Genomic DNA, 89,756 nt, shown 5'->3' on the forward strand with positions numbered 1-89,756 from the left:
CCGACGAAGCGCTGGCCCGCCTGCGCGCCGAGCTGGATGCGGCACGCCAAGCGGCAGCCGCCTCTGAGCTGGATCTGCAAGCCCAGCTCGCCGCCGAACATGCCGCCGCGCAACAGGCGCAAGCCGATGCCACGTCGGCAGCACAAGCCGCCGCCGACGATGCCGAACGCGCCGCTGCGGCTGCCCGCGAGCAAGCGGACGCCATCGCCGCGCTGGAAGCCGAACTGGCCGCACTGCGCGACCACCGTCAGGCGCTGCAGGGCGATCTGGACCACCACCAGTCGCTGCTGTCGACCGAAACCGGCCGCGGCGCGGAACTGCTCGCGGAACTGGATGCGGCACGCCAGGCCGCGGCCGCCGCCGAACGCGATCTGCAGGCACGACTCGCCGCGGAACACGCTGCCGTGCAGCAGGCGGAGGCCTCGGCCCAGGCCGCTGCGCAAGCCGCCGCCGACGCCGCCGAACAGGCCGCTGCGGCCGCCCGACAGCAGGCCGACACGATCGCCGCGCTGGAAGCCCAGCTGGCGTCGGTCCGGCAGGAAGTGGTTTCCTCGGAAGCCGATGGGGCAGCGCGGGCTGCGCGCGTGACCGAGCTGGAGTCCGAGCTGACCCGGGAGCGGGAAGTTGCGGTGCTGGCGGCGGCTGCTGCTGCGGCGGCGGCGCTGAACAGCCGCCAGTCGCACCAGGAGGCGCTGGCCGCGCTGGAACGCCAGCAGGCTGCATTGGTCGATCAGACGGCGCAGCGCGACCGCCAGCTCGCCGAGATGCAGGCCACGCTGGCCGACCAGGACGCCGCGTGGCAGGCCGCCGAACGCCAGGCGCAGGAGTTGCGGGATGCGCAGGCCGCCGGCCAGTCCGCCACCCAGCTGCGCGAGCAAGCCCTGCAGCAGGAGCTGGCGCAGTCGCAGTCCCGTGCCCAGGAGCTGGAGGCCGAACTGCAGGCCCTGCGCCTGACGCTGGCCGAGAACGACGAACAGCTCGTCACCTTGAGCGCCCGCCTGCAGGCCGAGCGCGACCAGCAGCAGCAGGCGCAGGCCCGCATCGCCGAACTGGCCGCGCTGGTGCCACCGCCGGCACCGGTGGTGCCCGTGGTCGTGCGGCCGGCCGTGTCGGCCGCGGCGACGATCACCAGCGCCGAACTGGAGCGGCTGGTGCTGGAGGCCGGTGCCGGGCAGCAGCCCGCGCCGGTCGAGATCGACCACCAGCGCCCCGATGACCTGAAGATCATCGACGGCATCGGCCCGGTCAACGAGCGCTGGCTGCACGCGCAGGGTGTGCGCTACTTCTGGCAGATCGCGAGCTGGTCGCCGGCCGAACTGGCGTGGGTGGCGAACCACCTGCCCAACTTCGGCTCGCGTGTCTACCGCGAGAACTGGATCGCGCAGGCCGCGCGGTTGGCGGCCCAGCAGTCGATGGCCTGACGACCGCGCGGGGCGGCCGCCGGGGCGATCAGCTCCCCAGCCGCTCCAGCGCCCGCAGGTAGGGCGCGTGGTGCATCAGGTCGTCCCACGGGATCGGCGGCGTCTGGGGCAACAGCGCCAGGCGCCGTTCCTCGCTGTCGGGGCTGGTCTGCCACTCGCCGCGCTCCAATGCCGCGGTCAAGCCGTCGAGCAGGTCATCGACCGCCTTGCCGCCATCCAGCGACTGGTTGCACAGCAGCACCATGTCGCAGCCCGCCGCCAGCGCCAGCACCGCCGCTTCGGCATAGCTCAGCACCGCGCCGTTCTGCACGCCCGGCACGCGCCGCGCCCCTTCCATGCTCAGGTCGTCGCTGAACACGACGCCGGTGAAACCGAGCCGCTCGCGCAGGATCTCGTTCAGCCAGCGCGCCGAGTAGCCGGCCGGGCGCTTGTCCACCTTCGGATAGATCACGTGCGCCGGCATCACGCTGGTCAGGCTGGTCGAGAGCCATTCGTAGGGCCGCGCGTCGTCCGAGAGGATGGCGGTGAGCGTGCGCTCGTCCTTGGGCACGGCGACGTGGCTGTCGGCCTCCGCCCAGCCGTGGCCGGGGAAGTGCTTGCCGCAGTTGGCCATGCCGGCTTGCAGCAGCCCGTGCATCAGGCTGCGGGCAAGCGTCCCGACCACGCGCGGATCGCGGTGGAAGGCGCGGCTGCCGATCACGCCGCTGCGGCCGTGGTCGAGGTCCAGCACCGGCGTGAAGCTCAGATCGACCCCACAGGCGCGCAGCTCGGACGCGAGGATGTAGCCCGCCGCCGTCGCCATGTCGCAGGCGGTCATCGCGCCATGGCCCGGTCCGTGGCGGCCGTCGTCCAGCCAGCGCTCACCCAGCGTGCGCATCGCGGGCAGGTGCGTGAAGCCGTCGGTGCGGAAGCGCTGCACCCGGCCGCCTTCATGGTCCACGCTGACCACCACGTCCGGGCGGACCGCCTTGATCTCGGCGACGAGCTGCGTGAGCTGCGCGCGGTCCTGCCAGTTGCGGCTGAACAGGATCAGGCCGCCGACCAGCGGGTGCTGCAGGCGGCGGCGGTCGTCGTCGTTGAGCGTGAGACCGGCGACATCGAGGACGACAGGGGCGTGGGCGTGGTGCATCGGCGGGGCAGGGTCCGTGGGAGAGGTCAGGGGGTGCGGGTTTCGACCACGACGAAGCTGGTCGCGTAGTCGGTCTCGTCGGTCAGGCTCACATGCGCGCTCAGGTCGCGGGCGGCGAACCAGTCGGCCAGCGCGCCGTGCAGGCGGATGAAGGGCTTGCCGCTCGGCTCGTTGAGCGTCTCGCAGTCGCGCCACTGCATTGGTGCGTGCAGCCCGAGGCCGATCGCCTTGGAAAACGCTTCCTTGGCTGAAAAGCGCGTAGCCAGATACGCGACGCCGCGCGCCTCGACCTTGGCGCGGCGGTAGTGGAACACCTTCAGCTCGGTCGGCCCGAGCACCTTCTCGGCGAAGCGGTCGCCGCGCCGTGCGAGCACCGCGGCGATGCGCCGGATGTCGCAGATGTCCGTGCCGATGCCGTAGACCATCGCGGCGTCCGTCCCGGCTCAGCGCTGCGGGGCGAAGGCGCGCTGGATGCAGCGCTGGTAGTCGCGCACCGTCTCGGTGTAGCCCAGTTCGAGCGCGTCGGCGACCAGCGCGTGGCCGATCGACACCTCCTGCACCCCTGGCACGGCGCGCAGGAAGTCGCTCAGGTTGTCGCGGTTCAGGTCATGGCCGGCGTTGATGCCCAGGCCGACGGACAGCGCGGCTTCCGCGGCGCGCACGTAGCGGTCGAGCACTTCGGCCTGCCGTGGTGTGCCCCAGGCGCTGGCGTAGGCCTCGGTGTACAGCTCGACCCGGTCGGCGCCGAGGTCGCGGGCCGCGCGCATCATCTCGGGGATCGGGTCCATGAAGAGACTGACGCGCACGCCGAGTGCCCGCGTTTCCTCGATCAGCGGGCGCAGCCGCTCGGCGTCGTCGGGGAAGGTCCAGCCGTGGTCAGAGGTGAACTGGCCGACCGTGTCCGGCACGAACGTGGCCTGGTGCGGGCGCACGGCGCGGATGACGTCCATCAGGTTGTGGAAAGGGTTGCCTTCGATGTTGTAGTCGACGTGCGGCCAGGCCTTGAGCAGCTCGGCCAGGTCGGTCACGTCGCCGGCGCGGATGTGGCGCTCGTCGGGGCGCGGGTGGACCGTGAGGCCCTGTGCGCCGGCTTCCAGCACGAAGACGGCCGCGCGGGTCACGCTCGGGATGCCGAGGTGGCGCGTGTTGCGCAGCAGCGCGACCTTGTTGAGGTTGACCGACAGCGCGGTGCGGCCACCGTGGGAGGACGATTCGGGGGCGACGAGGGGGTTCATGGGGACTCAGTCAGTTTCTGCACCTCGACCATCAGCGCGCGGGTGCGCAGCATCGAGGTGCCGAGATGGTAGTGCAGCAGGTGGCGCAACTGCGCGCGCAGCTCCGGCAGCGCGCCCAGGCAGGTCTGCTGCAGCGCGCCGAGGTCGAAGGCGTTCATGGCCGACTGCAGCGCCAGCAGCGTCGCGCCGCCCAGGCCGGCCGCGCCATCGGGCAGCGGGTGGACGCCGGTGTCGGGGTGCAGCCCGTGGCGCACGTCGGTGCGCACCGGCACCTGGGTCAGCGTGACGCGGTCCAGTTCGGGGAGCACACCCGATTCGCGCAGCAGCCACAGCTCGAACGCCCGCAGCGCGGCGGCGGTCTGCGCCTCGTCGTGCGGGGCCAGCCGGGGCAGGGTGGCGGCGTAGACTTCGAACAGGCGCGGGTGGGCGTCGTGGCGGGCGAGTCCACGCAGCAGCAGCTCGTTCAGGTGGAAGCCCGCCAGCAGCGCCGCGCCGGACGGCATGGCGCCACCACCCGCCCATTCGGCGCTGCGCAGCAGGTGGAGATCGGGTGCTGCCTCGTGCGCGGCGCCCTGGCTGGCGGCGGGGTCGGCGTCGCGCCGGGTGGTCTTGCCGCCGAGCACGATGGTCAGCCGCTGGAAGGGCAGCAGCACGCAGCGCAGCTGCGAGTGCGGCCGTTTCGCGCCCTTGGCGACCGCGGCGATGCGGCCGTGCTCGCGGGTCCACAGATCCAGGATCAGGCTGGACTCGCTCCAGTCGTGGTGGTGCAGCACGTAGGCCGCCATCGCGGCCGGCGCGGCACGGCGCGTGGCCATCAGCGAGGCGCCTCGGGCTTACTCGTAGCCGTAGCTCTTCAGGCGCTTCTCGTCGTCGGCCCAGCCCGAACGGACCTTGACCCAGACTTCGAGGAAGACCTTGCAGCCGGTCAGCCGCTCCAGCTCGGTGCGGGCTTCGGTGCTGATGCGCTTGAGGCGCTCGCCGCCTTCGCCGATGACCATGCCCTTGTGCGCGTCGCGCTCGACGATGATGGTCGCGGCGATGCGGTTCAGGCGCCCGCCTTCGACTTCCTCGTACTTGTCGATCTGCACGGTGGAGGTGTACGGCAGCTCATCCCCCGTCAGGCGGAAGAGCTTTTCGCGGATCAGCTCGGCGGCCAGGAACTTGTCGCTGCGGTCGGTCAGTGCGTCCGCGTCGTAGTACCAGGGCTGCTCGGGCAGGTAGGGACGGATGATGTCCAGCAGGCGCTGGGTGTCGTCCTTCTTCGTGGCGGTCAGCGGCACGAACTCGGTGAAGGCGTGCTTGGCCTGCATCTGCTGCAGCCAGGGTAGCAGGTCCGAGCGGCGCGTGATCAGGTCGAGCTTGTTGGCGATCAGGAAGGTCGGCTTGCCCGGCGGGATCAGCGACAGCACCTTGGCGTCAGCGGGACCGAAGCGGCCGGCGTCCACCACGAACAGCACGACGTCCACGTCGCCCAGCACCGACTGCACCGTCTTGTTCAGATTGCGGTTCAGCGCCGCGGTGCCGCGGGTGGTGTGGGTGGTCTGGAAGCCGGGCGTGTCGACGAAGACGTACTGCGTGTCGGCCTGGGTCGAGATGCCGGTGATGCGGTGGCGGGTGGTCTGCGCCTTGCGCGAGGTGATGCTGACCTTCTGGCCGATGAGCGTGTTCAGCAGCGTCGACTTGCCCACGTTCGGCCGGCCGACGATGGCGATCAGGCCGCAGCGGCGGTCGCCGTCGTTGGAGCCGACGGCAGCCTTGAGCATCGTGTCGAGGTCCGGCGCTTCGTAGGCCAGGTCGTCGACGTCTTCGCCGAGGTCGTCTTCGTCCTCGTCATCGGCGTCCACGATGGGCTGGCCGTCGTCGTCGAGTTCGATCAGCGCGTCGTTCAGACCGTCTTCATCGGCGAATTCGTCCACCGGATCGAGCAGGTCGTCCGGCAGGGTGGCCGCTTGCGGCTTGGAGGAGGTGGTCATTGTTCTGGAGCAGCGCTCAGTTGTTCGAGGACTAGGCGCGCGGCTTCCTGTTCGGCAGCGCGGCGTGAGCGGCCTTCGCCGCGGGCCTGCACACCGGAGCCGGCGATGGTGCACACGACGACGAAGGTCTGGTCGTGTGCGCGGCCACGGGTGGCTTCGATGCGGTAATCGGGGACGCTCTGGCGGCGCGCCTGCAGCCATTCCTGCAGCTGGGTCTTGGCGTCCTTGCCCCAGGACTGGGTGGCGGTCTCGGAGATCAGCGGCTCGAACAGCCGGCGCACCAGCGCCTCGGCGGCTTCGAAGCCCGAATCGCGGAACACCGCGCCGATGATCGCTTCGAGCGCATCGGCCAGGATCGAGGGACGCTGGGCGCCGCCGCCGCGGGCTTCGCCTTCGGACAGGCGCAGCACCGCCGGCAGGTCGAGCGAGAGCGCGATCCGGTGCAGCATGTCCTGGCGCACCAGGTGGGCGCGGATGCGGGTCAGGTCGCCTTCGGGGGACTCGTCGTACTGCTCGAACAGCAGGTCGGAGACGGCCATGTTCAGCACCGAGTCGCCGAGGAATTCGAGCCGTTCGTTGTGGTCCGTGCCGAAGCTGCGGTGCGTCAGCGCGCAGGTGAGCAACTCGCGCTGGCGGAAGGTGTAGCCCAGTCGCTGCGACAGGGATTCAAGAGGAGACGGATTCAAGGGGGACCTTCGGGATCACGGGGCACACAGGCGGTTCACTGGGACCGGCCGCGGTACTTGATCAGCAGCGAGACGGGTCCGAACAGTTCGATTTCCTTGTCGTAGGCAAAGCTCACGACCACACGGTCATTGTCCTTCGTGACGTCGAGATCCTTGCCGGTGATCGACTGTATCGAATACTCGATGTCCTTGATCCGGTCGAAGGCGGCCCGGATCTCCGGCACGGTGCTGCCACCTTCGACCGCGACCTTGGTCACGGCACGCTTGATGGTGGCAAATTCATTGACCGTCGGCAACACCCGCATCGCGACCAGGGCCGTCATCGAGATCAGCACGGCCCAGAAGACGAGACCGATCAGCGTGACGCCACGCTGGCCCGTCGGGCGGATCGACACGGGGGTCGCACGGGGACGAAAGGTCATCGAAGAACTCCTCGACGGCGGTCGCTGCAGGCCGACCGTCCGTGCGTCATGCCGGGGTCAATGGAAGGGGCCGATGCGCTTGAGACTGCCGAAGTTCATCCACACGAAGAAGGCCCGGCCCACGATGTTCTCGTCCGGCACGAAGCCCCAGAAGCGCGAATCCTCGGAGTTGTCGCGGTTGTCGCCCATCATGAAGTAGTGTCCTGCAGGAACCTTGCAGGTGACCCCTTCGGCGGTGTAACGACAGTTTTCATAGCCGGGGAACTGCCGGGCGCGCATGCCGTAGCTTGACGGCTGCTGCGGGTCGACCAGCAGGCGGTGGGTCACGCCGTTGCCGAGGTCTTCGCGGAACTGGCGCGAGTAGGTGCGGCGGTCCTCGTCGTAGTAGTCGTCGAGTTGCTGCAGCGGGGCCAGCGTGCCGTTCACGTAGAGCTTCTGGTTGATGTAGGCGATCTCGTCACCAGGCACGCCGACCACGCGCTTGATGAAGTCGATGCCCGGGTCCACCGGATAGCGGAAGACCATCACGTCGCCCCGTTGGGGGTCGTTCAGCGGGACGACCTTCTTGTTGATCACCGGGATGCGGATGCCGTAGTGGAACTTGTTCACCAGGATCAGATCGCCGATTTCCATCGTCGGGATCATGGAGCCGGACGGGATCTTGAAGGGCTCGAACAGGAAGGAGCGCAGCAGGAACACCATCAGGATCACCGGGAAGAGTCCGGCGGTCCAGTCCAGCCACCAGGGTTGGGCGAGCAGGCGCTGGCGGGCGGATTCGACGTCCATGTCCACCTTGTCGATGCCCAGGCGGGCCAGTTCGGCCCGGCGCTCGCCGTCCTGGTGGGTCAGCGTCGCGGCAGCGGCCAAGCGGCGCGGCAGGAACACGAAGCGTTCGGCCAGCCAGTAGGCGGCGGTGACGACGGTGAGGATGAACAGCAGCAGCGAGAAGTTACCGCTCCACTTGCCGAGGTACCAGCCGGTGCCAAATATGGCCAGGCAGGCGTAGAGAATGCCGGTGAGGGGTCCCATCGATCGTCCGGTTGGGTGGGTGAGCGGGTGCTCAGTCTTCGACGCGCAGGATGGCCAGGAACGCTTCCTGCGGCACTTCGACCGAGCCGATCTGCTTCATGCGCTTCTTGCCGGCCTTCTGCTTTTCGAGCAGCTTGCGCTTGCGGCTGATGTCGCCGCCGTAGCATTTTGCCAGCACGTTCTTGCGCAAGGCCTTGATGTTCTCGCGCGAGATGATGTTGGCGCCGATGGCGGCCTGGATCACCACGTCGTACATCTGGCGGGGAATCTGCTCGCGCATCTTCGAGGCCACGGCCCGGCCGCGGTACAGGCTCTGCGCGCGGTGGACGATGATCGACAGGGCATCGACCCGGTCGCCGTTGATCAGCAGATCGACCTTGACCACGTCCGAGGCGCGGTACTCCTTGAACTCGTAGTCCATCGACGCATAGCCGCGCGAGACGGATTTCAGCTTGTCGAAGAAATCGAGCACGATCTCGGCCAGCGGCATCTCGTAGGTCAGCATGACCTGGCGGCCGTGGTAGGCCATGTTGAGCTGCACGCCGCGCTTCAGGTTCGCCAGCGTCATCACCGCGCCGACATAGTCCTGCGGCATGTACAGGTGCACGGTGACGATCGGCTCGCGGATTTCCTTGATGCGGCCCAGGTCCGGCATCTTGGACGGGTTCTCGACCTGGATGACCTCGCCGCCGTTCAGCTCGACCTCGTACACCACGCTCGGCGCGGTGGTGATCAGGTCCTGGTCGAACTCGCGCTCCAGCCGCTCCTGCACGATTTCCATGTGCAGCAGGCCCAGGAAGCCGCAGCGGAAGCCGAAGCCCAGCGCCTGCGAGACTTCCGGCTCGTAGCGCAGCGAGGAGTCGTTGAGCTTGAGCTTTTCCAGCGCGTCGCGCAGCTGGTCGTACTCGCTGGCCTCGGTCGGGTAGAGACCGGCGAAGACCTGCGGCTGGATTTCCTTGAAGCCGGGCAGGGCTTCGGTGGCCGGACCAGCGTTGTTCGGGAGCTTCTTTTCCAGCGTGATGGTGTCGCCGACCTTGGCCGCCTGCAGCTCCTTGATGCCGGCGATGATGAAGCCCACCTCGCCGGCCTTCAGGAACTCGCGGTTCTCGGACTTCGGTGTGAACACGCCGAGGTGCTCGATGGGGTAGAGCGCATTGCTCGCCATCATGCGGATGCGCTCGCCCTTGCGGAGCATGCCATCCACCACGCGCACCAGCATCACCACGCCGACGTAGTTGTCGAACCAGGAGTCGACGATCATGGCGCGCGGCGGGCCGTCCGGGTTGCCCTTGGGCGGCGGCATGCGCGTGATGACGGCTTCGAGGATCTCGTCGATGCCCATGCCGGTCTTGGCCGAGCAGGGGATGGCGTCGGTGGCGTCGATGCCGATGACGTCCTCGATCTCCGACTTGGCGTTGTCCGGGTCGGCGCTCGCCAGGTCCATCTTGTTCAGCACCGGCACCACCAGCACGCCCAGATCGAGCGCGGTGTAGCAGTTCGCCACCGTCTGCGCCTCCACGCCCTGGCTGGCATCCACCACCAGCAGCGCGCCTTCGCAGGCGGACAGCGAGCGGCTGACTTCATACGAGAAGTCCACGTGTCCGGGGGTGTCGATCAGGTTGAGGTTGTAGACCTGGCCGTTCTGGGCCTTGTACTGCAGCGCGGCAGTCTGGGCCTTGATCGTGATGCCGCGCTCGCGCTCGATGTCCATCGAGTCGAGCACCTGTGCTTCCATCTCGCGGTCGCTCAGGCCTCCGCAGCGCTGAATGATCCGGTCGGCCAGCGTGCTCTTGCCGTGGTCGATGTGGGCGATGATGGAGAAGTTTCTGATGTGGTCCATGGGCCTGGGGGCATGCGCGCGGCGACAAAAAAAAGGCACGTCCTAGCGTTGACGCGCCTTCCAACACGCGTGTACGCCGGTGAACCGGGTCGCAGTGTTGGCGGGCGATTGTAGCGCGCTGCCGCCAGGGCCTGTTGCAGCCCCGTGCAGCAGCGCGGGAGCGCGTTCAGCGGCCGGGACGGATCACCACGTACTGCGCCCACTCGCCGCGGCGCAGCAGCAGGTTGACCGGGCGCGCCTTGTCGAGCTTGGCCACCAGCGCCTCGAACTGGCGGGCGTCCGTCACTTCGCTGTTGGCCACGGCCAGGATCAGATCGCCCTCCTGCACCCCGGCGCGGGCGGCGGGGCCGTCCGCTGCAGAGATCAGCACGCCGCCCTTGAGCTTGAGTTCCTTGCGCTGCTCGGCGGTGAGGTCGACGAGCGTCAGGCCGAGCGAGGCCACCTGCGTGCTGGCGGGCGGGGCCTTCGGGTCGGCCTTGCCGCCGCGCTGGGCGACCGGACGGGCTTCCGGTTCCAGCTCGGCCACGGTGACGCCGAGGTCGCGCGTGGCACCACGGCGCAGCACCTGCAGCGTGCTCTTCGTGCCCGGCTTGGTGTTGCCGACCAGCCGGGGCAGATCGCTCCATTTGTCCACCGGCTGGCCGTCGAAGCGGGTCACGATGTCGCCGGCTTCCAGGCCCGCCTTCTCCGCCGGGCCGCCCGGCTCGACCGAGCGCACCAGCGCGCCCGCCGCCTTGGGCAGGCCGAGCGACTCGGCCACGTCCTTGGTGACCTCGCCGATCTGCACGCCGATGCGGCCGCGCACGACCCGGCCGCCGTTCTTGAGCTGCTCGGCGATGCGGGTGGCCTCGTCGATGGGAATCGCGAACGAGATGCCCATGTAGCCGCCCGAGCGGCTGTAGATCTGCGAGTTGATGCCCACCACCTCGCCGCGCATGTTGATCAGCGGGCCGCCGGAATTGCCGGGGTTGATCGCCACGTCGGTCTGGATGAAGGGCAGCAGGTCGCCGGTGTCGCGCGCCTTGGCGCTGACGATGCCGGCGGTCACCGTGTTGTCGAGGTCGAAGGGCGAGCCGATGGCGATCACCCATTCGCCGACACGCAGCTTGCCGACGTCGCCGAAGCGCACGGTGGGCAGGCCGGTGGCCTCGATCTTGAGCATGGCGACGTCGGTCCGCTTGTCGGCGCCGACCACCTTGGCCTTGAACTCGCGCTTGTCGGTCAGGCGCACGATGACCTCGTCCGCGCCGTCGACGACGTGGGCATTGGTCATCACGAAGCCGTCGGCCCCGACGATGAACCCCGAACCGACGCCACGGGGCGCGCGGCCACTGCCGTCGCCTTCCCCGTCATCGGGCTGGGGCTGCTGGGGCTGCGGCTGGCCGCGCCGCGGGTCCTGCTGGCGCGGAATCGGGACGCCGAAGAAGCGGCGGAAGAATTCCTGCATCTCCGCGTCGGGGACGCCGCCACCACCCTGTGGTCCCTGCGCCATGCTGGTGGCGACCTTGGCCGAGGTGCGGATGTTGACCACGGCCGGACCGACCTGCTCGACGAGGTCGGCGAAGTCGGGCAAACCGCGCACCAGGGGCGCGCTGGTGGCTGCCTGCGCGGCGGAGGTCGTCGCGGCCAGCGAGGGCTGCGCCGTCGCGTCGTGGTGGTTCACCAGGGTGGCGACCAGACCCGCGGAGGTGAGCACGGCCGCACCGGCGACCAGCCAGCGCCGTGAAGTGTGTCGAACATTGAACTCGGGCATCGAATGTTCCAGTGCAGTCAGATTGAAGACAGTATGAAACGGAGCGTCATCGGCGTGTGGTGTCAGGGCTTGCGCCGCTCGAGGCTGCCGATGAACTGCTGCAGCGCGGCGACCGGCACGGCGCCGACCGCCGTGATCCACCAGTCGCCCTGCCGGTGGCTGAGTGCGCTGGTGCTGCCGACAGTTGCGGGTATTTCCCGCTTGTGCAAGGTGGCCACAAACGGTTCGATGAAGACCGAGACGTGCGTCAGTCCATCGCTGTAGACCGCCTGGAGCACCGTGGCGTTGTCCGCCGCGCCGGACGTTTCCGACACGCCAGAGGCCGCCGTGCGAGCGATCCAGGGCGCCATTGGTCGCCGGACGACCTGCAGGGTCTCGAAGCCGGCCACCGGCGGGCGCATGGTCCAGCCCTCGCTGTCCAGGCTGGTGGACTGGTAGACCGGCTTGCTCACCTTGTAGCCGTCGAGCCGGTTCATCTCCTGCAGCAGGGTCTGGCCGGAGAGCCGGACGTTGATCTGCAACTCGGAGAAGGAGGCCGATTCCAGGACCTCTCCGCGCTCGTTGAGCAGGTCGGAGCGCAGCAGCAGGCCGGTGCGCCGCTCCAGCCACAGCCGCCGCGGATACCGCAGGGTGTCACGGGGCTTGAAGAGCACGACCTGTGCGTCGTGGCCGGCGACCCGTTCGTTGCCGCCGGTCTGCAGTTCGTACTGGTCGAGCTGCGTGCCGTCGCCCGGCTGCAGCGGGGCAGGGAAGCGGCCGACGAGTTCGCGTTGCTCGATGAGCGCGGTGCGGGTGCCCGGCCAGAGCACGTGCACCGTGTCGTTGTGGCGGTAGACCTGCCGCATCTGGCCGTCGAGGGCCTCGATGCGCTCGATCTGGTCGCGGCCGTCGCAAAAGTGGGTGATGCGCGAGCTGGTCATGTGCCCGCCGTGGCTGACCACGTAGGTGCCCACGAAATTGCGCCGCTGGGCGGCATCCTGGATGCGCTTCACGACGGCGACGATGTCCGGTGACGGACTGACCGCCCAGGCCACCGACGCCGAGCCGACCATGGCGCCCGCCAGCGCGACCGTGGCCTTCCAGCGGATGCGGTGCCGTGCGACCGAGGGTGCACTCATCGCGACGGCGTCGGCTCGTAGGTGGCGCTGCGCAGGAAGCCCGGGGCCGGGCCGAGGGCGGGTGTGCCGGGGAACTGCTGGTGGGCGTCGAGGTAGCGCACGAGTTCGGTGTCCGTCATCGGTGCTTTCGGATCGAAAGGAACCTGGGTCGGCTCGACGCGTGTCACCGAGGCCATCGTCAGGTCGGCCAGCCCGTTGCCGGGACGTGTCACCAGCACGGCACCGGCGACCAGCGCCACACCCGCCGCCATGCCGACCGGCGCCACCCAGCGGCGCAGATGGAAGCGCGATCGGCGACTGCCGCCCGCCTGTGCGACCAACGCGGCGACGGTGCCACCGACTGCTTCGGCAGGTGCCTGCACGGGCGTCGGGGCCAGCACGATCGGCTCCTGCGCCAGGCGTTCGCGCACGCCACGCAGAAACTCGGCATCGCCGGCGCTGCGCTGCGACAGGTCGTCCGAGCGCAGCACGTCACCGATCAGGTGGTAGGCGTGCCACTGGGCACGGGTGTCCGCGTCCTGGCGCCAATGGCGACAGGCCTGCGCGACCATGTCGCTTGCAGCATCGCCATCCATCAGCGACGACAGTTGTTCCCGGGCACGGGTCCGGTCCTCGGGCAGATCGGGTTCGGTCATCAGGCACTCCAGGCAAGGCTGCGCATCACCAGCGCTGACCCTGTTTCGTATCCAGCAAGGGACGCAACTTCACGGCAATCGCTTCGCGGGCGCGGAAGATCCGCGAGCGAACCGTGCCGATCGGACACGCCATGGCCAAGGCAATCTCTTCATACGAGAGACCTTCGACTTCGCGCAGAAGAATTGCTTGACGCAGATCGTCCGGCAAGGCCTCGATGGCGTTGTTGACCGTGCTCGCGATTTCGCGGCTGGCCATCAGCGCCTCGGGTGTCTCGTCATGGCTTAGTTCGTGTCGGGGACGGTTAGTTTCATCGTCTTCATCCGAAGACGAGGCCAGCGCGCTTTCCGTCATCACCGGATCACGCTTCATGTCCGACAGCGCCTTCTTGGCGGTGTTGACGGCGATGCGGTAGAGCCAGGTGTAGAAGGCGCTTTCGCCCCGGAACTGCGGAATGGCCCGGTAGGCGCGGATGAAGGTTTCCTGCGCGAGGTCCGGCACCAGATCGACGTCGCGCACGAAGCGCCCGATCAGGCGTTCGATGCGGCGCTGGTACTTGACCACCAGCATCTCGAAGGCCTGCACATCGCCGCGCTTGATGCGCTCGACAAGCGCCTGATCGACGTCGTCACTCATCGGACGCTGGCGCCGGTTCGGGGCGCGCACCGGGGCTGAACACGGCGCAGCGCAGGGCGTGCCAGCGCGCGGGATGGTCGCGGCGCGACACGCACAGCCAGGTCGAGGGGATGCCGCGGCCGCTGTGGCGCAGCAGCATCCAGTGCGTGCCGTCGGCGATGCAGTCGATCCGGCCCGCCTGCGGTCGACCGGCCTGGCCGTTCGACGGAGTGCGCTCCAGGCGCCACTGGGCGTCGTCCGGGTGCCAGGTCAAGGCGCAGCCGACCGGATTGGCCGAGCGGTGCAAGAGCCAGAGGGCAGGCAGGCTGGACAGCGTCACCAGCCACAGCATGGCGCGGGTCGGGGCACCGGTCTGGACGGTGTGCCAGGCCAGCCAGCCCGACGCGCCCAGCAGGGCGGACACACCGAGTGCCCGGACGCCGCGCAGCCACAGCCGCTCGGGTGGCAGGGTCAGTGCGAGGGCGGGCGCGTGGTGCATCGCCGACCCCCGGTGCCGTGGTGGATGTACTCAGACGCGCCGGAACACCAGGGTGCCGTTGGTGCCGCCAAAACCGAAGTTGTTCTTGACGGCCACGTCGATGCGCATCTCGCGCGCCGTGTTGGCGCAGTAGTCGAGATCGCACGCGGGATCCTGGTTGAAGAGGTTGATCGTCGGCGGCGAGATCTGGTGGTGCAGCGCCAGCGTCGTGAACACCGACTCGATGCCCCCGGCGCCACCCAGCAGGTGACCGGTCATCGACTTGGTGGAGTTCACGACGAGCTGTTTCGCGTGGTCGCCGAAGGCGAGCTTGATCGCGTTGGTCTCGTTGGCGTCGCCCAGCGGGGTCGAGGTGCCGTGCGCGTTGACGTACTGCACCGCGTCGGCGTTGATGCCAGCGTTGCGCAGGGCCAGCTGCATCGAGCGCTTCGGACCGTCCACGTTCGGGGCGGTCATGTGGTACGCGTCGCCAGTCATGCCGAAACCGGAGATTTCAGCGTAGATCTTGGCGCCACGCTTTTTCGCGTGTTCGTATTCCTCGACGACCATCACGCCCGCGCCTTCGCCGAGCACGAAGCCGTCACGGTCCTTGTCCCAGGGGCGCGAGGCGGTCTTGGGATCGTCGTTGCGGGTGGACAGGGCCTTGGCCGACGCAAAACCGCCCATGCCCAGCGGCGAGACGGTCGATTCGGCACCGCCTGCGACCATCACGTCCGCATCGCCGGATTCGATCATGCGGGCGGCCATGCCGATGCTGTGCAGGCCGGTGGTGCAGGCCGTCACGATGGCCAGATTCGGTCCCTTGAAACCGCTCAGGATCGAGACGTGGCCAGAAATCATGTTGATGATCGAGGCCGGCACGAAGAAGGGCGAGATGCGGCGCGCACCGCGGGCGCGGTACTCGTCGTTCGTCGCCTCGATCAGCGGCAAGCCGCCGATGCCCGAGCCGACCATCACGCCGATGCGTTCGGCGAGTTCATCGCTCAGCGCATCGCCCGTGGGCAGCCCGGAATCCCTGATCGCCTGCAGCGACGCCGCAATGCCGAAATGGATGAAGGTATCCATGTGGCGGGCTTCCTTGGCGGGGATGTAATCCTCGATGCGGAAACCCTTGACCTCGCCCGCGAAACGCACCGACATGTTCGATGCATCGAAACGGGTGACGTGGTCGATACCGGATTGTCCGGCCACGAGGTTGGCCCAGGACTCGTCCACGGTGTTGCCCACCGGGGTGACGAGGCCCAGACCGGTCACGACGATACGGCGACGGGTCATGCGATTGCGTGCTGCGAAAGTGGCGAAAGGGAAGTCCAGCCGATCAGGAGATCAGCGGATCAGGGCTTGGCGTGGGCCGTGGCGTACTCGATCGCCGCCTTGACGGTGGTGATCTTCTCGGCTTCTTCATCGGGGATCTCGATGCCGAATTCGTCTTCCAGCGCCATCACGAGTTCGACCGTGTCCAGCGAGTCGGCACCCAGATCGGCCACGAAGGACTTTTCAGACAGGACTTCTTCTTCGGCCACACCGAGTTGTTCGGCGATGATCTTCTTGACGCGTGCTTCGATGTCGCTCATTTCTCTCCTCCGAGAGGGTTGGTACAAAACAGCCTGCGATTCTAAGGGTTCCGAGCAACAAGTCACTCGGAAGCTGCCTGAGGGGTCCGCGCAGGGCAGAAGTCGGACCCGCCAGACGGGGTCATCAGTTCATGAACATGCCGCCGTTGACGTGCAGTTCGGTTCCAGTGATATAGCCGGCGGCCGGCGATGCCAGGAAGGCCACCGCTTCGGCGATGTCCTCGGGCGAGCCCAGGCGGCCCAGCGGGATCTGTGCAGTCAGTGCGACTTTCTGCGCCTCGGGCAGCGCCTCGGTCATGTCGGTGGCAATGAAGCCCGGGGCGACGCAGTTGACCGTGATGTTGCGGCTGCCGAGTTCGCGGGCCAGCGAGCGGGTCATTCCCGCCACACCCGCCTTGGAGGCGCAGTAGTTGGCCTGTCCCGGATTGCCCGAGGCACCGACCACCGAGGTGATGTTGACGATGCGGCCGAAGCGCTGCTTCATCATCGGCTTGATCGCGGCGCGGCAGGCGCGGAAGACGGACTTGAGGTTGGTGTCGATCACCGCGTCCCAGTCGTCGTCCTTCAGGCGCATGGCCAGCGTGTCGCGGGTGATGCCGGCGTTGTTGACCAGCACGTGCAGGCCGCCGTGGGTCTTGACGATGCCGTCGATGGCCGCGTCGAGCGCCGCGGCGTCGGTCACGTTCAGCGTCATGCCCAGGCCGCCGAACGGGGCCAGCGCCTCGCCGATGGCGGCCGAGCCGCTGTCGCTGGTGGCGGTGCCGATGACCTTGAAGCCACGCTGCGCGAGCGTCAGCGCGATGGCGCGGCCGATGCCACGGCTGGCGCCGGTGACGAGGGCGATCTGTTGAGCGGGAGCATTCATGCGAGCAGCGCCTTGGCAGCGGCCAGCGTGGCCGGGTCGTAGAAGGGGGTGGTGACGAGGTCGGCGTCGATGCGCTTGACCATGCCGGACAGGACCTTGCCCGGGCCGCATTCGATCACATGGCTCATGCCGCGGGCCTTGAGTTCGGTCACGAGTTCGACCCAGCGCACGGCGCCGAAGGCCTGGCGGTAGAGCGCGTCGCGGATCGCGTCCGGCTCGGTCTGCACCGCCACGTCGACGTTGTTCAGCACCGGGATCAGCGGCGTCCGCAGGTCGATCGACACCAGCCGCTCGCGCAGGCGCTCGGCTGCGGGCTTCATCAGGCTGGAGTGGAAGGGAGCCGACACCGGCAGCGACAGCGCGCGCTTGGCGCCCATCGCCTTCAGCACGACGCAGCCGTGTTCGACGCCGGCCTTGCTGCCGGCGATCACGGTCTGCTTCGGATCGTTGAAGTTCACGGCCTCGACCACCTCGCCGGATTCGGCCGCCGCCTTGGCGCAGCCTTCGCGCACAGCAGCTGGATCGAGCCCGAGGATCGCGGCCATGCCGCCGGTGCCGACCGGCACGGCGTCCTGCATCGCCTGGGCGCGCAGGCGCACCAGCGGCAGCGCGTCGGCCAGCGTCAGGCTGCCGGCGGCGACCAGCGCGGTGTATTCGCCCAGCGAGTGGCCGGCGACCATGGCCGGCGCAGCGCCGCCTTCGGCCAGCCAGGCGCGGTAGCTGGCGATGCCGGCGGTCAGCATCACGGGCTGGGTGTTGGTGGTCAGGTCCAGCGCTTCCTTGGGGCCTTCGGCGATCAGACGGGCGACGTCTTCGCCAAGGGCAGCGCTGGCTTCTTCGAGGGTGGCGCGCACGGCGGGGTGATCACCCCAGTCCGAGAGCATGCCCACCGACTGAGACCCCTGGCCGGGAAACACGAAGGCGAACGTGGTCATGGTGCGAGATCCGTGAAGAGAGGAGTGAAAGGGAAGGGGCGGGGAGGCGATGAGGGGACGTTGGGTGCTCAGTAGTCCACCAGCACCGAACCCCAGGTGAATCCGCCGCCGACCCCTTCGAGCAGCAGCGTCTGGCCGCGCTGGATGCGGCCGCTGCGCACGCCGGTGTCCAGCGCCAGCGGAATCGAGGCGGCCGATGTGTTGCCGTGCTGGTCGACGGTGATGATCACCTTCTCCAGCGGCAGCTTCAGCTTCCTGGCCGTGCTCTGCATGATGCGGATGTTGGCCTGGTGCGGGATCAGCCAGTCGATGTCGCTGTCTTGGCGGTCGGCCTTGGCGAGGCTGGCGCGGGCGGTCTTCTCCAGCACGCCGACCGCCAGCTTGAACACGGCCTGCCCGTCCATCTTGAGCAGCGGATCGCCCAGGATCTGCCCGCCCGAGACGGTGCCCGGCACACACAGGATGTCCAGGTGGCGCCCGTCGGCGTTCAGATCGGTGGCGAGGATGCCCGGCGTGTCGCTGCCCGACAGCACCACGGCGCCGGCGCCGTCACCGAACAGCACGCAGGTCGTGCGGTCCTTGAAATCGAGGATGCGCGAGAACACCTCGGCGCCGATCACCAGTGCGTGGCGGGCGGTGCCGGTGCGGATCATCGCGTCGGCGATGGTCAGCGCATAGACAAAACCCGAGCACACGGCCTGCACGTCGAAGGCAGGGCAGCCGTGCACGATGCCGAGCTTGCGCTGCACGATGGTCGCGGTGGACGGGAACACCATGTCCGGCGTCGAGGTCGCGACGATGATCAGGCCGATGTCGGCACCGGTCAGGCCGGCGGCCTCGATGGCGTGGCGTCCTGCCTCGACGGCCAGATCGCTGGCATTCTGGTCCGCGCCGACAAAGTGCCGGGCGCGGATACCGGTGCGCTCGACGATCCAGTCGTCCGAGGACTCGATGCCCTGCGTGGCCAGTTCGGCGACGAGGTCGGCATTGGTCAGGCGACGCGGGGGCAGTGCGCTGCCGGTGCCTGCGATGCGCGAGAAACGGGGTGTGGTGGTGGTCATGCGGCGTGGCGTGCCGCTGGCGCCTCGGGTTGAGCGGCGGTCTGGCCCGCACCTGGGAGGGCCTGCAGCGTCTCGAGGATCCGGTCGTGCACGCGGTCCAGCAGTCGATTCCGGGCGGCATCATACGCCCGGTTCAGCGCGTTCTCGAAGGCCAGCGCATCGGCCGAACCGTGGCTCTTGAACACGAGACCGCGCAGGCCGAGCAGGGCGGCGCCGTTGAATCGACGGTGGTCGAGGCGGCGCGAAAAGCGCTTGAGCGTGGGCATGGCGAGCATCGCGACCAACTTCGTCAGCGGCGTGCGGGAGAACTCCTGCTTCAGGAAGCTGGTGATCATGCCGGCCAGACCTTCGGCGGTCTTCAGTGCCACATTGCCGACAAATCCGTCGCACACCACGAGATCGGTGGTGCCCTTGAAGATGTCGTTGCCTTCGACGTTGCCGTGGAAGTTCAGGTGACCGGCGAGCGAAGCCGCGCGCAGCAGCTCGCCTGCGCGCTTGATCGTCTCGCTGCCCTTGATGACTTCCTCGCCGATGTTCAGCAGGCCGACCGTGGGCTGCTCCTTGCCATCGACCGCCGACACCAGCGCACTGCCCATCACCGCGAACTGCAGCAGGTGCTCCGCACTGCAATCGACGTTGGCGCCCAGATCGAGCATGGTCGTGTAATGGCCATGCTGGTTGGGCATCACGCTCGCGATAGCGGGCCGGTCGATGCCTTCGAGTGTCTTCAGCAGATAGCGGGCGACCGCCATCAGTGCGCCGGTGTTGCCGGCGGACACGCAGGCGTCCGCCTCCGAAGCACCTTCGGCATTGCGCTTGACCTGCTGGATGGCCACCCGCATCGAGGAGTCGCGCTTCTTGCGGAGCGCAACCTCGACGGGATCGTCCATCTCGACCACTTCAGTCGCTTCGACCAGGCGGCAACGTTCCCAGCCGGCTGCGGGCACGAGTGCCTCAGCCTTGCCGACGAGAATCAGCTCAGCCAGAGGGTGCTGATCGAGGAAGGAGCGGCAGGCGGGAAGCGTCACGGATGGACCGTGATCTCCACCCATGCAATCCACCGACAACCGAACCGGGCGCGAAAGAGGGGTAATGGCGTTCAAGACTGGTCAGACTCGGTGTCAATACCCGCAGGCGATCGCGGGGCCCTGAGGCTGGGATGACTCAGGCGTCGGCCTTGGTCTTGAATACCTTGCGACCACGGTAGAAACCGGTCGGGCTGATGTGGTGGCGCAGATGCACCTCACCGGTGGTGGACTCGATCGCGGTGCCCGGGGTGTTCAGGGCGTTGTGCGAGCGGTGCATACCGCGCTTGGAAGGCGACTTCTTGTTTTGCTGGACAGCCATGGCTTACTCCTGGGATCCTGGGTTTTCCGATTGGAAAAGCTTTCGATTGTAGCACTACCCTGGGCATCGTTCCAAAGACGCACCGGACGCATCGGCGTGACGCTGTTGCATTCACGCCGACAGGTCAGTCTTTCGCCGGGGTCTTGCGCAGCGAGGCCAGCACCGCGAACGGGTTCGGCTTGTCGTTGGCGGGGGCTGGCGCGGAGTCCTCTGAGGTCTCTCCCGCAGGATCGTCGGACCAGTCGCCGACCGAGAGCACCACGGGTGTCGGACAGACCTCGTGCCTCGGCACGATCGGTGCGGCGAGCAGCAGTTCGTCCTCGACCAGCTCCAGCAGGTCGAACTGGCGGCTGATGACCAGCACGTCGTCCTCGGACTCCGCATCGAGTTCGGCGGCCTGGCGCTCGTTGTCGACGAACAGGAACGAGCGCTCGAACGCGAGGGGGGTCTCGACCGTGTCCAGGCAACGCTGGCATTGCTGCGACAGGGCGGTTGCGCCTGTCAGGTGCAGCCACACCTCGGGCGATGCGCCGCTGCGGCTGCGCAGTTCGCCCCGTGCGGACCAGCGCACGGGGGCCGCCTTGTCGAGGGTGACCTCCGTGTGCCGCAACGCGAGCAGGCGTTCGAAGTCTCCGAGCGGTGCATGGCCGTCGGTGGGTTCGCCCGCTTCGGCGAAGGGCCGCACGTCGAGGCGGCGGGGATGGAATTCACGCGCTTTCATGGCGTGCAGTGTACGGGGGTGTGCTGGTGGAACAATGTCGGGATGCTGCCTTTCCATTCCCCTGTGCCGGCCCTGGTGCTGGCTTCCACCTCGGTCTACCGGCGCGAGCTGCTGGCGCGACTGCGCTTGCCATTCGACGTGCTGGCGCCCGAGGTCGATGAAACCCCGCTGCCGGGAGAGTCCCCTGCGGCGCTGAGCGAGCGTCTCGCGCTGGCCAAGGCACGGGCCGTGGCGACACTGCGCCCGCATGCCGTCGTGATCGGCTCCGACCAGGTGGCCGAGCTGGATGGCCAGCCCATCGGCAAGCCCGGCGACCATGCCGGCGCCGTGGCACAGCTGCGGGCGATGCGGGGCCGCACGGTGGTGTTCCACACGGCGGTGGCGGTGCTGCGGCACGACACGGCGTTCGAGGCGGTGCGGCGCGTTCCGGTGACCGTGCGCTTGCGGGCGCTGAGCGATGTGGAGATCGAGACCTACCTGCGGCTGGAGCAGCCCTATGACTGCGCGGGCAGTGCCAAGTGCGAGGCGCTCGGCATCACGCTGCTCGACGCGATCGAGTCCGATGACCCTACCGCGCTCATCGGTCTGCCGCTGATCGTCACGTCGGCGCTGCTGCGGCAAGCGGGGCTGGACACTCTGGCGGTCCACGCCGGCCATGGGGGCGCAGTATGAAGGGGCGTCTCTGGCTGATGCCCAACACGCTTGATCTGGGGACCGTGGCGGAGGGCAAGCCGCTGCCGGACTTGCAGGAGGTGCTGCCGCTGGGGGCCATCCGGGTGGCGGCCGGTCTGGCGCACTGGGTGGCCGAAAACGCCCGCAGCGCGCGGGCGCTGCTCAAGCGGGTGGATGCCGTGGTGCCGCTGGCGCAGCCGCTGCAGACGCTGTCGATCCGCGAACTGCCCCGTCCGCCCAAGGGCAAGCCGGATGCACGCGCTCCGGCGCCGGACTGGGCCGGATTGCTCGCCCCTGCGCTGGAGGGACACGATGTGGGGCTGGTGTCCGAAGCGGGCTTGCCGGCCGTGGCCGATCCTGGGGCGGAACTGGTGCGGGTCGCCCATGCGCAGGGCGTGACGGTGATGCCGCTGTCGGGGCCGAGTTCACTGATCCTGGCGGTGGCGGCCAGCGGGCTCAATGGGCAGAGTTTCGCGTTTGTCGGTTACTTGCCGACCGATGCAGCGGCCCGTGCACAGCGCCTGCGCGAGCTGGAGGCCCACTCGCGCCGCTGGCAGCAGACGCAGTTGCTGATCGAGACGCCCTACCGCAATGCCGCCATGGCGCAGGCGTTGCTGGCCAGTCTGCACCCGGAGACCTGGCTGAGCATCAGCTGCGGGCTGACCCTGGCCGGGGGCAGCACGCGGACGCAGCGGGTCGCGACGTGGAGAGCTGCGCCGCCAGCACTACCGGCGGATGTGCCCGCGGTCTTTGCCTTCCTGGCTTGACCGTCGGCGCGCAGGCTCAGGCTCAGGTCGGCGTCTTGCCACCCAACAGGGTGGCAATGCGGCGCTTGGGCTTGACCAGACCGGAGACCGCTGGCGCGGCGCCGCTCGGCTGTGCCGTGGGCGGTGACGAGGCGTCTTCCCAGACGGGGGCGGCCTTGGGGTCGGGCTCGTAGGGGCGGTCGAAGAACGGATCCTGCGCGCGGCTGTTGCGCACCGGGCGCGGCGCCGGCATGGGTGCGGCCAGGGGGGGCGACACCGGGCGTGGTTCGCGGGCCTCCGGCGGCGCATCCTCGAATTCACGACGGCGGCGCGGACGGCGGTCGTCTTCCAGCTCCGCCACTTCGAGATCGATCTTCTTGTTGATCAGCTTCTCGATGTCGCTGACCAGCCGCGTGTCGTCACGGGTGGCCAGCGTGATGGCAATGCCAGAGGCGCCCGCGCGCCCGGTGCGACCGATGCGGTGGATGTAGTCTTCGGCGTTGAACGGCACGTCGTAGTTGAAGACGGCGGGCAGGTCGGCGATGTCCAGACCGCGGGCGGCCACGTCGGTGGCGACCAGCAGATCGACTTCACCCGCCTTGAACGCCGCCAGCGACTTCAGGCGCTCGTCCTGCGACTTGTCGCCGTGCAGCGCGGCGGTGCGCAGGCCGTCGCGCTCGAAAGTCTTGGCCAGACGGGCGGCGCCGAGCTTGGAGTTGACGAAGATGATGGCCTGTCGGATCTCGCGCTGGCGCAGGATCTGCGCGATCAGGCGGCGCTTGTCCTCGTCGGCGACGCTGTAGAAGCGCTGCTCGACATTGGTGGCGGTCGCGTTCGGGCGGGCCACCTCGACCAGCACAGGATCCTGCAGGTAGCTCTGCGCCAGCTTCTTGATCTCGGGCGAGAACGTGGCGGAGAACAGCAGCGTCTGGCGCGTCTTGGGCAAGTAGCTCAGGATGCGCTGCAGGTCGGGCAGGAAGCCGATGTCGAGCATCCGGTCCGCCTCGTCGAGCACGACGTATTCGACCTGGTTGAGCTGGCAGTTCTTGAGCTGGATGTGGTCGAGCAGGCGGCCCGGCGTGGCGATCAGCACCTCGACGCCGCGCTTGAGTTCGGCGGTCTGCGGCGCGATGTCGATGCCACCGAAGACACAGGCCACGCGCAGGTTGCTGTGCTTCGCATAGGTCTTGACGTTCACGGCGACCTGGTCGGCCAGTTCGCGCGTGGGGGCCAGCACCAGTGCGCGCACCGGATGCCGCGCGGGCGAAGCGCTCGGGTTCTCGTGCTTGAGCATCTTCTGCAGCAGCGGCAGCGAGAACGCCGCCGTCTTGCCGGTGCCGGTCTGTGCGGCGCCCATCACGTCGCGGCCTTCCAGCACGATCGGGATGGCCTTGGCCTGGATGGGGGTCATCGTCTCGTAACCGGCGTCACCGATGGCACGCTGGAGCTTGGCGTCCAGGGGCAGGGTGTCGAAGCGGGCGGGGGCGACCAGATCGGGCGCGGTGTCAAGTTGGGGGGTCATCACGGGCGTGATTATCCTGCGGATGCTGCCGGTGGGTGTCGTTCTGGCGTGAAATGACCACAAGGGTGCTTCGGTTTGTCAAGTCCGATGTGCGTTTCTCGCGTCACGAGCGCGCACGGCCGGGCTGCACGGTCATTCTTGGCGTCTGCTGAATATGGCACCAACTTTGCACGGCTGGGAGGACCTTGGGTCGATCCGGACCGGAAATCGCCTTGGACGGTCTGCACAATTCAGACATCTACTCACCATCAGGGACACGGGCATCTCATGAGCCACTCTATTTCAGCTTCTTCGCCAGTCGCCGTTCAACCCGTCATCATGGCCGGAGGCAGCGGCACCCGGCTGTGGCCGCTGTCGCGCGCGGGCTATCCCAAGCAGTTCCTGGTGCTGGGCGACAGCAACCAGAGCCTGTTCCAGGAAGCCGCAGAGCGCCTGTCCGCGCTGGCAGCAGACGATCTGGCCATTGCCGCCCCGCTGATCGTCGGCAACGAGGAGCACCGCTTCCTCGTGCTCGACCAGTTGCGCGAGATCCGGCAGACGCCGTCCGCGGTCCTGCTGGAGCCGATGGGCCGCAACACGGCGCCCGCGCTGACGCTGGCGGCGCTGCAGGCGCTCGAAGGCGGTGCGGATCCGGTGCTGGTGGTGACGCCCGCGGACCAGACCGTCACCGATCCGGCGGCCTACACCGCCGCGCTGCAACAGGCGGTGCGTCTGGCGGCACAAGGGGTGATTGCCATCCTCGGCATCACGCCGGATGCACCTGAAACCGGCTACGGCTACATCCGCACGACGCCCGAACTTGGCGCTGCCCGCGTGGCCCAGTTCGTCGAGAAGCCGAACCTGGAAACCGCCCAGCGCTATCTGAGCGAAGGTGGCTACTTCTGGAACAGCGGCATGTTTGTGCTGAAGGCGTCGGTGTGGATGCAGGCGCTGGAAACCTTCCGCCCCGACATCGCCGAGGCGACCCGCGCGGCCTGGGCGCCGCGCAAGTGCGACGCCAGCTTCGTGCGTCCCGGCAAGGCTGAATTCGCCGCCGTGCCGAGCGAGTCGGTGGACTATGCGGTGATGGAGCGCTGCCCCGGCACGGACTTCGACATCCGCATGGTGCCGCTGAGTGCGGGCTGGAACGACCTGGGGGCCTGGGACGCGGTCTGGCAGGTGGCGCGCAAGGACGAGCAGGGCAACGCCAGCGTCGGCGACGTGATTACGCAGGACAGCCGCAACACGCTGGTCCATGCCTCGGGCCGACTGGTCAGCGTGGTCGGGCTGGACGACGTGGTCGTGATCGAGACGGCTGACGCGGTCATGGTCGCCGACCGCAGCCGCAGCCAGGACGTCAAGAAGATCGTCGCGCAACTCGACAAGGCCGGCCGCACTGAGCACAGCCTGCACCGCAAGGTCCACCGCCCCTGGGGCTGGTACGACAGCATCGACAGCGGCCCGCGTTTCCAGGTCAAGCGGATCATGGTCAAGCCGGGGGCCAGCTTGAGCCTGCAGATGCACCACCACCGCGCCGAGCACTGGATCGTCGTGACCGGCACTGCCGAGATCACGAACGGCGACAAGGTGCTGATGCTCACGGAAAACCAGTCCACCTACATCCCGCTGGGGCAGGTGCACCGGTTGGCCAATCCGGGTCGGGTGCCGCTGGAGATCATCGAAGTGCAGTCCGGTTCCTACCTCGGCGAGGATGACATCGTGCGTTACGAAGACACCTACGGGCGTAACTGAGTCTCCTGCACAATCACGAAAATCCCGATCACCCACCTCTACAGCACATGATCCTCATCACAGGCGCAGCCGGCTTCATCGGCGGAAACTTTGTCCACCACTGGTTCGAGCGCAGTGAAGAGCCGATCATCGTGCTGGACAAGCTGACGTATGCGGGCAACCCGCAGACGATCGCCGAGCATGTCGAGGCCGGGCGCTGCACGCTGGTGCAGGGCGACATCGGTGACCGGGCGCTGGTCAGCCAGTTGCTGCAGACGCACCAGCCGCGCGCGGTGCTGCACTTCGCGGCCGAGAGCCACGTCGACCGCAGCATCCACGGCCCCGGCGAGTTCATCCAGACCAACATGGTCGGCACCTTCGAGCTGCTCGAAGCCGTGCGCTCGTACTGGGGCGCGCTGGAGGCGGAGGCCAAGGCGGCGTTCCGCTTCCTGCACGTCTCCACCGACGAGGTCTACGGCTCGCTGTCTGACACTGACCCGGCGTTCAGCGAAACCACGCCGTACGCGCCCAACAGCCCGTACTCGGCCAGCAAGGCCGGCTCGGACCACCTGGTGCGCGCCTACCACCACACCTACGGCCTGCCGACACTGACGACCAACTGCTCGAACAACTACGGCCCGTACCATTTCCCCGAGAAGCTCATCCCGCTGATGATCCTCAACGCGCTGGACGGCAAGCCGCTGCCGGTGTACGGCGACGGGCAGAACATCCGCGACTGGCTGTACGTGCGCGACCACTGCGAGGCGATCCGCCAGGTGCTGGCCAAGGGCCGGCTGGGCGAGGTTTACAACGTCGGTGGCAAGAACGAGATCAAGAATCTCGACGTCGTGCAGGTCATCTGCCGCAAGCTCGACGCGCTGCGCCCGAAGGCGGACGGCACGAAGTACGAAGCGCAGATCGCCTTCGTCACCGATCGCCCCGGCCACGACCGCCGCTACGCGATCGATCCGACCAAGATCGAGCGCGAGATCGGCTGGATGCCGGCCGAGACGTTTGAATCCGGCATCGACAAGACGGTGCGCTGGTACCTGGAGAACACGCAGTGGATCGACGCGGTGCGCACCGGCGCCTACCGCGACTGGGTCAGCCAGAACTACGGAGCCCGCGCATGAGCGGGCTGAAGATCCTGCTGCTCGGCAAGGGTGGGCAGGTCGGCTGGGAGCTGCAGCGCGCGCTGGCGCCGCTGGGCGAGGTCGTCGGCCTGGACCACGACAGCACCGAACTGCACGGCGACTTCAGCCAGCCCGAGCGGCTGGCCGAGACCGTGGCGGCGGTGCGCCCGGACATCATCGTCAATGCCGCGGCCCATACCGCCGTGGACAAGGCCGAGAGCGAACCCGACCTTGCCCGTGCGATCAACGCCACCGCCCCCGCTGTGCTGGCGCGCTGTGCGGCCGAGACCGGCGCGTGGCTGGTCCACTACAGCACCGACTACGTCTTCGACGGATCGGGCGACCAGCCCCGTGACGAAGATGCGCCCACCGGCCCGCTGAGCGTCTACGGCCAGACCAAGCTTGAAGGCGAGGACGCCATCCGCGCCAGCGGCTGTCGGCACCTGATCCTGCGCACGAGCTGGGTCTACGCGGCGCGTGGCGGCAACTTCGCCAAGACCATGCTCCGGCTGGCCGCCGAGCGCGAGAAGCTCACCGTCATCGACGACCAGATCGGTGCGCCCACCGGCGCCGATCTGCTGGCCGACCTCACCGCGCAGATGCTGCGCACCGCGCTGGCGCAGCCGGATCTGGACCTGTCGGGCACCTACCACGCCGTGGCGGGTGGCCAGACGAGCTGGCACGGCTACGCCAGCTTCGTCATCGAACAGGCCCGCCGCCTCGGCCGCGAGCTGAAGGTGCAGACGATCGATCCAGTGCCTACCACCGCCTTCCCGACGCCCGCGCAACGCCCGCTGAATTCGCGCTTGGCTACCACGAAGCTGCAGGCCACCTTCGGTCTGCGCCTGCCGCCGTGGCAGCAGGGCGTCGAGCGCATGCTCACCGAAATCCTCGGCTGAGCTGATCCACCAGACAAGACACAGGGGAACTCCATGCAACGCAAAGGCATCATCTTGGCCGGCGGCTCCGGCACCCGACTGCACCCGGCGACACTGGCCATCAGCAAGCAGCTGCTGCCGGTCTACGACAAGCCGATGATCTACTACCCGCTGAGCACGCTGATGCTCGCCGGGATCCGCGACATCCTCATCATCAGCACGCCGCAGGACACGCCGCGCTTCGAGGCACTGCTCGGCGACGGCAGCCGCTGGGGCCTGAACCTGAGCTACTGCGTGCAGCCCAGCCCGGACGGACTCGCGCAGGCCTTCATCCTCGGCCGCGAGTTCGTCGGCGGCGCCCCGAGCGCGCTGGTGCTGGGCGACAACATCTACTACGGCCACGACCTGCAGCACCTGCTCAACAGCGCGACCGCCCGCACCGAAGGGGCCAGCGTGTTCGCTTACCACGTGCACGATCCCGAGCGCTACGGCGTGGTCGACTTCGACAGCCACCGCCGCGCGCTGAGCATCGAGGAAAAGCCCAAGGCGCCCAAGAGCAACTACGCCGTCACGGGGCTGTACTTCTACGACGAGCAGGTCTGCGACATCGCCGCGAACATCGCGCCCAGCCCGCGCGGCGAGCTGGAGATCACCGACGTGAACGCGGTCTACCTGAAGCAGGGGCAGCTCAACGTCGAGATCATGGGCCGCGGTTACGCCTGGCTCGACACCGGCACGCACGACAGCCTGATGGAGGCCGGGCAGTTCATCTCGACGCTGGAGAAGCGCCAGGGGCTGAAGGTGGCGTGTCCGGAAGAGATCGCCTACCGGCGTGGCTGGATCGACGCCGCGCAACTGGAGCGGCTCGCGCAGCCGCTGCTCAAGAACGGCTACGGGCAGTACCTGCAGAAGGTGCTCCACGAGAAGATCTACTGAATCCGCTGAATCTGCTGCACATGAACGTCATTCGCACTGCCATTCCCGATGTCCTGATCCTGGAGCCCAAGGTCTTCGGGGACGCCCGTGGCTTCTTCATGGAGAGCTACAACCAGAAGGTCTTCAACGAAGCGGTCGGCCACGACGTGCACTTCGTGCAGGACAACCACTCGCGCTCGGCCAAGGGCGTGCTGCGCGGGCTGCACTACCAACTGCCGCCGCACGCGCAGGGCAAGCTCGTGCGCTGCACGCAAGGGGCTGTGTTTGACGTCGCGGTCGACCTGCGCCAGAGCAGTCCGACCTTCGGCCAGTGGGTCGGGGTTGAGCTGACGGGCGAGAACCACCGCCAGTTCTGGATCCCGCCGGGCTTCGCGCATGGCTTTGTCGTGACCAGCGACAGCGCGGACTTTCTCTACAAGACCACGGACCTCTATGCGCCGGCATGCGAAGGGGCTGTGCGCTGGGACGATCCGGCCATCGGCATCACCTGGCCGGACCTGGGCATGGCGCCGCTGCTGTCGGTCAAGGATGTCGCTGCGCCCGTGCTGGCGGACGCACGTCGGTTCGACTGAATCCTTACCGCCTTCAGGACGACAGGCGGGCGTCCGGAATCCACCCTCTACAATCGGCGCCGGCCCCGGAACCCCGCGGGTCTGCCTCGATTTGCTCCGACGCTCCATGTTCGCTTCTCGCCTGAAATTTCCCGTTTGCCGTCTGGGTGCTGCGGTGCTGGTCGCTGCCGGCTGGTCCTGCGGGACATCGGCCCAGACCTCCTCGGCTCAGGCCACCGACACCAACCCGTCCACCTCGTCGTCCAGCACCACGGTCAACAATGGCGCCAGCGCCGGCATGAGCGGCCCTGTGCGGTTGCAGCAATCCCCTGCGGCGCGTGCGCCTGCCAGCCGATCGGGTGTCAACGATGGACTGCAAGAGGCCCTGCGTGACCGCGACCGCGATGACGTCGTGCCGCAGGACGGTGCGGGCCTGATGCCCAACCGCGCTGCTGGTGCAGGGGTCGATGAGTTCGAGACCTATGTGCGCAAGCTGGGTTATGCCGGCGTCCAGCGCTTCGGGCAGGAACTCATCACGGGCAAGGCGGGTTACGACACTGCCGATTCGAGCGGGCTGGTGCCGGCGGATTACACCATCGGCCCCGGCGACGAGCTGCAGATCTCGCTCTGGGGTTCGGTGGACGCCGACCTGCGGGTGCAGGTGGACCGCAGTGGCCGCATCTCGATGCCCCGTGTCGGCACGATCATGGTGGCGGGGGTGCGCTACGCCGACCTGAGCGATGTCATTTCGCGCCGCGTCGGTCAGATTTTCCGAAACTACCAGCTCAGCGTCTCGCTCGGCCAGATCCGCAGCGTCCGCATCTACGTGACCGGGCATGTCAAGCGCCCAGGGGTGTACACCGTGGGCGGGCTGTCGAGTGTAGTCAACGCGCTGATGCGCAGCGGCGGGCCGGCCTCGGCGGGGAGTCTGCGCAACATCGAGCTGCGGCGCGGCAAGGAGATGGTCACCCGCTACGACCTCTACGACCTGCTGCTCAAGGGCGACCGCAGCGCGGACCGGGTGGTGCAGAACGGGGACGTGATCCACGTCGGCCCGGTCGGTGCGCAGGTCGCGCTGGTCGGCAGCGTCAACCGCCCTGCCATTTTCGAGATGAAGCCGGGCGAGAAGGTAGAGGACATCGTTGCGATGGCGGGGGGGTTCACGGCCGTGGCCGACCGTAGTCGCCTGGCGATCGAGCGGCTGGATGACCGCGCCAAGACCCGCATCACCCAGCTCAGCCTGCCCGAAGACAGCGCGCAGGCACCCAGTAGCGGCGACGTGCTTCGGGCGTTCAGCGCTGTGGACGCGACCCAGCCGGTGGCGCGCCAGAACAAGCGCATCCGCATCGAGGGCGAGGTCGCCAAGCCGGGTGAGTATGTGTTGCCGCCTGGCGTCACGACCCGCATGGCGATCGGCCTGGCGGGCGGGTTGACGCCCAACGCCTATGTTTACGGCACCGAGTTCACGCGCGAAAGCGTGCGGGTGTCGCAGCAGCAAAACTATGACCGCGCGCTGCGCGACATGGAAACCGAGTTCGCGCGCGCCTCCGCCACCCAGCGGGCGATCAGCGCCGACGAAGCCGCGACGTTCGAACAGCGCAGCACGGCCACCTCCCGCCTGATCGAGAAGCTCCGCCAGGTGCGCCCGACCGGCCGCATCGTGCTGCAGATGGCGCCGGGCGCCAGCGCGTTGCCGGACCTGCCCGTCGAGGACGGTGACCGTGTCTACGTGCCGGCACGCCCGACCACCGTCAGCGTGTTTGGCTCGGTCTTCAACAGCGGTGCTTTCCTGCTGGAGCCGGGCAAGTCGTTGGGCGATTTTCTGGACCTGGCCGGTGGCCCGACCCGCGGTTCTGACCCGGGCGCCACCTTCGTGCTGCGCCCGAACGGCAGCGTGCTGAGCCAGTTGCAGCGCTCGTCCTTCTTCGGGCTGTTGGGCGGGGTGATCAAGGTCAAGGCCGAGCCCGGCGACACCGTGTTCGTGCCGGAAATGATGAACAAGACGACCTGGGTGCAGGATCTGAAGGAATGGACGCAAATCCTGTACCAGTTCGGTATCGGGGCGGCGGCGTTGAAGACGTTGCAGAACTGAGTTCGCCACATGCAACAGAATCTGGACACGGCGCAAACGGACTACGTGGCGCTCGAAACGATCCGTGAGGATCATGCGAACGCGCATGCACATCAGGGCCTGGGTGTGATCGGCCTGCTGCGGCTGGTGTTGGGCCGCTGGAAGGGCATCGTCGCAGGTGGGGTGATGGCTGGCGGCCTTGGGTTCGGCGGGGCGATGCTGGTTCCGCCGACCTACCTAGCTCAGGCGATGATCATGCCGCCGCAGCAGCAGAACATTGCGTCAGCCGCCATGAGTTCTCTGGGCGCACTGGCCGGACTCACGGGTGGACTGGGTGCGAAGAACACGGCGGACCAGTATGTGGCCCTGATGCTCAGCACGTCCGTCTCCGACCGGATCATCGACCGGTTCAAGCTGCAGCAGGTCTACGACGAGGACTACAGGGTCGATGCCCGTAAGAAGTTGATGGAGAACGTCAGTATCGCGGTGGGCAAGAAGGACGGCCTGATCACGGTCGATGTCGAAGACCGCAGTCCGGCCCGTGCAGCCGAAATGGCCAACGCCTACATTGAGGAGTTGCGCCACATGACCAACACCTTGGCTGTCAGCGAGGCCCAGCGCCGTCGCCAGTTCTTCGAGCAGAAACTGGAAGAAACCAAAGGCCGGCTAGCCGAAGCGCAGGCAGCCCTGCAAGGCAGCGGCTTCAGTGCAGGCGTGCTGATGGCCGAACCGCGGGCTGCCGCCGACGGGTATGCACGCCTGAGGAGCGAGGCTGTGGCTGCCGAAGTGAAACTGCAGGCGATGCGCAAGATGCTCACCGACGATGCGCAGGAGGTCATTCAGCAGAAGGCATTGCTGGCCGCGCTGCGGGGTGAACTGGGGCAACTCGAGCAGAAGGAGCCAGCCCGTGGCACGGCGGACTACATCAATCGTTATCGAGAGTACAAATACCAGGAAACCTTGTTTGATCTGTACGCCAAGCAGTTTGAACTGGCGCGCGCAGACGAGGGGCGCGAGGGAGCCCTGATCCAGGTCGTGGACGTGGCGACCGCTCCCGAAAAGCGCCACAAGCCCAAGCGGTCACTCATCGCGCTGGCCGCGGGTGTGCTGGCCGGGCTGATCCTGTCGGTGCGTGCGGTCGCTCTCGGGTTGCCTCCCCGGGCCAAGGGCTGAGTCCGCCCATGGCCAGTGGGTGGAGCCCGTCAGCGCAACCTGTCTCGCGGGCGGCAACGTGATCTATTTCGCGCTGTTTTCACTGCTGACCACCCTGCTCTGGTCGCAGCACCGCCGCTTGTCGCCGGGTGCCTTGAGCCTGGTGGTCGGGCTGGTGCTGGCGACGCTGGCCGCGCTGCGCGGGCCTAACGTGGCAGCGGACTTCACGGTCTACGAAACCTGGTACACCTACCGAGGCGATGACGCCGGGTTCATGGAGCGACCGCTCTTCCTCGAATCGATCTACTTCCTGCTGAACGACCTGTTCGCGACATCGAACCTGCCCTTCCGGGCGTTCGTCTGGGTGCTCGGTTTGTTTTCCGTGGTGTTGAAACTGCGCGCGATCATGGGCTTCTCCCAGGGGGCGGTGGCGGTGGCGGTCGGCTTTCTGGTGTATGCCTTCACGTTTTTTCTGTTGCACGATTTCACTCAGATCCGCGCTGGTCTGGCCGTGGCCGTGGTGTTCTGCGCGCTGCCGGCCTTGCTGCGAGACGGCAACTGGCCACTGTTTCTGCTGGCGATTGTCGTCGCGCTGGGATTTCACAGTTCAGCGCTCATTTTTTTCCTCATCCTGCTGCCGCTGCAGGGGCGACTGGCACGGTGGATCGATGGCGTGTTGCTGGGGGTCACGGCCGTGCTCTTCGGCCTGGCCTTGCGGGGTGTGGCACCAGGAGCCTTGCTGATGAACCTGCTGGCCCAGGCAGATCCTCGCATAGCGCTGTATGTGTCGGTGGCCGAGAGCGCCAATGCGGAAGCGGCCAATCCGTTGTCACTGCCGGCGCTGGTGCTGTTCCTGCTGGTCATCTCGATGCTTGGCATGGAATGGGGCCCACGCCATGCACTCGGAGCCCGGATGTCGCGCTGGTTCCAGCGTCTGCTGGCCCTGCGTGGGGGCGACAGTGGTGATTCGGCGCCCCCGCTGTCATCCACGGCCCCTGCCGCACTCGCCCGACCTGATCCACTGCGCGTGGCACAGGCCCGCATGATGCGGCTCGCTCGGCGCTGCATCCTGTTCGGACTGGTCTTCCTGATTGCCTTCGCGCCCATCAAGGAGGTGGCTTTGCGGCTGTTCGAGATCAATATCGCGCTGCTGCCCCTGCTGGCGGCCTGCCTGTTTTCCTACCGGGGACTGTGGATGCCCAAGACTGCCCTGATGCTCTGGGTGGCGGCCACGGGCTATGTGTACATCTTGCGCGATGAGGGCCTTGTGCAGTCCTACGCGCTGTATTTCCTGTAATCCGCCGCCGTGGAGAATCCGATGTCAGCGATGGTGGGTCAGGATCCAGCCTGGATGCGAGGCAGTGTGCTGGTGGTCCTGGTGTTGTACCGCCGAAGGTTTTCCCAGGTGCCGTGTCATGCGCGCCTGCGCCAATGGCTGACGGCGCCCGTCGACCATGCCGAGAGTGCAGGTGCCTTGCGCATCCGGCATGGCCTCGTCTACGACAACAGCCCGCACGCGGACCCTGAACTGCTGGCCGATCCTGCGTTCAATGGTCACGTACCGAACAGTGTGGTGACGTACCGACATGATCCCGACAACGGCGGTACCCGCGGCGCGTACCTGTGCGCGCTGGATGCCGCGTGCCGGCGAGGTGACGAATGGATCCTGCTGCTGGACCATGACACGGATTTGCCTGATGCATTTCTTCTGGCCGCCGAACACGCCTTGTCAGCCTCGCCTGCGGCGGATTCGGTTGGTGCCGTGGTGCCGCGCGTGCGTGACCGTGGCGTCTGGATCTCGCCGTCCCGGATCACGGTCCATGGCCGGGTGACTCCCTGGGTTTTGCAGGATCGGCCAGCGGATTCGCGGACCCCTGTGCCGGACCATCTCACGGCCATCGCCTCGGCCTCGCTGGTGCGCACCTCTTCCTTGGAGGCCATGCTGCCTGTGCCTGCCGCCTTCCAGCTCGATTACCTGGACCACTGGGTGTTCCGCCAATTGCTGCGCCAGGGAGCCTCTGTTGCCGTCTCGTCTGCCATCGTCGAGCATTCGTTGTCGGTGATGGATTTGTCGACGATGAACGTGCAGCGGTATCGCTCCATTCTCTTGGCGGAATGGCATTACCTGCGCGATGACCCCCGGTACTCGGTGGGTGTCCACTTGTCCCGGCTGGTGCTGAGAACCTTGAAGCTGGCATTCAGCGCCAAGCGTCCAGATCTGGTCCGGGTTTGTTTTTCCGTGGCCCGCGAGATGGTCGGAACAGTCGGAGCATCATGACATCTGTATCTCAGGCCCCATCGGTTTCGGTGGTCATGGCCACCTACAACGGTACCCGGTATCTGCCGCAGCAGATCCGCTCCGTGCTCGATCAACTGGTCGAGGCCGATGAGCTGGTCATCGTGGACGACTGTTCGCGTGACGACACTGTGGCGCTCATCGAGTCCATCGGGTCGTCCCGGATTCGCCTCTACCGGAACGACAGGAACCAAGGCGTCTTCCATTCATTCGAACGTGCGTTGAGCCTGTCGCAAGGTGAGGTGGTGTTCCTGTGCGACCAGGACGATGTCTGGTTGCCGGGCAAGCGACAGGCATTCGTGGACGCCTTTGTTCGAGACCCCGCCGCCCTGATCGTTTTATCGGACGCCCAGGTGATTGACGCGCAGTCGAACGTGACGATCACGTCGTTCATGGCCACGCGGGGGGGATTTCAGGGCAGCTTGTGGAGCACCTTGGCCCGCAACCGATACCTGGGATGCACCATGGCGCTCAGACGGTCCCTGCTGCACCGGGTGGTTCCCATTCCCAGAAATGTACCGATGCATGACATGTGGATCGGTGCGCTGGGCACGATATTTGGCCATGTCGTGTACCTGGAAAAACCCTATCTGCAGTACCGGCGGCATGGTGGCAATGTCAGCCCCTCCACGCCGCAGAGTCTGTGGCGCATGTTGCGCTGGCGCGTGACCCTGGCGTATCTGCTCCTGGTGCGGTGGTCCAGCGTGAAAATCGCAGGGGCGTCACGATGATCCGGATTTCAGTGGTCACGGCGGTCTATAACCGCAAGGACACCGTGGGCGAGGCACTCGACTCGGTTTTTTGCCAGACACATCCCTCGATCGAATCAGTCGTCATCGATGGTGCCTCGACCGATGGTACTCGCCAGATCCTCGAAACCTACCGCGACCGGATCGACGTTCTGGTCAGCGAGCGGGACGGGGGAATCTATGACGCCCTCAACAAGGGCATCCGCCATGCCACAGGGGATGTGGTGGGGTTCCTCCATGCCGATGACGTGCTGGCAGATCTTGGTGTGATCGCCCGAATCGCGCAAGCCTTCGAGGATCCCAGTGTCGATGCCGTTTACGGCGATCTGAAATATGTCGCGCATGGTGACCTTGGCAAGGTCATTCGCCACTGGAAATCCGGGGAATACCGTCCGTCAATGTTGCGAAACGGCTGGATGCCACCGCATCCGACCTTTTATGTTCGCCGATCCGTTTATGCGCAGCACGGCGGTTTTGATGTGAACCTGCGGATTGCCGCCGACTATGATTCGGTGCTGCGTTTTCTGACACGTGGCAGGATATCACTGGCCTATATCCCATCGGTGCTGGTGCTGATGAGGGTTGGTGGTGCGAGCAACGCCTCGCTGCGCAACATCCTGAGAAAGTCTCGGGAGGATTTACTGGTGATCCGGCGCAATCGGGTCGGTGGCTGGCCGACCTTGTTCCTGAAAAACACCCGAAAAATAGGGCAGTTCTTCGCGCGGTGAACGACGCCTGAACTGCGGAGTCGCTGTCGGGCGGAGCGATCGAGGCCGCTGGCGGCCAGGCTGTGTGTCCATGTGTTGTTTTGTGGTTGCAGCCACGGCAGTGGGTAGCCGAATAATTGCTTACATATTTGGGTTGCATGAAGTGCTCACCACGCGCATTGTTGACTTGTGACTTTCTGCACGGCAAGAGTCGGCGTACCTTGCTACAACATGTGGTGTAGGCCATCGATCCCGGCCCGCCTTGCCCAATTGGAGAACAACAGTGTTGTTGTTGATTTGTTCATTTCTGACTGCATTTGTCACCACGCTGCTGGTCGTCCGTTCGTCTGCAAGCCATGCCCATTTGTCTGGAGACACCGACAAGGACCAGCCCCAGAAGTTCCACGGTCGCGTGGTTCCGCGAATTGGCGGCATCGGGATTCTGGTCGGGGTGCTGGCCGCGTGCCTGCTGGTGGTCACCCGGTCGATGCCGGGCGGCCCAATGTTGCTCGGTCTGGTCGCGTGCGGACTGATCGCGTTCACGGCAGGGCTGATCGAGGATTTCACCAAGAAGGTCAGCCCCCGCCAGCGACTGCTGGCCACGGTGGCCGCCGCCGCCATGGCATTCTGGCTGGTGGATGCTGTCATTGATTTGACGGGTATCCCAGGCATGGACGGATTGGCTCTGGTTGCGGGTATCCCGTTTGCGTTGACATTGCTGACCGTGGCCGGGGTCTCCAATTCCGTCAACATCATCGATGGGTTCAACGGACTCGCCTCCATGTGCGTCGCCATCATGCTGGCCGCAGTGGCATACGTGGCGTTTCAGGTAAATGACATCGCGGTGATGAACTGTGCGCTGGTCGGACTCGGCGCTGTACTGGGATTTTTTGTCTGGAATTATCCGCTTGGCCTGATTTTCCTCGGGGATGGAGGTGCCTATTTCCTCGGGTTCTGGGTGGCCGAGCTTGGCATCCTGCTTGTGCATCGAAATGCGGAGGTGTCCCCTGTTTTTCCGCTGCTGCTGTGCGCCTACCCGATATTCGAGACGCTTTTCACCATGTACCGACGGCGCATCATCCGTGGCCGACCGGTCGGTCTGCCCGATGCCACGCACTTGCACAGCCTCATCTACCGCCGCCTCATGCGTTGGGCCGTCGGCAAACAGGATGCGGCCAATCTGTTGCGCCGAAACTCGATGACGTCGCCCTATCTGTGGGTGCTTTGTTCCTTGTCCGTGCTGCCCGCGGTGCTCTGGTGGGGTGACGGCGCGGTGCTGTCCGCCATCCTCATCATGTTCTGCCTGTCATATCTGGCGCTCTACCGTGCTATCGTGCATTTCAGAACCCCTCGCTTTTTGCTCCGCAAGGCCGACCACTGGGCCGCGCCCATACAAGAGCATTGATGGATTGACGCCATCGACCATCTCCATCCCGTTGGGCTTGCAGGGCGACTTGCAGACCCAGCGGGATTTTATTTGATTTTCGCGAGCAGAATCCTGTCATGCAGTTGCCTTTGGGTAATATCCTGTTTTCAGCATTGAAAATCATTGTCAACCAGGTATTGCCCATCGTCATTCTCCCCTACCTGCTGAAGAAGTTGGGGGATTTCAACTTCGGACTCCTCATGATCGCTCAGACCATCGCCTTGTTCGGTGTGACGACAGTGGAGTATGGATTCAACCTGACAGGTGTGCGTTCGGTGGCGTTGGTCCGGCAAGATCCGAATCGGCTGCTGGAACTCTATCGCGACGTGAACCTGGTCAAGCTCCTGTTCTGCCTGCTCTGTGCCGTTGTCTTGTGGTTTGCACAGTGGTTGTTTTCACTGGACACCGATCTGTGTCTGGCGATCACGGCGGGGTTTCTGATGGTGTTGGGCTCCGCGCTTCAGCCTAACTGGTTTTTCATGGGCATGGAATGGTTTCGCCAGATCAGTCTGGTCCAGATATTTTCGCGTGCGACTTGTCTGGTGCTGATTTTTTTTCTGGTCCAGGGAGAGGGCGATTTCCTGTCAGCGCTTGCCCTGTTCTTCGCGCCCACGCTGCTGTCCGGCGTGCTGCTGCTGGCGGCGGCTCAGCGGCATTTCTCTCGCGTTGCCGTGGCGCCGTACCGGGTGGATCGGCCGCGGTTGTCGAGGCTGGTGCGCGACGGTGTCGATGTCTACTTGAGCCAGATGGCCGCCAGCCTGTTCATCAGCACGAACACCCTCGTTCTGGGCGTCCTGTCCGGGCCGGTCGATTCCGGTCGGTATGCCCTCGCGGAGAAACTGATGCGGGGTGTCGCCGTGCTGTCCACCCCGGTCACCGAAGCCCTGTTTCCGCGTGTCGTCGTCGGGTTGCAGGCTGATCTGCACACGGGGCTGGTGTTTCTGCGCCGCGTCGTGCTGGCTGGTGGGCTGGCGTTTGTCGTGGTGGCGATCCTGTCCTATGTGTTCTTCGACTTCGCCACCGAGCGCATCGGCTTGTCCGGCGGCGGACAGATCAAGGCATTGTTCGCCGTGATGGCCATCGTGCCCGGGCTGATCTTTCTCAACAACATCTGTGGAACCCAGATCGTCCTTGGATTGGGGCACGCGCGCCTGTTTCGCAACGTGGTGATGGTTTCCGGACTGAGCCTGGTCGGGTGTTCCTGGCTGTTTTCCTGGCTGTGGGGTGCGCCTGGGGCGGCTGTTGCGCTGCTGACGGGCGAGGTCGTGATCTGTGTCGGCATGGCGTGGGCCAGCGTGCGGGTCGTGGGCTGGAACTGGTTTGTGCGGCGTTGAGTCGATCGGCCTGTTTCCGCTAGGATCCCCAGCTCGATTCCTTGCCTAACTTTGCCGTGTCGCTTTCACGATCCTCTCTCCAGCGGGCCCATGTCCTCGTCGTCGGCGACGCCATGCTCGACCGCTACTGGTTCGGCTCCGTCGACCGCATCTCCCCAGAGGCGCCGGTCCCCATCGTGCGCGTCACCCGCGAGGAAGAGCGCCTGGGCGGCGCCGCCAACGTCGCGCTCAACGTCAAGACGCTCGGCGCGCAATGCACGCTGCTGACCGTCGTCGGCGAGGACGAGCCCGCGCGGATCCTGCGCCGCCTGCTGGAAGAGCAGGGTGTCACCACCGTGCTCGGCAGCGATCCGGCCCTTTACACCATCGTCAAGCTGCGCGTCATTGGCCGTTCGCAGCAGCTCATCCGTATCGATTTCGAGAACCAGCCCGAGCACGAGGTGCTGCAGCAGATGCTCACCGACTACGGGCGGGTGCTGCCTGACCACCAGGCAGTGCTGTTCTCCGACTACGGCAAGGGCGGCCTGACCCACATCCCGCGCATGATCGAGCTGGCGCGTGCCGCGGGCAAGCCGGTGCTGATCGATCCCAAGGGCAGCGATTACCAGCGCTACGCTGGCGCCACCGTGGTCACACCGAACCGGGCCGAGCTGGCGCAGGTGATCGGCGCGTGGTCGGGCGAGGCACAGCTGCATGAACGCGCACAGAACCTGCGGCGCACACTCGGCCTGACCGGTCTGCTGCTGACCCGCTCGGAAGAGGGCATGACGCTCTTCGATGACGCCGGCCACCTGGATGTGCCGGCGCAGGCGCGCGAGGTCTTCGATGTCACCGGGGCGGGCGACACCGTCATCGCCACGATGGCCACGCTGCTGGCCGCTGGGCTTCCCCTGCGCGACGCTGTGCCGATCGCCAACCGCGCCGGCAGCATCGTGGTCGGCAAGTTCGGCACGGCCAGTGTCAGTTACGAGGAGTTGTTCGCATGAGAGTCGCAGTCACCGGCGCTGCCGGCATGATCGGCAGCAATCTGGTCCACGGGCTGAACCGCCTGGGCGCCAAGGAAGTCATCGCCGTCGATGACCTGACGGACGGGCCGAAGTACCGCAACCTGCTGGGCTCGACGCTCGCCGACTACTTCGACAAGGACGAGTTCTACACGCGCTTTGCCGCGGGCGAGCTTGGCCACATCGATGCGATCCTGCATGAAGGCGCCTGCTCCGACACCATGGAGCACAACGGCAAGTACATGCTGGAGACCAACTACCGCTGCTCGAAGACGCTGCTCGACGCTTGCCTGGCGCAGGGCACGCGGCTGCTCTACGCAAGCTCAGCCGCGACCTACGGCGGCAGCGACACCTTCCGCGAGGAGCCGGCCTTTGAGGCGCCGCTGAACGTCTACGGCTATTCCAAGCTGCTGTTCGACCAAGTGGTGCGGCGGTATCTGCCGACGCTGCGTTCGCAAGGTGGCACGCAGGACGGACAGGTGGTCGGTTTCCGCTACTTCAACGTCTACGGCCCGCGCGAGCAGCACAAGGCCCGCATGGCCAGTGTCGCCTTCCACCACTTCCACCAGTTCCGCCAGCACGGCCACGTCAAGCTCTTCGGCGAGTACAACGGCTACGCGCCGGGCATGCAGTCACGCGACTTCGTCTACGTCGATGACGTGGTGGCGGTGAACCTGTGGTTCCTGCAGCACCCGGACCAGAGCGGCATCTTCAACCTCGGCAGCGGCCGGGCACAGCCGTTCAACGATGTGGCGCACGCGACGGTCAACGCCTGCCGGTCGCTGGAGGGCCTGCCGGTGCTGACGCTGGCGGAGCAGATCGCGCAGGGACTGGTGAGTTACATCGATTTTCCGGATGCGCTGCGGGGCAAGTATCAGTGCCTGACTCAGGCGGACCTGACGCGGCTGCGGGCCACGGGGTGTGACCATGCGTTCAGCGATGTGGGGGCAGGTGTGGCGCGCTACGTGGCGTGGCTGGACGCCCTGGCGGGCGCGGTTTGAACCCCAGGGCGGGTTTTTCGACCAGATACCAACTGGAGATGGCCGCCGCGAGGGACAGAACGGTGGTCCATGCCACCACCGCCCAGACATCCATGGTTACCTTCTGCATCACCAGTTGCTGGATCGGCCATGCATACAGGTACAGGCCGTAGGACACGTCGGTTTTCTGGAACACCGCGGTCATGGGCAGCTTGACCTGACCCAGCCAGAACAGCAGATAGACCCAAGGCAGCGCCATGGCCAGCGGGGCTGTGAGGGGGGTCAGCATGAGGACCGCGAAAAGCACGGCCGCCAGCGCGGCTGCATCGGCGCGCAGGGTGATGCGGTCACGGTACAGGTAGAACAGGACACCGGCCAGGTAGAAGCCGAAGAACCGGATGTGGTTGCCCGCCACGAACCAGGCGGTTTTCAGCAGGCTCTTGCCCATGGACTGGTAGACCGGGTCCAGCGACACGTGCAGACAATAGAGTGCCAGCACGCCTGCGAACAGGCCCGCCACCCGGGTCCGCCGCTGCAGCCAGCCCAGGCTGCCGACCAGACCCAGCAGCACATAGCAGACGAATTCATAGTGGATGGTCCAGAGCGCGCCATTGACCAGCGGGTAATGACTGCCTTGAAAACCGGGGTAATCGAAAATCAGAAGGCTCAGTTTGGCGAAAAACTTGACCGGAGAAAATGCATTGAAGAATTCGCTGGAGCCCCACGGACCCAGTACCAGCATGCTGATCAGGACAGCAGCCAGGAAGCCCGGTGCAATGCGCAGCACCCTCTTTTTCAGGTAAATCCGCCAGACCGGTGCCGACATCCAACTGGCCGTGATGAGGTAGCCGCTCAGGATGAAAAATGAATTGACGGCAAACTCGCCGAAGCTGTAGCTGCCGAACAGCCGGGTCAGCAGTTCCCTGCTGCGGTTGCCGTCAATCAGCTCAGGCCCGTGGGAGACGATCACCAAGAATGCGAAGACAAGCCGCAGCAGGTTGAAGTTGTTTTCTCGGACTTGCATGCGCCGGGGCCTCGTCTTGCCAGTTTGGGTAATCCCCCAGCTTAAGGAGTGTGTTCGGTGTTGTCCAGCGCGGACCTTTGCGCCGACTGACGGGCTGTCTGCCAGTTCAGCAATTGCGCCGTGACGGCGACGGCCAGCACCGCCGGCTCCTTGCCGGCGATGCCCGGCAGCCCGATCGGACACGTCATCCGCGCCAGCACCGCGCCAGACAGGCCCCGCGACTCGAACCGGTGCAGAAACCGCGCCCGCTTCGTCCCGCTCCCGATCAACCCGCAAAAGCTGAAATCCCCCCGCCGCAGCACCGCTTCCGTGATCCGCTCATCCAGGTCATGCCGGTGCGTCATCACCAGATAGAACGCCCCCGGCGGCGCCAGCGCGACCTCGGCTTCCGGCGTGTCCACGCACACCCGCTCGATGTGCGGCGGCTCGGCGCCCGTCAGCAGGGGGAATTCGTCCTCGCGCTCGTCGACCCACTGGACGCGGCAGTCGATGTCGGCAAGCAGCCGCACGATCGCGCGGCCGACATGCCCGGCGCCGTGCAATTGCAGGAAGAAGCGCGGCTGCGGCGCTGGCCAATCGGCCAGAGCGGCTTCGGACAGCGCTTGCAGCCGCAGCACGACCCGGCCACCGCAGCACTGCCCCAGCGCCGGACCCAGCGGCAGATCCAGGTCCCGCGGAGCGAAAACCGCCTGGCGCAGACCTTCCCGCGCCGCCGTGATCGCCAGCAACTCCAGATGCCCGCCGCCGATGGTGCCGAGTACGGCGTCCTCGGCGACGACCATGCGCGTGCCCGTCTCGCGCGGGGTCGAGCCGCGGTGCGACAGGATCTGCACCTCGACCGCGCGCCGTCCCTGCGCGAGCCAGCGCCGCGCTTCAGCCTCCAGTACGCCGGGCGTCATCCGGCCTGCGCCGCCTGGACAGACTCGATCGCGTCGAGGATGGCCTCGCTGGTTGCCGGCGCCCGCAGCGGCGGATCGATCTGGTGCTCGCCCACCGCCGACACCGCATCGCGGATCGCCAGGAACACGCTGAACGGCAGCAGCAGCGGCGGCTCGCCCACGGCCTTGCTGCGGTGGATGCTGTCGGCCGGGTTGCGGTGGTCGTAGAGCCGGACGTTGAAGGCGCCCGGTGTGACCGGCACGTCGTTGGCGGTCGGGATCTTGTAGGTGCTGGGTGCGTGGGTGAGCAGCAGGCCGGCGTTGCGCGAGCCGTCCATTGGCTGCCAGCGCAGTTCCTCCGTGGTCAGCCAGCCCATGCCCTGCACGAAGGCGCCTTCGATCTGGCCGATGTCCACAGCGGGGTTCAGCGACGCGCCGACATCGTGCAGCGCATCTGCCCGCAGCAGCCGCCACTCGCCGGTCAGCGTGTCCACGACGACTTCGCTCAACGCCGCGCCGTAGGCGAAGTAGTAGAAGGGCTTGCCCTGCAGCTTCTCGCGGTCCAAGTGCAGGCCGGGGGTGGCGTAGAAGCCGTCGCTCCAGAGCTGGATCCGCGCGGCGTAGGCCTGCGCGACGAGGTCGTCGAAGGCCATCGCGTGGGCGCCCGCGGTGACCCGGCCGTCGGCGAACTGCACCGTGCCGACCGGCACCAGCCAGCGCGCCGCAATGAGCTGCGCCAGCCGGAGCACGATCTGCCGCGCGGCGTCCTGCGCGGCCTTGCCGTTGAGGTCGGTGCCGGTGGAGGCGGCGGTGGCGGAGGTGTTGGCGACCTTGTGCGTGTCGGTGGCGCTGACCCGCACGCGCTCGAAGGCGATGCCGAGTTCATGCGCGACGACCTGCGCGACCTTGGTGTTCAGCCCCTGGCCCATCTCGGTGCCGCCGTGGTTCACGAGCACCGAGCCGTCGGTGTAGACGTGGACCAGCGCGCCGGCCTGGTTGAAGTGCGCGACGTTGAAGCTGATGCCGAACTTGATCGGCGTGAGCGCCAAGCCGCGTTTCAGCACCGGGCTGGTGGCGTTGAAGCTGGCGACCTCGGCGCGGCGCTGGCGGTAGTGGGCGGTGTCGGCGAGTTCCGTGACCAGCGGGGCGATGATGTTGTCTTCGACGGTCTGGCCGTAGGGGGTGACGTTGCGCTCGGTCGTGCCGTAGAAGTTGGCGCGGCGCACCTCCAGCGGGTCGAGCCCGAGCCGGCGCGCCACCGAGTCCAGCACCATCTCCACCGCCAGCGCCCCTTGCGGCCCGCCGAAGCCGCGGAAGGCGGTGTTGCTCTGCGTGTTGGTGCGCGCGCAGTAGCCACGCAGGTCGACGTTCGGCAGCCAGTAGGCATTGTCGAAATGGCACAGCGCCCGCGTCATGACCGGCGCCGACAGGTCGGCCGACGCGCCCGCGTTCGACACCATCTCCACGTCCGCGCCGAGGATCCGCCCGTGGTCGTCGTGGCCGATGCGGTAGCGGAACTCGAAGCCGTGGCGCCGGCCGGTGATCAGGAAATCGTCGTCGCGGTCCGGGCGCAGCTTGACCGGGCATTGCAGCCGGTGCGCGGCGATCGCGGCGACGGCGGCGAACACGGCCGACTGCGACTCCTTGCCACCAAAGCCGCCGCCCATGCGCCGGCACTGCACCTGCACCTGGTGCGCCGACAGCCCGAGCGCGTGTGCGACGACGTGCTGCATCTCGGTCGGGTGCTGGGTCGAGCTGTGGACGAGCAGACCGTCGTTTTCCTGCGGGATGGCGCAGGCGATCTGGCCTTCCAGGTAGAACTGCTCCTGCCCGCCGAGGCTGAAGCGGCCGTCGAGTTGGTGCGGCGCGCTGGCGATGGCGGCTTGCGCGTCGCCTCGGACGAGGTGCATTGGCGGCACGACGTACTGCTGCAGCGCGTGGGCTTCCAGCGGGTCGAGCACGGCGGGCAGCGGCTCGATCGTCGCCACCTGCGCGGCGAGGGCGGCGGCGCGGCGGGCTTCGCCGCGACTGCGGGCGATGACGGCGAACATCGGCTGGCCGCGCCACGTCACGGTGTCGCGGGCGAGGATCGGGTCGTCGTGGACGATCGGGCCGCAGTCGTTGGTGCCGGGGATGTCGGCGGCGCTCAGCACGGCGACCACACCGGGCATGGCGCGCACGCGGTCGAGGTCGAGCGCCAGCAGCCGGCCGTGTGCGAGGGGTGACAGACCGAGCGCAGCGTGCAGCGTGCCGGCGACTTCGGCGATGTCGTCGATGTAGGGCGCGGCGCCCGCGACGTGCAGGTGCGCCGACTCGTGCGGGCGGGAGGTGCCGACGGTGCTCATGCGCGGGTCTCCGGGTGGATCGGGACGGTCAGGCGCGGGGTCCAGACGGTGGTGTCTTCGGGTGGCAGAGGATCGTCAGGCCGTGTCTCGAGCCACAGCCGGCGCAGCAGGTTGGCGCTGACCTTCAGCCGGTAGGCGGCGCTGGCGCGCAGGTCGCTCAAGGGGCGGAAGTCCTGCGCGAGCGCGGCCTGCGCGGCGACGAGCGTGGCCTCGGTCCACGGCTGGCCGAGCAGAGCGGCCTCAGTCTGCGCAGCACGTTTGACGATGGCCGCCATGCCACCGAACGCCAGCCGCACCTCGGCCACGCGGTCCCCGTCGAGCCGCAGCGCGAACGCGGCGCAGACGGCGGAGATGTCGCTGTCGTAGCGCTTGCTGATCTTCCAGGCGCGGACCTGCGTGCCGTCGGTCGGCTTCGGCACGACGAGCCGCGCGACGAACTCACCGGGCTGCAGCGCGTTCTGCATGTAGTCGAGGTAGAACGCCTGCAGCGGCATCGTGCGCTCCACCGCGCCGCGCCGCAGCACGATGTCCGCCCCCAACGCGATCAGCACCGGCGCGCTGTCCCCGATCGGCGAGCCGTTGGCGACGTTACCGCCCATCGTGCCAGCGTGGCGGATCGGCGGCGAGGCGAAGCGCTGCCAGACCTCGCGCAGCGTCGGCACCGCGTCGGCCAGCGTGCGCCAAGCGTCTTCGAGCGAGGCGGCGGCGCCAATGTGAATTGCGTCGGCGGTGGCCTCGATGCGCCGGAGTTCGGCGACGCGGCCGATCCACAGCGGCTCGCCGATGTCGCGGAACTGCTTGTTCACCCACAGCGCGACGTCGGTGGCGCCGGCCACGATGCGGGCGTCCGGGCGGGCCAGTCGCTGCGCGGCGAAGTCGTCGAGCGTCAGCGGCGCGGTGTCGGCGGCCAGCGTGTCGAGCTGCTGGCGCAAGGTGGCGCGGTCGATCGGCGCGGCCGGCGCGTCGAACATCTGCTCGCCCGCGTCCACGATCGGCCGATAGCCGGTGCAGCGGCACAGGTTGCCGGCGAGGTCGTCGGCGAGCTGCTGGCGCGTCGGGCGGGTGCCGGCGGCGCAGTGCTCTTCATAGATGCCGGTCATCGTCATCGCGAAGCCCGGGGTGCAGAACCCGCACTGCGAGCCGTGGCAGGCGACCAGTGCCTGCTGCACCGGATGCGCGGATTGGCCGTGCGCGGCGGCGATCGGCTTCAGGTCCTCGACGGTGAGCACCGCGCAGCCATCCAGCGTCGGCAGGAAGCGCAGGCAGGCGTTGACATTGCGGATCGCCACGCCGCCCGGCGCTGCGTCGTCGCGCTCGGCCACCAAGACGGTGCAGGCGCCGCAGTCCCCTTCGTTGCAGCCTTCCTTGGTGCCGGTGCAGCGCGGGCGGGCGTCCTCGCGCAGCCAGTCGAGCAAGGTGCGGGTGGGCGGGGCGCCGGTCACGTCGTGCAACGTCCCGTGATGGAAGAAGCGGATCGGGTGAATCGGTGTCATGGGGAGGACCATACTCCAAGGTGTAAGCACTCTGCATGCCACCGACTGCGATGACCACTGCCGTGAATCCTCCCGTGAGTCCCGTGAGTCCCGTGAGTCCCGTGAAGCTCGCGCTGCGCGCCGACCTGCTCGATTTCACCGCCGACCCAGGCTGGAATGCGCCCGACGCGGCGCCCGGCGTGCGCTGGCGCCCGGACCACTGGCTGCTGGTCGAGGACGGCAAGATCCTCGGCGCCGAGCCGGCCGGCGTCTTCACCCCCGGCCCGGACTGGCAGACCGAAGACCACCGCGGCCGCCTGCTGCTGCCCGGCTTCATCGACACCCACGTCCACAGCCCGCAGCTCGACGTCATCGCCAGCTTCGGCACCGAGCTGCTCGACTGGCTGAACACCTACACCTTCCCGGCCGAGCTGCGCCACGCTGATCCGGTCGTCGCGGGGCAGGGCGCCGAGACCTTTCTCGATGCGCTGCTGTCGCACGGCACGACCACGGCGGTCGTCTTCCCCACCGTGCACCGCACCTCGGCCGACGCGCTGCTGTCCGGCGCGCACCGCCGCGGGATGCGCCTGATTGCCGGCAAGGTGCTGATGGACCGCCACGCGCCGGACGGCCTGCGTGACGACGTGGTCGGCGCCGAACGCGACAGCCGCGAACTGATCCACCAGTGGCACGGCACCGGGCGGCTGTCCTACGCGATGACCGTGCGCTTTGCCCCGACCAGCACGCCCGAGCAGCTCGCGATGGCCGGCCAGCTGATGCGCGAAGTGCCCGGCCTCTACATGCAGACCCATGTGGCCGAGAACCGCGCCGAGGTCGCTTGGGTCGCCGAGCTGTTCCCCGAGGCGCGCAGCTACCTCGATGTCTACCACCGCGCCGGCCTGCTGAACGAACGCGCCGTGCTCGCCCACGGCATCTGGCTCGACGATGCGGACCGCCAGTTGCTCGCCGACACTGGCGCCCAGATCGCGCACTGCCCGAGTTCGAACCTCTTCCTCGGCAGCGGCCTGTGCGCGTGGCCGGAGCTGGAGGCGGCCGGTGCGCGGGTCACGCTGGCCAGCGACGTGGGCGGCGGCACCAGCCTGTCGATGCTGCGCACGCTGGCGGATGCGTACAAGGTGCAGGCGATGCGCGGCGTGAAACTCACCGCGTGGAAGGCGTTGCACGGCGCGACGCTCGGCGCCGCACAGGCACTTGGGCTGGACCACGAGATCGGTTCGCTCGACGCCGGCCGCACCGCCGATCTGGCGCTGTGGGACTGGGCGCACGGGCCGGTCGCGTTGCACCGCGACGGGCGGGCCCGGAAGCTGCATGAGCGGGTGTTCGCCTGGATGACGCTGGGCGACGAGCGCAACCTCGCGGCCACCTGGGTCGCGGGTCACGCGATTTTCCGGCGTCCAGGGGCTGAACCGTGACGGTTTCCATGACAATGCGCACCGCTTCAGTGCGCCACAACACGCAACGCTCTGCGCGACGACTTTCATTCGGAGTCCGTTCATGACCGCTCCCCCCCGCCTGGAACTCCTGGGCATCACCAAGCAGTACCCTGCCGTGCGCGCCAACGATGGTGTGGCGCTGACGGTGGCGCCTGGGCAGATCCACGCCGTGCTGGGCGAGAACGGCGCGGGCAAGTCCACGCTGATGAAGATCATCTACGGCGCGGTGAAACCCGACGCGGGCGAGATCCGCTGGAACGGCCAGCCGGTGCAGATCGCGAGCCCCGCTCACGCCCGCGCGCTCGGCATCAGCATGGTCTACCAGCACTTCTCGCTGTTCGACACGCTGACCGCGGCCGAGAACGTCTGGCTCGGCCTCGACAAGGCGATGTCGCTGGCGCAGGTGGTCGAGCGCATCCGGGCGGTGGCGGGCGAGTACGGGCTGGATGTCGATCCGCTGCGCCCCGTGCATTCGCTGAGCGTTGGCGAGCGCCAGCGTGTCGAGATCGTGCGTGCGCTGCTGACGAACCCGAAGCTGCTGATCCTCGACGAGCCGACCTCGGTGCTCACCCCGCAGGCGGTCGAAAAGCTGTTTGTCACCCTGCGCAAGCTCTCCGCCAACGGCTGCTCGATCCTCTACATCAGCCACAAGCTCGACGAGATCCGCGCGCTGTGCCACCACTGCACCGTGCTGCGCGGCGGCAAGGTGACGGGCGAGGTCGATCCGACCAAGGAAACCAACGCCTCGCTGTCCCGCCTGATGATCGGCGCCGAGCCGCTGCAGTTGCAGCACCGGCCGGCGAAGCTCGGCGAGGTCGCGCTGGCGGTGCGCGGGCTGGCGCTGCTGAAGGAAGACCCGTTCGGCACGACGCTGGAGCGCATCGGCTTCGAGGTGCGGGCAGGCGAGATCGTCGGCATCGCGGGCGTGTCCGGCAACGGGCAGCAGGAACTCATGGCCGCACTGTCCGGCGAGGACCGGCGTGCCCCGGCCGGCTCGGTCACGCTGTTCGGCCAGGACATCGCGCAGGCCTCGCCCACGGCGCGGCGGCGGCAGGGCCTGCATTTCGTGCCGGAGGAGCGCCTCGGCCGCGGCGCGGTGCCGACGCTCTCGCTCGCGCACAACGTGCTGCTGACCCGCACCGAAGGGGTCAACCGCCGCACCGGCTGGCTCGACATGGCGGCGATCCGCGCGCAGTCGGCCGAACTGATCCGGCGCTTCAACGTCAAGGCGGGCGGGCCGGAGTCGGCGGCGAAGTCGCTGTCGGGCGGCAACCTGCAGAAATACCTCGTCGGCCGCGAGATCGCCGCCAACCCGAAGCTGCTGGTCGTCAGCCAGCCGACCTGGGGCGTGGACGTGGGCGCGGCGGCGCAGATCCGCGGCGAGCTGCTGGCGCTGCGCGACGCGGGCTGCGCGCTGCTGGTGGTGAGCGAGGAACTGGACGAGCTGTTCGAGATCTGCGACCGGCTCGTCGTCATCGCGCAGGGCCGCGTGTCGCCGTCGATCGCGACCCAGGACGCCACCATCGAGCGCATCGGGGCCTGGATGTCGGGATTGTGGGAGCGTGACCATGTTGAAGCTTGAAGCGCGGCCGCAGCCGTCGCGGGTGATGTCGCTGGCGTCGCCGCTGATCGCGCTGGTGCTGACGGTGCTGATCGGCATCGCGCTGTTCGCCCTGCTGGGCAAGGATCCGGTGAAGGGTCTGCAGGTCTTCTTCGTCGAGCCGGTGAAGAACGCGCGGGCGCTGTCGGAGCTGGCGGTGAAGGCGGTGCCGCTGGTGCTGATCGCGCTGGGGCTGGCGGTGTGTTTCCGCTCCAACCTGTGGAACATCGGGGCCGAGGGGCAGTTCATCCTGGGGGCGATGGGCGCCGGCTGGGTGGCGCTGCAGGCGGATGCGTCGTCGTCGAAGTGGATCGTGGTGGCGATCCTGGCGGCCGGCGTGCTGGGCGGCATGGCCTGGGCGGCGATCACGGCATTGCTGCGTGACCGCTTCAACGCCAGCGAGATCCTCGTCAGCCTGATGCTGGTCTACGTGGCGGAGATGCTGCTGAGCTACTTCGTCTACGGCCCGTGGAAAGACCCGCAGGGCTTCAACTTCCCGCAGACCATCACCTTCGCCGCGCCGACCAAGATCCCGCGCCTGATCGACGGAATGCGGGCCAACATCGGCGTGCTGATCGCGCTGGGGCTGGTGGCGGCGTTCACGGCCTTCCTGTTCCGCACCTACCGCGGCTTTGCGCTGCAGGTGGGTGGACTGGCGCCGGCGGCGGCGCGCTACGCGGGCTTCTCGTCGCGCGGGGCGCTGTGGACGGCGCTGCTGGTGTCGGGCGGCATGGCGGGGCTGGCGGGCGCGCTCGAAGCTGCCGGTCCGCTCGGGCAGCTCACGCCGTACGTGCCAGTCGGCTACGGCTTCGCGGCCATCATCGTCGCCTTCGTCGGGCGGCTGCACCCGGTGGGCATCGTCTTCTCTGCCGTGCTGATGAGCATGTTCTACATCGGCGGTGAACTCGCGCAGTCGCGCCTGGGCCTGCCCAAGGCGCTGACCGGCGTGTTCCAGGGGCTGCTGCTGTTCACGCTGCTGGCCTGCGACACGCTGATCGCCTACCGCATCCGCTGGACCGGGACTGGGAGTGCCAAGCCATGAGTGGGATGAACGAATACGCCTTGCTGCTGGCCGCCTCGCTCAATGCGGGCACGGTGCTGGCCATCGCCGGCCTCGGGCTGCTGATCAACGAGCGGGCGGGGGTGCTCAACCTGGGCGCCGAGGGGATGATGCTGGTCGCGGCCATCGCCGGGTTCGCCACGTCGGTCCACACCGGCAACGACTGGCTCGCCTTTGCGGCCGGCGCGGGCGCGGGGGCCTTGATGGCAGCGGCCTTCGGCGTACTGGTGATCTGGCTCAACACCAACCAGTACGCCACCGGCCTCGCGCTGAGCCTGTTCGGTGCCGGTTTCTCGGCCTTCGTGGGGATCCGCTACACCCAGGAAAAGCTCGCTGAACGGCCGAAGTTCGACATCCCCGTGCTGTCCGACATCCCCTTCATCGGCCCGGCCTTTTTCAAGCAGCACCCGATGGTCTTCCTGACGATCGCGCTGATGGTCGGGCTGGTGTGGTTCCTCTACCGCTCGCGGGCGGGACTCGTGCTGCGCGCGGTCGGCGAGTCGCCCGAGTCGGCGCACGCGCTGGGCTACCCGGTGCGGCGCATCCGGCTGCTGGCGGTGATGGCGGGCGGGGCGCTGTGCGGGGTCGCGGGCGCGTATCTCTCGGTGATCTACACGCCGCTGTGGGTCGAGGGCATGACGGCCGGCAAGGGCTGGATCGCGCTGGCGCTGACGACCTTCGCGACCTGGCGGCCGGTGCGCGTGCTGCTGGGCGCCTACCTGTTCGGCGGCGTGACGATGCTGCAGTTCCACCTGCAGGGCGAAGGGGTCGAACTGCCGAGCCAGCTGCTCACCGCGCTGCCCTATGTCGCCACCATCGTGGTGCTCGTGCTGATCTCGCGGAACCCCGCGTGGATCCGCGCCAACATGCCGGCGTCGATCGGCAAGCCGTTCTTCCCGGGTTCCTGAGCGGATTCGATAATCCGCTGTTCCATTGCGTTGCGTTGTTCACCCATTGATTGACTGACGAAGGAGAAACCATGTCGAAGCTCTCGAAGCGCGCCCTGATCCGGGCATCCGGATGGGCCGCACTGGCCGCCACCGCCGCACTGGTCGGCTGTGGCAAGAAGGAAGAAGCGGCGCCTGCCGCTGCGCCCGCATCCGCACCGGCTGCGGAAGCGCCCAAGAAGCCCGATCCGCTCAAGGTCGCCTTCGCCTATGTCGGCCCGGTGGGTGACGCCGGCTGGACCTTTGCACACGACAGCGCCCGCAAGGCGGTCGAGGCCGAGTTCGGCGACAGGATCACCACCACCTTCGTCGAGAACGTGCCCGAGTCCGCGGACGCCGAGCGTGTCATGCGCGACCTGGTCGGCCAGGGCAGCAAGCTGGTCTTCGGTACCACCTTCGGCTACATGGAGCCGATGCTCAAGGTCGCCGCCGACACGCCGGACGTCAAGTTCGAGCATGCCACCGGCTACAAGTCGGCGCCGAACATGCGCACGTACGACAGCCGCACCTACGAGGGCGCGTACATGGCCGGTGTCATCGCCGGCTCGATGACCAAGTCGAACACGCTGGGCGTGGTCGGCTCGATCCCCATCCCCGAGGTGATCCGCAACATCAACTCCTTCACCCTCGGTGCGCAGAGCGTGAACCCGAAGATCAAGACCAAGGTGGTCTGGGTCAACAAGTGGTTCGATCCGCCGAAGGAAGGCGAGGGCGCGGGCAGCCTGATCTCGGGCGGCGCCGACGTGCTGTTTCAGAACACCGACTCCAGCGCCGTGCTGCAGAAGGCCGAGGAAAAGGGCAAGTACGCCTTCGGCTGGGACTCGGACATGAGCAAGTTCGGCCCGAATTCGCACCTCGCCTCGGCGGTCATCAACTGGACGCCGTACTACAAGAAGGCCATCAAGGACACGCTGGACGGCACCTGGAGCACGGGTGGCGTGTGGTGGGGCGTCAAGGAAGGCGCGATCGACATCGTGGCCATCTCCGACAAGGTGCCCGCCGAGGTCAAGGACAAGCTGGCCAAGGTCAAGGCCGGCCTGACCGACGGCAGCTTCGTGATCTGGAAGGGCCCGATCGTCGGCCAGGACGGCAAGGAGATCCTGAAGAAGGGCGCGGTCGCCGACGACAAGTTCATGTCGGGCATCAACTTCTACGTCAAGGGCGTCGAAGGCAAGGTGCCGAGCGGCAACTGATCGCGGGCCTGAACGGCTCTGTTGTGCTACAGTCGTGGGCTTTTCCGCCCACGGCTGCGCGGACAAAGGGATGGTCAACATCCACGAAGACCCGAGAGGCTGCACTCACAAGCAGCGCCGAAGGCTTCGACAGCAGCCAGCAAACCGAACTGCAAAGAGATTTGCCATGAAGACTTTCAGCGCCAAGCCGGCTGAAGTCGTGCATGACTGGTTTGTGATTGACGCGACAGACAAGATTCTCGGACGGGTGGCCAGCGAAGTCGCCCTCCGCCTGCGCGGCAAGCACAAGGCAATCTACACGCCTCACGTGGATACCGGTGACTACATCGTCATCGTCAACGCGGACAAGATCCGTGTGACCGGCAACAAGGCCGAACAGAAGGTGTACTACCGTCACTCGGGTCACCCGGGCGGTATCTACGGCACCAAGTTCAAGGACATGCAGGCCAAGCACCCCGGCCGCGCCATCGAGAAGGCCGTCAAGGGCATGCTCCCGAAGGGTCCGCTGGGCTACGCGATGATCAAGAAGCTGAAGGTCTATGCCGGTGGTGAACACCCGCACGCCGCTCAGCAGCCCAAGTCGCTGGACATCTAAGGAGCCGTCATGATTGGTGATTGGAACTATGGCACGGGCCGTCGCAAGTCGTCGGTCGCACGTGTCTTCATCAAGAAGGGCTCCGGCCTGATCACGGTCAACGGCAAGTCGGTCGAAGAGTACTTCGGCCGCCAGACCTCGATCATGATCGTCAAGCAACCGCTGTTCCTGACCAACAATGTCGAAACCTTCGACATCAAGGTCAACGTGCATGGCGGCGGCGAGTCCGGTCAAGCCGGTGCGGTGCGTCACGGTGTGACCCGCGCCCTGATCGACTATGACGCGACGCTCAAGCCCGAACTGAGCCACGCCGGCTTCGTGACGCGCGATGCGCGTGAAGTCGAGCGGAAGAAGGTCGGTCTGCACGGCGCCCGTCGCAGGAAGCAGTTCAGCAAGCGCTGATCGAATTTCCGATCTCGGCGATTCAAAGGACGCGACGGCGTCCCGCGAACAAGGGCCACCTCAGGGTGGCCCTTTTTGTTGGTGTATCGTGCGGAAAGTGTGTCACTTTCCACAAAGGATGCGTCGGCTCGTATCGAGGCTGCTCAAGCTATGCGATGGAAACTTCTGCGCCGACGCTGGTCGGTGAGTGCCCCACGGGTCACGGTACGCAGCCGGACGCCGTGGCCGTTGCGCTGGCTGCTGCTGGCCGTGGTGATGGGGGGCTCGGCGGCGCTGGCGCTGTGGGCCTTCGAGTTCGGCAAGGAAATCACCGGGCTGGACCACGATGCCCGGACCGAACTGGTGAGCCTGCGCGAAGAGATCTCCCGCCTGCGCGACGAGCACGACCGGGCGGTGTCCGTGGCCAACACCGCCGACAGCCTGCTCAAGGCCGCGCAGGCCACCCAGGAGAGTCTCGCGGCACGGGTGAAATCGCTGGAGGCCGAAAACCTCGCGATGACACGGGATCTCGGCTTCTTCGAGAAACTGATGCCCGCCCGCGACGATGGCAAACCGCTGGCCGTGCGCGGTCTGCAGGCCACGCTGGATGGCCCCGGACGCCTGCGATACCAGGCGCTGCTGATGCAGGCGGTCGGTCGGTCCGGCGAGATCAAGGGTCGCTACGATCTGGTGATCACCGGGTCCCAGGAAGGGCGGCCCTGGGCACAGACCGTGAGCAAGCCCGGGCAGTCCATTGAAATGAAGCAGTACCAACGTCTGGAAGGTGTGGTCGACTTGCCGGCCGGCGTCGTGGTAAAACAATTGGAAATCAAGGTTCTGGACGCTGCGGGGAAACTGCAGGCGTCCGAAGTCGCGCGCATGTGAGCCTTGTCGTCTTCGGCCCGCTCGAGTTCCGCCCCTGCGGCACCCCCATTTCATTCAGGACAACCACCCATGTTCGGCTCCAAGAAACAGCCCGCCATCCGCAGCCTGATCGGTGAAGGTACTGTGATCCAGGGCACCTTGCGTTTCAGCGATGGCCTGCGCATTGACGGCGAGATCCAGGGCGATGTGGTCGCCAGCGCCAATGACACCAGCATCCTCGTGATCAGCGAGAAAGCCAAGGTCACCGGCACGGTCAAGGCGGGTCATGTCATCATCAACGGAACCGTCATCGGCCCGGTCGAGTCGAACCATCTGCTGGAATTGCAACCCAAGGCGCACATCCAGGGTGATGTTGTCTACGAGGCACTCGAAATGCACCAGGGTGCTACCATCGAAGGCGCTTTGCACCGCATCTCCTCCGGGGGCGCTGGCAGGAGCACCGGATCGGCCACCCTCGAGGACAAGCCTTCTCTGAAGCTGCTGGCCACGGGCAATGACAAGTAATTGATCTTCTGTAAGAACGCTAACCGGAGTCGCCCATGAGCGCCGTCGCCGAAATCATCGATACCCCTGAATTCGACATGCCCGCCCCGATCATCTTCACCGACAGCGCTGCTGCCAAGGTGGCTGATCTGGTCGCTGAAGAGGGCAATCCTGAACTCAAGCTGCGCGTGTTCGTGCAGGGTGGTGGCTGCTCCGGCTTCCAGTACGGCTTCACGTTCGACGAGATCGTGAACGACGACGACACCGAGATGCACAAGAACGGTGTGACGCTGCTGATCGACGCGATGAGCCTGCAGTACCTGACGGGCGCCAAGATCGACTACAAGGAAGATCTGCAGGGCTCGCAGTTCGTCATCCAGAACCCCAACGCCACCACGACCTGCGGTTGCGGATCGAGCTTCTCGACCTGACCTGACGCGGGTTGCCCCACGCTAGGCCGCCTCCGGGCGGCTTTGTCGTTTTTACGCAGTCCGGCTTGATCCGCTGTTCTTCAAACCGATCCCCGTGCTTTCCCCTATCATCGCTGACAGCACCGCGGTCTCCCGCGGGTTGCATCCACCGCTCGCGCCCTCGCCCGTGCCACCTGCATCGAACCTCGCATCCTCTGCTGTCACCGCTCCTTCGCCGCTTGTCGAGTTGCGTGGCGTGACCTGCGGCTATGGTGAGCGCATCATCCTGAAGGATGTGAACCTGACGGTGCCGAGAGGGTCGGTCGTGGCGTTCATGGGCACGTCGGGCGGCGGCAAGACGACGGTGCTGCGCCTGATCGGCCGGCAGCTGGGCGTGATGTCGGGGCAGGTGCTGTTCGATGGCACGGATGTCGCCGGACTCGACCGCGCTGGTCTGATGGCGATGCGCCGGCGCATGGGCATGCTGTTCCAGTTCGGCGCCCTGTTCACCGACCTGTCGGTGTTCGACAACGTGGCGTTCCCGCTGCGCGAGCACACCGACCTGACCGAGACCATGGTGCGCGATCTGGTGCTGATGAAGCTCAATGCGGTCGGCCTGCGCGGTGCGCGTGACCTGCTGCCGAGCCAGATCTCCGGCGGCATGAGTCGGCGTGTAGCGCTGGCCCGGGCGATCGCGCTGGACCCGGACCTGATCATGTACGACGAACCCTTCGCCGGGCTCGACCCGATCTCGATGGGCGTCGCGGCCCGCCTGATCCGCGAGTTGAACGATGCCCTGGGCGTGACCAGCATCGTCGTGTCGCACGATGTGGACGAGACCTTCTCGATCGCTGACCATGTGGTGTTCATCGCCAATGGTGGGATCGCCGCGCAGGGCACACCCGACGAGTTGCGCAAGACCGACGATCCGCTGGTGCGGCAGTTCGTCGATGCCGCGCCGGACGGCCCGGTGCGCTTCCACTATCCCGCCACCTCGGTCGGTGAGGACTTCGGTTTGCGTGGAGGTGCACGATGAGCGGTATCGCGGACATGCTGACAGCGATCGGGCAATCGGTGCGCGGCAGCCTGACCGACATCGGCGAGGCCACGCGCCTGATGGGGCGCCTGGTGGCGCTGATGCCGGCCACGCTGGCACGGTTCCGGCTGGTGGCCGACCAGATCTTCTTTCTGGGCAATTACTCGCTGGCCATCATCTCGGTGTCCGGGCTGTTCGTCGGCTTCGTGCTCGGGCTGCAGGGCTATTACACGCTGCAGCGCTACGGTTCTTCCGAGGCGCTCGGCCTGCTGGTGGCGCTGTCGCTGGTGCGGGAGCTTGGTCCGGTGGTGACCGCGCTGCTCTTTGCCGGCCGGGCCGGCACCGCGCTCACGGCCGAGATCGGCCTGATGAAGTCGGGCGAGCAGTTGGCCGCGATGGAGATGATGGCCGTCGATCCCGTGCTGCGGGTGCTCGCGCCGCGCTTCCTGGGTGGCCTGATCGCCATGCCGCTGCTGGCGGCGGTGTTCAGCGCCGTGGGCATCATCGGCGGCTGGCTGGTCGGCGTGATGCTGATCGGGGTCGATTCCGGGGCGTTCTGGTCGCAGATGCAGAGCGGTGTCGACGTGTTCCAGGACGTCGGCAACGGCGTCATCAAGAGCATGGTGTTCGGTCTGACGGTGACCTTCGTGGCGCTGTTGCAGGGTTACTTCTGCAAGCCGACCCCCGAGGGCGTGGCGCGTGCGACGACCCGCACGGTGGTGATGTCCTCGCTGGCCGTGCTGGGGCTGGACTTCGCGCTCACCGCGCTGATGTTCTCGATCTGAAGTTCCCCGTCTGAATCCGAATTCGTAGCAGAGGAAAACAACATGCAGAAATCCCGTCATGACCTCTGGGTGGGCCTGTTCGTGGTGATCGGCGCAGCGGCACTGCTGTTCCTGGCGCTCAAGGCCGGCAACCTGCTGAGTCTGTCGTTCGAGCCGGTGTACCGGGTGTCCGCGCGCTTTGACAACATCGGGGGTCTGAAGGCCCGTGCGGCAGTCAAGAGCGCCGGTGTCGTGGTGGGCCGGATCACGCGCATCAGCTTCGACGACAAGTCCTTCCAGGCGACCGTCGAGATGGAAATGGAGCAGCGCTTTGCCTTTCCCAAGGACAGCTCGGTCAAGATCCTCACCGCAGGCCTGCTCGGCGAGCAGTACCTGGGCATCGAGCCCGGCGCGTCCGACAAGACGCTGCTGGCCGGCGACGTGATCACGCAGACGCAGTCGGCGGTGGTGCTGGAGACGCTGATCAGCCAGTTCCTGTTCAACAAGGCAGCCGATGCGAGCAACGCACCGGCTGGCAAACCATGAGGCGCGCGACGTCGGCGCTGCTGTGCAGCGTGGTGTTGCTGGCGGGGTGCGCCACGGCGCAGCGTCCGGATCCGCTGGAGCCGATGAACCGCAAGGTGTTCGCCTTCAACGAGGCGGTCGACAAGGCGGTGCTCAAGCCGGCTGCGCAGGTCTACGAGGCGGTGCTGCCGTCGCCGGTGCAGCTGGTGGTGTCGAATTTCTTCGGCAACGTCCGGGACGCCTGGTCGGCAGTGAACCTGTTCCTGCAGGGGCGGATCGCGGATGGCTTCAACGACGTGATGCGCTTCGGCACCAACACGGTCTTCGGCTTTGGCGGCGTGATGGACGTCGCCACGGAACTCGGCTTCGAGCGCCACGGCGAAGACTTCGGCCAGACGCTCGGGCGCTGGGGCGTGCCCACGGGTGCCTACATCGTCTGGCCGATCCTCGGCCCGTCCACGGTGCGCGACTCGATCGGGCTGCCGGTGGACCTGAAAGCGTCCCCCGAAGCCCTGGTGTCCGTCTCGCTGACCCGCAACACGATGACGGGCCTGCGCCTGGTCAGCACCCGGGCGGGGCTGTTGTCGGCCACCAAACTGATCGACGAGATCGCCCTGGACAAATACGCCTTCGTGCGCAATGCGTATCTGCAGCGTCGCCGCAGCCTCGTCTACGATGGCAACCCGCCGGATGAAGAAGACGCTGATCCGATGGGCACATCTGCCGCACCCGCACCCGCGGAACCGGCCGCCTCCGCGCCGGCGTCCAAAGCCCCGTGACAACCGGGCAGGTCCCCGGAACGTTGAAGACCGGCTGCCCGACTTCGGGTGGTCGTTGAAAGGAACTCCATGTTGAACCGCCGCTGGACCTCGCTGATCGCCACTGCCGCACTGGTGCTGGTCACCGCCGTCGCCCAAGCCCAGACCGCACCTGACGCCTGGATCAAGCAGATCTCGGGCGAGGTGATCGAAACCGTCAAATCCGACAATGCCATCCAGGCAGGGGACACCAAGAAGATCATGGCGCTGGTGGATGCCAAGATCCTGCCCAACGTCAACTTCCTGCGCATGACCTCGTCGGCGGTGGGTCGCTACTGGCGCCAGGCCACCCCCGAGCAGCAGACCCGTCTGCAGGATGAGTTCAAGACCCTGCTGGTGCGCACCTATGCCGGCGCGCTGATGCAGGTGAAGGACCAGTCGGTGCAACTCAAGCCGCTGCGTTCCCGCCCGGAGGACACCGAGGTGCTGGTGCGTTCCGAAATCAAGGGCAAGGCCGATCCGATCCAGCTCGACTACCGCCTGGAAAAAGCCGGCGACAGCTGGAAGATCTACGACGTGAACGTGCTGGGGGTCTGGCTGGTCGAGACCTACCGCGCCAGCTTCGCGCAGGAGATCTCCGCGTCGGGCATCGACGGGCTGATCACCAAGCTCGCCGAGAAGAACAAGGCCGCTGCATCGGCCAAGAACTGAGCCAGGGAACTGCCGTGTCTGCCATGCAACTGCCCGCCCGCATCACCGTCCGGGAGGCCAGCGCCGCGGTCCGGGAGCTGTCCTCGGTCCTCGCGGGCCAGCCGGCCGGTGCGGTGGTGGAGGTTGACGCGAGCGGCTTGCAGCAGTTCGATTCGAGCGCGCTGGCGGTGCTGATCGACATGCACCGCCAGGCAGCGGCCGGCGGTCGCTCGCTGCACATCGGCGGGCTGCCGCAGCGGCTGGACGAACTGGCCCGCGTCTATGGCGTGGCCGACCTTGTCTCGTCCGGTCGACAAGCGGACGGGAATCAGGGCGCCGCGTAACGCTTGGCGCGCAGGTTCTTCTTGATCTCCTGCAACATCGGCCGCAGATCCGGGCCGAGCTTGAGCGCCACGCCCGTCGTCAGGATGTCGATCACCGTCAGGTGCAGCAGCCGGCTGACCATCGGGCTGTAGCGGTCGTAGTCCTCCGGGTGGTCCACGCTCAGCAGGATCTGCGCCTGGTGCGCCAGTGGCGAGCCACTCGCGGTGATGACGATCGTGGTCGCCCCCTTGCGGCGCGCGATCTCCAGTGCATCCAGCAGGTCGCGGCTGCGGCCCGAATTCGAGATCACCACCACGCAGTCACCCGGCCCGACCATCGTCGCGGCCATCACCTGCACGTGGGCGTCGTTGTAGGCGACCGCGTTCACGCCCAGACGGAAGAACTTGTGCTCCGCATCGTGCGCCACGATGCCGGAGTTCCCGACGCCGTAGAACTCGATGCGGCGCTTCTTGCGCGCGGCTTCGGTCAGCGCCTCGATGGCGCGGTCGAAGGCGTGGGCGGTGGCGTCATTGCGGTACTTCAGCAGGGCGCTGACCGCGTTGTCGATCACCTTGACGACCAGATCGGCCGGCTTGTCATCCTCGTCGACCGAGCGGTGCACGAAGGGCACGCCCTCGTTGACGGTGCCGGCCAGCTTCAGCTTGAAGTCGGCCAGCCCGTCATAGCCGATGCTGCGACAGAAGCGCACCACCGTCGGCTTGCTGACGTGCGAGCGCTCGGCCAGCTCGGCCACCGGCAGGCTGGCGAAGCTGCGCGCATCCGCCAGCACGAGTTTGCCGACGCGCTGTTCGGCCGGCGACAGGGCTGGCAGCGAGGCGCGGATGCGGTCCAGCATCGGGGGCAGGGACGATGACGAGGATGACATGGTGTTCACTTCACTGTTCCTCACTCCAGGTGTTGCCGTCCCGGGCCACCAGGGCACTGGCCGCCGCCGGTCCCCAGCTGCCTGCGGCGTAGCCGCGCGGGCCTTCGCCGCCGCCGCTGCTTTCGCGCGACCAGGCGTCCAGCACCGGCTCCACCCAGCGCCAGGCCTGTTCCTGCTCGTCGCTGCGCACGAACAGGTTCAGCCGGCCGGCGATCGCGTCCAGCAGCAGGCGCTCGTAGGCACCCACCCGTTCGGCGGCGAAGGCCTTGTCGAAGTCCAGGTCCAGCGACACCGGCGCCAGCGAATCGCTCGTGCCGCTGCCCTTGGCCGCCAGCAGGTGCAGCTCCAGCCCGTCTTCCGGCTGCAGCTTGATCACCAGCTTGTTGGCCCGCTGCGAGCCCGGAAAGATCGGGTGCGGCACCTGCCGGAAGTTCACGACGATCTGCGAGTCCCGCGCCGCCAGGCGCTTGCCGGTGCGCAGGTAGAAGGGCACACCCGCCCAGCGCCAGTTCTGCACCTCGGTGCGCAGCGCGACAAAGGTTTCGCAGTGGCTGCCCTCGGGCACCTTGACCTCCTGCTGGTAACCCGGCACCGCCTGGCCACCGGCATTGCCGGCGCGGTACTGGCCGCGGATCACGTCACGCGCCACCGACTCCGGCGTGAAGGGCTTGAGCGACTTCAGCACCTTGAGCTTCTCGTCGCGGATCGCGTCGGCGTCGCTGGTCGAGGGCGGCTCCATCGCGATCATCGTCAGCAGTTGCAGCGCGTGGTTCTGGACCATGTCGCGCAGGGCGCCGGTGCGGTCGTAGAAGTCGCCGCGCGTGCCCACGCCCAGCGATTCCGCCAGCGTGATCTGGATGTTGGCGATGCTCTCGCGGCGCCACAGCGGCTCGAACAGCGCGTTGCCGAAGCGCAGCGCCATCAGGTTCTGCACGCTCGGCTTGCCCAGGTAGTGGTCGATGCGGAAGGCCTGCTGCTCGGCGAAGACCGAGCGCACGACACGGTTGATCTCCTGCGCGCTCTTCAGGTCGTGGCCCAGCGGCTTTTCCAGCACGACGCGGATGTGCGGTGCGTTCAGACCCGCGACGCCGAGCTGTTCGCAGATCACCGGGAACAGGTGCGGACTGGTCGCCAGGTAGAGCACGACCGTGTCGGCGCCGCGCGCGTCGATCCACTGCTTCAGTCCGTTGTAGTCCTCCGGGTGCGACAGGTCCATGCGCCGGTAGTGCAGCAACTCGGCGAAGCGGGCGAACTCGTCGTCCGTCGGGCGCTTGGAGCTTTCGACCTCGCTGAACCGCTCCTTGATGAAGGCGCGGTACTCGTCGTCGCTGCGTTCGTCGCGGGCCACGGCGAGGATGCGTCCCCCCGCCGGCAGCTTGCCGTGGCGGAAGGCCTGGAACAGCGCGGGCATCAGTTTGCGCCACGTCAGGTCGCCGGTGCCACCGAAGAAGACGAGATCGAAGGACATGCAGGGCCTCGAAAAGAGAAAGAGGTTGGTCCAGGTCGTGTAACCCAGTTTCACAAAAGATGATGCACCAGTTTCTTTGGAAGGTCAATCGTGCGGCGCTGCACGGCCTCGTAACCGCCTTGTCCGCGACGGTGCGCGGTCTCGGGTTCTAATTGCGGATCGCCGCGAACCGGCTCGATCCCACTCGAAACGAAGCAACGCCATGCACCAGCTCGACCAACTCAAGCAATTCACCACCGTCGTCGCCGACACGGGCAACTTCAAGCAGCTCGCGCAGTTCGCGCCGCAGGACGCAACGACCAATCCCTCGCTCATCCTGAAGGCCGTGCAGCAGCCCGACTACGCGCCGCTGCTGGCCGAGACGGTCGCCGCGCACCGTGGCTTGCCGCTCGACGAGGTGGTCGATCGGGTGCTGGTGCGCTTCGGGTTGGAGATCCTGAAGGTGGTGCCGGGCCGCGTGTCGACCGAAGTCGATGCCCGCCTGAGCTTCGACACCGCCGCCAATGTGGCGCGCGCACACCGCATCATCGGTCTCTACGAAGCCGCCGGCATTGGCCGTGACCGCGTGCTCATCAAGATCGCCTCGACCTGGGAAGGCATCCAGGCCGCGCGCATCCTGGAGCGCGAGGGCATCCACTGCAACTTGACGCTGCTGTTCGCGTTCTGCCAGGCAGTGGCCTGCGGCGAGGCCGGCGTGCAACTGATCTCGCCCTTCGTCGGCCGGATCTACGACTGGCACAAGAAGTCGGCCGGCGCCAAGTGGGACGAGGCCGTGATGGCCGGTGCCAACGATCCGGGCGTGCAGTCGGTGGCCCAGATCTACACCTACTACAAGAAGTTCGGTGTCCCGACCGAGGTGATGGGCGCCAGCTTCCGCAACGTCGGCCAGATCACCGCGCTGGCGGGCTGCGACCTGCTGACGATCAGCCCGGACCTGCTGGCGCAACTGCAGGCCAGCGAGGCGCCGATCGTGCGTGCGCTGGACCCGGCCGCGGCCCAGGATGCGCCGGTCCACGCCGTGTCGTACAACGAAGCCTCGTTCCGTTACGCCCTCAACGAGGACGCGATGGCCACCGAGAAGCTCGCCGAAGGCATCCGCGCCTTCGCGGTCGATGCCGGCAAGCTCGACCAGATCATCCTGTCGCTCTGACCGTCGTTTCAACCGAGGACTCCCACCATGCAAGCCCCGCGTTGCGACCAGACCGCCGCCTGGACCGCGCTGACCACGCAGTTCGCCCAGAGCGGCCGCAGCTTCGACCTGCGCCCCGCCTTCGCCGACGACGCCACGCGCGCCGAAGCGTTTTCGCTGAGCGCGCCCGAGGTCTTCGCCGACCTGTCGAAGAACCACTGGGACGCCGAGACCCGCGGCCTGCTGCTGGCGCTGGCCCGCGAATGCCAGATCGAGCAGCGGCGCGACGCGATGCTGGCCGGCGAGCCGATCAACCACACCGAGGGCCGCGCCGTGCTGCACACCGCGCTGCGTGCTCCGCGTGGTGCGGCGCCGTTCAGCGACGACGTGCACGAGGTGCTGGACCGGCTGCTGGCCTACGTCGAGCAGGTGCGTGACACGGCCACCAGCGGCATCCGCCACGTCGTCAACATCGGCATCGGCGGCTCGGACCTCGGCCCGCAGATGGTCGTGCCGGCGCTGGATGCGTTTGCACACCGCGGGCTGCAACTGCACTTCGTTTCCAACGTCGACGGCCACGACATCGTGCCGGTGCTGCGTGGGCTCGACCCGCGCGAGACGCTGGTCATCGTCGCCTCCAAGACCTTCACGACGCAGGAGACGATGGCGAATGCCGAAGTCGCCCGCGCGTGGTTCCTGGCCGGTTACGGCGAGGGCGGCGAGGCGGCGATCGCCAAGCACTTCGCGGCGACGACCACCAACGTGGCCGCGGCGGCCAAGTTCGGCATCACGACCACCTTCGGGTTCTGGGACTGGGTCGGTGGGCGCTACTCGCTGTGGAGCGCGATCGGCCTGCCCATCGCGCTGGCGATCGGCGCCGAGAATTTCCGCGCGCTGCTGGCCGGTGCGCACGCAATGGATTGCCACTTCGCCGAAGCCCCGCTGGAGCAGAACCTGCCGATCCAGCTCGGCCTGCTCGACGTCTGGTACCGCAACTTCCACGGCTACACCAGCCGCTCGGTCGCGCCGTACCACCAGGGCTTGCGCCGGCTGCCTGCGTACCTGCAGCAGCTGGAGATGGAGTCCAACGGCAAGTGCGTGGACCTCGACGGCCAGGCGCTGCCCTTCGGCACCTCGCCGGTCGTCTGGGGCGAAGCCGGCACCAACGGCCAGCACGCCTACTTCCAGATGCTGCACCAGGGCACGGACGTGATCCCGGTCGAGTTCATCGCGGTGAAGACGCCGTGCTACGACGCAGCGGGCGGCACAGGCCTGCCCGACTGCGTCCGCGCCGGTCTGGCCGACCAGCACCACAAGCTGCTCGCCAACTGCCTCGCGCAGAGCCAGGCGCTGATGCTCGGCAAGTCGACCGAGGACGCGATGGGCGAAACCGCGCCGACCGCGTCGAAGTCGCTGGACGCGCTGACCATCGCCCGCCACCGCACCTTCCCCGGCAACCGCCCGAGCACGACGCTGGTGCTCGACCGGCTGACCCCGGCGGCGATGGGCGCGCTGATCGCGCTGTACGAGCACCGCGTGTTCACCAGCGGCGCGCTGTGGCGCATCAACAGCTTCGACCAGTGGGGCGTGGAACTGGGCAAGGCGCTGTGCAGCCAGTTGCTGCCGCGCTTCGCCACGGGCGACACGGAAGGGTTGGACGGCTCGACGGCGGCGCTCCTGACCCGCCTGCTGGGCTGAATTCAGTGCGACGGGCGCTTGCCGAGGGCCTGTCGCATCTGCCGCGCGGTCGAGAAGCCGGCCAGCGCCAGCGCCTCCCGCTCGGATTTCCCTTGTGCCAGCGCTTGCCCCGCGAGTGCCGCACGCACCTGCTCGACATAGCCACGCGGTGACACCCCGGTGTGCAGCCGGAACAGCCGCGCCAGATGCCGCTCCGTCACATGCGCCACTGCGGCCATGCGCACGCTGTCCCACGGCTCGGCGGGTGCTGCGCAGACGGCGTCCTGCACGCGGTGGATCGCCGGGTGCAGGTGGTCGCGGTGGGCGAGCAGCGCCGAGACCTGCGGCGCCTGCACGCCGCGCCGCGCGAACACCACCATCACCTGCGCCACGGCGGCAGCGATCACCTCGCCGCAGACCTGCGCCACGCCGTGCAGCGCCAGATCGATGCCGGCCGTGACGCCCGCGCTGGTCAGCACGGCGCCGTCCTCGACGAAGACGCGGTTGGCCTGCACCCGCGCGGTCGGGACGAGCGCCTGCAGGTCGTCGAGCAGCTCGTGGTGGGTCGTCACCTGCCGCCCGGCGAGCAGGCCGGCGTCGGCGGCCAGGAGGGCGCCGCTGCACACCGTCAGCAGCCGCACCCCGTCCGGCGCATCGCCGGGCGCGGTGAGCCGAGGCGCCACGGTCTGCGCCAGCCACTGCCGTGCGTCCATCCATTCCGCGCCGTGTCCGACCACCTCGCAGGCGTCTACCGGTCGCCCCAGCAGCACGACCCAGGTCGGTCGCGCGAACGCCGCCGGCAGCGGCTCCAGCCCCGCCAGCCGCAGCCCGACGGACGAGTCCGCCTGCGCCTGCGGCCCGGCGTAGCGCAGGTGGAAGGCTTCTGGCTGACCGCGCCGCCGCAGCGCCTGGTTGGCCAGCCGGAACGCTTCCGCCGGACCGGCGATGTCCAGCAACAGCGTGTCGGGCAGGACGAGGAAGAGCACGTCGATCATGGTCGGACGATCATGGCACGCTGGCTTCTTCCGTCCAGGGATAGTCCATCTGCCGCGCCGTGCGCTGCGCCAGCGCGGGGCCGGCGAAGGTGGCGACGAGGTGCAGCGCCAGATCGATCCCCGCGGCGATGCCGGCGCTGGTCCACAGCGGCACGCTGTCTGCGCTCCGGGCTGCAATCCAGCGTGGGCCGCCGACGACGTCGAGCGCAGGATGGTCGCGCCGCAGGTCGTCCAGGTCTTCCCAGTGCGTCGTGCAGCGCGTGCCCGGTGCGATCAGCCCGGCGTCCGCGAGCACGAACGCGCCGGTGCAGACGGAAGCCAGCGCCCGCAGCCCCGGCGTTGTGCGGCGCAGCCAGTCGCGCACGGCGTGGTCCGCCCGCACGCCATCGACCACGCCCCCCGGCACGACCAGCACGTCCAGCGGCGGATGTGTCTCCAGCGTGTGGTCCGGCAGCACGCGCAGCCCGGCGCGGGCACGCACCGGCGCCATCGTCGCCGCGAGGCTGATCACCTCGAAGCCGCTAGCCGCAGCCATGCCGGTCCGCGTCGTCATTCGCTGCGCGGTGGTGAAGACTTCGTACGGCCCAGCGTAGTCGAGCAGCTCCATGTCGTCGAACATCAGCAGGCCGATGTTCATGCCAGCACCTCGTCCACGGTGCGGATCGCCGCGAAGCGCCCGGCCAGCACGGTCTCGGTGCGCTCGCGAATCTGGGCAGCGGTCAGCGTGGCGCCGGCCGGCGTCGTCATGTCGAAGGTCAGCGTCGCCTCGGTCACGTAGTCCACCGCCCAGCCCTCGTCGCTGGCGTGGCGCGTGGTCGTCTCGCAGCACTGCTCCGTACGGATGCCGGCAACGATCAGCCGCTGCACCCCATGTTCATGCAGCCACACGCCCAGCCCGGTGCCGACGAGGGCGCTGTGGCGGTGCTTGTCGAGGCGCAGCGCGGCGTCGAACGGGGCCAGTCCGTCGATCGGGCGGATCAGGCCGCTGGCGTGCGCGAAGGGGTTGTCGGGCGTGTCCGGGCCGTCGGTGTGGAAGACCTGCACGACCGGGATGCCGCGCGCTGCGCAGCCTGCGACGAGGCGGTTCGTCGCGGCGAGCCAAGCGGGGGCGTCAGTCTCGCTCCAGTACGGGCGGGCGCGGAAGGACTGCTGGGCGTCGATCAGGAGGAGGGCGGTCGGGTGGCGCGGGGTGTCGGTTCGGGACATGGCGTGTTCCTGCAGGAGGGAGTCGGGATGGTGGCCATCGTCCGTTGTCCGGGCTCGGCTGTCAGACCGGAAGCGGACCGATCACGACGTGAATCGGACATGCAGAGACCGAGCGTTCTGTATATGAATTTGATGGACTATCGTATGATCACATCAGTTTCATCAGACACATGGATCTCCACATGGCCCGACCTGAAGCCCTCGCACCGTTCGGATCCAGCGACTGTCCCGGCGTTCTGATGTACCGGGCCTCGCCAGCTCGGGCCGCACGCAGTCCGGCCGGTCGCACGCATGCGTACGAACTGGAAGTCGTTGGGGATGAACTGTCGCAGCGTCTGGAAGCGATCCTCCCCTTGCTCGGGCAACTGCTGCAGGAAAAGGCCGAGGCGACCCGTGCGCGCAAGCTGACCGATCTGGTGGAGTTCATGACGGCCCAGATGGTGGTGCCGAGCGTGGTGGACACCCGCATGGCGCAGCGCCTGGCCGAGCGCCATGCGCGGGTGCTGAACGAGTTCGGGCATTTCAGTGCCGAGCAACTGGCCGATCTGCACCATTCGCGGGCCAGCAGCCGCTCCGCGCTGGCCGACAACTGGAAGCGCCGTCGCCTGGTGCTGGCCCTGCGCCACCGGGATGCGCAGGGCGTGGAACGCGAGGTCTTTCCAGCGTTCCAGTTCGGCGAGGACCACAAGCCGCTGCCGGTCGTGCAGCCGATCCTGGCGGCTTTCGGGCCGAACAAGTCGCCTTGGAAACTGGCGCTGTGGTTCACCTCGGCCAACGGGTGGTTGCCCGGATCCGCGCGGCCGGTGGACTTGCTGCACACGGCGCCCGAGGCGGTGGTCGAGGCGGCCCGCCGTGATGCACAGGGTCCGGCCACGTGACCTGCCGTGCCCCGCGTGTGGGGCTGAATCCCTTGCTGGAGACCTGGCCAGCCAGAACGCTACTGCACGTCGTCCATGACGCGGCCTACCCGCCGGAGAGCTTCAACCCCGGCGTCGATGCCGCCGGTGTGCCGCGCTGGCCGACCCGGTTTGCGCCGATCCGGGATGCTGCGGGACAGGTGGTGCCCTATCTGTACGCAGGCTCGACGCTGGATTGCGCGATTTTCGAGACCGTGTTCCACAACGTTCCCGTGGATGCCTCGGACAAGTTCGTCGATCTGGACGATTCCGCGCACCGCAGCCACGGCACGCTGAGTCCGACCCGAGACCTGACGTTGGTCGATCTCAGCACCGACGGATTGCACCGCCTGCGGGTGCCCAAGGCGGAGCTGATCGGCAGCGCCCCGATGGACTACCTCGCCACCGCCGCGTGGGCGCAGGCCTTGCACCAGCAATGTCCGGCGATCGACGGTCTGGTCTGGATGTCACGCCAGCGGGACCGGGATCGGGCGGTCGTCCTCTTCGGTGACCGGGTTCGCGCAGGCGATCTGACCGGGCAACGCCAGGGGCCGCCGCTGCGACACAACGACGCCCTGCGGCAGACCGTGCTGGCGTTGGCTTTGCGGGCAGGGATCGAGGCCGCCTGACACTGCCCGCAGCGTCACCGTCAGGAAGTCAGTCTGCCTGCCCCAGCCATCGCCGCGCCAGCGCCACCCATAGCGCCGCCCCCTGTGGAATCAGCCCATCGTTGAAATCGTAATTCGGGTTGTGCAGATTGCAGGGCCCGAGTCCATGCCCGTGCGCGCGGTGGTCGCCGTCGCCATTGCCGATGACGAAATAGGCGCCGGGCTTGGCCTGCAGGAAGAAGCTGAAATCCTCCGCGCCCATCGTCGGCTCGAATTCGTGGGTGCGTGCCTCGCCGGCCACGGCGCGCATCGTCTCGCGGACGAACTCGGCCTCGGCGCGGTGGTTGATCGTCGGCGGGTAGTTGCGGTGGAACTCGAACTGCACCGTCGCGCCAAACGCCGCCGCCGTGTGCGTGGCGATCTCGCGCATCCGGCGCTCGATCAGGTCCAGCACGTCGAGCGTGAAGGTGCGCACCGTGCCCTGGATCTCGCAGTGGTCGGGCACGACGTTGGTGGCCTCGCCCGCGTGGATCATCGTCACGGAGATGACGGCGGCGTCGGCCGGTTTCTTGTTGCGCGTGACGATGGTCTGGAAGGCCTGCACCATCTGGCAGGCCACCGGCACCGGGTCGATGCCGTTGTGCGGCAGCGCGGCGTGCGAGCCCTTGCCGGTGATGGTGATCTTGAACTCGTTGCTCGACGCCATCGACGGCCCGTCGCACACCGCGAAGTCCCCGGCGCGCATCCCCGGCCAGTTGTGCATGCCGAAGATCGCGTCCATCGGGAACTGCGTGAACAGGCCGTCGGCAATCATCTCGCGGGCGCCGCCGCCGCCTTCTTCGGCTGGCTGGAAAACGAGGTAGACGGTGCCGGCGAAGGCATCGCGCTGGGCGGCGAGTTGCTGCGCGGCGGCCAGCAGCATGGCGACGTGCCCGTCGTGGCCGCACGCATGCATCTTGCCGGGGTGGCGGCTGGCGTGGGCGAAGGTGTTGTGTTCGGTCATCGGCAGCGCGTCCATGTCGGCGCGCAGGCCGATGGCCCGCGGGGACTCGCCGGCCGTGCCCTTGACGATGCCGACCACGCCCGTGGTCCCCAGTCCGCGGTGGACCGGGATGTCCCAGCCGGCGAGGGTCTGGGCGATCAGGTCGGCGGTGCGGACTTCCTCGAAGCAGAGTTCGGGGTGGGCGTGGATGTCGCGGCGGATCGCAACGAGGGGAGAGAGGTCGGGGGCGTTCATGGCGTCGGGCTCGCGGTGGGCGTTTCGGGGCATCTTAGCGGGCTGTCGGAGAATGCGGGGAGTGAGGTGAGGGGCGAGACATGGCGGGGATTTTCATCAGCTACCGGCGCGACGACAGCGCGGCGCAGGCGAGGGCGGTGTGGGAGCGCTTGTGCCGCGAACTCGGGCGCGAGCACGTCTTCATGGACGTGGACGGGATCGATCCGGGCGACGATTTCACCGAGGTGATCGACCGGCAGTTGGAAGGCTGTCAGGTGATGCTGGTGATGATGGGCGCCAAGTGGCACAACGCGGTTGATCCGCATGGGCGGCTGCGGCTGCACAACCGACATGACTTCGTGCGCTACGAGGTCGAGACGGCGCTGCGGCGGCGGATCAAGCTGGTGCCGGTGCTAATCGACAACACGCCGCCGCCGCTGGAGGAGCACCTGCCAGTGGAGTTGCATCCGCTGCTGCGGCGGCAGGGGCTGGAGCTGGATTTCCGGCGGCATACCGAGGCGGCGTTGCAGCGGTTGGTTGAGGTGTCGCGGAAGGCGCTGGTGCTGCCGGACCCGCCGTCACGGGCTGCTTGGATGCACGATGAAGGCACCGATCAGTACGGCCGCTGGTGTGAGTTCAAGGTCGGCAAAGTAGTGCAGCGGATGCGCTGGATCGAGCCGGGGACGTTCTGGATGGGGTCGCCGACGAACGAGGCCGAGCGGCAAGACAACGAACTGCGCCACCGTGTCGTGCTAACCCAAGGGTATTGGCTGGCGGACACTGCTTGCACGCAGGCGCTGTGGGAAGAAATCGTGGGTGCCAATCGGAGTGAGTTCCAAGGTGACCCGCAACTGCCAGTCGAGGAGGTGAGTTGGAGTGAAGTGACTGACCTGTTCCTGGCGAAACTCAATGCGCGAGTACCGGGCCTGAACCTGGAACTACCGACAGAAGCACAGTGGGAGTACGCCTGCCGTGCGGGAACGACGACGCCGTTCTCGTTTGGGGAACAGATCACGTCAGGGCAAGTGAACTACGACGGCAGCCGTCCATACAACGGCGGTGGAAAAGGCCCGTCTCTTCAGCGAACGGTTCCCGTTAAAGCCTTGTCAGCGAATAGTTGGGGACTGCACCAGATGCACGGCAATGTGCTGGAGTGGTGTGCGGATACTTTCGAACCCTACGCATCGGAGGCCGTGCAAGACCCGGTGTTTTCTATGGACCGACCTATCGCTGCTCTACACCACATGCATGTGCTTCGCGGTGGTAGTTGTTTTGAGAATGGCTCCGAGTGTCGGTCAGCATCTCGCCATCAGAGTTGGCGCAGTGAAAGGAACGACATTTTTGGTTCTCATCATGCCGTTGGCTTCCGTCTTGCTCGGCGGCTTGAACACTAATCAGGGCGCATGCATCTCTTTCGATTTGACGAGGCACCCCATGCCCATGCCCATGCTCACCGTCCGCAACCTCCCCGATGACGTGTATCGCGCCTTGAAGCAGCAAGCCGCGCTGCATGGCCACAGCACCGAAGCTGAGGTCGGCGCCATCCTCGCCAGCGCCGTCCGGCCGGAAACCCGTATCCGACTGGGTGACGCGCTCTCGGCGTTGAGCCACCAGATCGGCCTCACCAACGCCGACTTCGACGCGCTGGAGCGCGTCCGTGACCGGACCCCCGATGTGCCGATGGGCTTCGACGATGATTCGTGACGGAAGGCCGTCAGGCCGCCGCCAACGCAAACCGACTGTCCTGCGGCTGATACCCGACCAGCGCCGCTTCCTTGGTGATGTTCACGCGCATTGCCGCCAACGCCACTTCCAGCATCGACGGCGCCAGCCCGTACTGTCGCTCTGCCAGAAAACCGAGCACGGGCGCCAGGTGCCAGATCGACACGCTGCCAGCGTGGACCGGCGTCGGGAAACTCGACGGGTGCGCCACCATCAGCTTGCGCATGTTCTGGCGCGACACGCCCAGCAGATCGGCGATGTCGGTGAGTCCGACCAGATCCGGGCCGGCCTCGACCAGCTTCGCCCCCGGCAGGGCGATGCGCACATCGGCCAGTGCACTCAGGATCGCCTCTTCAGCCGAGTCTGCCTCGCGCACGAACTCCAGCCCCAGATGACCCGCCACGCCCAGCCCCACCAGGGCATCTGTGCAGCCAGCCGCGCCCAGACGCTCCACGACCGCGTCGTGGTCGGCGTCCTGTGGATCCAGTCGGTACTTGAGCGTGAATTCGTATTCCATCGGCTTACTCCGAGTCGGTGTTCGGTGGTTGCTGGCGGCGTGTGGTGCAGTTATCGACGACGCGTCGGAGCTGGCGGGCGTGGTTGTCGGGGCTCTTGGGTGTGCTCCAGACGCTGGTGATGCAGAACTCGCCGCACCGGCACTCCACATCGTTGTAGGGGCAGTAAAGCGATCCCCAGGCGTGCCCACGCCCTGTGCTTTCCTTGATCCGCCAACCTTGGTCCTCCGCGTGGCGCAGGGCCTTCTCGATGTCCTTGTTGGGATGTGTGGAGCGTGTCATCGGTGCGGTTCAGATCTTGGAGGGGATGTCACGGGTTGTCAAGTGACAACTGCGCGTGCCGCCGCGCGACCCAGAACGTCGCCCCTTCCGCCCCATACCGCTCGACATGCGGCACCTCGGCGTCCAACGCGAAGGTGTCCCCCGCCCGCAGATGCCGCGTCGTCTCGCCCACCTCCAGCGCGAACTCGCCCCGCGCCACCTGGACTTGCACCGCGAACGGGTGCGTGTGCAGGCTGGTGTCCGTGTCGGGTGCCCACTCGCGCACCAGCACGGCGTCGAAACCGCGCGCCTGCGCCTGGGCGGAAAAGGACTCGAAGGTGTCGAAGAGGCCGAAGGGTTCGGCAGGGGTGGTGCTCATCGTGAAGTCTCCTTGGAATGGATGGGTCAGTTCAGCGTTGGCCCGTGACGGCATCGCCAAACAGCGTGGACAGCCCGCGCGGTTGCGACCGCCAATACTGCGGCGGCGCCGTGACCTGCCCGCCGAGCTTGGCTGCCGCGTGCCACGGCCAGTGCGGGTCGTACAGGATGCCCCGCGCCAGTGCCACCAGGTCCGCTTGACCCGCGGCGAGGATGGCCTCGGCCTGCTCCGGCTCGGTGATCAGGCCGACGGCGGTGGTCGGCAGCCCGACTTCGGCGCGCAGCCGCTCGGCCAGTGGCACCTGATAGCCCGGCCCGACGGGGATCTTCTGCGCAGGCGACACGCCGCCGCTGGACACATGCAGGAACGCGCAGCCCCGCGCGCGCAGCGCCTGACCGAACACGACGCTCTGATCGGCGTTCCACCCGCCCGCCACCCAGTCGGTGGCCGACAGCCGCACGCCCACCGGCACGCTCGCCGGCAGCGCCGCCCTCACCGCGTCGAACACCGCCAGCGGGAAGCGCATCCGGTTCTCCAGCGCGCCGCCGAACTCGTCCGTGCGGTGGTTCGCGATCGGCGAGAGGAACTGGTGCAGCAGGTAGCCATGCGCGGCGTGCAGCTCGATCGCGTCGATGCCGAGGCGGTGCGCCCGCTGAGCGGAGTCGACAAAGGCGTCGAGCACGCGCTGCAAGCCGGCGGCGTCGAGCGCATCGGGCGGCGTTTCATGGGTGGCGTGCGGCACGGCGGACGGCGCGACCGGCTGCCAGCCTCCTTCGGTGACCGGCACCAGTTGGCCGCCGCGCCATGGCACATGGCTCGACGCCTTGCGCCCGGCGTGCGCGAGCTGGATCGCCACGGGCATCGCCGAATGCTGGCGCACCGCACGCAGCACCCGGCCGAGCGCCGCCTCCGTCTCGTCGGACCACAGCCCGAGGTCGCCCGCCGTGATGCGGCCTTCGGGCGAGACGGCGGTGGCCTCGATCGTCAGCAGCCCGGCGCCGGAGAGCGCGAGCTGGCCGAGGTGGATCAGGTGCCAGTCGGTGGCGCAGCCGTCCTCGGCCGAGTACTGGCACATCGGCGCGATGACGATGCGGTTGGGCAGGCGCAGCGGCCCGAGGTCGAAGGGAGTGAAGAGGTGGCTCAAGGCGGGAACTCACGGACGGATGGGGACAGGTCGTGAGGGTACGGCAGCCGGGGTGACCGTGCCGGGCGTGCCATCATTCCGGCATGAACGCCCCCGCCGAAATCGCCGTCCACCCGCTGCGCACCGTGCGCGCCGCCTGTCCGCACGACTGCCCCGACACCTGCGCGATGCAGGTCAGCGTGGACCCCGCCACCGAGCGTGTCGTGCGCATCCAGGGCCGCGCCGAGCACGTGACGACGCACGGCGCGCTCTGCACCAAGGTCTCGCGCTACGCCGAGCGGACCTACCACCCCGAGCGTGTGCTGTCGCCACTGAAGCGCGTCGGGCCGAAGGGCGCTGGCCAGTTTGTCCCCGTGAGCTGGGACGAGGCGCTCGCCGACATTGCCGCGCGCCTGAAGGCCATCGCCGCCCGCGACCCCGAGGCCATCCTGCCCTACAGCTACGCCGGCACGATGGGCCTGCTGCAGGGCGAGAGCATGGCGGCGCGCTTCTTCCACCGCCTCGGTGCCTCGCTGCTGAACCGCACGATCTGCGCGTCGGCGGGTGGTGACGCGCTGGCGGCGACCTACGGCGGCAAGGTCGGGATGCACGTCCGGCATTTCGCCGAGAGCCGGCTGATCGTCATCTGGGGCAGCCACTCGATCGCGTCGAACCTGCACTTCTGGACCTTCGCGCAGCAGGCCAAGCGCGCAGGCGCGAAGCTCGTCTGCATCGACCCGCGCCGCACCGAGACGGCCGACAAGTGCCACGCCCACCTGCAACTCCGCCCCGGCACCGATGGCGCGCTGGCGCTGGCGCTGATGCACGAATTGATCGTGAACGACTGGCTCGACCAGGCCTACATCGACGCGCATGTGCAGGCCGACGGCTGGCCCGCGCTGCGTGACCGCGCGCTGCAGTGGCCGCCCGAGCGCGCCGCCGAGGTCTGCGGCCTGCCGGTCGAGCAGATCCGCGACCTCGCCCGCGACCTGGGCACGACGACACCGGCCGCGATCCGACTGAACTACGGCATGCAGCGCGTGCGCGGCGGCGGCAACGCCGTGCGGCTGGTCGCGCTGCTGCCGTGCCTGACCGGCGCGTGGCGGCACCGCGCGGGCGGGCTGCTGCTGTCGAGTTCCGGCTGGTTCGGCGCGATCCGCGACGACGCCGCGCGCCAGCGCCCCGACCTGCTCGCCGGCCGCACGCCGCGCACGCTCAACATGAGCACCATCGGTGATGACCTGCTGCGCGAGGCCTCGCCCGATTTCGGCCCGAAGGTCGAAGCGCTCATCGTCTACAACAGCAACCCGGTCGCCGTGGCCCCCGAGTCACCGAAGGTGGTGCGCGGCTTCGCCCGGGACGACCTGTTCACCGTCGTGCTCGAACACTTCCTGACCGACACCGCCGACCACGCCGACTACGTGCTGCCCGCGACGACGCAGCTCGAACACCTCGACCTCCACACCAGCTACGGCCACACCGACGTGCTGCTCAACGAGCCGGCGATCCAACCGCTCGGCGAGTCGCTACCGAACACGGAGATCTTCCGGCGGCTCGCAGCGGCGATGGGTTTCGACGAGCCGTGTTTCCGCGACAGCGACGAGGCGCTGGCCGCGCAGACGCTGCGGGGCGCCGTGACCTACGCGGCGTTGAAGGCGTCGCCCGGCTGGATGAGCCTGCCGATCGCGGACGCGCCGTTTGCCGAGGGCGGTTTCCCGACGCGGGACGGGCGGGTGCAGATCGACGTACCGGGGCTCGGCCTGCCCGACCACCTGGAGCCGCACGAGTCGGTGGTCTCGGCGCCGGCGCTGGCCGCGCGTTATCCACTGGCGATGATCTCCCCACCGGCGCGCAACTTCCTCAACTCGACCTTCGTCAACGTGAAGAGCCTGCGCGACATCGAGTCCGAGCCGATCGTCGAGATTCACCCCGACGACGCCGCCGCCCGTGGACTGGCCGACCACACGCCCGTGCGTGTCTTCAACGACCGTGGCAGCTACCACTGCACCGCCCGCGTCAGCACCCGCGCCCGGCCCGGCGTCGTCAACGGCCTGGGCATCTGGTGGCGCAAGCTTGGCGCGCAGGGCACCAACGTCAACGAGGTCACGCACCAGCAGCTCAGCGACATCGGTGCGGCGCCGTGCTTCTACGACGTGCTGGTCGAGGTGGAGGCCGCGGGGTGAGGGCGCTTCGGATCCTGGCCCTCGTGCTGGCCAGCGCGCTGTCGGCGTGTGCGACGACCGCCGCGGACGATGTGGAGTCGGCATGGCGGCCGGGCTACCTGTGGCAATCGGTGGCCGGCCATCTGCGGATGCTGGGGGCAGCGCGGCCGGTGGACGAGGTGTTGGCCGATCCCGCCACACCGGACGACCTCCGCCAGCGCCTCGAACTCAGCCGCGAGTTGCGCGACTACGCCAGCCGCGCGCTGGCGCTGCCGGACAACGCGAGCTACCGCCGCTACGCCGACCTCGGGCGACCGGCTGCGGTGTGGAACGTGGTGGCCGCGCCCGAGCTGTCGCTCAAGCTGAAGACCTGGTGCTTCCCGGTGCTGGGCTGTGTAGGCTATCGCGGCTACTTCGACAAGGCAGAAGCCGAGATGCTGGCCAGCGCGCTGCGGGCGCAGGGCTGGGAGGCGAACGTCTATGGCGTGCCGGCCTACTCGACGCTGGGCAAGTTGCCGGGCAGCGTCTTCGCCGATCCGCTGCTCAACACCTTCCTGCGTGGCGCGGAGATCGATCTGGCGCGGCTGATCTTCCACGAGCTGTCGCACCAGGTGGCCTACGCGGACGGGGACACGACCTTCAACGAGTCCTATGCGACGGCCGTCGAGCGCATCGGCAGTCGGCAGTGGCTGGCGCAGGGTGGGCGCGAGGCGCAGATCACCGCGACCGAGTCACTCGACCGGCGCCGCGCCGAGTTCCGCGCGATGACGATGCGTGCCCGCGACCGGCTGGATGCGCTCTACCGCAGCGATGCCCCGGACGCGGACAAGCGCCGCGAGAAGGCGCGGCTGCTGGTCGAGCTGCGCGCCGAGTACGCCCGCTGGCGCGACGAATCATGGGGCGGGGATCGGGCGTACGACGCCTGGTTCGACAGCGTCAACAACGCGCGGCTGGGTGTGCTCGCCGCTTACAACGCGCAGGTGCCGGCGTTCGAGCGGCTGTTCGAGCGGGAGGGGCGGGACTGGCCACGTTTCCACGCCGAGGTGCGCCGGCTGGCCGCGCTGCCCAAGGCGGAGCGCGACGCGGCGCTGGCCTTGCCGCTTACTTCAGCGATTCGATGAGGTCGATGTAGTCCTGGCGGGCGGTGTCGGCGGCGGTGCCGGCCAGCGCGGCCCAGGCGTCGAACTTGGCGCGGGCGACGAAGTCCGTCATGCCGGGGCGCTCGCCGCTGGCGTCGCCCTCGGAGGCCTGCTTGTAGAGCGCGTAGATCTGCAGCAGCGTCCTGTTGTCAGGACGTTCGGGCAGTTGCTTGGAGTCGGCGACGGCCTGGACGAAGGCAGCTTGGAGATCGGACATGGCCAATGGAAAGAGGCAGTGATGGAGCGGCGCAGTGTAGTGCCGCTTCATCACTGCCTCTTTCCAGACCCGTCCGACGGGGGAGGGCGGGGTGCTCAGAATCCCATGCGGGCGAGCAGATCATCGACTTCATTCTGATCGGTCACCACGTCCGTGCGGTTCTCGGGATTGACCACCGGCCCGTTGAGGTCGTCCTCGTGGACGTGGACGCTGGCCACCACCTTGTACTCCGGCGCGACCTGCAGCAGCAACTGGACCAGATTGGTTTCCAGATCGTCGGCGAGCCGGACGACCTTGTTCACGATCTGGCCCGTCAGGTCGTGGAAGTCCTGGGCCACCATGATGTTGGTCAGGTGGTCGTCGATGCGGTTGGTCGAGCCTTGGACCTGCGCAATCCAGGCGAGCAGCTGGTCGCTCGAGACCGTGTCCGAACGCCCGCCGCTGGCCAGCGCTTGCTGCATGTCCCGGGCCGCCTCGCTGATGCCGCGCTGCTCCAGCTTGGCCGCGTCGACCGAGTTCAGGACCTTGTCTGCCGCATCCGACGTTTTTCTGGCGATGTAGTTGAGGCGACTGCGTGCATCGGGAAGCGCTTGTGTGGCTGCCTGCAGATCACCCATCAGACCCATCTGCACGACAGAGTCGTGCAGCTTCCGCGTGATTTCACCGATCTGCCGGATCACCTCTGGCGAGGCATGGTGATGTTGCTGGTCGCTCATGGAGGTCTCCGTGGGTCAGGCCGTCACGGGCATCTTCTGGATAATCTTGGTGACCTTTTCTTCCAGCGTTGCCTTGGTGAAGGGTTTGACGATGTAGCCGGCCGCACCGGTTTGTGCGGCCCGGACAATGTCTTCCTTGCGCGCTTCGGCCGTCACCATCAGGACCGGGATGTGGCACAGCGCCGGATCCTGCTTGATCTGGCTGAGCAGTTCGAAGCCGTCCATGTTGGGCATGTTGATGTCGCTCACCACGAAGTCGATGCGGCTGTTGCGCAGCGCCTGGAGTGCGGTGACACCATCTTCGGCTTCCTCGATGTGCAGGCAGCCCATTTCCTTGAGCAGCCCGCGCACGATGCGGCGCATGGTGGAGAAGTCGTCGACGACGAGAAAGCGGAGATCGGGGCAGGCGGGCATTACGAATCCTTCAGCGTGAATGGGCCGTAGACAGAGTTATCGGCCGGTGGCCGGTGGACTTGAGACAGGGTCTTCGGCTGGAATGGCGTTGACGGTCGTGGCGTCACCGCTGTCGAAGAACCGTTCTTCGGCCTCGCGCGTCATCACGATGATGCTGATGCGGCGGTTGACCGGATTCCGGGGGTCGCGCTTGTCGAAGGGGATGCTGGCCGAGAGTCCCTGGACCCGCAGCACCCGGTCGTCCTTGAGTCCCCCGGCGATCAGCTCCCGCCGCGAGGCGTTGGCGCGGTTGCTCGACAGTTCCCAGTTGCTGTAGCCGCCCTGTCCCCCGGAGAAGGGCAGGGCGTCGGTGTGGCCTTCGAGGGTGAGCTTGTTGGGCACTTCGGTGAGCACGCTGCCGATGGCGCGCAGGATGTCGCGCATGTAGGGCTTCACCTGGTCGAGGCCGCTGTCGAACATGGGCCGGTTCTGTTCGTCGACGATCTGGATGCGCAGACCGTCGCGGGTCATGTCCAGCCGGATCTGCGACTTGAAGGCAGCAAGCTGCGGCGAGGCGGACACCACCTCCTTGACCCGTTCGCGCAGGCCTTCGAGGCGCTGCTTCTCGGCCTGGGCCTGGTTGGCCTTGAGGGCCTGGAGCTGGTAGGTCTTGCGCTCGGCCTCGATGTCGCCGCGCTTGACCTGACCGGCCGTGCGGCTGATGTCCTGACCGCCGCCCTTGACGAGGGAGGACGAGTCGCCGGAGCCGGAGCCACCCCCCATCAGCGCCACCTTCAGCGGCGACTGGAAGTAGTCCTGCAAGCCCTTCTTGTCGCCCTCGGACGTGGAGCCGAGCAGCCACATCAGCAGGAAGAAGGCCATCATCGCCGTCACGAAGTCGGCATAGGCGATCTTCCAGGCGCCGCCATGTGCGCCATGGCCGCCCTTCTTGACCTTCTTGATGATGATGGGCTGCAGTTTCTTGGCGTCACCGGCCATGAGAGTCTCCTGTGGTCACTTCTTCTTGACGTGCTGTTCCAGCTCGGTGAAGGTGGGGCGCTCGGTCGAATACAGCACCTTGCGGCCGAACTCGATGGCGATCTGCGGCGCGTAGCCCTGCATCGAGGCCAGCAGCACGGTCTTGACGCACTGCAGCTCCTTGCTGTCCTCGTCGTTCTTCTGCTCCATCAGGCCTGCCAGCGGTTCCGCAAAACCGTAGGCCAGCAGAATGCCCAGGAAGGTGCCGACCAGCGCCGAGCCGATCATCCCGCCCAGCACCGCCGGCGGCTGGCCCACCGAGCCCATGGTGTTCACCACACCCAGCACGGCGGCCACGATGCCGAAGGCGGGCAGGGCGCCGGCCAGTCGGGCGATGGCCGCGGCCGCGCCGTGGGTCTCGTGGTGGTGGGTCTCGAGTTCGGTGTCCATCAGGGACTCGATCTCGTGGGCGTTCAGGTTGCCCGAGACCATCATGCGCAGGTAGTCGCAGACGAACTCGGTGATGTGGTGGTCATTGCCGACCACCGGAAACTTCTGGAACAGCGCCGACGCGTGCGGATCCTCGATATCCTTCTCGATCGACATCAGGCCTTCCTTGCGGGTCTTCTGCAGGATCTCGAACAGCATCCCCAGCAGCTCCATCGCGCGGGCCTTGGAGTGCTTGGACGCCTTGAAGCAGCCAGCCAGGCCACGGCCTGCCGCCTTGAGCACCTTCATCTGGTTGTTGGCGACAAACGCGCCGAGGGCGCCGCCGAAGATGGTGAGCATCTCGAACGGCAGCGCCTTGAAGATGACCTGCATGTTGCCGCCGTGCACGGCGTACACGCCGAAGATGCAGCCGATGGCGACCACCCAGCCAATGATGACGAACATGAGAGACCTTTTCCTCAGATGACTTCACGGGGCGCTGCGATGGCGGGAGACCCGCGACCGGCGCCGTGATTTGCATATCGGTCAGCAGGGATCGACACTTGAGTCGTGGTGCTGCGGGCCGGAGCCGGTCGCGGGACGGGCTTCACGGATCGCGTAGATCCAGACCGGCCGCTGACCGGGGTGCTGCAGGCGCGCGTGCGGACGCAGGCCCTTCGCCTCGAATTCCAGACTGACGAGCCAGGCGCCCGGACGCATCTCGCGCCGGGCCTTCTCGACCGCGCGGGGCATGCTCTCGGGGCGCTGGAAGAGGTAGACCAGATCGTGGTCAGCCCAGGACTGCGCCCACATGTCGCCCTGCCGGATGCGTGCCCAGGGGCAGCGCAGCGCGGCGATGAGCCGCCAGGGCCGGCTCCACTCGATGCCTTCCAACCGGGCGTCCGGCCAGACCCGGCGCAAGGCCTGCAGACCGTGGCCCAGGCCGCAGCCGGCGTCCAGCACGCGGGCGCTTGCAGGCAGGTCGATCAGCTCGTCCAGACCGTCCAGCGCCGCCGCACCCGTCGGAAACAGAGGCGCATCGGACCAGGCCCGCACCGGATACGCCACCGCCAGCAGCACCAGCGGCAGCAGCCACCACACCGCCGACCACCCGCTGGCCAGTCCGCTGAGCGCGAACGACAGGGGGAAGCCGGCGGCGATCATCAGCCGGCGCCAGCGCGAGGTGGCCAGCAGGGCCAGCGCGCTGCTGATCAGCACGGCACTGGCGAAGGACATGCCCACCCCGACGCCCAGCGACTGCATGCCCAGCCAGTGGCCCCAGGCCAGGGCCCAGCACAGCAGCGCGGGCAGCGGCCACGGCAGGCTTGGGCTTGCGACGGCCCCGGCCTGCGGTCTGGTGCGGGCGATGGCGGGCGGCGGGGGGAGCGTGGTCGGGCGGCGCAGGGAGACGGGCATGCGGGGCTTTCAGGCGGGGTGTGCCGCCGCGGTCGGCGTCAGGGCGCGGGCGACGATGTCCGTTTTCAGCTCCGTGCTGGAGACATGGTCGGTGCGCGGCAGGTAGACCACGTCGCACAGGGACCGGAACTCGTCGAAGTGCCCCGTCCAGTCGCTGCCCATCACCAGGGCGTCCGCACCGTAGGCTTCGATGTCGCGGGCCTTCTGGGCCCAGTCGGTCTCGGCGATGACCTCGTCGACGTGGCGGCAGGCCTGGATCATGGCGACCCGGTCCGCGTAGGGCACGACCGAGCGCTTGCCCTTGAGGGCGTTGAATTCGTCGGTGGACACGGCCACGACCAGCCGGTCGTAGCGCTGCTTGATCCGCTCGAACAGCCGGACGTGTCCGATGTGGAACAGGTCGTAGGTGCCGTAAGTGATGGCGATGGAGTGCAGCCGTGCCGGGTGCCGCAGGCGTGCCGGGCCGCTCAGGAACAGGACGTGGGTCATGGTTGGCTTCCTAGGGTTGGCACAGGGCGGAGTCCAGCTCTTCCAGCAGGAGCTGGCCGAGGCGTTCGCCGGCCCGTCCGTCCGTGTGGTCGAACAGGCGCTGGCGCATGGCCGCCCGGGTGGGTGCGTAGGTGCGGCCCTGGGCGTCCGGCTGGCGCAGCACGTCCAGCAGAGCCTGTACGCTGGTGGCCATCGGACCGGGGTGTTCGTCGAGCTTGGCGTCGAAGAGCTGGCGCGAGCGGGTGATGTAGTCCTGGTGGTCGGGCCGGAACAGCACGATCGGGCGGTCGAGCAGCAGGTAGTCGAACATCACCGAGGAGTAGTCGGTGATCAGCAGCGAGGTCTCGCGCATCACCGGGTAGAGGTCGGTGCGCGGGGTGACGAAGCGGGCGCTCGGCATCGCGATCGCCAGCTGCGGAATCAGCGGGGATTCGACCGGGTGCACGTTGACGATCAGCAGATCGCCGCGCCGGGCGAGGCTCTGTGCGAGCTGCTCCAGCCCCGATTCCAGCAGCCAGGTGCCGCGCCTGGCATCCCGGAAGGTCGGCGCGTACAGCACCACGCGCTGGCCGGCCGCCCGTGTCTGGCGTGCCAGCTGGTAGATCTCCACATCGACGTTCAGCAGGTCGGCCGCGTCCGGATCGCGCAGCAGCACGTCGTTGCGCGGATAGCCGATCGGCGCGTACTGCTCGAAGCCGAACCAGCGGCGCCATTCCACTTCCTGCGCAGCCGAGGTGCCGACCAGGCGGGTGAACGGGCCGCAGGTGGACAGCACCCGGGCGAAGCGCGCGGACATCTGGCGCAGCGGGGCGAGGTTGCGCAGGCCGATCTCCTTGATCGAGATGCCGTGCCAGAGCTGCACGTGGCGCGCACCGGCCAGCAGCGCCGCGGCGTAGGGATTCGGGTTGAGCAGGTGGTCGCAGGTCACGACCACCGCGGCCGACAGCGCGGCATGCACGTGGGCCGTGCTCCAGTCGTTGTGGTTCAGCGGGAAGCAGGCCTCGCCGAGTGACGTGATGGCCTGTTCCTGCTGTTGGGTCTGCGGCAGGAACCAGGCGGTGATGCCTTCCTGGCGCGCCCGCTCGCGGAAGGCCAGCCAGGCGTACTTGACGTTGCAGCCGAAGTAGGTGGTGCCGACGAAGACGACGCTGCGCTCCTTCGGGTGGAACTGTGCGGTGCGCGTCAGCTCCTGGCAGGCCTGGGCCAGGTTGACCTGCTGCTCCAGCGCCAGCATCCGGCGTTCCAGCGCGACCAGTGCGTTGGGGTCTGCCGCCGGTGCGGGTGCTGCGGGCTGCTGCAGGTTCAGCACGGCATCGACCAGCTGGTCGATCGCCTGGCTGATCTGGTCGCCCAGTGCCTCGGTGGCTTCGATCCGGGTCAGCAGACCCGGCATCGTCAGCGTGTCGCTGCCCGGATGCACCGGTCGCTCGGAGATCACGACATCGGGTGGTTGGAGTTGCGCGTGCATGGGGCTGGCCGGGCTGATGGGAATGCCTTGACTGTAGGGAGCGCCTGCGGGCCATCAAGAGCTGAAAAACGTCCTGCGGCCGTGGCAGTTTTCTGTACCGCGCCCCTGGGGGACGGGCGCCGCAACTGGTGCCGGGTCCGCCCGCAATTCGGGCCGCTGCCCGTTGGAGGTCCGGCCTAGATTCGGGCCATGCCTCAGGTCACCACCGCCCGTCCCCCGGTCGCTCCCGCCTCGCCATGCGCCAGCGTCCGCTCGTATCCGAACCGCCAGTCCGTGCGGGACTGGCTGGCGGCACAGCCGACCGGCCACGATCCCGCCGTGTTGCTGCGCCAGCGCCTGCCGCTGGTGGCGGCGCATCTCGACGCCGAAGACCGGATCTCCCTGCACCGGCACCTGTGGGCCCTCTGGTCCCGGGTGGATGCCCGGACCCGCGATGAAGCGACGCGGTGGCTCGATGGGCGCCTGGTGCCGTGGTGCCAGCTCCTGGACCAGGACTGGGATGCGCCGTCCACGTGGCTGGCCCTGGCCGAACTGCACCTCACCCGCACGCTGCACTGGCCACGTGCGCCGGACCATGTGCTGGCGCTGCTGGCCGCGCACGGGCAGACCGGTTCTGCGGCGCTGCCGCAGGCGCAGTGGCTGGGTGTCCGGGCACGGCTGGAGAGCGACACGCAGACCCTCTCCGCGCAGGATGCCGACGCACTGCTCCAGCAGATCCTCGCCAGCATGGAAGCGGGCGTGGCCCCGTGGACCGAGGGCATAGCGCGTGTCTTCGAGCTGGCGGTGCGGACCGGCAACGACGCGCTGTCGCTCGAGACGCTGGTGCAGTGCGTGCAGGGCGGTGGCTCGGCGGCGGTGTCGCCCCACTGGTTCCGCCGCTGGCTGGAAGGCGATGTGTCGCTGGCGCTGAGCGAGTCACTGCAGTCCGGCTGGCTGCAGCCACGGCGCATGCCGGATCCGGCTTGGCGTGCCCGCCTGCTGGCCAGCCTGCACCGGGCTTCGGCCCGGGACCGGATGAGCGCCTTGCACACCGCCCTCGGCGGTGGGGACACCGAGCCGCTGCCGGACGGGCAGGCCTGGCGCATGCTGGGCGCGCTCGACGGTTGCCACGATCTAGCCGAACGCGGTCACCTGCCGGAGCCGCCGGTGCGGGCGCTGATGGACAGCGGCGCGCTGGCCCCGGCGGCTGTCGCCGCGCTGTGCCGGTCGCTGGCCCTGCAGGCGATGGACCGCGGTGACGCGGCCGGTGGCGCCCGCGCACTGGCCGAAGCGCGCGCCGTCCATGGCGATGCGCAGGCCCGCGTCTGGCTGGCGGCGATGCTGAAGCTGCTGGCCGCCGATGCCGCGGTCGATGTCGACGCCCTGTGCGAGGCACTGGAATGCGGATCCTCTGGCGGCGCCGGTGGCCCGGAACTGGTGGCGTGGGAGCGTCTGGCGGTGACCGCTGCCGGCCCGCTGCGCACGCTGGCCACGGCGATGCTGGCCCGCGCCCTGCTGGACGGGGCGCTGGAGGCGGGGGCCACCGACCGGCACCGCGATCTGTGCCGCGCGGAGTCGCTCTGGCGCGCTCTGGCCGCCGATCCGGACCACGCCGAGGAGGCGCAGCGGCGTCTGACCAGCGAGCCGCTGCAGCAGTGGCTGCCCTTGCTGGCCCCTGGGCCGGGCCGTGAACACCTGTGGGTGGCGCCTGCGCAGGGCGCTGCCAATGGCGAACTGCTCATCGTGCTGTCCTGTCTGGAGAGCCGGCACGGCTACGCGCAGGTCCGCGGCCTGCAGCAGGCGCTGCCCGGCCACCACCTGCTCTTCGTCAACAACCCGGAGTTCAACTGGTACAGCGGCCACGTGCTGGAGGAACTCGACGAGCTGGTGCGGGCGCGGGTGCTGCCGGCGTTCGCACCGGAGCGTGTCACCTGCTACTTCGGGAGCATGGGTGGCCACGGGGCGCTGAAGCTGGCGGCGCGCTTCGGGTTCCGGGCGGTCGTCTTCAACGCGCAGATCGATCTGGACCTGTGGGCCACCTGCCGTCCGAACGAGCGGCAGCGGCTCTGGGCGGTTGCCGCCGGCGCGCGGTTCGAGGTGCCGTCTGGCGAGGACGGGCCGCCGGCTGCGCTCTATCTGGCCGTCGGGAGCGACATGGCCGACCGCGAGGCGCTCACCTGCCTGATCGAGTCCCTGCGTCGGTGCCGCAACGGGCAGTTCATCCTCGAGAAGTTCGCCGACCCGCACCATGCCGGGCTGTTGCGGCGCATCGCACAGCAGGGCATCCCGTCGTTCATCGGGCAGTCGGCTGGCCGTCTGGCGGTGCTGCGCGGCTTGCCGGGGGATCCGCCGGGCATGGTCGCGGTGGCGCGGAGTCAGCAGGCGAGCTTCTGGGCGCAGCTCGACGCGGCGCCGGCCCTCAAGGTGGAGATCGTGTGGCGCGAGGGCCGACTCTTCATCGCCGAGTCGACCCGCTGCGGCACAGTGCCCGTCTGAGTCCGGGCCGGGGCGTCAGGCGCCCTTGGGCATCAGCAGATGCCGGAAGCTGTCGAGCTTGCGGTAGCTGCGGTTCAGGCTGTTGCCGAGCAGGGTCAGCGTCCGGCCGGAGTAGAACGAGATGTGCCCGTTGCGCGGTGCGACGTACCAGTCGTTCACCCAGTTGCCCTGGACTTCGGCCATGTCCTTGGTCGACAGCAGGATGATGCCGTGGGCGGCGGTGTAGGAATTCAGCTCTGCGAACAGGCGCAGAGGATCCGGCACATGTTCAGCGACCTCGATGCAGATGACGAGATCGAATCCGCCCTGGGTCGGTTTCACCGGGTCGCCGTGGAACGGGTCGTATTCGGTGACGTCGGTATAGCCCGCTTCGCGCAGCAGCCGGGCGGTGTGTCCGTTGCCACTGCCGTAGTCCAGGATGCGCACCGAGCGGTTGTGGACCAGATGCTGGACGAGCCTGCAGGTGTTCTGGGGACGCTCGGTCGCGAAGTTCGGATCGAACAGGGCGTATTCGTCGTTGTAGATGTGGGCCTGGTAGTCGGCCGGGCTCCAGTCGTCGAAGGCATCCGTGAACGCGAACTCGCATTCCGCACAGCTGTAGTAGGCGATGGGCAGCCCGCGGATCTGTCCGCGCTTCGCGTTGTAGCCGAAGCAATCCCGATCGAAATCCACGAATCCCGACAGCCGGGCCGGTGCACCGCAGCATTTGCAGAGCTGCTGGGTGGCGTGGGTGGCCCGCAGGGTCGCGGTGCCGGTGGAAGGTTCGTCCAGCGTGACATCCACGTTCAGTCTCCTTGCGCAGAATAAAAAACGGACCCGGGCATCGCGCCAAGGGTCCGTATCAATACACCGGGAATGGTGCAGGGGGAAAGTCAGTGCAAATTCAGTGCAGTTGCAGCGAGCCGCTGGCCTTGCCCTTGCCGGCACGTGCCGGCGGGTTGCACAGGCCGCAGATGAAGTGCTTGGCGATCTCGTGCGGATGGGTGACGAAGTGGCCGCCGCACTTGGAGCATTTGGTCATCGTCAGCATGCCGTTGTCGACGAACTTGACCAGGCGCCAGGCGCGGGTGACGGAGAGCAGCGGCTCCAGGTTCTGGGCCTGGGTCTGCTCCAGATAGAGCTGATAAGCCTTGATCACGGTGTCGATCTCTTCGAGTTCGGCCACCTTGTTCAGGTATTCATGGGTGTTGAGGAACAGCGACGCGTGGATGTTGGGCTGCCAGGTCATGAACCAGTCGGTGGAGAAGGGCAGCTGGCCCTTGCTCGGCGACTTGCCGGCGACTTCCTTGTACAGGCGCAGCAGGCGCTCGTAGGACAGGTCGGTCTCCGACTCCAGCACCTGAAGGCGGGCGCCCAGCTTGATCAGCGTGACGGCGCGTTCGATCTGACGGGCTTCGGTCAGGATGCTCTTGCATTTCATGGTGTTTTTCCCCGGTGTGTCGTCGTGTTCTGGATTTGCGGTGGGCGCTGGATGCGGCTCAGGCGGCTTCCTGGTGGCGGCCGGCCATCAGGATGCTGGCGTGCAGGCGGGACACGCCGTCGTTGGCAGCGCTCTTGCCGTGGTTGGTCAGCAGGCTCCACACCAGATCGTCATCGACGCGCATGCGGCACAGCAGGGTGTTGCCCGCGGCGATCTTCAGCATCTGGGCCGGCGACAGCATCTCCAGGATGGCGGCGGTCTCTTCCGACACACCGAGGCGGAACAGCGCCTGTTCGCGGTCGGCACGGATCAGGCTCTGCGCCAGCATCATGTAGGACAGATTGGCTTCGCGGATTTCGGAGAGGATCTGTTCGGTGTTCATGTCGGGCTCCTGTCGGTCTGGGTGGGCTTCGCTGCCTGGGTGAGGTCGGCGAGGCGTTGTCGATGGAGTCGATTCTGATGACATGAACTGGGCGGGAACATCAGCCCTCTTCCGTGCCTTGAGTCCCCGAAACTCTTGTAGCGTGTCAGGCAAATTCCTACAGCGTGTCATCCTCGGGTGGCACGTTTGCACGGATCACTGGGTCCGGGCGGGCGCAATCGTGCGGTCTGGCACAGGGAGGTGGCGGGGTGCGGGGCTCCCGGTGGTCAGCAACTGCTCGAACTGCTCGAGTGCGGCCTCGCGGTTGCCCTGTGCTGACAGCGCCATGGCCAGCGTGAATCGGCTGGACGTGTGATTTGCGTCCTGTTTCAGTGCCAGTTGCGCGCAGGAGACCGCGTACTGCAGGTCGCCCACGCGAAATGCCTGGGCCGCCCGCTCTGACAGATCTGCCAGATTCCGTCGTGATTCGGCCGACTGCGGCGGTGCATTCCTTGCCTGGGCGGCGGCGATGGCCCGTGCCACCTGCAGGGCTGAAGGCCGGTGGTCGCGGTTGGTCAGCGGCTGGGGGGCCAGGCGCGCCAGCGTGTCGTCGATGGTCGCCAGTGCGCGGCTGAGGGAAAAGTCCTCCAGCAGCGCGTCTTCGTTGTCCCCCACGTCCAGCGCCAGGTCCGGGCGTGGCAGGGCCTCGAGGCGCACGAAGGGCAGGCCGAACAGGTGCAGCCAGAACTGGTCCCAGATGCGGATGTGCACGGGATCCTGGCGCAGCCAGTCGCCCACCCGGGGCAGGGCGGGGCCGCTGGTCGCCAGCCAGTCGTTGATGCGCGTTTGCCGCACCGCGAAGAGCAAGCCACTGTCGCGCATGCCCAGATCGTGCGCGCCCACGGTCTGCGCGAAGGCGTCCAGACCACAAGCCTCGAAGAAGTGGACCGCCGGATGGCGGTGATCGGTCAGCTGGTGGGTCTGGCGGTAGCGTTGCTGCGCCCGGTACATCGTCTTGTCGAACCCGCCCAGCGGCGCCCAGCTGCGCAGGTCGAACCGGACCGGAGCCACCGGCAGCTCCGCCAGCCAGTCCCGTGCGTCAGTGGCCGACTCGGTGTCAGCAGGTGTCTGGGTCAAGGGTTGAACCTCGCTCCACAGCGCCGAGGTCTCGAGGAGGGCGAAGAAGTCCGGGCACAGGTCCAGCGGGTTGCCTGGGCAGAACACGGTCGTGCCCTCCACCGGGCCGGCCGTCGCGCGGCCCAGATGCCGCAGGTACAGCTCGCCGACGCTGTGCTGACCCGGCAGACGCACCAGATCGATGGGCCGCGTGACATCCAGCGGCACGCCGAGAGATGCATCGTCGGCGTAGACCGTCACGGTGCAGTGATCGGGCAGTTCATCGATCCAGCGGACCTCTTCTCCCCGACGGGCCACGACGATGTTGAGCATGAATGGGGTCTCCGTTGTCCACCTCCCTGTGTTTTATCACTTCAAGGGGTGCTTTGCGGTTTTGGTGTGGTACCAATCGGTCCTCTTGTTGACAAAGTAGCTGCCTGGCGGGCAACGCGGAGGGGCGGTCGTGCGGAAATGATCGAATTGGTGCAGCGGGAAGAATTTGTCTCCCCTGCTCAAGTTCCTCTGGCCATGTACGAAAACCACTTCACGGCCCGAACGACAAGTTGCAGGGCCGACAGGGCGCCGAAGCCGGTGTCCCTCTCAACAGATTTCGAATGGAGTTCGCAATGGCATCGACCATCAACACCAACATGTCCTCGCTGACGGCGCAACGCGCCATGGCGACGACCCAAGGTTCGCTCAGCACCTCGATGCAGCGCCTGTCGACCGGTCTGCGCATCAACTCGGCCAAGGACGACTCGGCCGGCCTGGCGATCGCCGAGCGCATGACCTCGCAAGTCAAGGGCATGGCAGTGGCTGGCCGCAACGCCAACGACGCGATCTCGCTGGCGCAGACGGCTGAAGGCGCGCTGGGCAAGATCGGTGAATCGCTGCAGCGCATGCGTGAGCTGTCGGTGCAGTCGGCCAACTCGACCAACAGCTCCAGCGACCGCGCCAATCTGGACGAGGAATACCAGGCCCTCGCGAAGGAAGTGACCCGTGTCATCGGCGGCACCAAGTTCAACGGCAATAACCTGCTGAACGCTTCGGCCACCGACATGGCCTTCCAGGTCGGTGCTGACAACGTGGCCACGGACAAGATCACTGTCTCCCTGACCGATATCTCTGCCGGGGTCGGCATGGATGCCGCCATCACGGGCACCGCCGCCAACATCACCAGCGCAGCGAATGCCCTGGCCACGATGTCGAACCTGGACGCTGCGATCGACGAAGTGACGTCGGCACGCTCGAACCTGGGCTCGGTGCAGAACCGCTTCGAGAGCGTGGTGGCGAACCTGAGCACGACGTCGGAGAACCTGCAGGCCGCCAAGGGCCGGATCATGGATGCG

The 89,756-nt window shown here is 67.4% G+C and carries 92 protein-coding genes and 1 pseudogene; 44 read left to right on the plus strand and 49 right to left on the minus strand.

All coding sequences use genetic code 11. From position 1 onward, the window contains the following. Positions 1-1,421, plus strand: a pseudogene (locus AABN02_RS14385) (hypothetical protein); the annotation flags it as partial. 28 nt (positions 1,422-1,449) lie between these two features. Here the strand turns inward: AABN02_RS14385 and nagZ are convergent. The 22 genes from nagZ to AABN02_RS14495 form a co-directional block, all read right to left on the minus strand. After that, positions 1,450-2,550 carry a beta-N-acetylhexosaminidase gene (gene nagZ, locus AABN02_RS14390; RefSeq protein WP_338415619.1) on the minus strand — a complete coding sequence of 367 codons (1,101 nt, stop codon included), beginning with the start codon at positions 2,548-2,550 and terminating at the stop codon, positions 1,450-1,452. Between the two features lie 26 nt (positions 2,551-2,576). Further along, on the minus strand, positions 2,577-2,975 hold the full coding sequence (acpS, locus tag AABN02_RS14395; protein WP_338415620.1) for a holo-ACP synthase: 399 nt from the start codon (positions 2,973-2,975) through the stop codon (positions 2,577-2,579). An 18-nt stretch (positions 2,976-2,993) separates the two neighbouring features. Next, positions 2,994-3,785 (minus strand): pyridoxine 5'-phosphate synthase, encoded by a 792-nt coding sequence (locus AABN02_RS14400; RefSeq protein WP_338415621.1) that lies wholly within the window; start codon positions 3,783-3,785, stop codon positions 2,994-2,996. Then, on the minus strand, positions 3,782-4,600 hold the full coding sequence (locus tag AABN02_RS14405) for a recombination protein O N-terminal domain-containing protein (protein ID WP_338415622.1): 819 nt from the start codon (positions 4,598-4,600) through the stop codon (positions 3,782-3,784). The genes AABN02_RS14400 and AABN02_RS14405 overlap by 4 nt, the downstream gene beginning before the upstream one ends. A gap of 18 nt (positions 4,601-4,618) precedes the next feature. After that, complete coding sequence (era, locus tag AABN02_RS14410) at positions 4,619-5,548, minus strand: GTPase Era (RefSeq protein ID WP_338415703.1); 930 nt, start codon at positions 5,546-5,548, stop codon at positions 4,619-4,621. A gap of 206 nt (positions 5,549-5,754) precedes the next feature. Continuing rightward, on the minus strand, positions 5,755-6,444 hold the full coding sequence (gene rnc, locus AABN02_RS14415; protein ID WP_338415623.1) for a ribonuclease III: 690 nt from the start codon (positions 6,442-6,444) through the stop codon (positions 5,755-5,757). Between the two features lie 35 nt (positions 6,445-6,479). Beyond that, positions 6,480-6,866 (minus strand): DUF4845 domain-containing protein, encoded by a 387-nt coding sequence (locus AABN02_RS14420; RefSeq protein ID WP_338415624.1) that lies wholly within the window; start codon positions 6,864-6,866, stop codon positions 6,480-6,482. Between the two features lie 57 nt (positions 6,867-6,923). Beyond that, on the minus strand, positions 6,924-7,895 hold the full coding sequence (gene lepB, locus AABN02_RS14425) for a signal peptidase I (RefSeq protein WP_338415625.1): 972 nt from the start codon (positions 7,893-7,895) through the stop codon (positions 6,924-6,926). A gap of 31 nt (positions 7,896-7,926) precedes the next feature. Continuing rightward, positions 7,927-9,735: a translation elongation factor 4 gene (gene lepA / locus AABN02_RS14430; RefSeq protein WP_338415626.1), complete on the minus strand. Its 1,809-nt coding sequence runs from the start codon at positions 9,733-9,735 to the stop codon at positions 7,927-7,929. Positions 9,736-9,901: 166 nt separating this feature from the next. Next, positions 9,902-11,488 carry a DegQ family serine endoprotease gene (locus AABN02_RS14435; protein WP_338415627.1) on the minus strand — a complete coding sequence of 529 codons (1,587 nt, stop codon included), beginning with the start codon at positions 11,486-11,488 and terminating at the stop codon, positions 9,902-9,904. Positions 11,489-11,550: 62 nt separating this feature from the next. Next, the gene (locus AABN02_RS14440; protein WP_338415628.1) at positions 11,551-12,606 is read right to left on the minus strand and encodes a MucB/RseB C-terminal domain-containing protein; all 1,056 of its coding nucleotides are present in this window, start codon (positions 12,604-12,606) and stop codon (positions 11,551-11,553) included. After that, on the minus strand, positions 12,603-13,241 hold the full coding sequence (locus tag AABN02_RS14445) for a sigma-E factor negative regulatory protein (RefSeq protein WP_338415629.1): 639 nt from the start codon (positions 13,239-13,241) through the stop codon (positions 12,603-12,605). Before AABN02_RS14445 ends, AABN02_RS14440 begins: the two co-directional genes overlap by 4 nt. 25 nt (positions 13,242-13,266) lie before the next feature. Then, a complete protein-coding gene (gene rpoE, locus AABN02_RS14450; protein WP_338415630.1) occupies positions 13,267-13,875 on the minus strand; it encodes an RNA polymerase sigma factor RpoE in 609 nt (202 codons plus the stop codon). Next, positions 13,868-14,353: a hypothetical protein gene (locus AABN02_RS14455; protein WP_338415631.1), complete on the minus strand. Its 486-nt coding sequence runs from the start codon at positions 14,351-14,353 to the stop codon at positions 13,868-13,870. Before AABN02_RS14455 ends, rpoE begins: the two co-directional genes overlap by 8 nt. 30 nt (positions 14,354-14,383) lie before the next feature. After that, a complete protein-coding gene (gene fabF / locus AABN02_RS14460; protein ID WP_338415632.1) occupies positions 14,384-15,628 on the minus strand; it encodes a beta-ketoacyl-ACP synthase II in 1,245 nt (414 codons plus the stop codon). Between the two features lie 59 nt (positions 15,629-15,687). Then, on the minus strand, positions 15,688-15,927 hold the full coding sequence (acpP, locus tag AABN02_RS14465) for an acyl carrier protein (RefSeq protein ID WP_338415633.1): 240 nt from the start codon (positions 15,925-15,927) through the stop codon (positions 15,688-15,690). Positions 15,928-16,051: 124 nt separating this feature from the next. Next, positions 16,052-16,792 (minus strand): 3-oxoacyl-ACP reductase FabG, encoded by a 741-nt coding sequence (fabG, locus tag AABN02_RS14470; RefSeq protein ID WP_338415634.1) that lies wholly within the window; start codon positions 16,790-16,792, stop codon positions 16,052-16,054. After that, positions 16,789-17,727 carry an ACP S-malonyltransferase gene (gene fabD, locus AABN02_RS14475; RefSeq protein ID WP_338415635.1) on the minus strand — a complete coding sequence of 313 codons (939 nt, stop codon included), beginning with the start codon at positions 17,725-17,727 and terminating at the stop codon, positions 16,789-16,791. Before fabD ends, fabG begins: the two co-directional genes overlap by 4 nt. A 68-nt stretch (positions 17,728-17,795) precedes the next feature. Beyond that, the gene (locus AABN02_RS14480) at positions 17,796-18,788 is read right to left on the minus strand and encodes a beta-ketoacyl-ACP synthase III (RefSeq protein ID WP_338415636.1); all 993 of its coding nucleotides are present in this window, start codon (positions 18,786-18,788) and stop codon (positions 17,796-17,798) included. Next, a complete protein-coding gene (gene plsX, locus AABN02_RS14485) occupies positions 18,785-19,882 on the minus strand; it encodes a phosphate acyltransferase PlsX (protein WP_338415704.1) in 1,098 nt (365 codons plus the stop codon). Before plsX ends, AABN02_RS14480 begins: the two co-directional genes overlap by 4 nt. Before the next feature lie 70 nt (positions 19,883-19,952). Continuing rightward, on the minus strand, positions 19,953-20,135 hold the full coding sequence (gene rpmF, locus AABN02_RS14490) for a 50S ribosomal protein L32 (protein WP_179632828.1): 183 nt from the start codon (positions 20,133-20,135) through the stop codon (positions 19,953-19,955). Positions 20,136-20,259: 124 nt separating this feature from the next. Continuing rightward, entirely contained in the window at positions 20,260-20,856 is a 597-nt protein-coding gene (locus tag AABN02_RS14495; RefSeq protein ID WP_338415637.1) for a DUF177 domain-containing protein, read from the minus strand. A 42-nt stretch (positions 20,857-20,898) separates the two neighbouring features. On the opposite strand from AABN02_RS14495, the gene AABN02_RS14500 reads away from it, so the two are divergent. Further along, positions 20,899-21,528, plus strand: a complete 630-nt coding sequence (locus tag AABN02_RS14500) for a Maf family nucleotide pyrophosphatase (protein WP_338415638.1) — start codon at positions 20,899-20,901, stop codon at positions 21,526-21,528. A gap of 17 nt (positions 21,529-21,545) precedes the next feature. After that, positions 21,546-22,295 carry an SAM-dependent methyltransferase gene (locus tag AABN02_RS14505; protein WP_338415639.1) on the plus strand — a complete coding sequence of 250 codons (750 nt, stop codon included), beginning with the start codon at positions 21,546-21,548 and terminating at the stop codon, positions 22,293-22,295. Positions 22,296-22,317: 22 nt separating this feature from the next. Here AABN02_RS14505 and AABN02_RS14510 read toward each other — a convergent pair whose 3' ends face one another. Then, complete coding sequence (locus AABN02_RS14510; RefSeq protein ID WP_338415640.1) at positions 22,318-23,796, minus strand: DEAD/DEAH box helicase; 1,479 nt, start codon at positions 23,794-23,796, stop codon at positions 22,318-22,320. Between the two features lie 318 nt (positions 23,797-24,114). Here AABN02_RS14510 and AABN02_RS14515 point away from each other — a divergent pair, with 318 nt between their 5' ends. The 15 genes from AABN02_RS14515 to rfaD all read left to right on the plus strand — a co-directional run bounded on the left by AABN02_RS14515 (position 24,115) and on the right by rfaD (position 40,744). Further along, positions 24,115-25,527: a mannose-1-phosphate guanylyltransferase/mannose-6-phosphate isomerase gene (locus AABN02_RS14515; RefSeq protein ID WP_338415641.1), complete on the plus strand. Its 1,413-nt coding sequence runs from the start codon at positions 24,115-24,117 to the stop codon at positions 25,525-25,527. 47 nt (positions 25,528-25,574) lie between these two features. Further along, positions 25,575-26,639, plus strand: coding sequence for a dTDP-glucose 4,6-dehydratase (gene rfbB / locus AABN02_RS14520; RefSeq protein WP_338415642.1), 1,065 nt, complete (start codon positions 25,575-25,577; stop codon positions 26,637-26,639). A 5-nt stretch (positions 26,640-26,644) separates the two neighbouring features. Further along, positions 26,645-27,538: a dTDP-4-dehydrorhamnose reductase gene (rfbD, locus tag AABN02_RS14525; protein WP_338415705.1), complete on the plus strand. Its 894-nt coding sequence runs from the start codon at positions 26,645-26,647 to the stop codon at positions 27,536-27,538. 33 nt (positions 27,539-27,571) lie between these two features. Continuing rightward, entirely contained in the window at positions 27,572-28,453 is an 882-nt protein-coding gene (rfbA, locus tag AABN02_RS14530) for a glucose-1-phosphate thymidylyltransferase RfbA (protein ID WP_338415643.1), read from the plus strand. A 20-nt stretch (positions 28,454-28,473) separates the two neighbouring features. After that, complete coding sequence (gene rfbC / locus AABN02_RS14535; RefSeq protein ID WP_338415644.1) at positions 28,474-29,025, plus strand: dTDP-4-dehydrorhamnose 3,5-epimerase; 552 nt, start codon at positions 28,474-28,476, stop codon at positions 29,023-29,025. A 106-nt stretch (positions 29,026-29,131) separates the two neighbouring features. Then, on the plus strand, positions 29,132-31,096 hold the full coding sequence (locus tag AABN02_RS14540) for an SLBB domain-containing protein (RefSeq protein ID WP_338415645.1): 1,965 nt from the start codon (positions 29,132-29,134) through the stop codon (positions 31,094-31,096). A 9-nt stretch (positions 31,097-31,105) separates the two neighbouring features. Further along, positions 31,106-32,248, plus strand: coding sequence for a Wzz/FepE/Etk N-terminal domain-containing protein (locus tag AABN02_RS14545; RefSeq protein ID WP_338415646.1), 1,143 nt, complete (start codon positions 31,106-31,108; stop codon positions 32,246-32,248). 19 nt (positions 32,249-32,267) lie between these two features. Then, positions 32,268-33,524 (plus strand): EpsG family protein, encoded by a 1,257-nt coding sequence (locus AABN02_RS14550; RefSeq protein ID WP_338415647.1) that lies wholly within the window; start codon positions 32,268-32,270, stop codon positions 33,522-33,524. A 21-nt stretch (positions 33,525-33,545) separates the two neighbouring features. Continuing rightward, complete coding sequence (locus AABN02_RS14555) at positions 33,546-34,505, plus strand: hypothetical protein (protein ID WP_338415648.1); 960 nt, start codon at positions 33,546-33,548, stop codon at positions 34,503-34,505. Next, positions 34,502-35,254 (plus strand): glycosyltransferase family 2 protein, encoded by a 753-nt coding sequence (locus AABN02_RS14560; RefSeq protein ID WP_338415649.1) that lies wholly within the window; start codon positions 34,502-34,504, stop codon positions 35,252-35,254. The genes AABN02_RS14555 and AABN02_RS14560 overlap by 4 nt, the downstream gene beginning before the upstream one ends. Then, entirely contained in the window at positions 35,251-36,000 is a 750-nt protein-coding gene (locus tag AABN02_RS14565) for a glycosyltransferase family 2 protein (protein WP_338415650.1), read from the plus strand. Before AABN02_RS14560 ends, AABN02_RS14565 begins: the two co-directional genes overlap by 4 nt. 262 nt (positions 36,001-36,262) lie before the next feature. Further along, the gene (locus AABN02_RS14570) at positions 36,263-37,384 is read left to right on the plus strand and encodes a glycosyltransferase (protein WP_338415651.1); all 1,122 of its coding nucleotides are present in this window, start codon (positions 36,263-36,265) and stop codon (positions 37,382-37,384) included. 98 nt (positions 37,385-37,482) lie between these two features. Further along, positions 37,483-38,739 (plus strand): oligosaccharide flippase family protein, encoded by a 1,257-nt coding sequence (locus tag AABN02_RS14575; protein WP_338415652.1) that lies wholly within the window; start codon positions 37,483-37,485, stop codon positions 38,737-38,739. Positions 38,740-38,795: 56 nt separating this feature from the next. Beyond that, a complete protein-coding gene (gene rfaE1 / locus AABN02_RS14580) occupies positions 38,796-39,725 on the plus strand; it encodes a D-glycero-beta-D-manno-heptose-7-phosphate kinase (RefSeq protein ID WP_338415653.1) in 930 nt (309 codons plus the stop codon). Beyond that, on the plus strand, positions 39,722-40,744 hold the full coding sequence (gene rfaD, locus AABN02_RS14585) for an ADP-glyceromanno-heptose 6-epimerase (protein WP_338415654.1): 1,023 nt from the start codon (positions 39,722-39,724) through the stop codon (positions 40,742-40,744). The genes rfaE1 and rfaD overlap by 4 nt, the downstream gene beginning before the upstream one ends. On the opposite strand, the gene AABN02_RS14590 is transcribed toward rfaD, so the two are convergent. Genes AABN02_RS14590 through xdhA form a run of 4 tightly spaced genes read right to left on the minus strand, consistent with a single transcriptional unit; the run spans position 40,677 to position 46,463 of the window. Continuing rightward, positions 40,677-41,747 (minus strand): acyltransferase, encoded by a 1,071-nt coding sequence (locus AABN02_RS14590; RefSeq protein WP_338415655.1) that lies wholly within the window; start codon positions 41,745-41,747, stop codon positions 40,677-40,679. The two genes, rfaD and AABN02_RS14590, sit on opposite strands and share 68 nt — an antisense overlap. A gap of 41 nt (positions 41,748-41,788) precedes the next feature. Further along, on the minus strand, positions 41,789-42,646 hold the full coding sequence (xdhC, locus tag AABN02_RS14595) for a xanthine dehydrogenase accessory protein XdhC (RefSeq protein WP_338415656.1): 858 nt from the start codon (positions 42,644-42,646) through the stop codon (positions 41,789-41,791). Next, entirely contained in the window at positions 42,643-44,970 is a 2,328-nt protein-coding gene (gene xdhB, locus AABN02_RS14600; RefSeq protein WP_338415657.1) for a xanthine dehydrogenase molybdopterin binding subunit, read from the minus strand. Before xdhB ends, xdhC begins: the two co-directional genes overlap by 4 nt. After that, entirely contained in the window at positions 44,967-46,463 is a 1,497-nt protein-coding gene (xdhA, locus tag AABN02_RS14605) for a xanthine dehydrogenase small subunit (protein WP_338415658.1), read from the minus strand. Before xdhA ends, xdhB begins: the two co-directional genes overlap by 4 nt. A 50-nt stretch (positions 46,464-46,513) precedes the next feature. Here xdhA and guaD point away from each other — a divergent pair, with 50 nt between their 5' ends. The 16 genes from guaD (at position 46,514) to AABN02_RS14685 (ending at position 59,567) form a co-directional block, all read left to right on the plus strand. Next, a complete protein-coding gene (gene guaD / locus AABN02_RS14610; RefSeq protein ID WP_338415659.1) occupies positions 46,514-47,875 on the plus strand; it encodes a guanine deaminase in 1,362 nt (453 codons plus the stop codon). Between the two features lie 82 nt (positions 47,876-47,957). Further along, positions 47,958-49,478, plus strand: coding sequence for an ABC transporter ATP-binding protein (locus AABN02_RS14615; RefSeq protein WP_338415660.1), 1,521 nt, complete (start codon positions 47,958-47,960; stop codon positions 49,476-49,478). Further along, a complete protein-coding gene (locus tag AABN02_RS14620) occupies positions 49,465-50,538 on the plus strand; it encodes an ABC transporter permease (protein WP_338415661.1) in 1,074 nt (357 codons plus the stop codon). Before AABN02_RS14615 ends, AABN02_RS14620 begins: the two co-directional genes overlap by 14 nt. Before the next feature lie 5 nt (positions 50,539-50,543). Beyond that, entirely contained in the window at positions 50,544-51,464 is a 921-nt protein-coding gene (locus tag AABN02_RS14625) for an ABC transporter permease (RefSeq protein ID WP_338415662.1), read from the plus strand. 71 nt (positions 51,465-51,535) lie between these two features. Next, positions 51,536-52,696 carry a BMP family ABC transporter substrate-binding protein gene (locus tag AABN02_RS14630; protein ID WP_338415663.1) on the plus strand — a complete coding sequence of 387 codons (1,161 nt, stop codon included), beginning with the start codon at positions 51,536-51,538 and terminating at the stop codon, positions 52,694-52,696. Positions 52,697-52,862: 166 nt separating this feature from the next. Next, the gene (gene rplM / locus AABN02_RS14635; protein ID WP_338415664.1) at positions 52,863-53,291 is read left to right on the plus strand and encodes a 50S ribosomal protein L13; all 429 of its coding nucleotides are present in this window, start codon (positions 52,863-52,865) and stop codon (positions 53,289-53,291) included. Positions 53,292-53,300: 9 nt separating this feature from the next. Beyond that, entirely contained in the window at positions 53,301-53,693 is a 393-nt protein-coding gene (gene rpsI / locus AABN02_RS14640) for a 30S ribosomal protein S9 (protein WP_179632796.1), read from the plus strand. Positions 53,694-53,921: 228 nt separating this feature from the next. After that, positions 53,922-54,557 (plus strand): DUF6776 family protein, encoded by a 636-nt coding sequence (locus tag AABN02_RS14645; protein ID WP_338415665.1) that lies wholly within the window; start codon positions 53,922-53,924, stop codon positions 54,555-54,557. 69 nt (positions 54,558-54,626) lie between these two features. Then, the gene (locus AABN02_RS14650) at positions 54,627-55,061 is read left to right on the plus strand and encodes a polymer-forming cytoskeletal protein (protein WP_338415666.1); all 435 of its coding nucleotides are present in this window, start codon (positions 54,627-54,629) and stop codon (positions 55,059-55,061) included. Positions 55,062-55,096: 35 nt separating this feature from the next. Continuing rightward, on the plus strand, positions 55,097-55,471 hold the full coding sequence (erpA, locus tag AABN02_RS14655) for an iron-sulfur cluster insertion protein ErpA (protein WP_338415667.1): 375 nt from the start codon (positions 55,097-55,099) through the stop codon (positions 55,469-55,471). 166 nt (positions 55,472-55,637) lie between these two features. Then, on the plus strand, positions 55,638-56,486 hold the full coding sequence (locus tag AABN02_RS14660; protein ID WP_338415668.1) for an ABC transporter ATP-binding protein: 849 nt from the start codon (positions 55,638-55,640) through the stop codon (positions 56,484-56,486). Beyond that, complete coding sequence (gene mlaE, locus AABN02_RS14665; RefSeq protein ID WP_338415669.1) at positions 56,483-57,271, plus strand: lipid asymmetry maintenance ABC transporter permease subunit MlaE; 789 nt, start codon at positions 56,483-56,485, stop codon at positions 57,269-57,271. The genes AABN02_RS14660 and mlaE overlap by 4 nt, the downstream gene beginning before the upstream one ends. Positions 57,272-57,313: 42 nt before the next feature. Then, positions 57,314-57,796 (plus strand): outer membrane lipid asymmetry maintenance protein MlaD, encoded by a 483-nt coding sequence (mlaD, locus tag AABN02_RS14670; protein ID WP_338415670.1) that lies wholly within the window; start codon positions 57,314-57,316, stop codon positions 57,794-57,796. Beyond that, positions 57,793-58,554: a VacJ family lipoprotein gene (locus AABN02_RS14675; RefSeq protein WP_338415671.1), complete on the plus strand. Its 762-nt coding sequence runs from the start codon at positions 57,793-57,795 to the stop codon at positions 58,552-58,554. Before mlaD ends, AABN02_RS14675 begins: the two co-directional genes overlap by 4 nt. Positions 58,555-58,623: 69 nt before the next feature. Beyond that, positions 58,624-59,244, plus strand: a complete 621-nt coding sequence (locus tag AABN02_RS14680; protein WP_338415672.1) for an ABC transporter substrate-binding protein — start codon at positions 58,624-58,626, stop codon at positions 59,242-59,244. Positions 59,245-59,267: 23 nt separating this feature from the next. Beyond that, the gene (locus tag AABN02_RS14685) at positions 59,268-59,567 is read left to right on the plus strand and encodes an STAS domain-containing protein (protein WP_338415706.1); all 300 of its coding nucleotides are present in this window, start codon (positions 59,268-59,270) and stop codon (positions 59,565-59,567) included. Here the strand turns inward: AABN02_RS14685 and AABN02_RS14690 are convergent. After that, positions 59,552-60,403, minus strand: coding sequence for an SIS domain-containing protein (locus AABN02_RS14690; protein WP_338415707.1), 852 nt, complete (start codon positions 60,401-60,403; stop codon positions 59,552-59,554). The genes AABN02_RS14685 and AABN02_RS14690 overlap by 16 nt on opposite strands. Before the next feature lie 40 nt (positions 60,404-60,443). After that, a complete protein-coding gene (gene zwf, locus AABN02_RS14695; protein WP_338415673.1) occupies positions 60,444-61,901 on the minus strand; it encodes a glucose-6-phosphate dehydrogenase in 1,458 nt (485 codons plus the stop codon). 202 nt (positions 61,902-62,103) lie between these two features. On the opposite strand from zwf, the gene tal reads away from it, so the two are divergent. Both tal and pgi read left to right on the plus strand, forming a co-directional pair. Further along, positions 62,104-63,051 (plus strand): transaldolase, encoded by a 948-nt coding sequence (tal, locus tag AABN02_RS14700; RefSeq protein WP_338415674.1) that lies wholly within the window; start codon positions 62,104-62,106, stop codon positions 63,049-63,051. A gap of 27 nt (positions 63,052-63,078) precedes the next feature. Beyond that, positions 63,079-64,728 (plus strand): glucose-6-phosphate isomerase, encoded by a 1,650-nt coding sequence (pgi, locus tag AABN02_RS14705; RefSeq protein ID WP_338415675.1) that lies wholly within the window; start codon positions 63,079-63,081, stop codon positions 64,726-64,728. Positions 64,729-64,730: 2 nt separating this feature from the next. Here pgi and AABN02_RS14710 read toward each other — a convergent pair whose 3' ends face one another. From AABN02_RS14710 to AABN02_RS14720, 3 genes are read right to left on the minus strand one after another with little or no spacing between them, the layout of a single operon-like run. Next, entirely contained in the window at positions 64,731-65,702 is a 972-nt protein-coding gene (locus AABN02_RS14710; protein ID WP_338415676.1) for a helix-turn-helix domain-containing protein, read from the minus strand. Between the two features lie 10 nt (positions 65,703-65,712). Continuing rightward, positions 65,713-66,339 carry a DJ-1/PfpI family protein gene (locus tag AABN02_RS14715; RefSeq protein WP_338415677.1) on the minus strand — a complete coding sequence of 209 codons (627 nt, stop codon included), beginning with the start codon at positions 66,337-66,339 and terminating at the stop codon, positions 65,713-65,715. Continuing rightward, positions 66,336-66,908 carry an isochorismatase family protein gene (locus AABN02_RS14720; protein WP_338415678.1) on the minus strand — a complete coding sequence of 191 codons (573 nt, stop codon included), beginning with the start codon at positions 66,906-66,908 and terminating at the stop codon, positions 66,336-66,338. The genes AABN02_RS14715 and AABN02_RS14720 overlap by 4 nt, the downstream gene beginning before the upstream one ends. Positions 66,909-67,090: 182 nt before the next feature. On the opposite strand from AABN02_RS14720, the gene AABN02_RS14725 reads away from it, so the two are divergent. Both AABN02_RS14725 and AABN02_RS14730 read left to right on the plus strand, forming a co-directional pair. Beyond that, positions 67,091-67,786 carry a hypothetical protein gene (locus tag AABN02_RS14725; RefSeq protein ID WP_338415679.1) on the plus strand — a complete coding sequence of 232 codons (696 nt, stop codon included), beginning with the start codon at positions 67,091-67,093 and terminating at the stop codon, positions 67,784-67,786. Further along, the gene (locus tag AABN02_RS14730) at positions 67,783-68,433 is read left to right on the plus strand and encodes an RES family NAD+ phosphorylase (protein ID WP_338415680.1); all 651 of its coding nucleotides are present in this window, start codon (positions 67,783-67,785) and stop codon (positions 68,431-68,433) included. Before AABN02_RS14725 ends, AABN02_RS14730 begins: the two co-directional genes overlap by 4 nt. Before the next feature lie 28 nt (positions 68,434-68,461). Here AABN02_RS14730 and AABN02_RS14735 read toward each other — a convergent pair whose 3' ends face one another. Then, on the minus strand, positions 68,462-69,649 hold the full coding sequence (locus AABN02_RS14735; RefSeq protein ID WP_338415681.1) for a M20 aminoacylase family protein: 1,188 nt from the start codon (positions 69,647-69,649) through the stop codon (positions 68,462-68,464). Positions 69,650-69,729: 80 nt separating this feature from the next. Here AABN02_RS14735 and AABN02_RS14740 point away from each other — a divergent pair, with 80 nt between their 5' ends. Further along, on the plus strand, positions 69,730-71,022 hold the full coding sequence (locus tag AABN02_RS14740; RefSeq protein WP_338415682.1) for an SUMF1/EgtB/PvdO family nonheme iron enzyme: 1,293 nt from the start codon (positions 69,730-69,732) through the stop codon (positions 71,020-71,022). A gap of 46 nt (positions 71,023-71,068) precedes the next feature. Further along, on the plus strand, positions 71,069-71,332 hold the full coding sequence (locus AABN02_RS14745; RefSeq protein ID WP_338415683.1) for a plasmid stabilization protein: 264 nt from the start codon (positions 71,069-71,071) through the stop codon (positions 71,330-71,332). Between the two features lie 10 nt (positions 71,333-71,342). Here the strand turns inward: AABN02_RS14745 and AABN02_RS14750 are convergent, their stop codons facing one another. The 4 genes from AABN02_RS14750 to AABN02_RS14765 are packed head-to-tail and all read right to left on the minus strand — an operon-like array spanning position 71,343 to position 73,649. After that, a complete protein-coding gene (locus AABN02_RS14750) occupies positions 71,343-71,867 on the minus strand; it encodes a DNA-binding protein (RefSeq protein WP_338415684.1) in 525 nt (174 codons plus the stop codon). 4 nt (positions 71,868-71,871) lie between these two features. Beyond that, complete coding sequence (locus AABN02_RS14755; protein WP_338415685.1) at positions 71,872-72,147, minus strand: hypothetical protein; 276 nt, start codon at positions 72,145-72,147, stop codon at positions 71,872-71,874. A 28-nt stretch (positions 72,148-72,175) separates the two neighbouring features. After that, a complete protein-coding gene (locus AABN02_RS14760; protein ID WP_338415686.1) occupies positions 72,176-72,505 on the minus strand; it encodes an AraC family ligand binding domain-containing protein in 330 nt (109 codons plus the stop codon). Between the two features lie 31 nt (positions 72,506-72,536). Next, positions 72,537-73,649: an NADH:flavin oxidoreductase/NADH oxidase gene (locus tag AABN02_RS14765; protein ID WP_338415687.1), complete on the minus strand. Its 1,113-nt coding sequence runs from the start codon at positions 73,647-73,649 to the stop codon at positions 72,537-72,539. Positions 73,650-73,732: 83 nt separating this feature from the next. Here AABN02_RS14765 and AABN02_RS14770 point away from each other — a divergent pair, with 83 nt between their 5' ends. Both AABN02_RS14770 and AABN02_RS14775 read left to right on the plus strand, forming a co-directional pair. After that, positions 73,733-75,811: a molybdopterin oxidoreductase family protein gene (locus AABN02_RS14770; protein ID WP_338415688.1), complete on the plus strand. Its 2,079-nt coding sequence runs from the start codon at positions 73,733-73,735 to the stop codon at positions 75,809-75,811. Next, positions 75,808-76,911, plus strand: a complete 1,104-nt coding sequence (locus AABN02_RS14775; protein ID WP_338415689.1) for an aminopeptidase — start codon at positions 75,808-75,810, stop codon at positions 76,909-76,911. The genes AABN02_RS14770 and AABN02_RS14775 overlap by 4 nt, the downstream gene beginning before the upstream one ends. Here AABN02_RS14775 and AABN02_RS14780 read toward each other — a convergent pair. From AABN02_RS14780 to AABN02_RS14815, 8 genes are all read right to left on the minus strand, one after another. Next, positions 76,892-77,146, minus strand: coding sequence for an acyl-CoA-binding protein (locus AABN02_RS14780; protein ID WP_338415690.1), 255 nt, complete (start codon positions 77,144-77,146; stop codon positions 76,892-76,894). The two genes, AABN02_RS14775 and AABN02_RS14780, sit on opposite strands and share 20 nt — an antisense overlap. 95 nt (positions 77,147-77,241) lie before the next feature. Beyond that, positions 77,242-77,862 (minus strand): protein phosphatase CheZ, encoded by a 621-nt coding sequence (locus tag AABN02_RS14785; RefSeq protein WP_338415691.1) that lies wholly within the window; start codon positions 77,860-77,862, stop codon positions 77,242-77,244. 15 nt (positions 77,863-77,877) lie between these two features. Continuing rightward, a complete protein-coding gene (gene cheY, locus AABN02_RS14790) occupies positions 77,878-78,276 on the minus strand; it encodes a chemotaxis response regulator CheY (protein WP_338415692.1) in 399 nt (132 codons plus the stop codon). Positions 78,277-78,312: 36 nt separating this feature from the next. Beyond that, complete coding sequence (gene motB, locus AABN02_RS14795; protein ID WP_338415693.1) at positions 78,313-79,254, minus strand: flagellar motor protein MotB; 942 nt, start codon at positions 79,252-79,254, stop codon at positions 78,313-78,315. A 15-nt stretch (positions 79,255-79,269) separates the two neighbouring features. Further along, entirely contained in the window at positions 79,270-80,127 is an 858-nt protein-coding gene (gene motA / locus AABN02_RS14800; RefSeq protein WP_338415694.1) for a flagellar motor stator protein MotA, read from the minus strand. Positions 80,128-80,208: 81 nt separating this feature from the next. Then, entirely contained in the window at positions 80,209-81,078 is an 870-nt protein-coding gene (locus tag AABN02_RS14805) for a class I SAM-dependent methyltransferase (RefSeq protein ID WP_338415695.1), read from the minus strand. 9 nt (positions 81,079-81,087) lie between these two features. Continuing rightward, positions 81,088-81,567, minus strand: a complete 480-nt coding sequence (locus tag AABN02_RS14810; RefSeq protein ID WP_338415696.1) for an adenylyltransferase/cytidyltransferase family protein — start codon at positions 81,565-81,567, stop codon at positions 81,088-81,090. A 10-nt stretch (positions 81,568-81,577) separates the two neighbouring features. Continuing rightward, on the minus strand, positions 81,578-83,035 hold the full coding sequence (locus AABN02_RS14815) for a CDP-glycerol glycerophosphotransferase family protein (RefSeq protein WP_338415697.1): 1,458 nt from the start codon (positions 83,033-83,035) through the stop codon (positions 81,578-81,580). A 189-nt stretch (positions 83,036-83,224) separates the two neighbouring features. Between AABN02_RS14815 and AABN02_RS14820 the strand changes: the two genes are divergently transcribed. Further along, on the plus strand, positions 83,225-85,510 hold the full coding sequence (locus AABN02_RS14820; RefSeq protein WP_338415698.1) for a hypothetical protein: 2,286 nt from the start codon (positions 83,225-83,227) through the stop codon (positions 85,508-85,510). Between the two features lie 15 nt (positions 85,511-85,525). On the opposite strand, the gene AABN02_RS14825 is transcribed toward AABN02_RS14820, so the two are convergent. The 4 genes from AABN02_RS14825 to AABN02_RS14840 all read right to left on the minus strand — a co-directional run bounded on the left by AABN02_RS14825 (position 85,526) and on the right by AABN02_RS14840 (position 88,740). Then, on the minus strand, positions 85,526-86,293 hold the full coding sequence (locus tag AABN02_RS14825) for a class I SAM-dependent methyltransferase (protein ID WP_338415699.1): 768 nt from the start codon (positions 86,291-86,293) through the stop codon (positions 85,526-85,528). 100 nt (positions 86,294-86,393) lie between these two features. Continuing rightward, the gene (gene flhC / locus AABN02_RS14830; RefSeq protein ID WP_179634153.1) at positions 86,394-86,930 is read right to left on the minus strand and encodes a flagellar transcriptional regulator FlhC; all 537 of its coding nucleotides are present in this window, start codon (positions 86,928-86,930) and stop codon (positions 86,394-86,396) included. A 58-nt stretch (positions 86,931-86,988) separates the two neighbouring features. Next, on the minus strand, positions 86,989-87,312 hold the full coding sequence (flhD, locus tag AABN02_RS14835; RefSeq protein ID WP_338415700.1) for a flagellar transcriptional regulator FlhD: 324 nt from the start codon (positions 87,310-87,312) through the stop codon (positions 86,989-86,991). A gap of 195 nt (positions 87,313-87,507) precedes the next feature. Further along, entirely contained in the window at positions 87,508-88,740 is a 1,233-nt protein-coding gene (locus AABN02_RS14840) for a hypothetical protein (protein ID WP_338415701.1), read from the minus strand. A gap of 293 nt (positions 88,741-89,033) precedes the next feature. Here AABN02_RS14840 and AABN02_RS14845 point away from each other — a divergent pair. Continuing rightward, a partial coding sequence (locus AABN02_RS14845; RefSeq protein ID WP_338415702.1) for a flagellin occupies positions 89,034-89,756 on the plus strand: 723 nt, incomplete at its 3' end.

The organism is uncultured Sphaerotilus sp. (genome assembly GCF_963924895.1).
Classification (GTDB): Bacteria; Pseudomonadota; Gammaproteobacteria; order Burkholderiales; family Burkholderiaceae_C; genus Sphaerotilus.

Excerpts from the sequence above, each read along its gene's own strand:
- nagZ (WP_338415619.1), bottom strand. The coding sequence starts at position 2,550 with ATGCACCACGCCCACGCCCCTGTCGTCCTCGATGTCGCCGGTCTCACG.
- acpS (WP_338415620.1), bottom strand. The coding sequence starts at position 2,975 with ATGGTCTACGGCATCGGCACGGACATCTGCGACATCCGGCGCATCGCC.
- AABN02_RS14400 (WP_338415621.1), bottom strand. The coding sequence starts at position 3,785 with ATGAACCCCCTCGTCGCCCCCGAATCGTCCTCCCACGGTGGCCGCACC.
- AABN02_RS14405 (WP_338415622.1), bottom strand. The coding sequence starts at position 4,600 with ATGGCCACGCGCCGTGCCGCGCCGGCCGCGATGGCGGCCTACGTGCTG.
- era (WP_338415703.1), bottom strand. The coding sequence starts at position 5,548 with ATGCTCAAGGCTGCCGTCGGCTCCAACGACGGCGACCGCCGCTGCGGC.
- AABN02_RS14420 (WP_338415624.1), bottom strand. The coding sequence starts at position 6,866 with ATGACCTTTCGTCCCCGTGCGACCCCCGTGTCGATCCGCCCGACGGGC.
- lepB (WP_338415625.1), bottom strand. The coding sequence starts at position 7,895 with ATGGGACCCCTCACCGGCATTCTCTACGCCTGCCTGGCCATATTTGGC.
- lepA (WP_338415626.1), bottom strand. The coding sequence starts at position 9,735 with ATGGACCACATCAGAAACTTCTCCATCATCGCCCACATCGACCACGGC.
- AABN02_RS14435 (WP_338415627.1), bottom strand. The coding sequence starts at position 11,488 with ATGCCCGAGTTCAATGTTCGACACACTTCACGGCGCTGGCTGGTCGCC.
- AABN02_RS14440 (WP_338415628.1), bottom strand. The coding sequence starts at position 12,606 with ATGAGTGCACCCTCGGTCGCACGGCACCGCATCCGCTGGAAGGCCACG.
- AABN02_RS14445 (WP_338415629.1), bottom strand. The coding sequence starts at position 13,241 with ATGACCGAACCCGATCTGCCCGAGGACCGGACCCGTGCCCGGGAACAA.
- rpoE (WP_338415630.1), bottom strand. The coding sequence starts at position 13,875 with ATGAGTGACGACGTCGATCAGGCGCTTGTCGAGCGCATCAAGCGCGGC.
- AABN02_RS14455 (WP_338415631.1), bottom strand. The coding sequence starts at position 14,353 with ATGCACCACGCGCCCGCCCTCGCACTGACCCTGCCACCCGAGCGGCTG.
- fabF (WP_338415632.1), bottom strand. The coding sequence starts at position 15,628 with ATGACCCGTCGCCGTATCGTCGTGACCGGTCTGGGCCTCGTCACCCCG.
- acpP (WP_338415633.1), bottom strand. The coding sequence starts at position 15,927 with ATGAGCGACATCGAAGCACGCGTCAAGAAGATCATCGCCGAACAACTC.
- fabG (WP_338415634.1), bottom strand. The coding sequence starts at position 16,792 with ATGAATGCTCCCGCTCAACAGATCGCCCTCGTCACCGGCGCCAGCCGT.
- fabD (WP_338415635.1), bottom strand. The coding sequence starts at position 17,727 with ATGACCACGTTCGCCTTCGTGTTTCCCGGCCAGGGGTCTCAGTCGGTG.
- AABN02_RS14480 (WP_338415636.1), bottom strand. The coding sequence starts at position 18,788 with ATGACCACCACCACACCCCGTTTCTCGCGCATCGCAGGCACCGGCAGC.
- rpmF (WP_179632828.1), bottom strand. The coding sequence starts at position 20,135 with ATGGCTGTCCAGCAAAACAAGAAGTCGCCTTCCAAGCGCGGTATGCAC.
- AABN02_RS14495 (WP_338415637.1), bottom strand. The coding sequence starts at position 20,856 with ATGAAAGCGCGTGAATTCCATCCCCGCCGCCTCGACGTGCGGCCCTTC.
- AABN02_RS14500 (WP_338415638.1), top strand. The coding sequence starts at position 20,899 with ATGCTGCCTTTCCATTCCCCTGTGCCGGCCCTGGTGCTGGCTTCCACC.
- AABN02_RS14505 (WP_338415639.1), top strand. The coding sequence starts at position 21,546 with ATGCCCAACACGCTTGATCTGGGGACCGTGGCGGAGGGCAAGCCGCTG.
- AABN02_RS14510 (WP_338415640.1), bottom strand. The coding sequence starts at position 23,796 with ATGACCCCCCAACTTGACACCGCGCCCGATCTGGTCGCCCCCGCCCGC.
- AABN02_RS14515 (WP_338415641.1), top strand. The coding sequence starts at position 24,115 with ATGGCCGGAGGCAGCGGCACCCGGCTGTGGCCGCTGTCGCGCGCGGGC.
- rfbB (WP_338415642.1), top strand. The coding sequence starts at position 25,575 with ATGATCCTCATCACAGGCGCAGCCGGCTTCATCGGCGGAAACTTTGTC.
- rfbA (WP_338415643.1), top strand. The coding sequence starts at position 27,572 with ATGCAACGCAAAGGCATCATCTTGGCCGGCGGCTCCGGCACCCGACTG.
- rfbC (WP_338415644.1), top strand. The coding sequence starts at position 28,474 with ATGAACGTCATTCGCACTGCCATTCCCGATGTCCTGATCCTGGAGCCC.
- AABN02_RS14540 (WP_338415645.1), top strand. The coding sequence starts at position 29,132 with ATGTTCGCTTCTCGCCTGAAATTTCCCGTTTGCCGTCTGGGTGCTGCG.
- AABN02_RS14545 (WP_338415646.1), top strand. The coding sequence starts at position 31,106 with ATGCAACAGAATCTGGACACGGCGCAAACGGACTACGTGGCGCTCGAA.
- AABN02_RS14555 (WP_338415648.1), top strand. The coding sequence starts at position 33,546 with ATGTCAGCGATGGTGGGTCAGGATCCAGCCTGGATGCGAGGCAGTGTG.
- AABN02_RS14560 (WP_338415649.1), top strand. The coding sequence starts at position 34,502 with ATGACATCTGTATCTCAGGCCCCATCGGTTTCGGTGGTCATGGCCACC.
- AABN02_RS14565 (WP_338415650.1), top strand. The coding sequence starts at position 35,251 with ATGATCCGGATTTCAGTGGTCACGGCGGTCTATAACCGCAAGGACACC.
- AABN02_RS14575 (WP_338415652.1), top strand. The coding sequence starts at position 37,483 with ATGCAGTTGCCTTTGGGTAATATCCTGTTTTCAGCATTGAAAATCATT.
- rfaD (WP_338415654.1), top strand. The coding sequence starts at position 39,722 with ATGAGAGTCGCAGTCACCGGCGCTGCCGGCATGATCGGCAGCAATCTG.
- AABN02_RS14590 (WP_338415655.1), bottom strand. The coding sequence starts at position 41,747 with ATGCAAGTCCGAGAAAACAACTTCAACCTGCTGCGGCTTGTCTTCGCA.
- xdhC (WP_338415656.1), bottom strand. The coding sequence starts at position 42,646 with ATGACGCCCGGCGTACTGGAGGCTGAAGCGCGGCGCTGGCTCGCGCAG.
- xdhB (WP_338415657.1), bottom strand. The coding sequence starts at position 44,970 with ATGAGCACCGTCGGCACCTCCCGCCCGCACGAGTCGGCGCACCTGCAC.
- xdhA (WP_338415658.1), bottom strand. The coding sequence starts at position 46,463 with ATGACACCGATTCACCCGATCCGCTTCTTCCATCACGGGACGTTGCAC.
- guaD (WP_338415659.1), top strand. The coding sequence starts at position 46,514 with ATGACCACTGCCGTGAATCCTCCCGTGAGTCCCGTGAGTCCCGTGAGT.
- AABN02_RS14615 (WP_338415660.1), top strand. The coding sequence starts at position 47,958 with ATGACCGCTCCCCCCCGCCTGGAACTCCTGGGCATCACCAAGCAGTAC.
- AABN02_RS14620 (WP_338415661.1), top strand. The coding sequence starts at position 49,465 with ATGTTGAAGCTTGAAGCGCGGCCGCAGCCGTCGCGGGTGATGTCGCTG.
- AABN02_RS14625 (WP_338415662.1), top strand. The coding sequence starts at position 50,544 with ATGAACGAATACGCCTTGCTGCTGGCCGCCTCGCTCAATGCGGGCACG.
- AABN02_RS14630 (WP_338415663.1), top strand. The coding sequence starts at position 51,536 with ATGTCGAAGCTCTCGAAGCGCGCCCTGATCCGGGCATCCGGATGGGCC.
- rplM (WP_338415664.1), top strand. The coding sequence starts at position 52,863 with ATGAAGACTTTCAGCGCCAAGCCGGCTGAAGTCGTGCATGACTGGTTT.
- rpsI (WP_179632796.1), top strand. The coding sequence starts at position 53,301 with ATGATTGGTGATTGGAACTATGGCACGGGCCGTCGCAAGTCGTCGGTC.
- AABN02_RS14650 (WP_338415666.1), top strand. The coding sequence starts at position 54,627 with ATGTTCGGCTCCAAGAAACAGCCCGCCATCCGCAGCCTGATCGGTGAA.
- erpA (WP_338415667.1), top strand. The coding sequence starts at position 55,097 with ATGAGCGCCGTCGCCGAAATCATCGATACCCCTGAATTCGACATGCCC.
- mlaE (WP_338415669.1), top strand. The coding sequence starts at position 56,483 with ATGAGCGGTATCGCGGACATGCTGACAGCGATCGGGCAATCGGTGCGC.
- mlaD (WP_338415670.1), top strand. The coding sequence starts at position 57,314 with ATGCAGAAATCCCGTCATGACCTCTGGGTGGGCCTGTTCGTGGTGATC.
- AABN02_RS14675 (WP_338415671.1), top strand. The coding sequence starts at position 57,793 with ATGAGGCGCGCGACGTCGGCGCTGCTGTGCAGCGTGGTGTTGCTGGCG.
- AABN02_RS14680 (WP_338415672.1), top strand. The coding sequence starts at position 58,624 with ATGTTGAACCGCCGCTGGACCTCGCTGATCGCCACTGCCGCACTGGTG.
- AABN02_RS14685 (WP_338415706.1), top strand. The coding sequence starts at position 59,268 with ATGCAACTGCCCGCCCGCATCACCGTCCGGGAGGCCAGCGCCGCGGTC.
- AABN02_RS14690 (WP_338415707.1), bottom strand. The coding sequence starts at position 60,403 with ATGCTGGACCGCATCCGCGCCTCGCTGCCAGCCCTGTCGCCGGCCGAA.
- zwf (WP_338415673.1), bottom strand. The coding sequence starts at position 61,901 with ATGTCCTTCGATCTCGTCTTCTTCGGTGGCACCGGCGACCTGACGTGG.
- tal (WP_338415674.1), top strand. The coding sequence starts at position 62,104 with ATGCACCAGCTCGACCAACTCAAGCAATTCACCACCGTCGTCGCCGAC.
- pgi (WP_338415675.1), top strand. The coding sequence starts at position 63,079 with ATGCAAGCCCCGCGTTGCGACCAGACCGCCGCCTGGACCGCGCTGACC.
- AABN02_RS14710 (WP_338415676.1), bottom strand. The coding sequence starts at position 65,702 with ATGATCGACGTGCTCTTCCTCGTCCTGCCCGACACGCTGTTGCTGGAC.
- AABN02_RS14715 (WP_338415677.1), bottom strand. The coding sequence starts at position 66,339 with ATGAACATCGGCCTGCTGATGTTCGACGACATGGAGCTGCTCGACTAC.
- AABN02_RS14720 (WP_338415678.1), bottom strand. The coding sequence starts at position 66,908 with ATGTCCCGAACCGACACCCCGCGCCACCCGACCGCCCTCCTCCTGATC.
- AABN02_RS14725 (WP_338415679.1), top strand. The coding sequence starts at position 67,091 with ATGGCCCGACCTGAAGCCCTCGCACCGTTCGGATCCAGCGACTGTCCC.
- AABN02_RS14735 (WP_338415681.1), bottom strand. The coding sequence starts at position 69,649 with ATGAACGCCCCCGACCTCTCTCCCCTCGTTGCGATCCGCCGCGACATC.
- AABN02_RS14740 (WP_338415682.1), top strand. The coding sequence starts at position 69,730 with ATGGCGGGGATTTTCATCAGCTACCGGCGCGACGACAGCGCGGCGCAG.
- AABN02_RS14745 (WP_338415683.1), top strand. The coding sequence starts at position 71,069 with ATGCCCATGCTCACCGTCCGCAACCTCCCCGATGACGTGTATCGCGCC.
- AABN02_RS14750 (WP_338415684.1), bottom strand. The coding sequence starts at position 71,867 with ATGGAATACGAATTCACGCTCAAGTACCGACTGGATCCACAGGACGCC.
- AABN02_RS14755 (WP_338415685.1), bottom strand. The coding sequence starts at position 72,147 with ATGACACGCTCCACACATCCCAACAAGGACATCGAGAAGGCCCTGCGC.
- AABN02_RS14760 (WP_338415686.1), bottom strand. The coding sequence starts at position 72,505 with ATGAGCACCACCCCTGCCGAACCCTTCGGCCTCTTCGACACCTTCGAG.
- AABN02_RS14770 (WP_338415688.1), top strand. The coding sequence starts at position 73,733 with ATGAACGCCCCCGCCGAAATCGCCGTCCACCCGCTGCGCACCGTGCGC.
- AABN02_RS14780 (WP_338415690.1), bottom strand. The coding sequence starts at position 77,146 with ATGTCCGATCTCCAAGCTGCCTTCGTCCAGGCCGTCGCCGACTCCAAG.
- AABN02_RS14785 (WP_338415691.1), bottom strand. The coding sequence starts at position 77,862 with ATGAGCGACCAGCAACATCACCATGCCTCGCCAGAGGTGATCCGGCAG.
- cheY (WP_338415692.1), bottom strand. The coding sequence starts at position 78,276 with ATGCCCGCCTGCCCCGATCTCCGCTTTCTCGTCGTCGACGACTTCTCC.
- motB (WP_338415693.1), bottom strand. The coding sequence starts at position 79,254 with ATGGCCGGTGACGCCAAGAAACTGCAGCCCATCATCATCAAGAAGGTC.
- motA (WP_338415694.1), bottom strand. The coding sequence starts at position 80,127 with ATGTTCGTCATCATTGGCTGGGTGGTCGCCATCGGCTGCATCTTCGGC.
- AABN02_RS14805 (WP_338415695.1), bottom strand. The coding sequence starts at position 81,078 with ATGCCCGTCTCCCTGCGCCGCCCGACCACGCTCCCCCCGCCGCCCGCC.
- AABN02_RS14810 (WP_338415696.1), bottom strand. The coding sequence starts at position 81,567 with ATGACCCACGTCCTGTTCCTGAGCGGCCCGGCACGCCTGCGGCACCCG.
- AABN02_RS14815 (WP_338415697.1), bottom strand. The coding sequence starts at position 83,035 with ATGCACGCGCAACTCCAACCACCCGATGTCGTGATCTCCGAGCGACCG.
- AABN02_RS14820 (WP_338415698.1), top strand. The coding sequence starts at position 83,225 with ATGCCTCAGGTCACCACCGCCCGTCCCCCGGTCGCTCCCGCCTCGCCA.
- flhC (WP_179634153.1), bottom strand. The coding sequence starts at position 86,930 with ATGAAATGCAAGAGCATCCTGACCGAAGCCCGTCAGATCGAACGCGCC.
- flhD (WP_338415700.1), bottom strand. The coding sequence starts at position 87,312 with ATGAACACCGAACAGATCCTCTCCGAAATCCGCGAAGCCAATCTGTCC.
- AABN02_RS14840 (WP_338415701.1), bottom strand. The coding sequence starts at position 88,740 with ATGCTCAACATCGTCGTGGCCCGTCGGGGAGAAGAGGTCCGCTGGATC.